Genomic DNA, 81,187 nt, shown 5'->3' with positions numbered 1-81,187 from the left:
TCGTCCCCGTGGCCTGCCCGGAGAACGACACCTCCAGCACCTCGACCGCCCCCGCGGCCGAAACCACCTCCACCGGCGCCGAGTTCGGCTTCACCGTGATCACCGCAACCCCCTTCGAGACCCGGGACCTGGTCGTGAACGACGCCGCGAACGCCGACTGCGTGGCGACCGGACCCTCCTCACCGGCCTCCAGATCCACCGCATCGGTGATGATCCCCGACCCGATCCGCACCGCCAGCCGCGCCGCGACCTCCTTGCCCTCCGCCGACGACGGCACCAGCACCGCCACCGGCGACACCACACCGACAGCAGCCTGCAACGCATCCACCTTCGGCACGACGAGGTAATCCGCGAACTCCGGCGCATCCGCCGTCAGAACCCTCACCGCACCATGCTCCGCCAGCACCGCCGCGGTCGCGGCAGCACCCGCACCCAACGCGACCGCGACCGGCTCACCGATCCGACGCGCCAGCGTCAACAGCTCCAGCGTGGGCTTGCGGACGGCACCATCCACATGATCGACAAAAACGAGAACTTCAGCCATGGGAAACGCTCTCCTGCGAGTAACGAAGAAACAGAGACGAACGACAGGCAACACACCCCACAGAGCAGCACACCGCAAGAAGCGGCACACCACACAAGGCACCTCACCCGAAAAGCAGTACGCCCAACAGACGGCACACCACGAAAAGCAGCACACCGCACAAGGCGAAATGCCCTAAGGGCTGTCCCGTAATCCCTGGTGGATCGGCGTGCGGCGTCGGATGCGGTGCATCGCAAGGCGGAGGGGCGCCCTCATACTGGATGTATTCGGGCGTTCCGACAACGCGGCGAGGTGCCGTAGCTGTCGTCGCACGCCCGCCGGGGATTACGGGACAGCCCTTAGATGAACTTCTGACCCGCAAGGAACTCGGCCAACCGCCTGCCGCCCTCACCCTCGTCCTTGACGATCGTGCCCGCACTACGAGCCGGACGCTGCGCCGCGGAATCGACCACACTCCACGCACCCGCAAGGCCGACCTCGTCCGCCTCGATCTCCAGATCCCCCAGATCCCAGGACACCACCGGCTTCTTCTTCGCCGCCATGATGCCCTTGAACGACGGATAACGCGCCTCACCCGACTGGTCCGTCACCGACACCACCGCCGGCAACGACGCCTCCAACCGCTCCGACGCCGTGTCACCGTCCCGACGCCCCCTCACGACCCCGCCCTCGACAGAGACCTCGGACAGCAGAGTGACCTGCGCAACACCCAGACGCTCGGCCAGCAACGCGGGAACCACACCCATCGTGCCGTCCGTGGACGCCATACCGCAGACCACCAGGTCGTAACCCGCCTTCTCCACAGCCCTCGCCAACACCAGCGACGTCCCCATCACATCCGAACCGTGCAGATCGTCGTCCTCGACATGAACAGCCCTGTCCGCACCCATCGACAACGCCTTGCGCAACGCGTCCTTGGCATCCTCCGGACCCACCGTCAGCACAGTGATCTCCGCGTCATCGGCCCCGTCCGCGATCTGCAGCGCCTGCTCCACCGCGTACTCGTCGAGCTCCGACAGCAAACCGTCGACATCCTCACGGTCCACCGTCAGGTCATCGGCGAAACGCCGGTCACCCGTGGCGTCGGGCACGTACTTCACACAGACAACGATCCTCAAGCTCACGCCGGCTCTCCTACCTGGGTGTGGTTCGTAGGGATGACGATATGGCACTCAGTACCCTCTGTAAAGGAACCTGGTGCCATTCGACGCTCTCCGGTGCTACGTTCCCCGCATGACTGACGCACGCAGACCGGCGAAGAAGGCCCCCATGCGGGAGGTGCTCGCCCAGGCGGCCTTCCAGCTCTTCCTGGAGCGGGGCTTCGAGCAGACCACGGTGGACGACATCGTGGCGCGGGCCGGAGTCGGGCGCCGGTCGTTCTTCCGGTACTTCCCCTCCAAGGAGGACGCGGTCTTCCCGGACCACGAGCGCTGCCTCGCCGACATGACCGCCTTCCTGGCAGCGGTCGGTGACGCGGAGCCGGTCGACGCGGTGTGCGACGCGGCCCGGCTCGTGCTGCGGATGTACTCGGCCAACCCCGAATTCTCCGTCCAGCGCTACCGGCTCACCCGGGAGGTACCCGGGTTGCGCACCTACGAACTGTCCGTCGTGCGCCGGTACGAGCAGACGCTGGCCGGCTATCTCCGCGGCCGGTACGGCGGGTCGGGGGACGGCGCGTTGCGGGCCGAGGTGATCGCCGCGTCCGTGGTGGCCGCGCACAACAACGGGCTGCGGACCTGGCTGCGTTCGGGTGGCGAGGGGGACGCGGAGGCCGCGGTGGACCACGCCCTCGGGCTGGTGCGCCAGACCTGGGGGAGCGCCGCCGCCGGGCGCGCGACCCCGCCCCCGCCCGAGGGCGATGTGGTGGTGATGGTCGCGGCGAAGGGTGCTCCGATGTGGCGCGTCGTGCAGCAGGTCGAGTCGGCCATCGGCCAGGGCTGACCCCCGGCCGGCCTTGATCTGGCACTGAGTGCCTTTACGTTTCAGCACTCAGTGCCCTAGGGTGCGGACGCGCCGACGCGCAGGTGCGGCGCATCCGAGCCGAGCGCAGGGGGTCGAAACATGTCCCAGTCGTCAAGTGGCACCGTGCAGGCGGTGCATGAGGAAGCCGGCCTGTACTACCACCGGTGCCGCTGGTGCGGCACGGCCTCCTTTCGAAGGCTGCTGTGCCCGGTGTGCGCGTCAAGCGATCTGAAGCCCGAACGCAGCGCCGGACTGGGTGTCGTGGTGAGGTCCGGCGTCGTGCACCGCTACACGGAAGCGGCGCGCAACGAGTCCCTCGTCCGGCTCCCCGAGGGCTTCGTGTTCCGCTGCCGCGTCGTCGGCGCCGCGCCGCACCTGGTGGCGGTCGGCGCTCGGGTCCGCCCGGTCGCCGGTGACGATCCGGATGCGGGCGAGGTGGTCTTCGAACTCTGCGACCCGCCCAGGAGCGACGACTGGTACTGAGCCTGCGCGGAGGCCCGGCCCGCGCGTGAGTTGCCCGCGCCGGACGTACCTGTCCGCCGCCTGTCCGGGCGTGGCCGCCCGGCCGAGTCGCACCGGACAAGGCCAGGCCCAAGGAATTGATCCCGCGACCTCATCGCCCAAGACTCAGGGCCTTGAGCTCTACGCCTGGGCCGAGCAGAAGGATCCGAAGGGCGAGCCGAAGAGGAGGCTGCTCCCGGAAACGGTGCCGGAGAATGTGCCGGTGGTGGAACTGACGAAACCGCTCATCGACGCCGGGAAGTGGGGGGAGGGGCACAGGGCGGGCGTCCCGGATCGAGATCGCCGGGATGCCGCCGGCCCGGTGGGGCCCGGTCGCGGTCGAGCACCCGCGCGGCACGGCGCGCCGTCGCTTTCCCCGATTCTCCCCGGGACGCACCGTGAGCGCTCACCGCGAGCACCCAACGCGCGCCCGCAGCAATCAAGTGACAAGGATTCAGGGCATGTTCACCACTCGTCCCACCCTCCAGGGAACCTTCGGCATGGTGTCCTCCACCCACTGGCTCGCCTCGCAGTCCGCGATGGCTGTCCTGGAGGGCGGCGGCAACGCCTACGACGCCGTTGTCGCCGCCGGGTTCGTCCTGCACGTCGTCGAGCCGCACCTCAACGGCCCGGCCGGCGAGGTGCCGATGATCGTGGCGCCGAAGGACGGCGAGGTCCAGGTGCTCTGCGGCCAGGGCCCGGCGCCCGCCGGGGCCACCGTCGCCCACTACCGCTCCCTGGGCCTCGACCTGGTCCCCGGCACCGGACCGCTTGCCGCGGCCGTGCCGGGCGCCTTCGACGCCTGGATGCTGCTGTTGCGCGACCACGGCACCAAGACGGTAGGCGAGGTGCTGCGGTACGCGATCGGGTACGCCGAGGACGGCCACGCGCCCGTCGAGCGGGTCGGCCAGACCGTCGAGACCGTCCGCGAACTCTTCGAGACCGAGTGGCGGTCCTCCGCCGACGTCTACCTGCCCGGTGGCAGGCCTCCGCGGCCGGGCGAGCTGTTCCGCAACCCCGCACTCGCCGCCACCTGGCGCCGGCTGATCGCCGAGGCGGAGGAGACCGGTGGCGAGGACCGCACCGCCCAGATCGACGCCGCACGGAAGATCTGGAGCGAGGGCTTCGTCGCCGAGGCCCTGGTCCGCCAGGCCGCCCGCCCCACCATGGACACCAGCGGCTCCCACCACACCGGCACGCTCACCGCCGCCGACCTGGCCGGCTGGTCCGCGTCCTACGAGGCGCCCGCCACGTACGAATGGAACGGCTGGACGCTCGCCAAGGCGGCCGGCTGGAGCCAGGGCCCCGCCTTCCTCCAGCAGCTCGCCCTGCTCCCCGCCGAGCTGCCGCGGTACGGCTCCGCGGAGTACGTGCACCTGCTCATCGAGGGCTGCAAGCTCGCCATGGCCGACCGAGAGGCCTGGTACGGCGACGCCGCCGACGTCCCCCTCGACACCCTGCTCTCCGAGCCGTACAACGCCGAGCGCCGCGCCCTCATCACCGACAAGGCCTCGCACGAGCTGCGCCCCGGCAGCCCGGACGGCCGCACCCCCGTCCTCAGCGAGCACGCGCACGCCGTCGCCTCCGGCACGGCGGGCTTCGACGCCCTGGGCATCCCGTCGGCGGGCGTCGGCGAGCCGACCGTGGCGAAGAACCGCGCCGATGCCGCCGAGCCGACCGTGGCGAAGGACGGGGCGACCCGCGGCGACACCTGCCACGTCGACGTCGTCGACCGCTGGGGCAACATGGTCTCCGCCACGCCCAGCGGCGGCTGGCTGCAGTCCAACCCGGTCGTGCCCGAGCTCGGCTTCCCGCTCGGTACCCGGCTCCAGATGGCCTGGCTCGACGAGGGCCTGCCGAACTCCCTCACCCCCGGCCGCCGCCCCCGCACCACCCTCACCCCGTCCGTCGCCCTGCGCGACGGGGTCCCGGTCATGGCGTTCGGCACGCCCGGCGGCGACCAGCAGGACCAGTGGCAGGTCCACTTCTTCCTGGCGGTCGCCCTGCGCGCCGAGGTCCGCGGCGGCCTCGACCTCCAGGGCGCCATCGACGCCCCGAACTGGCACAACGACAGCTTTCCCGGCTCCTTCTTCCCGCGCGGTATGCACCCCGGCAGCGTCACCGTCGAGGCGGGCATGGACCCGGAGGTCGTCGAGGAGCTGCGCCGCCGCGGCCACGACGTCACCGTCGGCGACCCGTGGTCCGAGGGCCGGATGTGTGCCGTCGCCCGCGACCCGGAGACCGGGGTGCTCTCCGCGGCCGCGAACCCGCGCGGCATGCAGGGGTACGCCGTCGGACGCTGACCGGCCGCCCGAGGGCTGTCCCGTGGTCCCCGGTGGACCGGCGTGCGGCGTCGGATGCGGTGCGGCGCAAGGCGGAGGGGCGCCCGAATGCTGGATGCACTGGATGTATTCGGGTGCTCCGACAACGCGGCGAGGTGCCGCAGCCGTCGTCGCACGCCCGCCAGGGACCACGGGACAGCCCCTACCCGTCACGACCGGGTCGTCGGGCGCTCGGGCGACCGTGCTTAGCTGGGGGCATGATCGATGACTTCCTCGCCGGGGACCTGACCGAGATCGAGGCGGCGGTCCGCGCAGCGGCCGCCGCCGAGATCACGCCGCGCTACCGGCAGCTCGCCGCGCACGAGATCGTCGAGAAGAACGGCCCGCACGACCTCGTCACCGTCGCCGACCGCCTCGCCGAGGAACACCTCACCGCGTCCCTGACCCGGCTGCTGCCCGGTTCGGTGGTCGTCGGTGAGGAGGCGGTCCACGCCGATCCGAAGGTGTACGACGCCCTGGGCGGCGACGCGCCGGTGTGGATCGTCGACCCGGTCGACGGCACCCGCCAGTTCGTCCGCGGCGAACCGGGCTTCTGCACCCTGGTAGCCCTCGCCCACCGCGGCGAACTCCTCGCCTCGTGGACGTACGCGGCCGCTCTGGACGAGATGGCCGTCGCGGTCCGCGGCCGCGGCGCCACGCTCGACGGCAAGGCGATACGGTCCGGCTCGCCCGCGCCCGGCGCCGTGCTGCGGGTGGCGATGTCGCACCCCGACTACACCACCGACGACCAGAAGCGCGCCCTGATCGGCCTGCGCACCGAAGGCATCGACGCACGGCCCTGCGGTTCGGCGGGCCTCGAATACCTGGCCGTCGCGCGCGGCGACCAGGACGCGGTCGCCTTCAACTGGGAGTACGCCTGGGACCACGCGGCGGGGCTGCTCCTGGTCACCGAGGCGGGCGGCGCGCAGGCCACGCTCTCCGGAGCCCCCTTCCGTATCACCGGCGGCAACGCCCTGCCGTTCACGGCGGCCCGCGACGAGGCGACCGCCGCACGCATCCGTCAGGCGCTGGGCGCCGGGGCCTGAGCGCCCGCGGCCTCGCCGTTGCCGTGCCGGACCAGGCAGAACGGGTGCCCTGCCGGGTCCGCGCAGATCCGCCACGAACGCCCTGTCCCGGCGCCGTCGTCGAGCACCCTCGCGCCCGCGGCGACGGCCCGGGTCTGCGCCGCGTCCAGGTCCGGGACGCCGAGGTCCAGATGGAACTGCTGGGGGCGCGCCGGGTCCGGCCACCGGGGCGGCCGGTGGTCCGCCACCCGCTGGAAGGCGAGGACCGGCCCGCCCGGTGTGTGGAGCGTCGCCCAGCCGTCGCCGAGCGCCCACCGCCCGTCCGGCCGGTTGACCTCGCCGCCGAGCAGACACCGGTAGAACTCCGCGAGGCGTACGGGATCGGAGCAGTCGAGCACCACGCACTGCAGTTCGGCGATCACGGCCGGACCCCGCTCTCCCCGGCGCCCGCTGCGAGCACCGACTGTACGTCCCGCACCAGCTCCGCGGCCCGCTCCACCGCCGCGGCGTCCAGCCCCCGCAGCGCCTCGCCGATCCGTCCGGCGAAGTCCACCGGGGTCTCCGGCAGGGCGGCCGCCGCGGCCGACGCCCCCTTCTCGTTCAGACACCAGGCGCGGTGGTGGGCGTGGAGGGACTGGGTGAGGACGCCGAACGCCCGTGACAGGCACAGGGCTACGTGGAGCGTGTCACCGGTGGGGGCCGACTTGCGGGCGGCATCCACCGAGAAGCCGGCCTCCCACGCGGCGTGGACGAGCGCGGTGCGCAGCGGCTCGGGATAGTTCCGGGTCTCTTGCTGAAGTGCCGTCAATTCGCCCCGGGGATCGGCGAGTACCCGGCCGAGCGCGACCTCTCCGGGATACGCGGGGGACCAGAACCCGAGCGGATGCCCCGGCTGTACGCCCACGTCGAAGCGTCCTTCGCGGCAGTCCGCCCAGACCGCCTCCACCCGGTCCAGATCGCGCAGGATCCAGTCCACCGGGACGCCGTCCACCCGCAGCCAGGCCCCGCCGTTGACCCACGGTCCCCAGCCGCCGGGACCCGCGACCTCGGCCGGGGAGCCCTGCACCTCGGACGCCAGCGCGGTCAGTGCGGCCACATCGGGAGCGCCGCGGTAGTACACGCCCAGATCCCAGTCGGAGTCCGGGCGATGGGTGCCACGGGCCCGGCTGCCGCCCAGGGCGACGGCCCGGATGCCGGGCAGCGCGGTGAGCCGGGAGGCCATGTCGGCGATACGGGCGGGAACGTCGGAGGCGGGGCCCGTCACGGGCGCGGCCGGGGAGTCCGGTGTATTCATCGAGCGGTGACCCTACCCGCGACCGTTCCGCCGGCGCCTCGGAATATCCTGGGTGTCCTGGCCGTCGGCTGACGAAGGAGTCCGAAGGTGCCGTCGATGCTTGATGCTGTCATCGTGGGGTCGGGGCCCAACGGACTGACCGCCGCGGCCGAGCTGGCCCGCCGCGGCTTCGCCGTGGAGGTCTTCGAGGCGGCCGACACCGTCGGAGGCGGTGCCCGTACCGAGGAGCTCACCCTCCCCGGCTTCCGTCACGACCCCTGCTCCGCCGTCCATCCACTGGGCATCGGATCGCCCGCGTTCGCCGGGATGCCGCTCGCCCGGCACGGCCTGGAGTGGCTCCAGCCCGAGCTGGCGCTCGCCCACCCGTTCCCGGACGGGTCGGCCGCCGTGCTCACCGGTTCGGTGGGGGAGAGCGCCATGTCGCTGGGTGCCGCGGACGCGGGGGCGTACCGCAGGCTCGTCGCCCCGTTCCTCGGCCATTGGGACACCCTGGCCGAGGACTTTCTCCGCACCCCGTGGGACGGGCTGCCCCGGGACCCGTACCGCTGGGTGCGTTTCGGTCTCGACGCGCTGCAGCCCGCCACACTGCTTTCCCGGAGGTTCCGCGGCGCGAAGGCACGCGGTCTCATGGCCGGGCTCGGCGCCCATGCCATAGCCCCCGTCAGCGGCGTGGCCACCGGCGGCATCGCCCTGCTCTTCGCCCTCGCCGCGCACGAGAAGGGCTGGCCGGTGCCGCGCGGCGGGTCGCAGGCCATCTCCGACGCCCTCGCCTCGTACACACGCGAACAGGGCGGCACGATCCGTACCGGTACGGAGGTCAAGCGCCTCGACGAGCTCCCGCCCGCCCGCGCCTACGTCTTCGACACCTCGCCCACCGCCCTCGCCCGCATCGCGGGGCTGGGGCACGCGTACCGCGACTACCGGTACGGAGCGTCCTGCTTCAAGATCGACTACGCGCTCTCGGGTCCCGTCCCCTGGACCGCGCAGGAGGCCCGCCGGGCCGGAACGGTCCACATCGGCCCCACGGCCGGCGAGATCGACGCCGCGCTGAGCGCCGCGGTGGCGGGCCGCGACCCGAGCGTGCCGTTCCTGATCACCGCGCAGCCCAGTCTGGTCGATCCGTCCCGCGCGCCCGAGGGCCGGCATGTCTTCTGGGTGTACGGACACGTCCCGGCGGGCTGGGAGGGCGACGCCACCGATGTCATCGAGCGGCAGTTGGAGCGCTTCGCCCCGGGTTTCCGCGACCTGGTGCTCGCCCGCGCGGTCGCCGGGCCGCCCCAACTCGCGGCACGCAACGCCAATTACGTCGGCGGTGACATCGCGTGCGGCGCGTTCTCCGGCCTCCAGACGGTGATCCGGCCCAAGCTCGCACGGGTGCCGTACGCGACGGCCCATCCGGCGGTCTTCCTGTGCTCCTCGGCCACTCCGCCCGGTCCCGGCGTGCACGGCATGTCCGGCCACCACGCGGCGAAGGCGGTCTGGCGGCGGCTGCGGGCGGTCTGAGCGGCACGGCCCCGTCCGTGGTGAGGGGCCGGGCCGCCCGGACTTCCGCGCGGCCGGGGCCGCCCGGACTTCCGCGGCGATTTCCGGGCGCCGTGGAAGCCCGGACGGCGTGTACACGGCATCATGGGCCGCATGCGCACACCTGAGGCCGTGACCGTCACCCTGGTACGCGGCGACATCACCCGGCAGACCGCCGATGTCATCGTCAACGCGGCGAACTCCTCCCTGCTCGGCGGCGGCGGAGTCGACGGAGCGATCCACCGGCGCGGCGGCCCGGAGATCCTCGCCGCCTGCCGGGAGTTGCGCGCGTCGCACTACGGAAAGGGCCTGCGCACGGGCCAGGCCGTCGCCACGACCGCCGGACAGCTCGACGCCCGATGGGTGATCCACACCGTCGGCCCGGTCTACGGGGCTTCCGGCAGTGATCCGTCCCTGCTGGCGTCCTGCTACCGCGAGTCCCTGCGCGTCGCCGACGAGCTCGGTGCGAAGACCGTCGCCTTCCCCGCCATTTCAGCCGGTGCGTACGGTTGGCCGCTGGAGGATGCCGCGCGTATCGCCGTGGAGGCGGTGCGGGCGGCTCGCACAGCTGTCGAGGAAGTCAGGTTCGTCCTCTTCGACGACGAGGCATACGAGGCGTTCGTCGCGCAGGTCGGCTGACGCCTGTGTGCTGCTGAAGCAATTGCTCGGCCTGCCACCCGAGGCAGCCGACCTGCGGGGGCGGGTGGTGTGCGTGAGGTGCGGTGTGGGCGTTACGGGTGACATCTTGACGCGGGGCGTGTGTGTGCAGGTCAGGTCCTTGCGGTCCGGGGCTGTCGGCCCTGCTGGTGACACGCGCGTGATGGCGGTGAGTCACCGGCAGACAGCGATCGACATGCTGGAGATCCTGACCCATCGTCAGAGCGGACCGGAGGACACCCCGCCTGAGCCCGCCGGATCGCCGAGGCGGGTACGGCACGGAAGGGGGCGTCCGCGTTGTCCGACGTCGCTGAAGGTGAGTGGGCCACCCGTTTCAGGTAGGACCTTGCGGAGGGCTGCCGGTCGGCGCTGGGAGTTGAAGGGGAACCGGTCGGAATTCCGGCGCTCGGACAACTGGTTCCGCAGGAGGAGCCAACCGGCGGAAGACGTAATCCCCCAGGAGGAGAAGGTCTCGTTCTCTGCGTCGGCGATCTCCTCCGGGGGCGTCGCTAGCGTCTGGACATGAACAAGTCCCAACGCGGCGCCGTGGCCGTGCTGCTCGCGTTCTCCGTGATGCTTCCGTTCGCGCAGGTCGCCACGCTCGTTTCCTCCGCCCCCGGCCCGGTGGCCGGCACGGAAGCCGCCGAGCACCTGACTCTGCCCCGTCCGACCGGCCCGTATACGGTCGGCCAGTCCGCGCTGCATCTGACCGACACCAGTCGGCCGGACCCCTGGGTGCCCCGGGCCGGAGCACGGCAGATATTGGTGTCCATGCACTACCCCGCCCGCCCGCGTACCGGTACCCGGACGGTTCGGTATATGAGAGAGGACGAGACGCGGGAACTGATGCGGACCGTGTTGTCCGATCTCGTGCCCCCGGGCAGCGAGCGGCTGTTGGCCGCCATGCGCACCTGGTCCCGGCAGGACGCGCGGCCGGTGAAGGGCCGGTTCCCCCTCGTGGTCCTCTCGCCCGGGTTCGGGGCGCCCCGGATGACGTTGACGCTGCTCGCCGAGGACCTCGCCAGTCGTGGCTATGTGGTCGCGTCCCTCGACCATGCCTTCGAGTCCACAGCAACTGCGTTCCCCGGCCGAGGTGTCCTGTCCTGCGTCGCCTGCGACGAGGACGAGAGCAAGGAGGTCTCCGAGGTGGTCGTCGAGGGACGGGCCAAGGACGTGTCGTTCGTCCTGGACCGGCTCACCGGGCCCCGGCCCGCCTGGAACCACGCGGAGATGATCGACTCCCGCAGGATCGGTATGGCCGGGCACTCCATCGGCGGAGCAGCCACAGCACGCACCATGGCCACGGATGCCCGGGTGGACGCGGGCGTCAACATGGACGGCTCCTTCTTCTCACCCATCCCTCAGCGGGGGCTGGGTGGTCGCCCGTTCCTGATGCTGGGTGCCGAGGACGCCGGCCCCGGCAGCGGCGACCGCAGCTGGGACACGGCGTGGAAGCGGTTGGACGGCTGGAAGCGCTGGCTGACCGTGATCGGGAGCGATCACTACACCTTCAGTGACGCCCCCGCACTCCTGGCGCAGATCAACGGGACACCCGACCAGCCGGGTTCCCTCTCCGGGAAGAGGTCGGCCCGGATCACCCGCACGTTCGTCGCCGCGTTCTTCGACCGGCACCTCAAGGCTGCCAACCGGCCCGTGCTGAACGGGCCCACCAGCACCACCCCGGAGGTACTCTTCCGCCGCCCCTAGCGAGGCGGCTGTGACGCATGAACCAGCCACAGATACCGCCCCAGTAGGCCGAGCGGCCGGCTGCCGCGCTCGCGAGCGCTGTCGTGCGCCAGCCGCGGACGGGTCCGCGCGCACCGTGCCCGACGGGCAACGACCCAAGGCGCGGAGCCCCCAAGAACGGTGACCGACCCCACAACTCAAGGCGCCTCTGGACAACATCCCCCGGACAGGCCCCACACGCGCCGCAGCGGAGAAGGCGATGACGCTGTTCACCGCCTGGAAGGCCGTCAGGTACGACGTGCTCGGCTGAACCTGCCGTGCAACAGGATCCTCGGGGGCGCGTCCAGACCTCACGGGGTTACTCGGCCGACTGCGTCCGGCTCCGAAAGTTGCCGGGCCGGGCGCTGGGGGATCCGGCTACCTGCTGCCCGCACGGCTGTCGGCGAGCACCTTCATCTGACACGGCCAGCGCCACAGCCGTTGGCCGATTCCACAAGGCTTCGAAGGAACTTCTGAAATCGCGTCCAACGAAGACGCGTACCCACCGGTCCAGACTTTTCCCGTGGCAGCGACTGCACCCGCCGCGCCCCGCGGCCGGTGCTGCTTTTGGACATCAGTCGCCGCATACACGGCAACACACAGCCGCAAGGCCATCGGTCCCGATCCGTACTCCCTGGACAGGGTGATCTCGCTATGAACTCCATGTCCCATCCACCGGCACCATCGCCCCTCAAGGCCGTCGAGACCGCCGAGCGTGCATTGCGCGAAGCGCCTTTTGCCGCCGGGCTGTCGATGGCCGTGACCGACCGCACCGGCGTCATGTCGTCGAGCGTGCACGGACTCGCCGACGTCGCCGCCGGGCGGCCGGTCACCGCCGACACGCTCTTCGAGATCGGCTCGGTCTCGAAAGGATTCACCTGCGCGCTGCTGCTGCAGGCCCAGGACGCGGGGCTGATCGACCTCGATCAGCCGGTGGCCCGGTACCTGCCGTGGTTCCGGGTGCGCTCGCGCTTCGCCCCCGTCACCGTACGGCACCTGATGACGCACACCGCCGGGATCATCGAGGGCTCGGACTTCTCGGGGGAAGCCGCGTTCGAGGTCTGGTCGCTGCGCGAAACTGAGGCGACGTCTCCACCGGGGACCTGGTTTCACTACTCCAACGTCGGCTACAAGGCGCTGGGGCTTGTCCTGGAAGCCGTCCACGAGCGGCCCTACCACCAGATTCTGCGAGAGCTCCTGCTGGCTCCGCTGGGCATGACGTCCGCGGTACCCGCGATCACCGACGAGGTGCGGCCCCGGCTGGCGGTGGGGTACGAACCGCGCTCCGGCGGCAGTGCCCCGATCGCAACCGAGGGTCTGATACCCGCGACCTGGCTCGAAACCGCCACCGCGGACGGCAGCATCGCCGCCACCGCGCTCGACATGACGGCTTGGCTGAGACTGCTGCTCGGGACGGGTACCGGCCACCTGCTGTCGGACCGCGGCCGAGCGGAGATGTTCCTCCCCGCAATCGCCCTCGACGACGACCACTTCGGCTCCTCCTACGGCCTGGGCATCAGGACGGGCGAGATCGACGGGCGCCATCATGTCTGGCATTCCGGCGGCATGATCGGCTACTACTCGGCAGTTGCCTGCGACCTCGACTCGGGGATCGGAGCCGTCGTCCTTGCCAATGGGCCCGGGCCCTGGGAGGAAGCAGCCCTGCACGCTCTCGCCGCCGTACGCGCCGAAGCCGCGGGAACGCCGGTCCCCGAACTCACCGTTCTGCCGGACGACGAGGAGCCTCCCCGAGCCGACCCCCCGCCTCCGGCGTGGGCGCCGTTCGTCGGCCACTACCGCTGTCACAACCCCTGGTTGCCCGGCCTGCGCGTCATCGCGCGCGACGGCAGGCTGTGGGCCTGGCTGGGCGACGGTGACGGGCAGGTGCTCACCCAACTGCCGGACGGCAGCTTCCGGATCGGCGCGGACGAACGGTCACCAGAGCGTCTGCGGTTCGACACCGTGATCGGCGGCACCGCGACCCGCGCCACACACTCCGGGTGCGCTCTCTACCGGTCGTTCACCCCCTGAGGACGGACCGTACGACCCCTCCGACGCAACGAGCGTCAACGGATCGCCGGGCACCGATCACCACAGCGGTCGCGTTCCCCCTCCCCGCAGGGCCACAGGATCTCCACTCCCACCCGTACCCGAGGTGATGTCCCCATGAGACTCAGACGCACCTTCGCTCCTTGCCCTGCCCGGTCACGTGGACCGAGCCGCTTGCGGCGAAGTGGCGTTGCCGCCGTCGCCGTCGTGGTGGCTCTCTGCTTCAGTGCCGCCTGCGACACTGCCGCCGCCCGGAACGTCTTCCGGCTCGGCGGCACCGAGCCGATCGACTCGATGAACCCGTTCGTGGCCGTGAACTCGTCGTCGTACTCGGTCTTCGAGAACATCTATCCGTCCCTGGTCCAGGTCGACCCCGCGCTGAAGACCGTGCCGGACTTCGCCGCCAACTGGCAGAGGTCGCCGGACGGAAAGACCTGGACGTTCCACACCAAGCCCGGCGCGAAATGGTCCGACGGCGAACCACTGACAGCCGCGGACGCGGCCTGGACCTTCGAAACGGTCATCAAGCACCAGGAAGGGCCCACGGGCAGTCTGGCCGGCTACGTCGCCTATATGGAGAGCGCCACCGCGCCCGATCCCCACACCCTGGTGCTGAAGTACTCCCGGCCGGTCGCCAACGTCCTCGCCCAGATGTCGGGCATACAAATCCTGCCCGAGCACATATGGGCGCGATACGCGGTCGGCAGCGGCAAGGGCCTGCTCACCTTCACCAATCCGGCACCGGTCGTTTCCGGCGGCCCGTTCACCCTGGTCAAGTACGCCCAGGGCCGCATCGCACTGCTGAAGCGCAACCCGCGGTACTACGGCCCCGCGCCGCACATCGACGGACTCGGCCTGCAATTCTTCGACACCGACGACGCGATGATCACCGCACTGAAAAGCGGCCGGCTCGACGGGGTGCAGTCGGTGGCGCCGACTTCGGTGGCCACGCTGAAAGCGGCAGGCCTCATCGTGGCGTCAGCTGCCGGAGCAGCGTTCGACGACCTCATCGTCAACGCGAACCCGAAGCAGGCGGCCGACCATCGTGAGCTGGTCAACCCGCTGGTCAGGGAGGCATTCGACCGAGCGATCGACAGGAACGCGATCGTCAGGACGGCACTGCTCGGCTTCGGCCGGCCCGGGGCGTCGATCATCCCGCCGTCGACCGGGCACTGGAGTGACCCGACGATCAGGCCGACCCCGTACGACCCGGCCGCGGCGAACCGATTCCTGGACGAAGCCGGTTACCGCATGGGGCCCAACAAGATCCGGATCGCGAACGGCCACCCGATGTCGTACACCGTGATCATGCCCGCCAGCATCACCAACGGGTACGGGGCCCGCTCGTTCCAGATCATTCAGGCCGGCTTCAAGAAGATCGGCGTCCAGCTCGTCCCGAAGCACATGGACGTCTCGGCTGCCAACGAGGCTCTCTTCGCCGAGAAGTACCAGAGTTTCGAGGCCGCGATGTGGGGCTTCTCGCTCACGACCGACCCGGACGGGATGCTCTCCTATCTGACCTGCCGGTCCCGGTACAGCCTCAACGACACCGGGTACTGCACCAAGTCCTGGGACGGGCTGTACGCGAAGCAGGCCACGGCGATGAACCCGGCGGTCCGGCAGCGGATCGTCCATCAGATGCAACAGGCCGCCGCCCGGGAGCATGTGTACCTGGTGCTGGACTATCCGGATTCGATCGAGGCGCACTCCCCCTCCTGGACCGGCCTGCCAATGATCGAGGGCGGTTCGTTCTCGGCAACCTCGAAGATCCCGTTCCAGACCGTCCACCGGGTCGGGTGAGCGATGAGCCACGGAATGCGGAGCCGGCCCGCCCACCCCCCGGCTGAAGGGGGAGGCTCGTGAACCGCACGGAACATCTGTTGAAGCGAGCGGCGTTCGCGTTGACCACGATCTTTGTAGCGGTGACGACCAACTTCTTCCTCTTTCGCGTGCTGCCGGGCGACGCGGTGACGAACATGGCCCGGGTGCCGCACGCCAGCCCCCAGCTCAAGCACGCGCTGACCGCGGAGTTCGGGCTGGACAAATCGAAATGGGAGCAGTACCTGATCTATGTGCGCAATCTCTGCCACGGGGACATGGGTATTTCGTTCACCCATCGGCAGCCGGTGCGCGAGTTGCTGATCGCGGACCTGATGAACACGGTGCCGATGGTGCTGGCCGGTACCGTCGCCGCGATCGCCGCGGGCGTCCTCTCGGGAGTCATTTCTGCCTGGCGGCGCGCGTCAGCAGCCGATCACCTGAGCACGAACCTGGCGATCCTCGCGTACGCGCTGCCCAGCCAGTGGCTCGGTCTGGTGCTCCTGATCCTGTTCGCCGGGGTCCTCCCGTCGGGCGGGATGATGAACGAGTTCCTCTTCGAGCCCGCGCCGTTCTGGCAACACCTGGGTGACATCGGTACACACGCGATCCTGCCGGTCGTCACACTGATGCTGACCGCCTACGGCGGCTACACGTTGGTCGTGCGCTCGTCGATGCTGGAGATCCTCGGAGAGGACTACGTCCTGACCGCGCGGGCCAAGGGCCTGCCGGCCCGGCGCATCGTCTGGAGGCACGCGGTGCGCAACGCGATGCTGCCGATGGTCACGCTGATCGCTCTGGACCTCGGATACATAGTCGGCGGCGCCGTGCTGGTCGAGGTGCTCTTCAGCTGGCCCGGTATCGGCCTGGCCATGTACACCGCACTCAGCCAGCGTGACTACCCCATGCTGCAAGGCGGATTCCTGATCCTGACCGTCTCGGTGATCCTGCTGAACTTCCTCGCCGATCTGGTCTACGCCCGACTCGACCCGAGGATCCAGCGATGAGTGTGCAGATCAGCAAAGCGTCACCCGGCGCGGAGGCCGTCGGTCCACACCGGAGCGGTTTCCTTCGCACCGCGTTGCGTGAGCACCAGGCCGCGGTCGCGGGCCTTGCCGTCATCGTGTTCTTCGTCGTTCTGTCCGTGACCGGGCCCTACATATCGCCGTACAGCGCGACAGCACAGACCTGCGCGGTCTACGCCCCGCCGTCGGCGCAGCACTGGCTCGGTTGTGACGACGGCGGCGTCGACATGGTGTCGGAACTCATACAGGGCGGGCGTGTCTCGCTGCTGGTCGGCTTCGCCGCCACCCTGATCTCCATGGTGATCGGTGGCGGATTCGGGATCCTGTCCGGGTACTTCGGCGGCTGGGTCGATACCTCGCTGATGCGGATCACGGACTACCTGCTGGTCATTCCCGACCTGGTGCTCGCCATGGTGATCGCCGAGGTGTGGGGGGCGAGTCTGCTCCACGTGATCATGGTGATCGGCATCCTCGAGTGGACCTCCACGGCCCGGATCATCCGAGCCGAGGTCATGTCGATCCGTGAGCGTGTCTACATCAAACGCACGCGCGGACTGGGCGCCGGCAACGCCCGCCTCATCGGACGGCACATCCTGCCGCAGGTCGGACCGCTCCTGGTCGCCAACACCGTGCTGACCGTGGCCGTGGCGATCTACCTGGAGACAGCACTGGCGTTCCTGGGCCTGGAGGACCCCGGCGTGACGACCTGGGGGACCATCCTGAACAACGCGTTCCAGCGCACCGCGATCAGCTCCGGCGCCTGGTGGGCGATCGTCCCGGACGGATTCGCGATCGCCGCGGTGATCGTCGGCTGCTTCCTGCTCGGCCAGGCCATCGAAGACACCCTCAACCCCCGGTTGAAGGTAGCCCATCTCTCAGTACGCCGCTGGCGGCTGCGCCCGCTGATCGGAAGAGGCGAGGACGCGATATGAGCCTTCTGGAGTGCAAGGATCTGCATGTCTGGTTCGACCGGACGCACGGGGGCCAGGTGCACGCGGTCAACGGGGTGAGCTTCGACCTGGACGCGGGGCAACGGTTCGGCCTCGTGGGTGAGTCGGGGTGCGGCAAGACCACGACGATCCTGGCGCTGATGGGGCTGTTGCCGCCGACCGCCTCGGTGGCGGGCGAGGTCCGCATCAACGGCACCGACATTCTGCGCGGCGGCGAGGAATCGGTCCGCCCGTTCCGCTGGCGGGACATCGCCATGGTGTTCCAGGGCGCGATGAACGCCTTCAACCCGATGAAGACCGTTGCCTGGCAAATCGCCGAACCGATGGTCTACCACGGCGTCGCGGACCGGGCGGAGGCCCGCAGCCGCGCCGGTGAACTCCTGGAGCTGGTCGGAATCCCCGCCGCGGCCGGGAAACGCTATCCGCACGAGTTCTCCGGCGGCATGCGCCAACGTGCGGCGATCGCGATGGCCCTCGCCTGTGAGCCGAAGATCCTGCTCGCCGACGAGCCGACCACGGCGCTGGACGTGATGGTCCAGGCGCAGGTCCTGGAACTGCTGACCCGTCTCTCCGACGAACTGGGCCTCGCGCTGATTCTGGTGACGCACGATCTGCCGGTGGTCGCCCAGACCTGTGAGCGGGCCGCCGTCATGTACGGCGGCGAGATCGTGGAGGACGGGCCGGTCGCCGATCTCTACCATGCCGCCCACCATCCCTACACCCGGCTGCTGTTCGCCGCCACACCCGACCTCTACGGGGAGGAGCGGATCACCACGATCCCCGGGGGGCCACCTCGGCTGGACTCCGTCGTCGCCGGCTGCCCGTTCCGGCCACGGTGCGACGTGCCGGTGGAGCGGTGCGACGGCGAGCACCCAACGCTGAGTATCACCGGCCCGGACCACCGTGCCGCTTGTCACCGCAACGAACTCCAGGGGGCGAAATGAGCCGGCCACACGCGGCGGCACCAGCGGCGGAATCACTGCTGGAAGTGGAGGGACTGGCGGCACGCTACCCGGTGCGTCGCGGACTGAGCCAAGTACTGGCACGCCAAACAAGGCGCTGGGTGCATGCAGTCGACGGAGTCAGCCTCAGCCTGGCCCGCGGCGAGATGGTCGCCCTGGTCGGCGAGTCCGGCTGCGGGAAGACCACGACTGTCCAGACGATCAGCGGCATGGTCACGCCGTCCTCCGGCTCGATCCGGCTGGACGGAGCCGAGGTCGTCGGCCTGTCCGAACGGAGGCTGCGCCCCCTGCGCAGACGGATGCAGATGATCTACCAGGATCCCTACGAATCACTGGATCCTCGGTTCCGGGTCGGTCGGACGCTGGTGGAACCGATGCTCATCCACGGCATCGGCGGTTCGCGGAGCGACCGGGCCGGGCTTGCCGCCGAGGCCCTGGAACGGGCGGGCCTCGCGCCGGCGGGGGCCTTCCTCGACCGCTACCCGCACGAGCTGTCCGGCGGGCAGCGTCAGCGGGTGGCGATCGCCACGGCACTGGTCCTCGGCCCTGATCTGCTGCTCGCCGACGAACCGGTGTCCATGCTCGACGTCTCGGTCCGTGCCGGAGTGCTCTCCCTCCTCGACGCGCTGCGCCGCGACCCCGGGATGGGAATCCTGATGATCACCCACGACCTCTCCACCGCAGCCCACTTCGCGGACCGCATCGCGGTCATGTACCTGGGCCGCATCGTCGAACAGGGGCCGGCGCAGACGGTGGTCCGCACCCCGCGCCACCCCTACACCCGGGCCCTGCTGTCGGTGGTTCCCGACCGGGACCCCCGCAAGGCCGGGACGCCACAGATTCTGACCGGGGAGGCCCCCGACCCGGCCAACGTGCCGTCCGGCTGCCGGTTCCGCACCCGCTGCCCCATCGCCGAAGCGCAGTGCACGACGGCCGATCCACACCTGCGATTCCCGTCGGACGCGACAGACCCGGCCCACGAGGTCGCCTGCCATCTCGCCTGAGGGCTGTCCCGCAATCCCTGGTGGATCGGCGTGCGGCGCCGGATGCGGTGCGTCGTACGGCGGAGGGACGCCCGAACTACTGGATGTATGCGGGCGTTCCGACAACGCGGCGAGGTGCCGTAGCCGTCGTCGCACGCCCGCCAGGGATTACGGGACAGCCCTTGAGCCCTCACGCCGTAGGACACCTGCTGATCCCGAAGATCCCCGGCACACCCTCCGACCGAGAGGAAGCCCATGACACCGACCAAGCCCTCGCGCACGCCACGCCGCCAGCGCATCGACGACCTGACCACGTTCGCCGTTCCGGAGCAGCCGGCACTGTCGCCGGACGGCAACGAGTGCCTCTACGTGCTGCGCACCTGCGACGCGGAAGCCGACCGGAACGTGCGCGCCATCTGGCGCGTCGGCACCCGCACCGGCCGGCCGCGGCAACTGACCCACGGCACGGCCGATACCTCACCCGCGTGGTCACCGGACGGCGGACGCATCGCCTTCCTGCGCACGCGGGACGAGGCACCGCAGATATGGCTGCTCCCCGCCGACGGCGGGGAGGCCGAGCAACTGACCGCACTGCCACTCGGGGCCGGTGCGCCCGTGTGGAGCCCGGACGGCTCGAAGATCGCCTTCGTGGCAGCGGTGGATCCGCTCGCGGCCGACTCGGACGGCATGTCGCCCGCAGCCCGTGCGAGCGCGCCGCTCGTCGCGGACCGGCTCACCTATCAGGAGGACGGCGCGGGTCTGCTGGGCGCCGTACGCCGTCACCTGCACGTCCTCGACCTGGCCACCGGGCGGTGCCGCCAGGTGACCGAGGGGGACTGGCATGCCCACCATCCTGCCTGGTCACCGGAGTCGACACGGCTGGCGTTCGCCGCGGCGATGGCTCCGGACGCGGATCTGCGGGCCCGCATGCCCGTGTACGTCCTCGACGTGACCGACGAGGCGGCGAGGCCGGAGCCGGCCGGGCTGTCCGACGGGTTCGCCGGTCCCGTCCTGTGGACGCCGGACGGTACGGCACTCCTCGTCGTGGGGACGGTCGGCGAACCGGCAGGCCACGCCCGCCTCCTGCGCGTTCCGCTCGACGGCGGCACACCGGTCGAGCCGGCCGCCGCACTGGACCGCAACGTGATGCCGGGTGCCCCGGGCTACGCCGGGGCCCTGCCGCAGTTCGGCGACGGCGGTCGCACGATCCTGTTCTGCGTCCGCGATCGTGGCTGTACCCACCTGTACGCGGTGTCCACCGACGGTGGCACACCCCGCCCACTCGTCGCGGGCACCGGGCGGAACGTCCACGGCCTGTCGGTGGCGGGTGACACGGCCGTCATCGTGCTCGGCACGCCGACCTCGTTCGGCGAGATCGTCGCCGTGGACCTCGCGACCGGCGCGGAAACAGTCCGGACGGAACACGGAGCGGGCCTGGCCGACATCGAACTGTTCCCGCGCGAGGAGAGGGAGTTCACCGTCTCCGACGGCACGGTCGTCCACGGCTGGCTCATCCACGATCCGGCCGCGGGAGGACCACGTCCCCTGCTCCTGGACATCCATGGCGGACCGCACAACGCATGGAACGGTGCCGCCAACGAGGTGGAGCTCTACCACCAGGAACTCGTGGCACGTGGCTGGGCCGTTCTGCTGCTGAACCCGCGGGGCAGCGACGGGTACGGCGAGCAGTACTGGAATGCCGCGCTCGGTGCCTGGGGCGAGGCCGATGCGAAGGACCTCCTGGAACCCCTCGACGATCTCGTGGCGGCGGGGATCGCCGACCCTGCCAGGCTGGCTGTCTGCGGCTACAGCTACGGCGGATATCTGACCTGCTACCTCACCAGCCGGGACGACCGGTTCGCGGCCGCGGTGACGGGCGGAGTGATCAGCGACCTCGTCAGCCTGGCCGGCACCGCCGATGACGCCCACCTGTTCGGCCTGTCCGAACTCGGCGCCCTTCCGTGGACCGCCCCGGACCGCTACGCGGCGATGTCACCGCTGACCCGGGTCGACCAGGTCAGGACGCCGACCCTGATCCTGCACGGCGCGGCAGACCTGGGCTGCCCGGTCGGCCAGGCCCAGCAGTGGCACACGGCGCTGCGGGGGCGCGGCGTACCCACCCGGCTCGTGCTCTACCCGGAGGCATCGCACCTGTTCGTCCTCGACGGGCCGCCGTCGCAGCGGATCGACTTCAACCGTCGCATCGTGGACTGGGTCGAGCAGTACGCCGGCAGTAGCTCCGGACCTGCACGGCCCCGCCTCGACGCCGCGCACTGGCAGCGCCGACTGACCACGCTGGCCGAGCACCACCACGTACCCGGAGCCACGCTCGGCATCCTGCGGACGGGTTCCGGCAGGGGGGACGAGCTCGTCGAAGCCGCGTACGGCGTGCTCAACAAGGACACCGGTGTCGAGACGACGACCGACTCCGTATTCCAGATCGGCTCGATCACCAAGGTCTGGACGGCGACGGTCGTCATGCAGCTCGTCGACGAGGGTCTGCTGCACCTCGACACCCCGATCGCCGAAGTCCTGCCCGAACTGCGGCTTTCCGAGCCGGACGTCGCCAAGCGCGTGACCATGCGGCATCTGCTCACGCACACGAGCGGCATCGATGGCGACGTCTTCACCGACACGGGACGAGGAGACGACTGCCTGGAGAAGTACGCGGCACTGCTGGCCGATGTGGCGCAGAACCATCCCCTGGACGCGACCTGGTCCTACTGCAACGCCGGCTTCTCGCTGGCCGGCCGGGTGATCGAGAAGCTGACCAGCGACACGTGGGACGAGGCCATACGGAAGCGGCTCTTCACCCCGCTGGGTCTTGAGCGCACGGTGACGCTGCCCGAGGAGGCGCTGCTGCACCGCACCGCCGTTGGGCACGTGACCGACGGCGCGACCGAGCCCGTGCGTGCACCGGTGTGGGGACTGCCACGAGCGGTGGCGCCCGCCGGCCTGATCAGCTCGACCGTCGCCGACGTGCTCACGTTCGCGCGAATGCACCTCGACGGCGGGCTGGCGCACGGTGGCACCCGGCTGCTCACCGAGGCGAGCGCCGCGGCCATGGCCGATTCCCAGGTGGAACTGCCGGACCACTTCGACCTCGCCGACTCATGGGGCCTCGGCTGGTCCCGTATCGGCTGGGACGGTCGCCGGCTCCTCGGGCACGACGGCTCGACGATCGGACAGGACGCCTACCTGCGCCTGCTGCCCGACGAGCGTCTCGCAGTCGTTCTGCTCACCAACGGCGGCAACACGACGGGGCTGTACGAGGACCTGTTCGGCGAGATCTTTGCCGAGCTTGCCGACGTCGCGGTGCCACCACCGCTCGGCCCACCGGCCCTTCCCGTGCCGCAGGACGTACGACCCCATCTGGGCACGTACGAGCGGGCGGGCGTCCGGATGGAGGTGCTCGACGGGGACGGCGGTCCGATCCTGCGGACGACGGTCACCGGCCCGCCGGCCGAGCTGATGCCCGGTCCGCAGACCGAGCAGGCGATGGTGTCGGTCAAGGAGAACCTGTTCGTCGTCCACGAGCCCGAGGAGCAGTCCTGGGTTCCGGTGACCTTCTACGCCCTGCCGACCGGCGAGCGGTATCTGCATGTCGCCTCGCGCGCTACACCGAAGACAGGATGACATGGACCTCACAACTCTTGGTGCCGACATGACCGCCGCGCTGCCGGAGATGCTCGCCGACATCGAGGCGCTCGTGACATGCGAGTCGCCGTCCAGCGACCTGGCCGCGCTCGCCAGAAGCGCGGACACGGTGGCACGGATCGGCGCACAGCGGCTCGGAGCGGCCCCGGAACGCATCGTCCTGGACGGGCGCACCCACCTGCGCTGGCGCCTTGGTGACGGGCCGCCCCGCGTGCTACTGCTCGGGCACTACGACACCGTATGGCCGATCGGGACACTGACGACCCATCCGTTCGCGGTCGCCGACGGCGTGCTGCGCGGCCCGGGCTGCTTCGATATGAAGGCAGGTCTGGTGTTGGCGATGCACGCCGCGGCCCGCCTTCCCGATCCCTCGGGCGTCACGATTCTGATCACCGCCGACGAAGAGATCGGCTCGCCCAGCTCGCGGACGCTCATCGAGGCCGAGGCCACCGGCCTGGCCGCGGCTCTGGTGCTTGAAGCGGCAGCCGACGGCGGCGCGCTCAAGACCGAGCGCAAGGGCGTCTCGCAGTACGAGGTGGCCGTCTCGGGCCGGGCCGCCCACGCCGGTCTGGAACCCGAGCGCGCTATCAACGCCACTGTCGAGGCAGCTCACCAGGTGCTGGCAGTGACCGCGCTCGCCGCCCCGGACCGGGGCACGACGGTCACACCGACGCTGATGTCGGCGGGTCTCACATCGAACACCGTGCCGGCCGCGGGGGAGTTCACGGTCGACGTGAGGGTCCGCGACGTCGCCGAGCAGCACCGGATCGACGCCGCGATGCGCGCCCTGCAGCCGACGCTGGACGGTGCGCGCGTGGAGATCACGGGCGGCCCGAACTGTCCGCCGCTGGCCGCGGAGGCGTCAGCAGCCCTGTACGCGCGCGCCGTGGCCGTGGCCGCCGACCTCGGACTGCCGCCACCCACCCGTGCCGCGGTGGGTGGCGGCTCGGACGGCAACTTCACCGCCGGCGTGGGCACACCCACGCTGGACGGGCTCGGCGCGGTGGGCGGCGGCGCCCACGCCGACGACGAGCATGTGCAGGTTGCCGAGCTGCCGGCATGTGCCGCCCTGGTCGCTGCGCTCGTCGCGGGACTGCTCGACGAGGCGTCGGCCGGTCCCTCCCCAACGGGCCGATCACGACGTTCCCGAACGAGGTCACGAGAATGAGAAGGGAGCGGGTGGTGGATTCGTACAGTCTCCGCGCCGGTGCGGATCCGGGTGCTGACGCCGCGGTGAACGCCGCAGACCTGGCCGCGCGCGCAGCGGGCGTTCACGTCCGCGAGGTCGTCGAACTCGGTGAACTCGAAGCGGTGCACAGGCTTTACAACACGATCTGGCGCCCCGACCCGTCGAGCCCGCCGGTGACGGCCGAACTCCTGCGAGCCCTGGCCAAGGCTGGAAACTACGTCACCGGCGCGTTCGATGGCCCCCAGCTGGTGGGCGCGTGTGTCGGCTTCTTCCGCCCACCTGCGGAGGAGGCGATGCACAGCCACATCGCCGGGGTGTCCGCGGCGGCACACGGCCGGAGCGTCGGCTTCGCCCTCAAGCTGCACCAGCGCGCCTGGGCGATGACGCGTGGCGTCTCGGAGATCGCGTGGACCTTCGACCCACTCGTCAGCCGTAACGCGTACTTCAATCTGGCCAAACTCGCCGCCGGGGCCCCGGAGTACCTGACCAACTTCTACGGCGGCGTGCACGACGGCATTAACGGAGACGACGACACCGACCGGCTGTTCGTCCGGTGGTCCGTGCGCGCGCCCGAAGTGGCGGCGGCCTGCGCCGGAACAGTCCGGCCGTGCGACGCGGAGTCCGAGCAGCGACGCGGAGCCGTGGTGGCGCTCGCCTGCTCCGACGACGGGTCGCCGGTGCCCGGCGTGCCGGATGGCGACACGCTGCTGGTGGCCGTGCCGCCGGACATCGCGTCGCTGCGCGCGGCAGAGCCCGAACGCGGCCGGGCGTGGCGCACCGCGGTACGTGAGGTGCTCACGGCAGCGATGGCGGACGGCCTCCACATCGCCGGATTCGACAAATCCGGTTGGTACGTCCTCAAGCGCGACACAACAGAAGGGCAGCACGCATGAAACTGACCGGAGTGGAACTCCGCAGCATCCGCCTGCCGCTCGTGGCACCGTTCCGTACCTCATTCGGCACCGAGACGGAGCGCGAAGCCCTGCTCCTGCGTGTGGTTGCGGACGAGGCGGAGGGCTGGGGAGAATGCGTCGCCACGGTCGATCCGCTGTACTCCTCCGAGTACACCGACGCCGCGGCGGATGTACTGAGCCGTTTCCTCATTCCCGCCCTCGCGGCGCACGACCGGCTGAGCGCCCACGCCGTCGCACCCGCACTGGCCCGGTTTAAGGGACACCGGATGGCCAAGGCGGCGCTCGAGACGGGTGTGCTCGACGCCGAACTGCGGGCCCTGGGCCGGCCGCTGGCGCAGGAGCTCGGCGCCGCACACGACCGTGTCCCCTGCGGGGTCTCGGTCGGCATCATGTCCTCCATCGGCGAGCTCCTCGACGCCGTCGGCGGCTACCTCGATGAGGGATACCTCCGCATCAAGCTGAAGATCGAACCCGGATGGGACATCGAACCGGTACGCGCGGTACGTGAGCGGTTCGGCGACGACGTGCTGCTGCAGGTCGACGCGAACACGGCGTACACACGCGCCGATGCACGCCATCTCGCACGGCTCGACCCCTTCGACCTGCTGCTGATCGAGCAGCCGCTCGACGAAGAGGACATCCTCGGCCACGCCGAGCTGGCCAAAGCTGTCCGCACGCCCATCTGCCTGGACGAGTCCATCACATCGGCCCGCGCAGCTGCTGACGCGATCAGGCTTGGCGCGTGTTCGATCGTCAACGTCAAGCCCGGACGCGTCGGTGGGTACCTTGAGGCTCGCCGCATCCACGACGTCTGCGTCGCCCACGGCGTGCCGGTGTGGTGCGGTGGGATGCTGGAGACCGGTCTGGGCCGGGCGGCGAACATCGCACTGGCAGCACTGCCCGGCTTCACACTGCCCGGCGACACGTCCGCCTCGGACCGCTACTACCGAACGGACATCACTACCCCGTTCGTCCTGAGCGACGGCCACCTTTCGGTGCCGACGGGCCCCGGTATCGGCGTCATGCCCCTCGCCGACGAGCTGAAGGCAGTCACCACCAGTACCCAGTGGCTGCCTCTATAGGCCGCCCGACGCGATCTGGCCGTTCGGCGGGCAGTAGTCGGAGTCGCTGAAGCCCACGGACCGTCCGGGATCCGAACTCTGGACGCAGACCGGCTCAGCGGTTCCAAGATGCCGGGAGGGGCTGGGCGTACTCGTCGTGGGTTCCGGGGCTTGGACCCCTTGAACGCCGGAGCCGGCCGCAGCTCCTCCCGTCGTCGCGGCCACGTTGCCGAGCGTCGACCCCACGTCGGACGGTGCTTCCATCGTGAACTCCTGGTCACAGGTGCGGCTCGACAGCATCATGGTGTGGTGAACCGGTCGCTGATCCGGAGCTGGATCCAGAGCAGGAGGCGCTCATCCCGGTCGGCAAGGCTGAATCGGAAGATTTCCTCGGCGCGCGTGATCCGGTATCGGCATGTGTTCGGATGCACGTTGAGCCGGCGGGAGGCGGCGGCGATGTCGCTGTTGGCGTCCAGGTACGTCAGCAGCGTTCTGGCGTAGGCCGTGGCGTGCTCGCGGTCGTGGACCCGAATGGCAGGTCCCAGCCCTTGCCTCATCCGGGGATTGCCGGCGAGGTCCTCGGTCAGCTCCAGAAGGGTCGCGCTCGCCCGGACCTCGTCGATCGTGGCGACGGAGGGCATGTCAGGCTCGGCCGGACGCTCGGCGAGGACCTTGAGCACCACATCGGCATCCTGGCGTGAGCGGGCCGCCAGGTGCAGCCCGGCGACGTGGGAGCCGAGTGCGGCATGGACGGGAACCCGAAGGGCCGACATCGCCCGCCGGGCGATGGTGGCCACGAAGTCGTGGTGCGACTGCCCGGCAGGCCCCGTCGGCAACAGCGCGTAGACGGTGCCTTCGATCAGCGCGCATCCGTGCCGCCCGGAATGCGCCTCGACGTACACGCTGACGAGGTCCGCCAGCCGCGTGGCCGCCTGCGCGGTGGCGATGCCGTCGCCGTCGCGGGGCACGACGACGAAGGCGGCCACGGCCACGGAGACGTCCGGGTCCAGGCTGAGCTGCGGCGCCACGATGTTGACGGCAGCCGGGTCGGCCAGCAGCCGTCGGAGCACATCGGCGCGCTGGCGGCGGGCGACATCAGCGGCTGTACGCGCCGCCAGCAGGTGCAGCGCGGCGGTCGCCGCGGCCTGCGAGAGGGCTTGCGCGGCATCGTGGTCGAGAGTTCCGGCGTCGACCACCCAGATCGACCCGAGCAGTTCGCTCCCGGCGTGCACACTGACGGCCAGGCGAGGCAGGCCGTCCGGGTCGGTGAACCTCTGAACCGACGTGGTGCCGTGCACCTCGCGGTACAGCGCACCGTTCGCCGGGAGTTCGGGTACCTGTAGGCCGAGAATGCCCTGTCGTCGGTCTTCGTCGATCGGCTGGTCGGGCAGAGTGGAGTACGCCAGGATTCGCTGGCGCGGGTCTTCTATGGTCGTCGCGCCGCCAACCATGGCCGCGATCGCGTTGGCCAGGGCGAACAGGTCCCCGACGGCCGGCGCACCAGCCCCATGGACGGTGCGCCCGGTTTCTGCGAGAACGGAGGAGACCAGGGCATCAAGATGATGCCAGGCCATGTCCTCGTCCGCTGCCAGAAGCGAGATCCCTGTCTCCGACGCGGTGGCCACCAGCTGGCCGGCCGGCTCGCCGTAGCGCTTGATGACCAGGCATGTGTAACCTGCCAGCGCCGCTTGCCCGAGCAACTCGCCGGCCTCGACGCTCGTCGGCCGCACGCCCACGGCGAAGAGCATGGCGTTTCGCATCGGTGGCAGCGGCGCACGCGGTTCGTGGATCAGCGCGCCGGACACCGGTACATCGGCTCCGTCCTGCGCAGTCAGAAGGTGCAGCGGCGCCGGTCCCAGCGCTTCGAGGATTTGCCTGAGCACCGATACCTTCATCCGAAGACGCACCCCCTATGTGGCTTGCTTCCCGATATTTCGTCGCCGGCCGGGGAGCGTCTCGTCGGAGGTGGCGAGGTGCTGCAGTCCGCGGGCTTCCTGCCAGGCGAGGAGTGCGGTGCCGAATCCTTCTCCGCGCCGATCCGGGTGCACGCAGCCGTCGAGCGAGACCCGCACCGGGGTCTCCCGCCCCTCGGCCGGGATCGCGGAACCGTGGGCGATGGCACGACCGGAAGGGGCGAGCCAAGTCGGCTCGGCCCCGGCTGAGTTGAAAGTGCTCTCCGTCACGTAGGAACCTTTCACGAATCGATCGATTGTATGGCGATCGCTACAAGTTCGATAGGAGGAGCGGTCGCGAGTTTGTGCGGCGACCATCGGCAGATGTCGAGCCTCTGTGCGGGGTGGGCGACAGGGTTGGTCGGCTCTGTCGCACCATCGGCGTTCGTCGGTGCATTTCACTTCGGGTGGGGGTGGGGGCCGACGGGTCCGTTGCCGTCGGCGTGCACGCCATGGCGGTTGATCCGCACTGCGCCCGTGTCGATGCTGCGGGCCAGTCGGGCGCCGGCCGGCGGGTCATGGCTCCGGTGCGGGTACGCCAAGCCGGAGGCCCGGCTCGCGAGTGCGTGCTGTGGCGAGGGCCATGGTCTTCCCGGCCGTGTGAAACGGACGCGGCCGCCGGCCGACCGTGGTGAGGGCCGCCCCGGTGAACTCACCTCGGCAGAACGCGACGAGCTCAAGCGACTGCGCAGGCAGAACGCCGAACAGGACAGGACGATCGAGACCCTGCGAAAAGCCGCGGTCTTCTTCGCGAAGGAGAGCGATCGGTGAACGGGACGTACGCGTTCACCGAGGTGGAGAAGACCACCCAAGGTGTCTCTTTCCTGTGCCGTCTGCCGAAGGCGGCCCGTTCCTCCTTCTGCGCATCACGTTTCTGCCCACCGCCGAGGGCTCGCTCCACCTCGCCTGCCGGCGGACACCGGCACCGGTCTGCCGCTCACCGATACGCACTCAAGCGTCGGCGATCTGCCTGACCGTTTCGCCGTAGAGGCGAAAGAGGCGGCCGTGCTGCTCTTCCGCTGCGCCGACCTTTTCGAGCCGGTCCAGGAGCTCCCAGCACTGTGCGACGAGCCGACGTGCCTCGGTCCCCGGCCAGGGCTGGGGGAGCAGTTCCGGCGGCAGAAGAGGGTCGTGCTCCATGGCGCGGGTGAATTCGGCGGCCAGTTCGACCGCGATGGTCAGTTGCTGAGGAGCGGAGAGGCCGGCCGCGTCCTGGAGTCGGCGCAGGCGCGGCTCGGCCACGGAAGCGAGTTGCCGGTAGCGATCGGCGATCTCGTCCTGCGGCCACAGGCTGCGGGCAAGCACAGCCGGATCGCGCACATCGCCCTGGCGCAGGTCGTCGGTGGTCAGGAGGGTGAGGCGGTCGAGGATGCCGAGCCGGAGAGCCTCGTCCTCGACGTAGGGTTCCCATGCGTTGGCGCTGACGTACAGGCCGCCTTGGACGGGGGCGCCGCCGAGCCGGGTGAGTGCGGTGCGCAGTGTGTCGCGCGCCGTGCGAGTGGCTTCGGGTACAGCGAATGCGACCAGGTGCCAGGTTCCGTCCCAGGGGGCGAGGCCCGCATCCTGCTGGAAGGCGTGCGTGACGAACTCGACGTCGGGCCCCAGAGCCTGCTTGGTGGCGCCGGTTGCCCGCAGCAGTGCTTTGCGCCCTCTGCCTTCCTGGATGAAGCGTTCCTCGGCCACCAGCCGCTTGATGCACAGACGCACCTGCTGGTCGGTCATGCCGAGCAGATCGGCGGCGGCGTAGAGCTCGCCGGCGTCGACGGTGTGGTCGGTACGGATCAGTGCCTCGACGAGCATGCGGGTGGGGACCTGGACGGGTGCTGTCGGTGTGTGGAGCGAATCGGTCTCGGTCATGAAGTGGTGGGCCTTTCCGGTACGTCAAGGGGGCGGCGCTTCGTGGTGACCGAGCCGAACCTCAGCAGGTCACGCGACCGAAGGGTGTGCTCGGTACGCGTGAGACGGTAACCGTGCCATTCGTACAGTGTCCCGGCGCGGGGGTTCACGTCGATCACGTCCAGTCCGGTCTCCCGGCAGCAGTGCTCCGCCGCCGGAGCGGCCACCTCCTGCGGGAGGGGCTGCCGGCGTCTTTGCCCCGGCTGTGGGCGGTTGGCGAGGTGAACCCGGTCGGTCTCGCGCCGATGCCGGGACGGAGGATGGGGCGGTACCACCGTGGTGACCGGTGGTACCGCCCCGTGCCGGACCTGCGCGTGGCGCCCGTTGCGTCGCGTCGCGCGGTCCGCTCGCTGATGGCGACGATTTGGCGTGCCTTTCCGCCGTTCGGGCCCTGCTCCATGAGCGGGGAGTGTGCCTCTCGCTCACACGTCGGCCTGGGGCCGTTGAGGCACTGCCCGGGTCTCCTGGGTCTTCAAGTCCGCCGCATCCCCTGAACTGTTGGAACGGATGGTTCCGTGAGGCGGGCCTTTCGTGTGGTGCGGTCAGAACCGGAAGGCCCGCACGACGAAGGTCTGTCCGGCGGCCGACGGCCGGTCCGCCCAGCTCTGGTCGGAGACGGACCCGACGACGGCCGGGTGGTCGTCGGTGTGGGAGGGGGCGCCCACCGGCGCGGTCGCACAGCCGGAACCGGTCCGTGCCGGTCGGTGCCCCAGAGCGTCTCGGAGACGGTGAAACTGCCCGAACCGGTCTCGGCGGCCCTGCGACCTCGGTGACATCGGCGAACTGGTTCGGATCCTATGGGCCGTCCCAGAACGAGCGGAGCAGGACGGCGAGCTCGTCGACGCGCTCGATCTGCGGCATGTGGCCGGTTCGGGAGAACAGGTGGGTGCGTGCCCGGGGAAGAGCGGCAGCGGCGTTGACCAGGTGGGTGGCCGGCAGGATCCTGTCGTGGGTGCCCCAGACGACGAGCGTGGGGATGTCGAGCTCCGAGACCTCGGTGAGCAGTTCCTCGCGCCAGCCGCGGCGTACGCCGCGCCACGAACCGAGGGCATGGGACTGGCGCCGGAACGCTCGTGCCGCCCCTTCGCGGCGGGAGAGCGCGAGTGCCAGGGCGACCCGTTCGGGTGTGGCGAAGGCCGGGTCGTAGAAGATGGAGCGCTCCGACAGCAGCGCGCTGTCCGCATGGGGACGCAGAAGCAGCCGCCAGAGCAGGGGAAGGCCGAGGATGCGCAGGGTCCAGGTGACGTCGCGGCCGAACCCTGCGCTGTTGAGCAGTGCCAATGACGCCACCCGCGCGGGGGCATCGGCGGCGAGCCGCATCGCGACGGCGCCTCCCAGTGAATTGCCCACCACATGGGCGCCCGAGGGAACCCCGAGCACCTCCAGGGCCCCTTCGACGTGCTTGGCCAGTGCTGCGAGGCGGCAGTCCGGCAGGGCCTGCGACTGCCCGAAGCCCGCGAGGTCGACGGCGATCAGCCGGTGGTCGGGCAGAGCGGCCCGCAACGGCTCCCAGTCCTCCAGGCTGCGGCCCAGTCCGTGCAGCAGGATCACGGGTGGACCGGTGCCCGTCGCGGCGTAACGGACGCGATGTTCCCCGACCTCGACGAACTCTGCCGATTGCACGCCGACTTCTGGTTCCAGCGGTTGCACTGGGCAACTCCTCGTTTCAGCGGGTTGGGGTGATGTCGGTGATCACGCCGTCGTGGGACGCGTGGTTGTCGGAGAGGTGGGGCACGTGGCGGGCCAGGTCGAGGAAGAAGCGTTCGGGTTCGATCACGGTCTCGGGTGGATGAACGCCGGGTCGGCCGCCGGTGCCGTCGAGCAGTTGAGCGAGCCCGAGGGCCAGGGGGATGCCGGTCGCTTCCGCCATGTCGTTGATCAGTGCCGACATACCGGATGTCTCGGAGAGCCTGGTCAGGACGGTGACCGGGCGGCCGTTGCTGGTGCCCGTGGCCGCGGCGAAGAACGGCGGTAGTGATTGGGGGCCCTTGAGGCCCATGGCGCCTGCCACGGCCCGCAGGCCGCGCGACAGTGAGGGCTTGGCCAGGTCGGCGGCGGCGGTCTCGTTGGTGAGTTTGCCGGCGTCGATGTCGCGGCGCAGGACGTCCAGGTAGGCGAGTGTGCCTGGGGTGATGACCATGAGGTTGGCGGCTTCGCCGGTCGGGCGGTAGCTGCGGTGGAGGGTGACCGGCTCGGGGTGTCCGACGGTGTAGGCCGTTCCGGAATGTTGGGCGGAGAGGGTCAGCGCGACCGGACGGAGCGGTCGTCGGTGGACGAGTTGTCCGTTGCTGACGACGGCTACTTTTCCGCTGATCTGCTCCATCCAGTGCACGGCGGCGGCGCTGGGGCGTCCGTCGGGGTCGAGCAGTTGCTCGTCGTCCTGCTCGCCGCCGGAGACGTCGACGGGCCATGCGGTGTAGAGGTCCTGGACGTGGTCCAGCTGCTGGACGGCGCGTGCGGCCAGCAGGTTGCTGACTCCGGGGCTGGCACCCATGCCCACCACCGCGCAGACTCCGGCGGCCCGTGCTTCCTCGTCGAGGTCGAGCATCCGCAGGGTCGGTTCCCAGTCGTCGCAGATGTCCAGGTAGTGGGTACCGGTCGCGATCGCGGCACGCAGCACGGTCAGGCCGAAGCGGTAGTACGGGCCGACGGTGTTGAGCACGACATCCGCGTCAGCCAGCGCGGCCCGCAGGGCGGTGTCGTCGGTCACGTCCACCTGCAGGGCCCGCAGGGGCGCGCCACCGGCACCGGCGAGGCTGTCTACCAGCCTCTGGGCCGCTTCGAGGCGTTTGTCGGCCACCACGATCTCGGTCACCTCGGGCAGCCCGGCCGCCACCCGCACCGCCACAGCCCCCATCGCGCCCGGTCCGCCGAGTGCCAGGATCCTCATCAGCTCACCTCTCTCTAGTTCGATACGATCGAATATTATACGATCGGTTCAAGTTCGAGCAATTATTGACGGAGGAGGATCATGGCCGACCCACAGTCCGCGGACTCGGCTCGGCGCGGGCCGGAGATCGACGACTGCCCGCCGGTGGATGCCTGCGCCCGTGTGCTGGCCGACGCCTTTGTCCGCGAGCCGGCGGTCTCCTGGATTTGCGGCAATTCAGCCGACGCGAGGAGGAACTGGTTCGACGCCACCCTGCGCGCCGATGCCACCCTTCCCGGATCGCGCCGCTACACCCTGACCGGGGACGGCGGCCGCCCCCTCGCGGCCGCCGTCCTCACTCCGCCCGGGGCGGCACTTTCACTGGCTGCGCAGGCGCAGTGGGGGGCCCGTACGCTCGCGCGTTGTGGGTCCCGGGCCGTGCAACGGACCCTGCGCTATCTGCAGATCACCGAAGCCGGTGCGCCCGAGGGGGCCTGGACGCTGGAGTTCATCGGGGTCGATCCCGGCGCGGCGGGCCGCGGTGCGGGACGGCGGCTCCTCGACCGCCTGTTCGCCGACACGCCGGCCACGGCCGGGGTCTTCCTCGCCACCGCGGACCCCGGCAATGTGGCGCTCTGTCAGCACTTCGGGTTCGTCACCCTGAGGCGCCTGTCCGTCGGACCACTGAATGTCGCGACCATGTTGAGAAGGCGTACAAGCAGCCCGTAGCCGTGCACAGTTCACAGGGCTCTCGATGTTCAATGGCCGGAGCCGCGCAAAAGCACCGCCCCGGACGACCCGGCTGGATCCTCGCGAGCGGATCACCGGCGGCTTCCTTCAGGCGGACGTGAACGCACCACCCGAGCAGAAGCACATCGCGAAACGGATCTCCGCCGTCTTGTCGAAGAACACGGCACCTACGAGCTCTCGTATCAGATGGTCCGCTCCTGCGCCGGTTCCGGTTCCTCGCCGCGGTGGACGTCGAATGGGGCCGTGGGAAGCGCGCGGACGTACGCGAATTCGTCCTCTGGCTCCGTACGTGCCACAACCCGGCGCGGGACAGGCGTCCCCTGGACGCACCCGTACCGTGGTCGCTGAACGCGCGCATTGCAAGCGGTACTTGAAGTCCGGCTGTGCCCCGGCGGCCATCAATCACGCGGGGTCGGTGCCGGCGGCGTTGTCATCCGTACAGCCGCCGGGGCGCAGCAGGCCCCGCTCGTCGGACTTGGCCGGCCGCTGCGGTACGAGATGGGTGGCGCCGCCGACGGTGATCGGCACCGGCCGCGGGGTGGCGGCCTTCCACGGGGCGCGGCGGTGGCGGATGTTGCTGCGGGACATCTTCCGCTTGGGAACGGCCATGCCGGTTCCTGGTTCGAGGATGGGCTCGACACATGGAGTCCATTGCCACATGTGTGTCGATCGGGACCGTGTCGAGTGGCCGGCAGCGCGAGGCCGATGTCGGATTCTCGCCAGCGCCGGGGTGTCCGGTGCCCGATGCTTGAACCATGCACACCGACACCGAGCGCTGCGTGCGGGCCGTCCAGTCCAAGGACGCCCGCTTCGACGGCTGGTTCTTCACGGCGGTCCTGACCACCCGGATCTACTGCCGCCCCAGCTGCCCCGTCGTGCCGCCCAAGGTCGAGAACATGACCTTCTACCCCAGCGCCGCCGCCTGCCAGCAGGCCGGATTCCGGGCCTGCAAGCGGTGCCGGCCCGACACCAGCCCCGGCTCCCCGGCATGGAACGCCCGCGCGGACTCCGTCGCCCGTGCGATGCGACTCATCCGGGACGGCGTCGTCGACCGTGAGGGCGTCCCCGGTCTCGCGGCCCGTCTCGGCTACTCCGCCCGGCAGATCGAGCGCCAGCTTCTCGCCGAGCTGGGCGCCGGTCCGCTCGCCCTGGCCCGCGCGCAGCGCGCCCAGACCGCGCGGCTGCTCATCGAGACGACCGGGATGCCCATGGCCGAGGTCGCGTTCGCCGCCGGATTCTCCTCGATCCGTTCCTTCAACGACACCGTCCGCGAGGTCTTCGCGCTCGCCCCGGGCGAGCTGCGCAGCCGCGCCGCCCGGTCCGCGACACCGTCGCCGGCTCCGGGCGTGATAGCGCTGCGGCTGCCGTACCGGGCCCCGCTCAACCCGACCAACCTCTTCGGTCACCTCGCCGCGACCGCCGTCCCCGGCGTCGAGGAGTGGCGCGACGGCGCCTACCGTCGCACGCTCACGCTCCGGTACGGGCACGGGATCGTCGCCCTCGCCCCGCACCCCGACCACATCGCCTGCCGGCTCTTCCTCACCGATCCGCGCGATCTCACCCTCGCGATCAGCCGCTGCCGCTGGCTGCTCGACCTGGACGCCGACCCGGTGGCCGTCGACGACCAGCTGCGCGCCGACCCGCTGCTCGCCCCCCTCGTCGACAAGGCGCCGGGCCGACGGGTGCCGCGCACCGTCGACGGCGCCGAATTCGCCGTACGGGCCGTGCTCGGCCAGCAGGTCTCGACCGCGGCCGCCCGCACCCACGCGGCCCGGCTGGTCACCGCGCACGGCGTCCCCGTCGACGATCCGGAGGGCGACCTCACCCATCTCTTCCCGACCCCCGAGGCCCTCGCCGGGCTCGACCCCGATCGACTCGCCCTGCCGCGCAGCCGCCGCACCACCCTCACCACCCTCGTCGGCGCACTGGCCGACGGCACGCTGAGGCTCGGCACCGACACCGACTGGGAGAAGGCGCGGTCCGAACTGGCCGCTCTCCCCGGCTTCGGCCCCTGGACCGTGGAGGTGATCGCGATGCGGGCGCTCGGCGACCCGGACGCGTTCCTCCCCACCGATCTCGGCATCCGGCGCGCGGCCGGGGAGCTCGGCCTCCCGTCGACGCCCGCGGCTCTCACCGCCCGCGCCGCGGCCTGGCGGCCGTGGCGGGCCTATGCGGTCCAGTATCTTTGGACCGTGGACGATCACCCCATCAACCACCTCCCCGCATAAGCAAGTTGGGAATTCAACCCATGACCGCCACGTACACATCCGCGGCGACCCGGCAGCACACGGTCGTCGACAGCCCGTACGGTCCGCTCACCCTCGTCGCCACCGACGGAGTCCTCGCGGGCCTCTACATGACCGATCAGCGACACCGCCCGCCCGAGGAGACCTTCGGCGAGCCCGACCCGCGCCCCTTCGCGGAGACGATCCGTCAACTCGATGCCTACTACGCCGGTGAACTGCGTGAGTTCGACCTGCCGCTGCATCTGGACGGCACCCCGTTCCAGCGCAGCGTCTGGGAGCAGCTCCAGTTGATCCCGTACGGCGAGACCCGCTCGTACGGCGAACTGGCCGAGTTCCTCGGCAAACCGGGCGCCTCGCGCGCGGTGGGCCTCGCCAACGGCAAGAACCCGGTGAGCATCATCGTGCCGTGCCACCGCGTCATCGGTGCGTCGGGCCGCCTCACCGGTTACGGCGGCGGGCTCGACCGCAAGCAGCGGCTGCTGGCCTTCGAGAACGGTACGCAGGACGACACCCCGGCGCTCTTCTGACGCGGCTCGTGCGAAGAAACGCGAAGAAACACGAAAATCGCGAAGAACCGCGAAGAAACACGAAGGCGGGCCCGGGAGATCCGGGCCCGCCTTCGAGGTCGTGCACAGCAGTGGGCGCTGCCGTGCACAGCGGCACGTGCAGCTGTGCACGGCAGCAGGCGCAGCCGTGCAGGACAACAGGTGCACCAGGGCAACGGCGCCGTACGAAGTGGCGGAGACGTCAGCCGGTGAAGATCTCCACAACCGTCCAGATCGCCAGCCCCAGCATGCAGAACCCGCCGATCCGCTGGACCGTCTTGAGCGGAACCCGCTTCGCGATGAACTGCCCCGCCAGCAGGGCCAGAGCCGAGACGGACATCAGGGCGGCCGCGGACCCGATCGCGGTGGACCAGGTGCCGTTGCTCGCGGCCAGGTTGGCCGTCGTGATCTGGGTGAGGTCGCCCCACTCGCTGATGAAGACCGCCATGAACGCGGTCGAGTAGACCGGCCAGAAGCCGGTCACCGTCTTGGTGCCGCCCTCCTCCTCGTCATCGCCGCCGCCGTTGCGCAGCAGCATGAACGCCCCGAACGCGAAGAGGGAGGCCGAGACGAGCTTGACGCTCCAGTCGGGCAGCAGGCTGATCAGGCTGCCCGCGCCGACGGCGATGGCGACGTGCACGATGAAGGCGGACGACGTGCCGAACCAGACATACAGCGGTCGCATGCGGGTGCCCATGGCAAGCGACGCGAACATCGTCTTGTCCGGGAGCTCCGCGAGGAAGATCAGCCCGAAGGCGGTGACGATCGCCAGGGGGTCGAGGTGCATTCCGGGTGGCTTTCTGTGAGAGCCGGGCCCCGGGCCTTCGCGAAGCACCACTCGGGCTTTCGGAGGACCACTCGGCCCGGCATGACGTCAGCGCCCACGGGGCGCGGGCGTGTCATACCTGACCGAAGGTCTCGCCCGCCCGTAAAGATCCACGGGCCCGGCCACCGGGAACCCGGAGGCTCCAGCGTGTCGACGACCGGTTTGCGGGGCTACTCCCCTTCGCAGCCACCGACTCTACCCCACAGGGCGACGGGGGAGTGCAGGTGTTCGAACCGGTGGCGGGTATCGGTACAGTCCCACGGTGATCATTCGCGTCAGCACCGGAGGGCGCTCCGCATGAGCCGCCGCCCCCGCAAGGCCGCCCCGGCCCCGGGCACGCCCCGGCCCACCGTCAGCGTCTGCCGCGGCTGCTGCTGCGGGACACCGAAGATCCCGGACGTCGACCACGCCGGGCAGCTCGCCGAACTGCGCCGCTCGCTCGGCGAGGCCGCCACGGTCCGCGCCGTGGAGTGCCTGGACGCCTGTGAGCAGGCCAACGTCATCGTCGTACAGCCCTCCGCCGAGGGGCGCAGGGCCGGCGGCCGCCCGGTCTGGCTCGGACTGGTCAACGACCAGGACGCCGTGAAGGACATCAACGCCTGGGTCGAGGCGGGCGGCCCGGGGCTGGTGGACCCGCCCGAGATCCTCGACCTCTACACGTTCCGCCCCTCGCGCCGCGTACAGCGGGAACTGGACCACTGAGGGCTGTCGAAGAGCCGGGCCGGGCTCGCTGTGCCGCCACGGGTTTGACCGTCGGGAGGAAGGCCCGCGGGGCGACCTCCCCGGAGGTCCGCCCCACGGGTCAGCCGGGCCCCTTCGCGGAGCCCGGCCTCCCGAGGGGCCGGACACGTCGTCGGGCGGGAACCGGCAGACGTCGGACGCCACCGCGCGGCCGTACGCCTGCTCCAGCGCGCGTAAGCGTCACCAAAGGCCCGACCCGGGACGGGGACGGCGGCCCGAGCCCCTACCCGTGCGACGTGTCCGGGGCCTCGGCCAGCCGCTTCAGCAGTGCGGGAAGCGCCGTGCCGATGGGCTCGCGGATGGTCTCCTCGGCGAGTTCGTCGTACGGCGTGGGCTCCGCGTTCACCACGATCAGCCGGGCCCCGTTGTCCACCGCGATCCCGGCCAGCGACGCGGCGGGCTGCACCTGGAGCGTGGTACCGACCGCGATGAACACCTGGCAGGCCTTGGCGATCGACATCGCCTCGCCCAGCACCACCGGATCGAGCCGCTCACCGAACATGACCGTCGCCGACTTCAGGATTCCGCCGCAGACCCTGCACGGCGGGTCGGCCTCGCCCGCTTCGACCCGCGCCAGCGCCTCGGTCATCGGGGAGCGGGCGTGGCAGCGGGTGCAGACCGTCTCGCGTGCGGTCCCGTGCAGTTCGAGAACCTTGCGGGCGGGGAGCCCCGCGAGCTGGTGCAGACCGTCGACGTTCTGCGTGATCACCCGCACCGGGGCGCCGGACCGCTCCAGCTCCGCCACCGCGCGGTGGGCCGCGTTCGGCTGCGCGCCCCAGGTCGCGCTCGTGCGGCGCATCTGCCAGGAGCGGCGGCGGATGTCCGGGTCGGCCATGTAGAAGTCGTACGTGACGAGCTTCTCCGCCTCCGGATCCTTGCGCCAAAGCCCGTTGGGTCCGCGGTAGTCGGGGATGCCGGAGTCCGTGGAGATGCCGGCGCCGCTGAGGATCGCGACGAGAGTCATGGCACGAGCGTACGCAGCACCGGCCGATGCCCGCGAGGCCATTTCACCGGGTGCCGGGGTCCGGACGCGGGGCCGGGACCACCACGGGTCCCGGCGCGGAACCCGGGCCGGAAACGAGGGTGCTCGCGGGCGAGGGCAGCCCGCGGGACACCGTCGGAGTCGCCGTGTGCGACCGCGTCGCGGGCGGCACCCCACCGAAGCGCGGGCCGCCGCGCGCGAGGAGCCGCCGCGCGAGGCGGACGTCAGGCCGCGGGACCGACCGGGCTGAACGGTGACGGGGTCCGGCCCGTCCAGGTGTTCAGCACGGCGCGGGCGGTCTGCTTCGTGACACCGCCGTCCTGGACCGTGCCGCTCCGCGCGACATAGAACCGGCCGTCGTCGAGCGAGATCAGCCCGAACTGGCCGTACTGCCCCGGAGCCGGCCACCCGTACGTATCCGTCGCCGTGTCGTGCGCGCCCTGGCGCAGCAGGGGGAGCAGCAGACCGCGCTCCGGCTTCTGCTGCCCTCGGACGGGGCCGCGTACCGGCTTCCTCGCACCGTCCAGCGCGAAGACCGAGTAGTTGGGGAAGCCCGGCTTGGTGCCCTTGTAGACGGCCATCAGCCAGTTGCCGCTGTACCCGTCGTACTCCAGATTCTGCACGCCGTACGTGGTGTTCCCGGTGTACGCGAAGAACTTGCCGTCGACATGGGCGGGGCCGCTGGTGTGCGGGGCCGATTCGGTCAGCGGGCGCTCGTACTTCTTCCACCGCGCGACGTCGTACTGGAGCAGCACCTGGTGGTCGTTGTCCGTGCGGCCCGGGTTGGCGTACACGCCGTACACGACCGTCAGCTCCCGCTTGCCGCGCCGGTCGCCGAACACCGGACCGAACGCGACGCCGTCGATGCCGCTGCAGCCGTACCGGTGGTCGGGCGTATCGGCCGTGTCGCCGTCGAAGACGCCGTCGCCGTTCATGTCGGCGGTGAAGTCCTTCACGACCTCCTTGAGATAGACGGTCGAGACGACACCCGTGGACTGGGCGTCCATGTCCATCCGGGTGATGCGGTCGACGTCGAGGATCGCGATGTAGAAGGACTTCGCCTCCTTGTACTCGAGCGAGCCGTAGACCCTGCCGTCCTTCTCGTTGAAGTCCAGATCACCGAGGTGGCCGGTGAACCCGGTGACCGAGCCGACCGGATTGCCCTTGAGGTCGGTCTTGACCAGCAGGTTGGTCATCGAGAAGTACATGAAGCCCTTACGGCGGTCGATGGCCGTGCCCTGGACATGCCCCGACTGCCAGGCGCCGCCGTCGACCGACAGCGGCATCCTGCGCTGTGCGGCCGGGACCGGGTCCGACGCCGGCTCCGCGGCCGCGGTCGACGTCGTGGCGACGACCGCCGTACAGGCGAACGACGCGACGACGGTGGCCAGCAGTCCGCCGAGGCGGTTGGTGTGCGTACGCATGATCCCTCCGCTGTCGTGGAGTCCGGATGATGCCGGTCGAGCGTGCACTGCGGACCAATGGCACATGAACTCGGATGTCCGGCAGCCGCCACCGGATTATCAGCTGACGTTCCGTCATGACAACAGGGCGCAAGGGGACGCAAGGGGATGCAGGGGGGATACGGTTCATACGCGGCGCGTGATGGGCGTGCGACGCGATCGGTCCGTGGGTCAGCCGTTCGCCGGGTGGCCGTCCTCCAGTTCCACCGCGCCGTCGGCGGTGTCGAGCACCTCCAGCGCCGCCCTCACGCGCAGCGCGAGAGCGCCGCGCAGATAGCGGTCGAGGTCGTCGCGCTCGACCAGTTCCCAGGACAGGAGTTCCTCCTCCTGCAGCCGGATCGCCTTCAGCTCCGCCTCGTCCAGCACTCCGCCGTCGTACAGGTAGGCGGCGATCGGTGGACGCATCGGGCCGCGCGCCCAGTCGATCGCGAGCAGCCGTCCCGGCTCCCGGTCGAGACCGATCTCCTCGGCCGTCTCCCGCCGCGCGGCCTGACGCGGGCTCTCGCCCTCGTCGGACTCGACGGTTCCGCCGGGCAGTGCCCAGCCCTCCCGGTAGTTCGGCTCGACGAGGAGTACCCGCCCCCGGTCGTCCCGGAACACGGTGGCCGCGGCGGCCAGCACCCGGGGGAGGCCCGCGATGTAGGTGGCGTAATCAGTGGTGGTCACGCGGGCAGCGTAGTGGGGGCGCAGCCGGAGCGACGACGGCTCTGGGCAGCGGGTATCCGCTGCGGATAAGGTCGGGGGCGGCGCGACTGCCTGTTCGAAAGCAAGGGATGCAAGGTGGCGGACGGAGCAGTGATGGAGACCGCACGCGTGCTCGTCGCGGCGGACAAGTTCAAGGGCTCGCTCACGGCCGTACAGGTCGCGGAGCGGGTGACGGCCGGGCTGCGGCGCGTCGTGCCCGGGGTAAAGGTCGAGGCCCTGCCCGTGGCCGACGGCGGCGACGGCACGGTGGCGGCCGCGGTGGCCGCCGGGTTCGAGCGCCACGAGGCGCGGGTGACCGGGCCCCTCGGGGATCCGGTGACCGCGGCGTACGCGCTGCGCGACACGACCGCGGTGGTGGAGATGGCCGAGGCATCGGGCCTCCAGCACCTCCCCGCAGGGGTGTTCGCCCCGCTCACGGCCACGACGTACGGCTCCGGCGAACTGCTGGCCGCGGCGCTCGACGCGGGCGCGCGGACGATCGTGTTCGGCGTCGGCGGCAGTGCGACCACGGACGGCGGTGCGGGCATGCTGGCCGCGCTGGGTGCCCGTTTCCTGGACGCGGACGGCAAGCCGGTGGGCCCGGGGGGCGGCGGCCTCGCCGACCTGGCGGAGGCGGACCTGTCCGGCCTCGACCCGCGCCTGGCCGACGTCGACCTGATCCTCGCGAGCGACGTGGACAACCCGCTGACGGGCCCCACGGGCGCCCCCGAGGTCTACGGTCGGCAGAAGGGCGCGACCGAGGAGGACATCGCGACGCTCGACGCCGCGCTCGCCCACTACGCCTCCGTCCTGGGCCCGGACCGGGCCCGGCTGCCCGGAGCGGGCGCGGCGGGAGGCATCGGCTACGGGGCGCTGGTCGCCCTCGACGCCCGGTTCCGCCCCGGCATCGAGGTCATGCTCGACGTCCTCGGCTTTGCTCCCGCGCTGGCACGCGCCACGCTGGTGATCACCGGAGAGGGGTCGCTCGACGAGCAGACCCTCCACGGCAAGGCCCCGGCAGGTGTGGCCGCGGCCGCCCGCGCCGCAGGCATCGAGGTCGTGGCGGTCTGCGGCCGCCTCGCCCTGCCGCCGGAGGCCCTGACCGGCGCGGGCATCAGCCGCGCGTACGCCCTCACGGACCTGGAACCGGATCCCGCGGTCTCCATGGCCCAGGCGGGCCCACTGCTGGAACGGGCATCCGAGGCGATCGCCCGCGACTTCCTGCTGTAATCCGCCCCGGTGGCGACCCGGATCGCCGGACGGGAAGAAGGACCTTTCCTGTCCGGCGACCGGGGGCCGGAGGCCCGATTTCTGTCGGACGGAGCCGAAATGCGAGCCCGCCCGATCCGGTGAATTTGAATTCCAGCCGGGACGGCCCTTGATAGCGGGCCCGGACGGTGCTTGAAAGCAGGTCCGCGCGGTGCGCGAGAATCGGCTCGGACGGTGCTCGAAAGCCGGCTCGCGCGGTGGGTGAAAATCGGCTCGGACAGTGCTCGAAAGCCCGGCCCGCGCGGTGCGTGAGAACGGGCTCGGACGGTGCTCGAAAGCCGGCCCGTGCGGTATGTGAGAGCGAGCCCGGACTGCGCTGGAGAACCAGCCCGGACGGGTTGGGGAAACGAGCCCGTCCGGCGGATGCGAGTACCGGGCCCCCGGGCTCTGCATACCGAGCTCGCCCGCGTTTCGAATATCGAGCCCGCCCGGCATTTCGAATATCGAGCCCGTCCGGCGTTTGAGGACAAAAGCGGGGGTCCGGGGGCTTGCCCCCGTTCCGCGAAAGGGCCGGCAGGGGGAAACCCCGCGCAGCGGAACCCACCACGCCCTCACCACCATGCCCCCGCACCACCCCCGCCCCCCTCCGCGTCACCCCACCGACGGCGCGGCCCCCTGATCACCGCTCGTATCCGCGTCAGGACGATCCCCGTCGGCGAGCAGCTCCGCCAGGCACCGCAGCTCCGACGGCAGGTCGCGACGCCACGCCATCGTCACGAACGGGGCGAGGATGATCATGCCGCCGTCCAGGTGGGGCTTGACCGATACGTTGACCATCGTCCCCCGTCGGCTGGGACTCAGCCGGAATTCGAGTTCCGGCGAGTGGCGGCCCAACGGGGTCCACATGCATCCGCCGCGGAACGCCAGGTACTCCACCGGTGTGCTCGCGGTGCACGTGAGGCGGTGTGCCCGCCGTCTGCCCGGGAACTTGCAGGTGTATTCGGCGCCGAGTTCCGCGGTGATCGGGCCTTCGATCACATGATCGATGCTCGATGACCACATGGCCAGGTTCCGCGGATCCCGTAGGAACGAGAATATCTCGTCGGCGGGGCGAGACACATGGACATTCGCTGACACATGGGGCATGGCTCCACCTCTTACGGCGCCCGGTCGCCCGATTTCTCGACGTCCGGTAGCCCTCGTCGCGGTGCCGTCGCCCCTCAGCCTGCTGCGAATCGCGGGTTGGCGCGCGCCTCGCACGGCCGATGGAGTGAATCAGGTGTCCTGGCGTGCCACCTTCTCGGAGAGTTGCGTACACAACCGCTTGATCTCCTGATAAGTGCGCTCCCGTTCGGTGACGACCGCCGCGAGGACCAGAGCGGTGAGCGAGACCGCTCCGTTGAACGCCTGGAGCGTGATCATGTTGGTGAGGAGACCGTGGTGGGCGAAGGGGCCGGTCATCCGACCGGCGGCGAGGATCGCGAACACGGACACGCCCAGCGCGCAGCACGCGGCACCGGCCCGCTCGAAACGGAAGGCGGCCCAGATCAGGAAGGGGAACACGAGGAAGAGGAACGAGGCGTGGGAGGTATCGGTCGCCAGGAGGGTGACGGCCACGGTGCACACCACCAGCACGGCCGCCTCGACCCATCTGGACAGGCCGACGCCGTGCGGCCGCCGGGCCCGCCGGAGGGCGAGCAGGAACGGCGTGACGACCATGACGCCCATGGCGTCGCCCGTCCACCAGACCGACCAGGTCGGCCAGAAGCCCCCGGGCGGAAGCGCTCCCGACAGGGCCAGGGCGCCGCTGCCCACGGTCGCGCTGATCAGCATGCCGCCCAGCGCACCGAGGAAGACCAAGGCCAGCGCATCCCGTAGGAGGCCGAGGTCGTCGCGGAAGCCGGCCCGGCGGAGCATCAGGCAGGAGCAGACCGGGGCCAGGGTGTTTCCCACCGCGATGATCAGTACGGGCAGGGCGGAGGGCCCGATGAACACGTTGGCGGCGAGGGCGCCGAGTGCGATCCCGGGCCAGATGCGCAGACCGAACACGAGAAGCGCGGCGACCGCGATCCCGGTCGGCGGCCACAGCGGCGTGACCTGGCCGCGTACCAGCTGCTGGAGCAGCCCCAGGCGGGCCGTCGCGTAGTAGCAGACGGCCACCGCCAGGAGCGTGAGGGCCGTGGCCGTGTGCCGCCTGAGCTGTGCGCTGTCCACCACAGCAGCATCAGACACCACCCGCACGTACCCCGGCCGCTCTGGCACGCCGAAGCCACGCCGACACCATGACCGGAAGACCGGAAGACCGGAAGACCAGCAGACCAGGAGACGGACGAACGGCCGATGCAACGCCCGGAGACCGGAAGGCGGACGAGCGAGCGAACGACGGAGCGAGGCGCGTCCCGCTAGCCGGCACCCGGTGCACCGTCGTAGCGGACGACGAGGACAGCGGCGTCGTCCTTGTGACCGGTCAGGTCCGCGACCTCGATCACCCGTGCGGCCAGCTCGCCGGGGTCTGCCGCGTCCGCCGCTCCGACCAGCGCGGACACCGCGGCCAGTCCCTCGTCCATGGGGTAGGCCGGCCCTTCCACGACCCCGTCGGTCACCAGGACCAGATATCCGGGTCGAGCCAGTCGCCGACGGGTCACGGGGTACCGCTGGCTGGGCAGTATCCCCAGGGGCACCCCACCGGCGTCGAGGGAGATGCCCGAGTCGCCGCCGTCGGTGCCCCAGACGATCGGGACGTGTCCGGCCCGGGCGACGGAGATCTCGCCGCTCTCCGGGACGACACTCAGCAGGGAGCAGGTCGTGAACAGGTCGCAGCCCAGCGAGATCAGCAGATCGTTGACGCAGGCCAGTACCTCTCCGGGGTCGACCGTGACGCTGGCGAGGGCCCGGAGACTGGCACGGGCCTCACCCATGAAGGCGGTGGCCTCCACCCCGTGCCCCTGCACGTCGCCGATGGCGATACCGGCGATCCCGTCCCGCATCGGGAACGCGTCGTAGAAGTCGCCGCCGACGGCCAGGCCGTCCTGCGAGGGGGAGTACCGGCCCGCGATCCGGATCCCCGGGAAATCGGGCAGTTCGGCCGGGAGCATGTGGCGCTGCAGCGCCACGCCCAGCTCCGCCGGGGCCTGCTGGAGCCTGATGTTCTCCAACGCCTGATCGATCAGATGCCCGAGGGTGACCAAGAGCTCCTGGGTGTTCTCCGGTGCGCTGTGGTGTCGGTGCATGACGCCCCCACGCCTACGGGTGCGGCCCCGTCGAAATACGGGTGCGTCCCTGTTGAAACCTTAGCCCTCCTGCCGAAGGGCGCAGGACGGCCCGGGTGCGCACGGCCGACGCAGGTTGCCTGTCCGCCCCCGCCGTCGCAGGCTGGAGAGGTGGCTGTCCCCGCTCCCGGCCCGGCCGAGCAGACCGTCTGGGCCGTCCGGACACCCGGTCCGATCGGGACCGGGCCTCTGGCACGGGTGGGGCGCGCCGTGCCCGCACCCGGCCCCGGGGAGCTGCTGCTGAACGTGGAAGCGTGCGGCGTCTGCCGCACGGACCTCCATCTCACTGAGGGCGACCTTCCTCCGCACCGCCCATCCACGGTCCCCGGCCATGAGATCGTCGGCCGGGTGGCGGCTCTCGGCGACGGGGCCGGCCTCTTCCGTATCGGCGACCGGGTGGGTGGAGCCTGGCTGCGCGGTACGTGCGGGAGCTGCCGTTACTGCCGGGACGGCCGGGAGAACCTCTGTCCCCGGTCCGTCTACACGGGCTGGGACGCGGACGGCGGCTTCGCCGGCGCGGCACTGGTTCCCGAGGCGTTCGCCTACCGGCTCCCGGACGACCGGGATGCCGCCCGGCTCGCACCTCTCCTCTGCGCGGGGATCATCGGATACCGGTCCCTCAGGCGCAGCGCTCTGCCGGAAGGCGGACGGCTGGGGATCTACGGCTTCGGCGCGTCGGCCCACCTGGCCGCTCAGGTGGCCCTCGCCGAGGGCGCCACCGTTCATGTGCTGACCCGCTCGGCGCAGGCGCGTGCGCTCGCTCTGGAGCTGGGCGCCGCATCGGCCGGCGGCGCCTACGACCGCCCGCCGGAACCCCTGGACTCGGCGATCCTGTTCGCACCCGTCGGTGATCTGGTGCCGGTGGCGCTGGAGGCACTGGACCGTTCCGGCACGCTGGCCGTCGCCGGAATCCATCTCTCCGACATCCCCGTGCTCAACTACCAGCGCCATCTCTTCCAGGAGCGCAATCTGCGCAGCGTCACCTCCAACACCCGGGAGGACGGCCGCGCATTCCTCGCGCTGGCGGAACGCGTGGGCATCCGGGTCACGGTGAGCCCCTACCCGCTGAGCAGGGCCGACCAGGCACTGGCCGATCTGGCGGCGGACCGGGTGAACGGGGCCGCCGTGCTGGTGCCCGGCTGACAGGCGCCGGTCCGGACCGATCGGTTCCGCGCCGACGGCCCTTGCGGATATGCGCGTGCGCGCTGCCGGCCCCTGCGGATACGTGAGAGGGCCCCGGGTGCTGGGGAGCACCCGGGGCCCTCTCACGTATGTTCCTTCGTCGTGGCCCTACGGCAGCTGGGCCGCCCGTGCGTCGCGCCGGTTGCCGCGGAAGGTGTTCACCCGCCGTGCCGTCGCGAAGAGCGGGATGACCGCTCCCAGGACCACCTGCAGCGCACAGCCGGTCTGGAGCAGCAGCTGACCGCCGGGGGCGTCGAACGCCCACGCGGCGAGGAGCCCCATCGCGGCCACGATCCAGCTGAGCATCGCCACCGCGAGGACCCCCCGCGGCTTCGGGTACTCGACCCGGCTGACCATCAGCCACGCCACTCCGACGATGGCGAGCAGCGTCGGAGGGAAGGGCAGCTCCAGGAGCACGATCGAGACGACCGTGAGCGCTCCGAAGGGGCTCGGCATGCCCTGGAACATGCCGTCCTTCATGGTCACGCAGGAGAATCTGGCAAGCCTGAGCACCACCGCCAGCAGCACCACGATCGCCGCCAGCGCCGACACCCGCTGGTGTGCGTCGTCCGCGACCATGCCGTACACGAGGACGAAGTACGCCGGGGCGAGCCCGAAGCTGATCAGGTCCGAGAGGTTGTCCAGCTCGGCACCCATCGGCGAGGAGCGCAGCTTGCGCGCCACCAGCCCGTCGAAGAGGTCGAACACCGCGGCCAGGAGCATGAGGATCACGGCGGTGGCCGCGGAGTGCCGGGCCATGCCGCTCTCGTCGCTGCCCGTGAGGTGCGGGATGAGGATTCCGGTGGTGGTGAAGTACACCGCCATGAATCCGCACGTGGCATTGCCGAGAGTGAGGGTGTCCGCTATCGACAGCCGCAGAGAGAGCGGCATGTCCTCGCCGGCGTCCTCCTCGGACTCCGCCTCCGGTACCCAGCCGGCCTGAGTGTCAGGATCAATCACGGTCAATTCGAGTCACCCCCGCGGTGGTGGCCTGGCCGACCTCGACCGCGACATCGATACCTTCCGGAAGGTAGATGTCGACCCGGGAGCCGAAGCGGATCAGACCGATGCGCTCGCCCTGCTCCACCTTCGCGCCCTGCGGGGTGTACGGGACGATACGACGTGCGACGGCACCCGCGATCTGCACCATCTCGATGTCGCCGAGCTCGGTGTCGAAGTGCCAGACGACGCGCTCGTTGTTCTCGCTCTCCTTGTTGAACGCCGGAACGAACCCACCGGGGATGTGCTCGACCGAGGTCACCGTGCCGGCCAGGGGCGCGCGGTTGACGTGGACATTCAACGGGCTCATGAAGATCGCGACGCGGGTGCGCCCGTCCTTCCACGGCATGATGCTCTGCACCACGCCGTCGGCCGGCGAGATGACCCGGCCCTGGGTGATCTCGCGCTCGGGGTCGCGGAAGAACCACAGCATGCCCGCCGCGAGCGCGGTGGTGGGCACGGCCACCGCCGCCCAGCGTCCGGACTTGCGGGCCCGGGTGAGGCTGAGCGCCGCGGTGGCGACGGTCGGCAGGAGCCACGGCGAAGCTCCGCGCGCAAGGCGGACTCCGCCGCGTGGTGCAGAGGTTTGGCTGTCGGGCATGGATGACCTTCGTAGCGGATGATGCCGCGCTGGCAACGGGGGACGGCGGCTTTTCCGGCGATGTTATCGGTTGCGAGCCGCAACTGGGCAAGCCAGCAGCCGAGTCGGACGGCTTGAAGGCACCGGCAGAGGATGACAGGGTGTGATCTTCTTCGCGGCCAAATCGCCTCGAAAGGGACAATCAACCCTGGAACCGGTACTCCTCGAGGAGTCGGCGCCCAATGATCATTTTCTGGATCTCAGCGGTACCTTCGCCGATCAACAGCATCGGGGCCTCCCGGTAGAGGCGCTCGATCTCGTACTCCTTGGAGAAGCCGTAGCCGCCGTGGATCCGGAAGGCGTCCTCGACGACTTCCTTGCAGTACTCGGAGGCGAGGTACTTCGCCATCCCTGCCTCCAGGTCATTTCGCTCCCCGGAGTCCTTTTTGCGTGCCGCATTTACCATCATCGCATGGGCGGCCTCGACCTTGGTGGCCATTTCGGCCAGCTTGAACTGGATCGCCTGGTGCTGGGCGATCGGCTTTCCGAAGGTGTGGCGCTGCTGGGCGTAGGAAACGCCCAGTTCGAATGCACGCTGAGCGACACCGCAGCCACGCGCGGCTACATTTACGCGGCCGACCTCGACGCCGTCCATCATTTGGTAAAAACCACGGCCGGTGGTGCCGCCCAGTACTCGATTGGCCGGAATGCGCAGTCCGTCCATGATGAGTTCGGTCGTGTCGACACCCTTGTAACCCATTTTGTCGATTTTGCCGGGGATGGTGAGGCCGGGCCGGACCTCGCCGAAACCGGGCTCCTTCTCGACCAGGAACGTCGTCATCGACTTGTGCGGGGCGGTCCCCTCGGGGTGGCCTTCGTCACTCCGGCACAGGACGGCGACGAGTGAGGCCGTACCGCCGTTCGTCAGCCACATCTTCTGGCCGTTCAGGACGTACTCGTCGCCGTCCCTGACGCCCTTGGAGGTGATCGCCGAGACGTCCGAGCCCAGCGCCGGCTCGGACATCGAGAAGGCGCCCCGGACCTCGCCCAGCGCCATCCGCGGCAGGAACGTGTCCTTCTGTTCCTGGGTGCCGTGCTGCTTGAGCATGTACGCCACGATGAAGTGCGTATTGATGATCCCCGACACGCTCATCCAGCCGCGGGCGATTTCCTCCACGCACAGCGCGTAGGTGAGAAGCGACTCGCCCAGGCCCCCGTACTCCTCGGGAATCATCAGCCCGAACAGGCCGAGCTCCTTGAGCCCCTCGACGATCTCGGTCGGGTACTCGTCACGGTGCTCCAGCCGGGTCGCGACCGGAAGGATCTCCTTGTCGACGAAATCCCGGACCGTGGAGAGGATTTCCTGCTGGACGTCATTGAGGCCGGCCGTCTGGGCGAGTCGCGTCATGGCTACTTCTCCACGTTCTTCTGCGAAGGCTGGTTCAGCTCGGGGCGGCCGGGCTGCTCGCCGCCGCGCTCCTTGATGTACGTCTCGGTGGGGACCATCACCTTGCGGCGGAACACGCAGACCAGCGTGCCGTCCTGCTTGTATCCCCTGGTCTCCACATAGACGATTCCGCGGTCGCTCTTGGATTTTGACGGAGTCTTGTCGAGAACCGTCGTCTCGCCGTAGACCGTGTCGCCGTGGAAGGTCGGCGCGACATGCTTCAGCGACTCGACCTCAAGATTGGCGATGGCCTTTCCGGAGACGTCCGGAACCGACATGCCGAGAAGCAGCGAGTAGATGTAGTTGCCGACGACAACGTTCTTCCCGAAGTCGGTCGTCCGCTCCGCGTAGTTGCTGTCCATGTGCAAGGGATGGTGATTCATGGTCAGCAGACAGAAAAGGTGGTCGTCGTATTCCGTGACCGTTTTCCCGGGCCAGTGCTTGTAGATTGCACCGACCTCGAACTCCTCATAGGTGCGTCCGAACTGCATGATCAGGCCTCCGGCGCTTCGAACGCGGACGTGCGCTGCATACCGGCCGCGCGGCCCTTGCCTGCGACGACGAGCGCCATCTTGCGGCTCGCCTCGTCGATCATCTCGTCGCCCAGCATCGCCGAACCCTTCTTGCCGCCCTCCTCGGACGTGCACCACTCGTACGCGTCGAGGATCAGCTCGGCGTGGTCGTAGTCCTCCTGCGAGGGCGAGAACACCTCGTTGGCCGCGTCGACCTGACCGGGGTGCAGCACCCACTTGCCGTCGAAGCCCAGCGCCGCCGCACGGCCCGCGACCTCGCGGTAGGCGTCCACGTCGCGGATCTGCAGGAACGGGCCGTCGATGGCCTGGAGATCGTGCGTACGGGCCGCCATCAGAATGCGCATCAGGATGTAGTGGTACGCGTCCGCGCCGTACCCGGGCGGCTGCTGACCGACGACCAGGGTCTTCATGTTGATCGATGCCATGAAGTCGGCCGGGCCGAAGATCAGGGTCTCCAGGCGGGGCGAGACGGCGGCGATGGCGTCGATGTTCACCAGGCCCTTGGCGTTCTCGATCTGCGCCTCGATGCCGATCCTTCCGACCTCGAAGCCCATCGTCTTCTCGATCTGGGTCAGCAGCAGGTCGAGGGCCACGACCTGCTGGGCGTCCTGGACCTTCGGCAGCATGATGCAGTCGAGGTTCTGGCCGGCGCCCTCGACGACCGTGATGACGTCGCGGTACGTCCAGTGCGTCGTCCAGTCGTTGACCCGCACGACCCGGGTCTTGCCCGTCCAGTCGCCGTTGTTCAGCGCGTCGACGATGGTGTGCCGGGCGCCCTCCTTGGCGAGCGGCGCGCAGGCGTCCTCCAGGTCGAGGAAGACCTGGTCGGCCGGGAGGCCCTGGGCCTTCTCCAGGAACCGCGGATTCGAGCCGGGCACGGCCAGGCAGGAACGGCGCGGACGCAGGCGGTTCGGGGGCTGGGTCATGCGAGGACCTCCTGAGGGTCGAGCTTGTTCGCTTTCCGGATCTCGTCGACGATACGGCCGATGATCTCCGTGATACCGAAATCCTTCGGGGTGAATACGGCGGCGACACCGGCCCCGATCAGGGCCGCGGCATCGGCGGGCGGAATGATCCCGCCAGCGATCACCGGGATGTCGGCGGCGCCCGCCTCGCGCAGCCGGGTGAGTACGTCGGGGACGAGCTCGGCGTGCGAACCGGACAGGATCGACAGACCGACGCAGTGCACGTCCTCGGCGAGGGCGGCTGAGACGATCTGTTCGGGGGTCAGCCTGATCCCCTGGTAGACGACCTCGAAACCGGCGTCACGGGCCCGTACGGCGATCTGCTCGGCACCGTTGGAGTGCCCGTCCAGGCCCGGCTTGCCGACCAGCAGCCGCAGCCGCCCGGCGCCCAGGTCGGCCGCGGTGCGGGCGACCTTCTCGCGGACGAGGGCGAGCGGTGTGCCGGCCTCCGCGGTCACCGCGACCGGGGCGGACGAGACGCCCGTCGGAGCCCGGAACTCGCCGAAGACATCGCGCAGCGCCCAGGACCACTCGCCCGTGGTGACACCCGCGCGGGCGCACTCCACGGTCGCCGCCATCATGTTCCCGGTGCCCGCGGCGGTCTTTTTCAGCGCGGCCAGGGCATCGGTGGCACGGGCCTCGTCGCGGTTGTCCCGCCATGCGTGGAGGGCCGCGACGACCCTGGCCTCGTTTGCGGGGTCGACCGTCATGATCGCTGCGTCGAGGTCTGCGGTGAGCGGGTTCGGTTCCGTCGTCTCGTAGATGTTGACGCCGACGATCTTCTCCTCGCCGCCCTCGATCCGGGCCCGGCGGGCGGCGTGCGAGGAGACCAGCTCGGACTTCAGGTAGCCGGACTCCACGGCCGCCATGGCGCCGCCCATCTCCTGGATCCGGTCGATCTCGGCGAGCGACTCGGTGACCAGCTCGTCCACCTTCGCCTCGACGACGTGCGATCCGGCGAAGATGTCCTCGTACTCCAGCAGGTCGCTCTCGTGCGCGAGCACCTGCTGGATACGGAGCGACCACTGCTGGTCCCACGGCCGGGGGAGCCCCAGCGCCTCGTTCCAGGCGGGCAGCTGGACGGCTCGGGCACGGGCGTCCTTGGACAGGGTGACGGCCAGCATCTCCAGCACGATGCGCTGGACGTTGTTCTCCGGCTGTGCCTCGGTCAGCCCGAGCGAGTTGACCTGGACGCCGTAGCGGAAGCGGCGCTGCTTGGCATCGGTGACGCCGTACCGCTCGCGGGTGACCCGGTCCCAGATGCGGCCGAAGGCGCGCATCTTGCACATCTCCTCGATGAAACGGACGCCCGCGTTCACGAAGAAGGAGATCCGTGCGACCACATCGCCGAACCTCTCCGGGGGCACCTGACCGGAGTCCCGTACGGCGTCCAGGACCGCGACGGCCGTCGACATGGCGTACGCGATCTCCTGGACGGGAGTGGCTCCCGCCTCCTGCAGGTGGTAGCTGCAGATGTTGATCGGGTTCCACTTCGGGATGTGGTTGACCGTGTACGTGATCATGTCGGTGGTCAGCCGCAGCGAGGGGCCCGGCGGGAAGACGTGCGTGCCGCGCGAGAGGTACTCCTTGACGATGTCGTTCTGCGTGGTGCCCTGGAGCTTCGCGGGATCGGCGCCCTGTTCCTCGGCGACCACCTGGTAGAGCGCCAGCAGCCACATCGCGGTGGCGTTGATCGTCATCGAGGTGTTCATCTGCTCCAGGGGGATGTCCTGGAACAGCCGCCGCATGTCACCGAGGTGCGAGACGGGCACGCCGACCCGGCCGACCTCGCCGCGGGCGAGGACGTGGTCGGGGTCGTACCCGGTCTGCGTCGGCAGGTCGAAGGCGACCGACAGGCCCGTCTGGCCCTTGGCGAGGTTGCGCCGGTAGAGCTCGTTGGACGCCTCGGCGGTCGAATGACCCGCGTACGTCCGCATGAGCCACGGGCGGTCCTTCTGACGCCCACTCATGTCAGACGTCCCGGCTGTGCTCGCCGGTCCGCTCCGCCGACGCGTCACGGAACAGGTTGATGGCGTCGACGTGCTTCTCGCGCAGCTCGTGGTCGCGCACGCCCAGGCCCTCGCGGGGGGCGAGCGCCAGCACGCCGACCTTGCCCTGGTGGAGGTTGCGGTGGACGTCGTACGCGGCCTGACCGGTCTCCGCCAGGGAGTAGACCTTCGACAGCGTCGGATGGATCTTTCCCTTGGCGATCAGCCGGTTGGCCTCCCACGCCTCGCGGTAGTTGGCGAAGTGCGAGCCCACGATCCTCTTCAGCGACATCCACAGGTAGCGGTTGTCGTACTCGTGGTTGTAGCCGGACGTCGAGGCGCAGGTGACGATCGTGCCGCCCTTGCGGGTCACGTACACCGAGGCGCCGAAGGTCTCGCGGCCCGGGTGCTCGAAGACGATGTCGACGTCCTCGCCGCCGGTGAGTTCACGGATGCGCTTGCCGAACCGCTTCCACTCGCGCGGGTCCTGGTGGTGCTCGTCCTTCCAGAACGTGTAGCCCTCGGCGGTGCGGTCGATGATCGCCTCGGCGCCCATCCTCCGGCAGATGTCCGCCTTCTGCTCGCTGGAGACGACGCAGATCGGGTTGGCGCCACCCGCCAGGGCGAACTGCGTGGCGTATGAACCGAGTCCTCCGCTGGCGCCCCAGATCAGCACGTTGTCGCCCTGCTTCATGGCGGCGCCGTTGCGCGAGACGAGCTGGCGGTACGCGGTGGAGTTGACCAGGCCCGGGGCGGCGGCCTCCTCCCAGCTGAGGTGCTGCGGCTTCGGCATCAGCTGGTTGGACTTGACGAGCGCGATCTCGGCGAGGCCGCCGAAGTTGGTCTCGAAGCCCCAGATCCGCTGCTCGGGGTCGAGCATCGTGTCGTTGTGGCCGTCCGAGGACTCCAGTTCGACCGAGAGGCAGTGTGCGACGACCTCGTCGCCGGGCTTCCAGGCGTTGACTCCGGGGCCGGTGCGCAGGACGACGCCCGCGAGGTCGGAGCCGATGACGTGGTACGGCAGGTCGTGGCGCCTGGTGAGCTCGCTGAGCCTTCCGTAGCGCTCCAGGAAGCCGAAGGTGGCCATCGGCTCGAAGATCGAGGTCCACACGGAGTTGTAGTTCACCGAGCTCGCCATGACGGCGACCAGCGCTTCGCCGGGCCCGAGCTCGGGGACCGGGACCTCGTCGAGGTGCAGTGACTTGCGGGGGTCCTTGTCGCGGGTGTCGAGCCCCGCGAACATCTCCGTCTCGTCCTTGTGCACGGTCACCGCGCGGTACGACTCGGGGATGGACAGGGCTGCGAAATCCGCGGCCGTACTGTCCTGCGATTGGATCGCGTCCAGGATTTCCTTCACGGTGTGCCTCCGGTGAAGCGGCGTCGAGGGAACGCTTGAGGGTCCCCGTCGATGAGGGGTGCAGTGCGATGTGGAGGTGCTGCCGTCGGTTCGGCTGGTAGGGCTTCGGCTTGCTCTGTGGAGCAGAAGGGTTCGCCTGTGACGCAGGCGTCCGGGCGCGCAGGCAATCGCTTGCGGGGACAGCCGGCGTACGTGAGGTCTCAGCACGCCGGCCGCCCGGACAACTTCAACGTATGGCACTCCGTGACACCTGGCAAGGCACTCCGTGCCAACAATTTCTCTCACTTGTCACCCGATGGGCACGCATGAGCGACGGGAGAGATGTTCTGTCCGGTTGTGTTCCGTCGGGAGCGGTCAGCGCGAGGGCCGGTACACGTACGGCGTCGTGGTGCCCAGGTCGAGGAATCCGAGTCGCCGGAGGATCGGGCGGCTCTGGTCGGAGGCGTCGACCTGAAGGTAGTCGTAGCCGCGCTCCGCCGCGATCCGGGCGCGGAAGGCGACCAGGGCCCGGTAGACGCCCCTCCCGCGCCACGCCTGGACCGTTCCGCCGCCCCAGAGCCCGGCGAAGCCGGTGCCGGGGTACAGCTCCATCCTGGCCGAGCTCACCGGCTCGTCGCCCGCCATGGCGAGGACGCCGACGAAGCCGTCCGGGTCCTCGGCCAGTCTGGCCGCCACCTGATGCCGCAGCCGCGACCAGTCCGACCCGAAGGCCCGCTCGTGGGCGCGGGCCATCAGCTCCACGTCGTCCGCGTCGCTCACGGTGCGCAACCGGATCCCCTCGGGGAGCTCCACCGCCGTCGCGAGGTCCGCCACCGGGGCGACCAGCAGGGTCTCCGGCTCCTCCGCCTCGAAGCCGGCCGCCAGGAGCCGCTCCGCGAGATCGGCCGGCCGGTCGTGGGCGTACAGCTTCCACTCGAACTCGTCGTGCCCGAGGGCCGTGTAGCGCGCGATCTGTGCCGCGATCGCCGCGTCCGCCCTGGCGGGATCCAGGTCCGGGGCCGACCAGACGACGCCGTTCCAGTCGTCGGCCGTGCCGACCTGCCGTACGACGTCGGCGGTGCGCTCGACCCGGACGCCGGGGCCGTCGGGGCGGGCGTGCTCGCGCATGCGGCGGTCGAAAAGGGTCAGAAGTATGGTGCGATCATGATCCATCCGCACACCACAGCACCGGGGCGCGGGCGCGGCAACCAGGATTCGGGGAGGGAGCGGCAACCAGGTTTCCGGCACGGCCGGGGAGCTGTTCCCGTTCCCGCCGCGGTTCAGCGGTCCTTGAGCGCCTGCTGGATCGTGCGCATCACTTCGTCGAGCGGCGCGTCCGTCCGCGCCACCGCGACCAGCACCTCGCCCTGGGACGCCACCGAGGCGGCCGGCTGCTTCGCGGGTTCGGCGCCCGCGATCCGGCCCGCGCCGATACCGGTCCCGAACGTGTCGCGGACGATCGAGAACGCGTGGTCGAGCTGGGCCTCCACATCGCCTTCGCCGCCCGCCCGCAGCCAGCGGCGCAGCACATGGTTGTGCGCGGTGACGACGGCGGACGCCGCGACCTCGGCGAGCAACGGGTCGTCGTTGCCGACATGGTGGTCGCGCTCGTCGAAATGGCCCAGCAGATAGCGCGTGAACAGCCGCTCGTAGCGGGCCACCGAGGCGATCTCGGCCTCGCGCAGCGTGGGGACCTCGCGGGTCAGCTTGTAGCGGGCCACGGAGACCGCGGGCTTGGCCGCGTACATCTTCATGACTTCCTTGATGCCGCGGCAGACGGTGTCGAGCGGGTGCTCGTGCGCGGGGGCCGCGTTGAGGACGGCCTCGGCCCTGACCAGGGTGTCGTCGTGGTCCGGGAAGATCGCCTCTTCCTTGGAGCGGAAGTGCCGGAAGAAGGTCCGCCGGGCGACTCCCGCGGCGCCCGCGATCTCGTCGACCGTTGTCGCCTCGTACCCCTTCGTGGCGAAGAGTTCCATCGCCGCGGCGGCCAGTTCGCGGCGCATTTTGAGCCGTTGGGCGGCGGCGCGGGTGCCTGCGGCACTCTCCTGGGCATCGGGCGCGGTGGAGACACGGGGGGACCTGGCGGGCTGGGACATGGTGTGAACGTACTGCATCGGCGCAGCGGAACGTGCCTGCGGGGGCGGGCCGCCCGACGGATCGAGCAGCCCTCCCCACCCGGCTCCCGGCTCAGCGCCGGGCATGTTCGCGGAAGCCGCGCCCCGTCTTGCGGCCGAGGCAGCCGGCGGCCACCAGGTGCTCCAGCAGCGGCGCCGGGGCCAGGCCCGGGTCCCGGAACTCGCTGTGCAGCACCTTCTCGATGGCGAGCGAGACATCGAGCCCGACGACGTCGAGGAGCTCGAACGGGCCCATCGGGTAGCCGCCGCCCAGCTTCATCGCGGCGTCGATGTCGTCGAGGCTCGCGTAGTGCTCCTCGACCATCTTGATCGCGTTGTTGAGGTACGGGAACAGCAGCGCGTTCACGATGAAGCCGGCCCGGTCCCCGCAGTCCACCGGGTGCTTGCGGACCTTGACGCACACCTCGCGGACGGTGGCGTGGACATCGTCGGCGGTGAGGACCGTACGGACCACCTCGACCAGCTTCATCGCGGGCGCCGGGTTGAAGAAGTGCATCCCGACCACGTCCTGCGGACGCGAGGTGGCCCGCGCGATCGCCACGACCGGCAGCGACGAGGTGGTGGTGGCGAGCACCGCACCCGGCTTGCAGACCTTGTCCAGCGTCCTGAACAGCTGCTGCTTGACCACCAGGTCCTCGGCGACCGCCTCGACCGCGAGATCGACGTCGGCGAAGGCGTCCGGCGAACCGGCCGCGGCGATCCGGGCCAGGGCCTCGTCCCGCGCCCCGGCCGTCAGCCGCCCCTTGGAGACGGAGCGCTCCAGCGACGTGGCGATCCGGCCCTTCGCCGCGTCCGCCTTCTCCTGGCTGCGAGCGACGAGCACCACGTCGTAGCCGGCCTTCGCGAAGACCTCGGCGATGCCCGAGGCCATCGTCCCCGAGCCCGCGACCCCCACCGACCGCACCGTGCGCCCATCGACCGCCGGGGAGCCGCCCCGCGGGGCGAGCGCGTCCGGCACCATGGTCTGGCTGCCGGGCTCCGCGTACGTGTAGAAGCCGCGGCCCGACTTGCGGCCGGTCAGTCCCGCCTCGCTGAGCTGCCTGAGGACGGGGGCCGGGGCGTGCAGCCGGTCGTGCGACGCGCAGTACATCGCCTCCAGGACCGTACGGGCGGTGTCGATCCCGATCAGGTCGAGCAGGGCGAGCGGCCCCATCGGCAGGCCGCAGCCCAGCCTCATCGCCGCGTCGATGTCCTCACGGGAGGCGTAGTTCGCCTCGTACATCGCGGCGGCCTGGTTGAGGTATCCGAACAGCAGCCCGTCGGCCACGAAGCCGGGCCGGTCACCCACCGCGACGGGCTCCTTGCCCAGGCTGCGGGCGAGCTCGGTGACCGCCGCGACGGCCGGCGGCGCGGTCAGCACCGAGGAGACCACCTCGACCAGCTTCATCGCGGGTGCCGGGTTGAAGAAGTGCAGGCCGAGCACGCGCTCGGGGCGCAGCGACTCGGCGGCCAGCCGGGTCACCGACAGGGCGTTGGTGCCGGTCGCCAGGATCGCGGTGGGGGAGACGATCGCGTCGAGATCCCGGAAGACCTGCTGCTTGATCTCGTACGACTCGGGCACGACCTCGATGACGAGCTCCGCCTCGGCGGCGGCCCGGAGGTCGTGGAAGGTGCGGAACCGGGCGAGGGCGTCGTTCCGTTCGCCCTCCGTGATCCGCCCGCGCCGCACGGCGCGGGCGGTCGCGGCCTCCAGGGCGGCGACGGCATGACGGGCGGCCGCGTCGTCGATGTCGATACCGATGACCTCGTGGCCGGCGCGGGCGAGGACCTCGGCGATGCCGGTACCCATGGTGCCGAGACCGACGACGGCGATGGTGCTGAGCGGGGTGTCCATCACGGGACTCCAGAGAATGAGTGACGACTGTGAGGAGGCACGGCGCGCCGAGAGATGAACCGGCGCAGGGCGTGCGGCACTTGCATGTCGTGGGGCTCAGGGCCGAGGCGCGACGAGTGCGCCCGGACCGGGGAGGGGCGACGGACTCTGTCCCGGAGTCACGTCTCGCAAAACTGCCGAACCGACAAGCACTCCGGGCGGCTGCGTCACCAGGCCACCGGAGCAGGCGGGGAGTGTGTCCCGCTCACATGAGCTTAACCGGTGGGTAACGAGCGCGCCAGCCCCGCGTTGCCGTGTGCCATGTCACACCCACCCTGTCTCTCGATACGCAGAGTCCCCGTCGATACGCTGACGGTCATGGACGAGGAGTTCCGGTCACTGGCGGACCGGCTTGCTGACGAGGCGGGGGAGTCGGCGGCGTACCGCAGACTGCTCGCCACCGACGACGACGAGGAACTGGCCCGCGTCCTCGTGGAACGCGAACGCCCGCTCTGGGCAAGGGAGATCGCCGCGTTCCGGCTCGGCTGCGCCGGAGACCGGCGGGCTTTCGAGGCGCTGGTCCTGCTGCTCAACCACCGCGATCCGGAGCGCTGTGTCTCCGCCGCACACGCCCTGGCGCGCCTCGGCGACCCGCGCACCCCCCGGGCAGCCGCCGCCCTGGCGACCAACACCCTGCGCACCGCGTACGCCCTCCATCCGGTCCGGCTCCTCACCGAGCTCCGGGCCCCGGAATCCGTACCGGCGCTGATGACCACCCTGGAACACCTGCTGGCTCCCGGCGATCCGCACTGGAGGGTGGCGCTCGCCTGCGTGGAAGGGCTCGGGCAGCTGGGCGACGAACAGGCCCGCCCGCTCCTGGAGGCGGCTCTGCCCCACCCACGACTGGGCGAAGCGGCGCGGGACGCGCTCGGCCGACTGCGGGGGCGGTGAGGGGGGACGCCCGTGCTCGGGCCGTGCCGGGCCCGGCTGGTCACGGTCCGGGCATGGCCGTCCGTCTGCCAGGGTGGTGCGGGCCGTCCGGGCGCGGGTGCGCGGGACGGCCCGCACGCGACCCCGGGGCGGGGCCGTGGGCGGTTGTCAGCCGCGGAAGCCGAGCAGGCCGTGCAGGATGCCGCCCCTGCCGGCGGAATCCGCTCGCCGAGGCGGGCTCGCGGCGGCCCTGCCGGTCAGCGGCTTCGGGTCGGGGGTCCTGGCGCAGACCGCGTCCGCGTCGCTCCGGCCGGCCCTGCCGCGCGGGACCGTGCCCTTGGCGAGATAGTCGGCCAGGTAGGTGTCCAGGCAGTCGTTGCCGCTCAGGGTGATGCCGTGATTGCCGCCGCCCTGTTCGACCACCAGGCTGGAGCCGCGCAGCTTGCGGTGCAATGTGACACCGCCCTCGTACGGCGTGGCCGCGTCCTCGGTGGCCTGGAAGAGCAGTACCGGCGGCAGGCTGTTGTTCGAGACCCGTACCGGGTTCAGCGGCTCCACCGGCCAGTCGGCGCATGGTGCGTTGTACCAGGTGTTGTTCCAGGTGAAGAAGGGCGCCTTGGCCCGCACGTTCCAGCTGTCGTTGCGCCAGGTGTTCCACTCGCGGGGCCACTGGGCGTCGCGGCACTGAACGGCCGAGTAGACCGAGTACCCGTTGTCGCCCTTCGCGTCTACCGCGCCGAACCTCGTGTACGCCTTCACGAGCGCGTCCTGGTCGTGGTCGTTCGTGTACGCGGCGAACGCCTCGGCCAGGTAGGGCCAGTAGCCGTTGTAGTAGCCGCCCGGCAGGAAGGTGTCCTCCAGCTCGCTCGCCCCGACCTTCCCGCCCGCCGGGTGTGCCTCGACGGCACCACGCATCGCGTACCAGGTGCGCTCGACCGCCGCGGGGTCGCTGCCGAGCCCGTACGTGGTGTCATGCTTCGCCACCCAGGCGGCGAACGCCTTGTGGCGGGCGTCGAAGGCGTAGTTCTGGCCGATGTTGTCGTCGTACCAGATCCCCTCCGGGTCGACGTTGGAATCGAGCACCAGCCGCCGCACCCGGTCCGGGAACAGCTTGGCGTACACCGCGCCGAGGTAGGTCCCGTAGGAGTACCCGAAGTAGTTGAGCTGCCGGGAGCCGGTCGCCCGGCGGATCACGTCGAGGTCCTTGGCGGCGCTGACGGTGTCCATGTGGGGCAGCAGATCCGGGTACTTCTCCCCGCATGCCTTCGCGAACGAGCGGGTCCGGTTCAGATTGGCCTCCTCGATGTCGGCCGAACCCGGCAGTGAATCGGGACGCAGTGGATCGAAGTACTTCGGTACGCAGTCCAGCGCGGGCTTGCTCTTCCCGACGCCCCGCGGGTCGAACCCGATCACGTCGTACTGCGCGGCAACCCGCTTCGGCAGCGAGGACGCGACGAACCCTGCCATCGAGAGGCCGCTGCCGCCGGGGCCGCCCGGGTTGACGAGCAGCGGGCCCTGGAAGGTCTTCGCGGTGTGCGGGACGCGGGACAGGGCGAGGGTGATCCGCCGACCCGACGGATCGTCATGATCGAGCGGCGTGCTGACCGATGAGCACTGCAGCCTCGGGTACGACTTGGTGCCGCAGTCGGTCCATGTGAGCTGGGCCGCGGCGCGCCGTGCGCCGGAGTCGGCGGTCGCTTGGGGCGGTGCGGCGGTCACCAGACCGGCGACCGTCGCACCGACGGCGAACAGAATTCCTGGACGTTTCGTCATATGGCCTCCCGTGGTGGGGGAAACACGGCTGCGCGTGGCGCAGCCCCCGCCGGATGCTCCCCGCATTCGCGTCCGGAAGGACCTGTTCTGATGAGAGTTGACCCGTTTGCCCTCGCCGGGTGTGCGAGGCCCCGCTCCGGACCCTGCGGGTCCGCTCCGGACTCCGGACCAGCCCCGGACACTCCGGGCCCGCCCCGGACACTCCGGGCCCTCGGCTCGGGGCCTGCCGGGTCAGAGCAGGGTCAGCTGGGTCGGCCTGGGGGCGTCGAGCGACGGCGGCCGGTCCCGGCGTACGGGCAGCCGGCGGCCCGAGCCGCGGTGCGAGGGGCCGATGCCGAACTCGGCAGCCAGCTCGTGGACGTGCCGTGTGATGCGCCGCTGGTACCACTTGGGCGCGTAGGCGCCCTCGGTGCACAGCCGCTCGTACCGCCGTACCAGGTGGGGATGGTGCTGCCCGAGCCACTGCATGTACCACTCCCGGGAGCCGGGCCGCAGATGGAGTACGAGCGGTGTCACCGAGGTCGCCCCGGCGGCGGCGATCGCCCGGACCGTGGCGCGCAACTGGTCCGGATGGTCGCCGAGGAACGGGATGACGGGCGCCATCGGCCACGCCGCAGTCGATGTCCTGAGAGCCCCATATCCGCTGCCTGGCTGGTGGCCGAGTATGGGGCTATCGGCGTTTCTAAGGGTTGTCCCGTAAATGATCTCCGAGCTGCCTCGGGTGTGCTTGGCTGTCGTGCGGGCCGCTGGTCTATCCGGCGAGGGCGAGGTTGTGCATCCGGGCAATGCCGAGCATGGCGTGGTGGACTCCGTCGCCTTTGAGGCGGCAGTCGCGGAGAATCTTCCAGGTCTTCATGCGTGCGAAGACGTGCTCGACGCGGGCGTGGACCTGCTTGTGAGACTTGTTGTGGGCCTGCTTCCAGTCGGGCAATTCCTCGCCCTTGCGGCGCCGGTGGGGCATCACGAGCCCGGTCCCCGGATAGCCCCCGTCGGCGATGGTCATGGTCGTGCCGACGGCGGCCTTCGCGCCGGACTCCTCCCATGCCTTGCAGTCGTTGCGGTTGCCGGGCAGGGGTTGGCCGATCACCACGACAAGGCAGGTGTCGGCATCGATGACGACCTGGTGGTTGGTCGAGTATCGGTAATTCTTGGACTGCTCCGCGACCGCGTGGTCCCGGGTCGGGACCAGGGTGCCGTCCACGATGAGCACGGTGTCCTTGGCGAACCGCTTGCGGGGCTGGAGCGCGAGCATCGGCCCGAGGTGGTCGATCACGCGGTCCGCTGCCGACTTGGACACCCCGAAGAGCGGGGCGAGCTGGCGCAGCGTCAAGTTCGTACGCCAGTAAGCCGCGACCAGCAGAGCCCTGTCCTCCAGCGGAAGGCTCCAGGGCCGGCCCCTGCGGACCGCATCCGCACCCTGGTGCCGCAGTACGGTCACCAGCTTGCCGAACAGTCGAGGGCTCAGCCCGGTGAACGGGGCTATCCAGGACGGCTCTGACGCCGTGATCACACCAACCACACCGAGATCATCTCCTGTGGTGGAGTGGCTTCGCGCGATGTCCCGCGGAATCTGGTGGCGCGAGACGGCTCTGGCGCCAAGAATCGCCGGATGCATGAAGTGAAGCTGTCCGACGGGATCATCACTCTCTCCCCCCTGCGCTTGGACGATGCGGAGGCACACCTCGCAGGAGAGGATGAGCTGCTCGTTCGCTATCTCAACGGCGGTCCTGGCACGCGCAAGGGCGTCGAAGCGTACTTCTGGCACTGCCGGGAACAGTGGGACGCTGCCGGGCCGCTCCGCGCGTTCGGCATCCGAGTAGGCGCCGACGAGACGCTCGCGGGGACGATCGACCTGCGGTTCGAGGGAGAGGGTCTGACTCCCGGCCAGGTGAATGTCGCGTACGGCCTCTATCCGTCCTGGAGGGGGCGTGGCCTGGCTACGCGCGCGGTCCTGCTGGTGTCCCAGTACGCGTCGAGTGAGGGCGGGCAGGCGGCGGTGATTCAGGTAGATCCGGAGAATCGCGCATCTGCCGCAGTCGCGCGGCAGGCAGGATTCGCCCTCAGCAAGCAGACGCGAAGCAAGGACGGCACACGACTCGACTGGTACCTACGGGACCTGCGCGTCGATCCTCAGTGACGCCCCTGCTGTCCCCAAGCCAGCACGAGGGCGCCTGGCGACGTGTGAAGCGATTACGGGACAGCCCTTAGGTTACTTGCGACCACTGCTATTCGAAGTCGTCATAGTCCGGGTCGTTGGTCATCGCGAGAACCGCGTTACCGTGACTGATGAGCGAACTGGTTTCCGCAGCGGCGCAGCTTCCGCAGAATTCTCCGTCGCCGTATCGGTCGTCATGGTTGTCCGGGTCTCCGTTGAACTCCCCGTTGTATTCATTTCGTGCGTCTTCGATCTCAAACGTCGTTCCGCACTCGACACATTTCGCCATGCCGGTATGTTAGCCGCTGGCTGGTACTGGGCTTGTCTGTGTTGGCAAACGAAAATTGACCCTAAACACCGGCTCTGGAAAACCAAGCTCTTTGACCTGTATCTTCGGCAAATGGGGCCTTTGCGTCCGTGTGTGCTATAGCGAACTGATGTGCTGCTCGGCTACGCTGCCGGATGCTCAGTGAGTATGGCCGCGACTTCAGGCACGTCCGCGAATTCCTGCAAGCGGCTGAGGATTACCCGGACGCGCTCTGCCACTCTTTCCGGCGGTGTGTCAGGTCCCAGGATGATGACGCGTTCCGCTACGGCAGCCGCCTCTTCCGGCTCATTGGCGTCGGTCAGCGCAACGGCCAACCATGAGAGATAGAGGGCCATTTCCCTGATGTGCGTGGCGTCGTATTCGCTGAGGGCACTTCGCAGCAATGGGGCAGCGCGCAAGGGGCGGTGCAAGTCCGTGTAGACACGCGATTCCATGACCTTGAGTTCGCCAGCGTCGACCCAATAGAGGTAGGCCGGTGACTCAGCGCCTTCGCTGTCGGCGCTGAGAGCTTCCCCGGCTTCCCCCAGGGTCCGCATGGCGGCCTGCCCGTTGGCTACGCCCCCGGCTTTCGTGTGAGCCCATGCCACTCGGTCCAGAGCTTGCCGCCGCCAAGGCGCCGTGCGAAGGTCGAGAGTGTGACGGCGGTGGCCAAGGCGGTGGGAGTTGTACCGGGCGCTTGCCGACACGGAGTGATCCGGACCCGTCCCGAGAGACCGTTCACCGATGGGTGGGCGGTCTCTCTCGTGTCCGGGCGCTGACGTTACGAACGCTTGGGCGCCGCACCGTTCCAGAGTTCCTCGCCATGCTCGCTGAACCGGTCGAACATGCCACCGTCGCCCCGCTTGTGGAGGTGGAGGAGCGGGGAATCGTGGCCGACCAGTCGGGCGAGGTGGGGGGTCACGAGTGCGTCGGCATCGAAGCGGAACACCGACAGACTCACGTGGTTGATCGCATCTTCTGGGGCGCTGAAGCGTGTCTCAAGACCCTTCAGCGGGCCGAGACGGTCAAGGTGCTCCAGAGTGATGCGGATGCGTGTGGAGACAGTCAAGGCTACGTCCTCGATGCTTTCCCGTTGACGGGTCACGTCGCCGTCGGGGTTGCCCAGCAGGAAGCGGACGCGACACCCGGAAGCGACCTTCCGGCGCAGCATGTCAGGGAACGCGGGAACCTGGGTCCACAGGAAGTAGTTGGTGTATCCGGCGAAGAACAGGTCTGTGGTGGCATCGCTGATCAAATCGCTCCACACCGTCGACGGGCACGCGGAACGGTAGGGGTAGCTGTGGACTAGTTCGCGGTCGTGGCCGCTCTTGATGCGGTCCTTGACTACTTGCGGCCAGATCATTTCCTCGTCCACTCCCAACGCCCGAGAGGCGTCATCGCGGTTCCGTGCGTGGGGCGTCAGCTCGGCATCCGCTAGCCATCGCTCGATCGTCTTGCCAGTCACACCAATATGCACGGCAAGCTGACGCGTGCTGACACCGGCATCCGCCATAGCTGATCGTAGGGCAGAGTTCAAGAGGTCCCCCATGGACGTTTGGGCCTTTCTGTGACCGTAGCGAAGAACGGCCCAACTGTCGTTCGTTCGGAGTGGATACGTCCATGAGGGCGCGCCACGATCGCGCAATGAGTGAACCGACGAGATATCAGACGGGCGCGTTGGAACTGCCGTTGCGTATGGAGTTGGAGCCGACCCCGGTGGAGGGGTGTCCGGGCTGCATCGAACTTGCGAACGTGCGGGACCGTGCGCGCACCGGGGGCGACATGACCACCGTGTCCGACTGCAACGTCTACATGCGGCGCCATCCGGAGGGGCACCAGTGAGCACGCGCGCTGTCTATCGGTACGTGCCCCACACGATCCGGCATGTTCCGGAGGGTGGGGTGACGTATGAGGTGTTCTGCGTCGCCGTGGGGTGTGGGGAGGAGTCCGGGCCGCAAGGTGAGCATGAGGTATCGCAGGATTGGGCGCTGCGTCATATGGGGCTCACCGGGCATGACACGTTCCGCCGTGTCTTCACCGATCATGCGCGCGTGACCCGCGCCGAGTAACGCTCGCCTCACGGAGGGAAGTGCCACATTTCCCGGTGGCGCAGGGGCGAAGCGCTTCCGTTGTGAGACCCTGCACTAAGGGCAGGCATGCGTGCAGCCCCGGTACGGGTTGACCGTCCACTCGAACGGCATCCGCGAGGCGCGGGGTACCCGGTTAACGATCGAGCGGGCCCGGATCTCATGGAAGGTGATTCCCCGGAATTCGGGCGTGTCGAAGGTGCGCGTGGTCACCGCGTCGGCGGTGAAGGGCGCGCCGGCCGCGGTGTGGGCGGGAGCGGTGGGGTTGTCGACCGGATTGCCCCGGCGCATGGACACCTCCGCGGTAGCACTGCAGAGACAATGGAACACGTGTCCCCTTGATCGTTTTCTCCCCTTCGTCCCGGCCCGGATTTTGAGCGGCGTCCCGGAGATGGTTGGCTCAGCACACCCCCGAACAACCGAGTGGTGGAGGAACAGCCATGGCGCAGGTCGAGGCCACGACAGAGCGAGTCATCGCGGCGGACGCGGAGACGGTGTTCGACGCGCTGGCCGATTACGCGGAGACCCGGGGCAAGGTGCTGCCCGGACAGTTCAGCGAGTACGAGGTGCGTGAGGGCGGTGACGGCGAGGGAACCCTCGTCCACTGGAAGCTCCAGGCCACCAGCAAGCGCGTGCGCGACTGTCTGCTGGAGGTCACCGAGCCCACCGACGGCCAGCTCGTGGAGAAGGACCGCAACTCCTCGATGGTCACCACCTGGACCGTCACCCCGGCCGGTGAAGGCAGGTCGAAGACGGTCGTTTCGACCGTCTGGAACGGTGCCGGCGGCATCGGCGGATTCTTCGAGAAGACCTTTGCCCCCAAGGGACTTGGCCGGATCTACGACGCACTGCTGCAGAACCTCGCCGCCGAGGTCGAGAAGTAGCTCCGTGCCACCTTGACCGGCCTCACCGGTTCGGGTGGTCTTCTCGGCCCGCCGGGTGTGCGCCGTAGCGGCTCTCACCGGCGGATTAAGCCCCCCGAGTGCGCCGTCAGCGCCCCCCGTCGCGTTTGCCCTTGCTCGTTGCCCGGTGCGAGAAATGGGCGGCGCAGATGCGACGAGGGGAGCGGCACGTGGTGGGTGGGATCACTCTGTTGGAGGACGAGCCGGACGGTACGGGGGCCGCCGAGGCGGCGACCACGCTGCCGATACCGCCGGTCCCCGCCGCGGAGGGACCCGCCTCCGCCCCGTCCCCCGTACCGGAGACCAGCCCCCGCCGCATCCGGCTGGTCTTCCTCGGGCTGATGCTGACGCTGCTGCTCGCGGCCCTCGATCAGATGATCGTCGCCACCGCGCTGCCGAAGATCGTCGGTGAGCTGCACGGCCTGGAGAAAATGTCCTGGGCCGTCACCGCGTACCTCCTCGCCTCCACCATCGGACTGCCGATCTACGGCAAACTCGGCGACCTCTTCGGCCGCAAGGGCGTCTTCCAGTTCGCGATCGTCGTCTTCGTCGTCGGCTCCGCGCTGGCCGGCTGGTCCCGCACCATGGACGAACTGATCGCCTTCCGTGCTGTCCAGGGCATCGGCGGCGGCGGACTCATGATCGGTGTCCAGGCGATCATCGCGGATGTCGTGCCGCCCCGGGAACGCGGCCGGTTCATGGGGCTCATCGGGGCCGCCTTCGGTCTCGCCTCCGTCGCCGGTCCGCTGCTCGGCGGCTTCTTCACCGACCACGCCTCGTGGCGCTGGTGCTTTTACATCAACGTCCCGTTCGGTCTGATCACCCTCGCCGTCATCACCGTCGTCCTGAAGCTTCCCCGGCCCACCGTCCGGCCCCGCCTCGACATCCTCGGCGCGCTGCTGCTCGCGGCCGCCTCCACCTGTCTGGTGCTGCTGACCAGCTGGGGCGGTACGGAGTACGCCTGGGGATCGCGCACCATCCTCGGCCTCGCCGCCGGGGCCGCCGGAACAGCCCTGCTGTTCCTCGTCGTCGAGAACCGGGCAGCCGAACCGATCATCCCGCTGCGGCTGTTCCGTGACTCGATCTTCAACGTCACCGCGCTGGTCGGCGCGGTCGTCGGGGTCGGGCTGTTCGGTGCCGCCAGCTATCTGCCGACCTTCCTGCAGATGGTCGACGGCGCCACGGCGACGGAGTCCGGGCTGCTGATGCTCCCGATGATGGGCGGCATCGTCGTGGCGTCCGTCGTCTCCGGTCAGTTGATCTCCCGCACCGGCCGCTACCGCCTCCACCCGATTCTCGGCGGCGCCTTCTCGGTCGTCGGCATGTGGCTGCTCTCCCGGCTGGGCACCGATACCCCGCGCTTCGAATACAGCATCGCGCAGGCCGTGCTCGGCATCGGGATCGGCCTGGTCATGCCGGTACTGGTGCTCGCCGTGCAGAACTCCGTGCAGCCCGCCGACCTCGGCGCCGCCACCAGTGCCAACAACTACTTCCGGCAGATCGGCGGCAGCGTCGGTGCCGCCGTCTTCGGGACGCTCTTCGCCGGCCGGCTCGCGGACGCGCTCGCCGTCCGCCTGCCGTCCGGCGCCGACCTCCCCGACCCCGAGTCGATCACCCCGCAGCTGGTCCATGCCATGGAGCCCGCGCTGCGCGACAGTTATGTCCAGGCGTACGCCGACGCGATGCCGCGGATCTTCCTCTACCTCGTGCCGGTGCTCGCGCTCGGCCTGTTCTTCGCCTTCTTCCTCAAGGAGAAACCGCTGGTGTCCCACCACAGCCCCGAAACCGCCGCCGAGTCCGCACCGGTCCCCGCCGCCCGCTCCGCCGCTCCGCCGCCGCCCGTGTATCTGTCCGGTGTGCCGGTGTGCGGCAGCGTCCAGCACCCCGACGGCACGAAGGTCCCGCGCGCCGCCCTCACCCTCATCGACGTCCAGGGACAGCAGGTCGGGCGGGGTGCGAGCGGGGACGACGGACGGTACGCGCTGAGCGTGCCCGGCGCCGGCTCGTACGTCCTCATCGCCGCGGCCGGCGGCCACCAGCCGCAGGCCGTCAGCGTCACCGTGGGCGAACGGCCCATCGAGCTCGACGTGGTGCTCGGCGGTGCCGGGCGTCTGGCCGGGACCGTCGTCACCGCCGACGGCATCCCGGTGCGCGATGCCGCCGTCACTCTCACCGATGTGCGCGGCGAAGTCGTCGCGTCCACCCGCAGCGGCCGCGAAGGCGGCTACGTGATCACGGAGTTGGTGGCGGGCGAGTACACCCTCGCCGCCAGCGCCCCCGCCTTCCGGCCGGCCGCGCTGCCGGTGAGCGTGCAGGCCGCCAGGGAGACCCGGCAGGACATCGAGCTCGCCGGCGGTGCGGTGCTGCGCGGTGTGGTGCGGGCGAGCGGTGGCCGGCCCGTCGAGGACGCCCGGGTCACGCTCCTGGACGCGGCGGGCAACGTCGTCGACACGCTGACCACCGGGCCCGACGGCGCGTTCCGGTTCGTGGACCTGTCCACCGGCGAGTACACGGTGATCGCCGCCGGGTATCCGCCGGTGGCCACCGTCCTTCAGGTCGCGGGCGGCGGGCGGACCGAACGCGATCTCCAACTGGGGCACGAGGACTGACCGTTTTCCGCCGGATCGGCGGGCCGGCCGGTGGCTGCACCGGTCGGCCGGGCGCCACGCGGCGCCCGGCCGTGCGCGGCCGGGCGCGCCGGGCGCACCACCCCCTGGAGCGATTCCGCCGATGCCCGGCGAACGCCGGACCCGGGGCCGTACCGTGGAGTCACGTACCGCAGAACGTCGCGGTGGGGAAGGAGCCTTCCACCCATGGATCTCGGTGTGCCGCCGCAGAGGACACCACAGCCGCGCGGAGCCGCTGCGGGCCGCGTGCCGCTGGCCGTGGTGGTGGTCGACGCGGACGGGCTCGTCTCGCACTGGTCGACCGGCGCGAGACGGCTCTTCGGCCTCACCAGACAGCAGGCGGTCGGCTGTCCGGCCGGTGAACTCCTGCCGGTGTCGGGGGCGTTGCGGCAGCCGGGCGGAATCGAGGACGACGGGGACCGCGGTGGGTTCGGCCCCGAGCCCGACGGTTCGCCCAGCGGGACCGTCGCCTACCCGGCGGCGGGCCGGGCCCGGGTCGACGAACCCGGGGGCGGCAGGATCGACGTCCTGTGGTGGGCCTATCCGCTGGCCGGACCGGGGTCCGGGCGGTTGCTCGTGCTCGCCGCGGACGCCGCGCGGGTCCGGGAGGGCGACCGGCGCGAGGGCCCGGACACCGAGACGATCGCCCCCGGCTTCGCGCTGCACACCGACTTCCCCGGCTACCAGGAGCTGGCTGGCCGGCTGCCCGAGATCCTGCCCAGCATGAGCGTCCACGAGGCGACCGGAATCGTCTCCCAGGTGCTCGAACTCGGCTACCCCGTCCTGGAGTTCAGCCACTGCGACCAGATCCCGGTCACCCCCGACTGGGGAGTGCCGCGACATGCCGCCCGCCGCCCGGCCGAGACCTTTCGGAACGACGGCGCAGGCTCGCACACACCTCTCGCCGTCCCCCGCCCCGAGCTCGACCTCGAGTACGCGGCGGTTCGCGAACGGCTGGAATTCCTCAACGAGGTGAGCGGCCGCATCGGCACCTCGCTCGACCTGGAACGCACCATCCGCGAGGTCACCAGCGCCGCCGTACCCCGCTTCACCGACTTCGCCGGTACGCATCTGCGCGCCGCGGTGCTGGCCGGCGAGGGCTTCCCGGACGGGCCGCCCGACGTCACCACCGTCTGGCACCGGGTCTGGGTCGAGCACAACGACGAACCGGGCCGCTGGGACGACACCGTCCCGGTCGGCGAGTCCATCGCCTTCCCCGAGCACACTCCGTTCTTCCAGTGCATGGTCACCGGCGAGCCCGTCCTCATCCCGTACGTCGGCGAAGAGATGAGCAACCGGATCTCGGGCGAGTTCGAGAAACGCGACCTGCGCCCGCTGATCACCCACCGCTCCCTGCTGATCGTGCCGCTCAAGGCGCGGGACGTGGTCCTCGGCTTCATGGTCCTGATGCGCCGCCCCGGCCGTGAGCCCTTCGACGACATGGACCGCACCACCGGCGCCGAACTCGCCGCCCGAGCCGGGCTCGTACTCGACAACGCCCGCATGTACACCTACCAGGAGAACGTGGCGGAGACCCTCCAGGACAGCATGCTGCCCCAGGTCGAACCACGGATGGCCGGCTGCGACATCGCCACCCGGTACCTGCCCGGTGCCCGGCTCGGAAGGATCGGCGGCGACTGGTTCGACTCGGTGAAACTGCCCGGCTCCCGCACCGCGCTCGTCGTCGGTGACGTCATGGGGCACGGCCTCAACTCCGCAGCAATGATGGGGCAGTTGCGAACGGCGGTGCTGACCATGGCCACCATGGAGATGCCGCCCTCCCAACTGCTGCGCAACCTCGACGACCTGGCGCAGCGTCTCGGCGAGCAGTATCTGGCGACCTGCCTCTACGCCGTCTACGACCCGATCCGTTCCGAGGTCCAGATCGCCAACGCCGGGCACATCCCGCCCGTACTGGTCCACGCCGAGGACGGCCGGGCCGACCTCCTGGACCTGCCCACCGGTGCCCCCATCGGCGTCGGCGGCGTCGCCTTCCGGACCGCGACCGTACGGGTGCGGCCCGGCGACCGTCTCGTCCTGTGCACCGACGGTCTCGTCGAGGTCCGCGGCCAGGACATCGGCGCCGGGCTCGCCGCGCTCTGCGCCTCCGCGGCGCACCCCGCCGCCTCGATGGACCACGCCTGCGACACGATCATCCGCGCCCTCAACCCGAGCGGTGGCCGCAAGGACGACGTGGCGCTGCTCATGGCCCGGCTGAACGGCATCCCCGACGACGACGTCGCCGAATGGCAACTGGCCCTGGATCCCAGGGAGGTGGCCCGGTCGAGGCGTCTGGTGCGAGGCAAGCTCCTCGACTGGGACCTGCCCGCCGCGGTGGAGGCCGCCGAGCTGATGGTCAGCGAGCTCGTCACCAACGCCGTGAAGCACGGCCGTACCCGCCACATCGGACTCCGCCTGGTCCGCACCCAAGCCCTGCTCTGCGAGGTCAGCGACGACGAACCCGCCCCGGCCACGCTGCTCGACGCCTCCTCCCACGACGAGTCCGGCCGGGGACTGCTGGTGGTGAGCAGCCTCGCCCGCACCTGGGGCACCAGCACCACGGCACGCGGCAAGACCGTCTGGTTCGAGCAGGCACTCGGCCCTGTCCCGCACCCCCGTCCGCACACCTGGTGAAAGGCGCCGCCGCAGAGGCGGACGCTGTACGCGGTCTTGCCGCGGCCGTCCCGGGACGGTAGTCCGTACCTGAGCAAGTCGCCTCGGGGAAAACGGACTTGGGAGTGATCGTGGGTGTGTCGCAGCGGTACCGATCGGCGTGGGAGGGCTTCTGGTCCGCCACCTCGGACACCCCCGGTGAGGCGATCTGGGACGCCGACCCATCCCTGAGCTCCGTCCCCCACGGTGAGCTGCTCCTGCCGCACGCCGACGCCTCGCTGCCCGTCGCCGACCTCGGCTGCGGGAACGGCACCCAGACCCGCTATCTCGCCACCCGCTTCGTCCAAGGGATCGGGGTGGACCTCTCGCACGCCGCGATCGCGCACGCACGCCGGGCGGATCCCGACGGGGTCGCCGAGTACGCCCAGCTCGACCTGGCCGACCCGGAGGCCGTCGCGGCGCTGCACGAGCGGATCGGCGACACCAACGTGTACATGCGCGCGGTGATCCACCAGAGCGAGGCCGAGGCCAGGCCCGCCGTCGCCGCAGCGGTCGCGACGCTGGTCGGGGAGCGGGGCCGGGCCTTCGTCGCCGAGCTCACCCCGGCTTCCAAGGCGGTGCTCCAGCAGGTGGCGCAGGGCCCGGACGGGCCTCCCGAGAAGCTGCGCCGGGTCCTGGACCACGGACTCAAACCGGCGAGCGCCACGGAGGAGGAGGTGCCCCGGCTGCTGCGGGCGGCCGGTCTGACCACGCTGGCGAGCGGGGAAACCGCCCTGGCCCAGACCGAGCGGCTGCCCGACGGAACGCGTGTCGAGCTGCCCGCCCGCTGGTTCGTCCTGGCCGGCGCACCCGCGGGGGACTGACGGCCAGGGCCCCTCGTGCGGATCGGGCCGCGCTCGCCCTCAGTTCCCGCCGTCATTCCGGAGCAGCGTCATCAGCTCCCGCGCTCCCGGGCTCATGGTCCGGGCCGCCGGGAGCACCACGGCACTCTCGTAGAACGGCTGCCGAGGCCCTTCGAGCTCCACCGCCACCAGCCCGCGGGCCTCGGGTTTGCGCGAGAAGTGGTGTGGTACCAGCGCGATCCCCAGCCCCTCGTGCACCAGCTCCAGCAGGATGTGCACGTCATTCACCTCCAGCCCCACCGTGCGCCGCGCCCGTGCCTCGGCGAACGCCCTGTCCGCCGCCCGGCGCGGACCCCAGTCCGGATGGAAGTCGATGAAGGACTCACCGGGCAGCTCGCCCCACGCCACGCAGTCCGCCGCCGCGAACCGGTGGTCCGGGGCGCAGAGGACGACCATCGGCTCGCGCGCCAACGGGATGAGCTCGCCACGCCACTCGTCGGGACCGACGGTCGCCGCGAAGGCCACGTCGAGCCGCCCGCCGGCCACCCCGTCGACCAGGCTCGTGGTGCCCTCCTGACGGAGCCGGATCTCCATGAGCGGGTGCTTGCGGTGAAAGGCCGCCAGCAGTCGCGGCAGATGCACCCCGGCCACGCACTGTTCGACGCCGACCGACAGCGTGCCGCGCAGCAGCCCCCGTACCGCGTCGACGGCGTCCCGCGCCGCGCGTGCCCCCGCAAGGGTGCGCTCGGCCTCCACCAGCAGGGCGCGGCCCGCCTCGGTCAGCCGCACGCTGCGTGTGGTGCGGCTGAAGAGCGGGGTCCGGAGCTCCTGCTCCAGGGCCCGGACGGAGGCGGACAGACCGGACTGCGACACGGCGAGGCGCTCGGCGGCACGAGTGAAGTGCTGCTCCTCGGCGACGGCGACGAAGTGTTCCAGCTGGCGCAGTTCCATGATTGAGAAAGGTAGTCGCTGAATGCCAGCAGAATCTCCTGTTGGACTGCTGGATCGTTGTGGGCGAACCTGGGACCCCGCGCACCGCCCCACCCTCCCCCTTGTCTTCCCGTGGAGTCCGCATGTACCTCCCCTCCGCCGACCGCTACCACGCCATGCCCTATCGGCGCACCGGCCGCAGCGGCCTGCTGCTGCCCGCGCTCTCCCTCGGCCTGTGGCACAACTTCGGCAGCGACCGCACGCCGGAGACCCAAGGGCAGATCCTGCGCCGGGCCTTCGATCTCGGCATCACCCACTTCGACCTCGCCAACAACTACGGACCGCCGCCCGGCGCCGCCGAGACCACGATGGGGCGCGCGCTGAGGTCGGACTTCGCCCGGCTCCGGGACGAGCTCGTCATCTCGACCAAGGCGGGCTACCTGATGGGGGAGGGTCCCTACGGGGAGTGGGGGTCCAGGAAGAATCTGCTCGCGTCGCTGGACCGGAGCCTCAACAGGCTCGGCCTCGCCTACGTCGACATCTTCTACTCCCACCGCCCCGACCCCGCGACCCCGCTCGAAGAGACGATGGGGGCGCTCGACTCGGCGGTACGGCAGGGCAAGGCGCTCTACGCCGGCATCTCCAACTACTCGCCGGAGCAGACCCGGGAGGCCGCCCGGATCCTCAAGGAGCTGGGCACCCCGCTCCTCATCCACCAGCCGCGCTACTCGATGCTGGACCGGCGGGTCGAGGACGGTCTGCTCACGGCGCTGGACGAGTTGGGCACCGGCTCGATCGCCTACTCGCCGCTGGAGCAGGGCATCCTCTCCGACCGCTATCTGCACGGCATTCCGGCAGGCTCGCGGGCGGCGGGCGACAGCCCCTTCCTGACGCCCGATTCGGTCACTCCGGAGCTGGTGGAGCGGTTGCGGGCGCTCGACGAGGTGGCTTCCGCGCGCGGGCAGTCCCTGGCGCAGATGGCGCTCGCGTGGGTGCTGCGGGGCGGCCGGATCACCTCCGCCGTGGTCGGGGCGAGCAGCGTCGCCCAGCTGGAGAACAGCGTCGAGGCGGTGCGGAATCTGGCGTTCGACGACGAGGAGCTGGCCCGGATCGAGGCGATCCTCCGGGGCCCGGACGCGGGCTGAGCCGTCCGGCTCCTCCTCCTCGGGGCGGCGTCGGGGCGGCGTCGGGTCGGCCGGAATGATCGAGCGCACGGCTGTCGTGGCGGGCATGATGGCCCGATGCAGGACGACACGAGAACGTACCCCTCACAGGTGGGCGACGAACGTACGTCGCTGAGCGGCTTCCTCCAGTTCCAGCGCGAGACGCTGGCCATGAAGTGCGCCGGGCTCACGCCCGAGGAGCTGAAGCGGAGGGCCGTGCCCTCTACGGGCCTGACCCTGCTCGGGCTGGTCCGCCATCTCGCCGAGGTGGAGCGCTCATGGTTCCGCCGCGTGCTGAAGGACGAGGTGGCCCCGCCGCACTGGCCGGGGCCGGGTCCGGGTGAGTTCGCCGAGTTCAAGGTCGAAACCGCCGACCCGGACGAGGCGTTCAGGATCTGGCACGAGGAGTGCGCGCGTTCCCGCGCCGCCGTGGAGGCCGCCGAGTCCCTCGACATCACCGGCGCCTACGGCGACGAGGTGTTCTCGCTGCGTTACATCCTCACCCACATGATCGAGGAGTACGCGCGGCACAACGGCCACGCGGACCTGCTCAGGGAGGGCATCGACGGAGCCACCGGGGAGTGAACACCCGCAGGTTCTCAGATGGTTGAGGCCAGGTCGGCGTAGCGGTGGGCCCAGGGCAGCGCCTCCTCCAGGGCCGCCGACAGACCGAACAGGAGGTCTTCGCGGCCCCATCCGGCCGTGAGTGAGACCCCCAGCGGCAGGCCCTCGGAACTCCACCCCAGCGGAAGGCTGACGACCGGGAATCCGGTGGCGTTCCCGATGACCGTGTTGCCCGTGAAGGCCGTCATCGCGGCCAGCTCCGCCACCGGATCGGCGTCGTCGCGGAGCTGGCCGACGAGGGTCGGCGGGGCCGTCACGGTCGGGGTGACGACGATGTCCGCGTCCGCGTAGTCGAGTGTCCAGGCCCGCGCGCGGGCCTGGACCGCACCGATCGCGGCGGCCAGCTCGCCCGAGGTCAACTGCTGCGACCGGGAGCGGAGATGGCGGACGATCGGGCGCAGGGCCGCCTCGTCGAGCGCCATGGTCCTGGACCCGACCAGCGCGGTGAACATCACCTGGAAGCCGTCGGTGAGCTCGGGGTCCGGCTTCTGGTCCCGGGCGAAGACGGTATGGCCGAGTCCGGCCAGTGTGCGGGCGGTGAGTTCGGCGGCGGCGGCGACCTCGGCGTCCACCGGCGCCCCCGAGACCGAGCCCTGTGCGAGCGCCACCCGCAGCCGCGGGACGGGTGCGTCGCAGGCCAGCTCGTAGCTCTCGGCGCGGCGCGGATGCACGGTGCCGGCTCCGGTACGGGTGGTCAGCGCGTCGAGGAACGCGGCCGTGTCGCGCACGGTACGGGCGAGCGGCCCCTTCACGGAGAGCCCCATCCCGTCGTCGCCGTTCGGGCCCGCCGTGACGAGCCCGCGGCTCGGTTTCAGCCCGACCACACCGCAGGCGCTCGCGGGGGAGCGCACGGAACCGGCGCTGTCGCTGCCCTGGGCGATCGGCACCAGCAGAGCCCCGACCGCGGCCGCCGCGCCGCCACTGCTGCCGGCCGCGCTGCGGGTGACGTCGAACGGGCTGCGCGCGGGGGCGGACACCGCGGGCTCGCTGTAGCAGGCGGCCCCGAACTCGGGGACGGTCGTCTTGCCGAGGCTGATCAGCCCGGCGTCGGCCATGACGTCGACGATCTCGTCGTTGTGTTCGGGGATCCAGTCGCGGAACAGCGCGGAACCCAGTGTGGTGCGCACACCCGCGGTGGCCTCCAGGTCCTTGACTGCGGTCGGCACGCCGAACAGGCGCGGCAGCCCGGTGCGGTCCGACGTACGCAGGGTGTGTCCCGCCGCGGCCGCGGCAGCGCGGGCCCGGTCCGCCGACACGGTGGTGAACGCCCCCACCCGGTCGCCGCTCGCGATCCGGTCCAGCAGATGGTCCACGACTTCGGCGGGGGTCGTGTCACCGCGCTCGTAGGCGGCGGCCAGTTGGAGAGCCGTGAGGTCGTGCAACTGCGCCATGGATGCTCCCATTGATGTTTCGTTACGCGTATCGATATGGTGGCGGCATGGTGGTCGAGAAGGCAAGCACTCGGAAGAACGGCCGTCCCAGGGCGGTGACGCTCGACGCGATCCTGGACGCGGCCACGGAGATCGCCGACGACCGGGGACTCGACGCGGTGACCTTCCGTGTGGTGGCCGACCGGCTGGGGGTGTCACCGATGGCGATCCACCGCACGACGGGCGGCATCGACGCGCTCCAGCACGCGCTGGTGTCCCGGATCGTCGGTGAGGTGACCGGAGCCGTGGACTGGCCGGACGACTGGCGCGGCGTCGTCCGGCTGTTCGCCGAGACGCTCCACGACCTGCTCATGCGGCACCCCGTCGTCCTCGAAGCACATCGCCGTGCCTCCCTCGTCGGCCCCGGCGCGGACGACGTCGCACTGCGGGTCGTCAGGGCGCTGGGGGCCGCGGGGCTCGACGAGGCGTCCGCCGTGTACGCGTACGGCACCCTGCACGACTTCGTCACCGGCCATGTGGCGATCCGCCTCGGCCGCGGCGACCTGGAACTGATGCAGATCCCGCCCGAGCGCCGGGCGGTGTCGGTGTTCGCCGACCACCACGACTACGGCCGCCGGTTCGCCTACGGCCTCGACCTCGTCATCGGCGGGATCGCCGCCGCTGCCACGACCCCCGTACCGTACGAGGAGCAGAGATGACCCCCGCCTTGCAGGACCTGCCCGAGACGGTCCGGCTGACGGCCCCCGGCGGCCGCCGTATCGCGTACTGCTCGTACGGTGACCCCGCCGCCCCGCCCGTGATCGTGCTGCACGGCACCCCGGGCAGCCGCTACGAGGGCGTCGCGCTGCGGCAGACCGCGACGGACGCGGGCATTCGTCTGATCTTCCCGGACCGCCCCGGATACGGCGAGACCGATCCGGTGCCCGGCCGTGGTTTCCACCGCTGGAACGACGACTTCGTGACCCTGCTCGACCACCTCGGCCGGGAACGGGCAACGCTGGTGGCGATCTCCGGCGGCGGCGGATACGCGCTGTCCGCGGCCCAGTCCCACCCCGGCCGGATCACGAAGCTGATCCTGGCCTGCGCGGCCGTTCCCGGAGCGCCCAAGGAGGCGTACGCACGCCGGATCCCGTTGGTGGCGTGGGCGAACCGCATCGTCCGCTGGGCCCCGCCGGTCGGCCGCTCGATGCTCGCGGGAACAGGGATCTTCAAGCAGATGAGGAACCGCGAGCCAAACCTCTCCGGCTGGCCCCGGGCCGACCGGCTGGTCATGAGCACCCCCGAGTTCCGGGCACTGTCCGACCTGGACACGACCGAGGCCCGGCGCCAGGGCATGGACGCGGCCGTGACCGATCTGGCCGGCTACTCCCGCCCGCTGCCCGACCCGCTGAGCACGGTCTCCGTACCGACCGTGTTCCTCCACGGCGACGCGGACGGCAACGTCCCCATCGAGGTGGCGCGTTGGGCACACGCCCAGATCGCCGGCGCCGAACTGCACACCATCCCCGACGGCGGGCACCTCTTCCTCATGGAGGACGCGGAACCGCTGGTCCGGGAACTGACCTGAACGTGGTGTGCGCGGTGTTCGCAGTGTGACGATGGCCGCCATGACATGGACAGCACCCCGCATCGAACGCACGACGGCCGACGGCGACCAGCTGAACGTTCCCAGCACCGCGGACGAGCGCGTGCTGCTGGAGGGCTGGCTCCGATGGCATCGCGAGACGCTGCTCACCAAGTGCGCCGGACTCGGCCCGGCGCAACTGGCCCGCACCGCCGCCGAACCGTCGAACCTCACGCTCCTCGGCCTGGTCCGGCACATGGCGGAGATCGAACGCTGGTGGTTCCGGCGGAGTTTCGCGGGTGAGCCGATCGGTGACCTCTTCACCGGTCCCGACGACGGGGACGAGGGCATCGACGGCGTCGACGCCGCGCACGCGGAACGCGACTACGCCGCGTTCCGTGCCGAGGTCGTGGCGTGCGAGGCCGCCGCGGCCGGGCACGGTCTCGACGAGACCTTCCAGTCGACGACCCGTGGCCGGCCCGTCAGCCTCCGCTGGGTGTACCTGGTGATGATCCAGGAGTACGCCCGCCACAACGGCCACGCCGACCTGCTGCGCGAACGGACCGACGGTGCCACGGGCGACTACCCCGCAGCGGACTGACGGGACTGAGCGGACTGAGCGGGCTGAGCGGACTGACGGGGCTGAGCGGGACCGACGGGGCTGAGCGGGACTGGGCATGGTTCCGTACTCCGTCGACGATCGACGAGGAGTACGGAACCATCCCTCACCCGTCGGTCCCGGGCGGATACACCGCCGCGTACGCCGACCGGAAGAGGGCGGTGACCTCCTGGCCGCTGAGCCCCTGGACCCGGGCCTCGTCCAGCCACGCGGCGAGCGAGGCGCGCAAGGGGGAGTCGGGGTCCTCCTGGGCCGTGGTGAGGGAGCGGGTGATGAAGGTGCCCGCCCCCTGCCGTACCTCGGCGAGACCCGCGCGCTCCAGCTCGCGGTACGCCTTGAGGGTCGTGTTCGGGTTGACCTTGGTCTCCGCCGCGACCTGTGCCGCCGTGGGCAGCCGGTCCCCCTCCTCCAGGGCGCCCATGCGCAGCGCCTGTTCGACCTGCCGCACGATCTGGAGGTACGTTGCCACCCCGCTGCGTCTGTCGATGCGGAACACGACCACCGTCTTCACCTCCCGTTGGACTGCCGAAACGATATGCACCTGCGGTGGCAGGTCCTAGAGGGGGCTCCGGGAGACCCGCCACAGGGCGAACGCGGTGAGTACGGCGGCGGCCGCGAGCAGGATGCCCGCCCCGGTCCACTGCATGGACGGCATCTGGTCGAAACCGAGGTACTCGTAGACGTTGTTGACGATGCCGTGCTCCTTGATGCAGGCGTTCGAGGCAGCCTCGGTGGTCTTGCTGCACAGCCCCCAGCCGTAGAGATGCCCGTCGGCGGAGCCGATCCAGCGGTCCAGCTCGTGCGACTCGTTCAGCTGTGCGGGCATGTCGGCATCGAGCGGGTAGGTGAGCGTGCGCGACGGCGCGAGGTACACGCGCAGTTCGCCCCAGAGGACCTCGACGAATCCGGCGAAGACGAACGTGACCGCCATGGCCACGACGACTCGGCGCAGCAGCATGCCGATGGTGATGCCGGCGGCGGTCAGGAAGAGGCACAGCGCGGGGAGTACCGGACCGGTGTTGTCGAAGATCTGCCCATCCGGCCACAGGCTGGGGAACACCGAACGGTAGGGCTTCCACCACCAGGTGAAGAAGGCCGAGAGCACCGCGCTGGATACGATCACCGCCCCGTAGCACCAGGCGAGCTTCGCCGTCAGCCAGCGGCGGCGGGACACGGACTGGGTGGTGATCAGCTGCGCGGTGCCGTGTTCCTGATCGCCCGCGACCAGCGGGGCGCCGAGGAAGACGGCGAGGATCACGGGCAGCCCGCTCAGGGCGGTGAGGGTGAGGCTGAGCCCTGTCGACGAGTACGTCGGCTGTGCCGGCTGCTTCTCCGGCCAGCCGGCCGCTTCGAGCGCCTGGGTCATCTCTCCGCGCTGGTAGACGAGCCAGATCGAGCCGAGAACCATCACGGCCAGCAGGGAGAGCAGTGCGGCCCGGTGCTGGCGTACGACGAGCCAGTTCAGCCCGCGCAGCAGGCGGGGCCCGGGCGTCCGGCCGGTCCGGGGGGTGTCGGTCAGGGTGGCGCTCATGAGCTGTGGATTCCTTCGGCCTCGATGCGGGCACCGGGTGTGTACAAGGGGGGCACGTCCGGCGAGCGGAGATGTGCCAGGAGGACTTCCTCCAGACTGGGTTCGGCGACGACCCAGTCGGCCCGCAGCGGGCCGTTCGTCCGCACCAGCGCGTGGAACTGCCTTCCCTGGACGCGGATTTCGATCACCGTGTGGGGGGCCAGCAGGTCGGCCGGGTTCCCGTCCGTGACGAGCCCCGTCACCAGCGCGTGCGCCGGGACGAGCGCGTCCGCGTCGCCCGCCATCCGGATCTTGCCATCGGCGAGGACCAGCAGGTAGTCGCACATGTCCTCCAGTTCGGACAGCATGTGCGAGGACATCACCACGGTCGTGCCGCGCTCGACGGCCTCCGACATCAGGAGAGTGCTCATGTCGTGGCGGGCCAGCGGGTCGAGGTCGGACATCGGCTCGTCGAGCAGCAGCAGATCGGGCCGCTTGCCGAAGGCGAGCGCGAACGCGACGCGGGTGCGCTGGCCACCGGAGAGAGTGCCCACACGGGCGTTCATCGGCACCTGGCCCGAC

At 70.3% G+C, this 81,187-nt stretch carries 72 protein-coding genes and 3 pseudogenes (1 of these 75 cut by a window edge); 36 read left to right on the top strand and 39 right to left on the bottom strand.

Annotated features, from left to right (window positions below; all coding sequences use genetic code 11):
* Both ACFVT1_RS23180 and ACFVT1_RS23175 read right to left on the bottom strand, forming a co-directional pair.
* Window positions 1–544 (bottom strand): annotated as a pseudogene (locus tag ACFVT1_RS23180) (electron transfer flavoprotein subunit alpha/FixB family protein); the annotation flags it as partial.
* Window positions 545–882: 338 nt separating this feature from the next.
* Window positions 883–1,668 (bottom strand): electron transfer flavoprotein subunit beta/FixA family protein, encoded by a 786-nt coding sequence (locus tag ACFVT1_RS23175; RefSeq protein ID WP_389798445.1) that lies wholly within the window; start codon window positions 1,666–1,668, stop codon window positions 883–885.
* A 145-nt stretch (window positions 1,669–1,813) separates the two neighbouring features.
* Here ACFVT1_RS23175 and ACFVT1_RS23170 point away from each other — a divergent pair, with 145 nt between their 5' ends.
* The 4 genes from ACFVT1_RS23170 to ACFVT1_RS23155 all read left to right on the top strand — a co-directional run bounded on the left by ACFVT1_RS23170 (window position 1,814) and on the right by ACFVT1_RS23155 (window position 6,374).
* Window positions 1,814–2,485, top strand: a complete 672-nt coding sequence (locus tag ACFVT1_RS23170; protein WP_389798471.1) for a TetR family transcriptional regulator — start codon at window positions 1,814–1,816, stop codon at window positions 2,483–2,485.
* A gap of 120 nt (window positions 2,486–2,605) precedes the next feature.
* Window positions 2,606–2,989, top strand: a complete 384-nt coding sequence (locus tag ACFVT1_RS23165) for a Zn-ribbon domain-containing OB-fold protein (RefSeq protein WP_389798442.1) — start codon at window positions 2,606–2,608, stop codon at window positions 2,987–2,989.
* A 479-nt stretch (window positions 2,990–3,468) separates the two neighbouring features.
* Window positions 3,469–5,310 (top strand): gamma-glutamyltransferase family protein, encoded by a 1,842-nt coding sequence (locus tag ACFVT1_RS23160; protein ID WP_389798439.1) that lies wholly within the window; start codon window positions 3,469–3,471, stop codon window positions 5,308–5,310.
* Between the two features lie 236 nt (window positions 5,311–5,546).
* A complete protein-coding gene (locus tag ACFVT1_RS23155) occupies window positions 5,547–6,374 on the top strand; it encodes an inositol monophosphatase family protein (RefSeq protein WP_389798437.1) in 828 nt (275 codons plus the stop codon).
* Here the strand turns inward: ACFVT1_RS23155 and ACFVT1_RS23150 are convergent.
* A complete protein-coding gene (locus ACFVT1_RS23150; protein WP_389798435.1) occupies window positions 6,350–6,775 on the bottom strand; it encodes a VOC family protein in 426 nt (141 codons plus the stop codon). The genes ACFVT1_RS23155 and ACFVT1_RS23150 overlap by 25 nt on opposite strands.
* The gene (locus tag ACFVT1_RS23145; protein ID WP_389798469.1) at window positions 6,772–7,575 is read right to left on the bottom strand and encodes a nucleotidyltransferase domain-containing protein; all 804 of its coding nucleotides are present in this window, start codon (window positions 7,573–7,575) and stop codon (window positions 6,772–6,774) included. Before ACFVT1_RS23145 ends, ACFVT1_RS23150 begins: the two co-directional genes overlap by 4 nt.
* Before the next feature lie 159 nt (window positions 7,576–7,734).
* Between ACFVT1_RS23145 and ACFVT1_RS23140 the strand changes: the two genes are divergently transcribed.
* The 13 genes from ACFVT1_RS23140 (at window position 7,735) to menC (ending at window position 26,179) form a co-directional block, all read left to right on the top strand.
* Window positions 7,735–9,150, top strand: a complete 1,416-nt coding sequence (locus ACFVT1_RS23140; RefSeq protein WP_389798433.1) for a phytoene desaturase family protein — start codon at window positions 7,735–7,737, stop codon at window positions 9,148–9,150.
* Window positions 9,151–9,282: 132 nt separating this feature from the next.
* Complete coding sequence (locus ACFVT1_RS23135) at window positions 9,283–9,807, top strand: O-acetyl-ADP-ribose deacetylase (RefSeq protein ID WP_389798430.1); 525 nt, start codon at window positions 9,283–9,285, stop codon at window positions 9,805–9,807.
* A gap of 540 nt (window positions 9,808–10,347) precedes the next feature.
* The gene (locus tag ACFVT1_RS23130) at window positions 10,348–11,532 is read left to right on the top strand and encodes an alpha/beta hydrolase family protein (RefSeq protein WP_389798428.1); all 1,185 of its coding nucleotides are present in this window, start codon (window positions 10,348–10,350) and stop codon (window positions 11,530–11,532) included.
* Window positions 11,533–12,204: 672 nt separating this feature from the next.
* The gene (locus tag ACFVT1_RS23125; RefSeq protein ID WP_389798426.1) at window positions 12,205–13,581 is read left to right on the top strand and encodes a serine hydrolase domain-containing protein; all 1,377 of its coding nucleotides are present in this window, start codon (window positions 12,205–12,207) and stop codon (window positions 13,579–13,581) included.
* A gap of 192 nt (window positions 13,582–13,773) precedes the next feature.
* Window positions 13,774–15,399, top strand: coding sequence for an ABC transporter substrate-binding protein (locus tag ACFVT1_RS23120; protein WP_389798424.1), 1,626 nt, complete (start codon window positions 13,774–13,776; stop codon window positions 15,397–15,399).
* Between the two features lie 59 nt (window positions 15,400–15,458).
* Window positions 15,459–16,424, top strand: coding sequence for an ABC transporter permease (locus ACFVT1_RS23115; protein ID WP_389798421.1), 966 nt, complete (start codon window positions 15,459–15,461; stop codon window positions 16,422–16,424).
* Window positions 16,421–17,374, top strand: a complete 954-nt coding sequence (locus ACFVT1_RS23110; RefSeq protein WP_389798419.1) for an ABC transporter permease — start codon at window positions 16,421–16,423, stop codon at window positions 17,372–17,374. The genes ACFVT1_RS23115 and ACFVT1_RS23110 overlap by 4 nt, the downstream gene beginning before the upstream one ends.
* A complete protein-coding gene (locus ACFVT1_RS23105) occupies window positions 17,371–18,336 on the top strand; it encodes an ABC transporter ATP-binding protein (RefSeq protein WP_389798416.1) in 966 nt (321 codons plus the stop codon). The genes ACFVT1_RS23110 and ACFVT1_RS23105 overlap by 4 nt, the downstream gene beginning before the upstream one ends.
* Before the next feature lie 119 nt (window positions 18,337–18,455).
* Complete coding sequence (locus ACFVT1_RS23100) at window positions 18,456–19,358, top strand: ABC transporter ATP-binding protein (RefSeq protein ID WP_389798413.1); 903 nt, start codon at window positions 18,456–18,458, stop codon at window positions 19,356–19,358.
* A 234-nt stretch (window positions 19,359–19,592) separates the two neighbouring features.
* Window positions 19,593–22,973, top strand: coding sequence for a serine hydrolase (locus ACFVT1_RS23095; RefSeq protein WP_389798410.1), 3,381 nt, complete (start codon window positions 19,593–19,595; stop codon window positions 22,971–22,973).
* Window position 22,974: 1 nt separating this feature from the next.
* Window positions 22,975–24,162: a M20/M25/M40 family metallo-hydrolase gene (locus ACFVT1_RS23090; protein WP_389798408.1), complete on the top strand. Its 1,188-nt coding sequence runs from the start codon at window positions 22,975–22,977 to the stop codon at window positions 24,160–24,162.
* Window positions 24,163–24,176: 14 nt separating this feature from the next.
* Complete coding sequence (locus tag ACFVT1_RS23085) at window positions 24,177–25,076, top strand: GNAT family N-acetyltransferase (protein WP_389798405.1); 900 nt, start codon at window positions 24,177–24,179, stop codon at window positions 25,074–25,076.
* Window positions 25,073–26,179, top strand: a complete 1,107-nt coding sequence (menC, locus tag ACFVT1_RS23080) for an o-succinylbenzoate synthase (protein ID WP_389798403.1) — start codon at window positions 25,073–25,075, stop codon at window positions 26,177–26,179. The genes ACFVT1_RS23085 and menC overlap by 4 nt, the downstream gene beginning before the upstream one ends.
* Before the next feature lie 278 nt (window positions 26,180–26,457).
* Here menC and ACFVT1_RS23075 read toward each other — a convergent pair whose 3' ends face one another.
* Window positions 26,458–27,963, bottom strand: a complete 1,506-nt coding sequence (locus ACFVT1_RS23075) for a PucR family transcriptional regulator (protein ID WP_389798402.1) — start codon at window positions 27,961–27,963, stop codon at window positions 26,458–26,460.
* 105 nt (window positions 27,964–28,068) lie between these two features.
* Entirely contained in the window at window positions 28,069–28,341 is a 273-nt protein-coding gene (locus tag ACFVT1_RS23070) for a GNAT family N-acetyltransferase (RefSeq protein ID WP_389798400.1), read from the bottom strand.
* Window positions 28,342–28,710: 369 nt separating this feature from the next.
* On the opposite strand from ACFVT1_RS23070, the gene ACFVT1_RS23065 reads away from it, so the two are divergent.
* Window positions 28,711–28,881: a hypothetical protein gene (locus tag ACFVT1_RS23065; protein ID WP_389798399.1), complete on the top strand. Its 171-nt coding sequence runs from the start codon at window positions 28,711–28,713 to the stop codon at window positions 28,879–28,881.
* 180 nt (window positions 28,882–29,061) lie between these two features.
* On the opposite strand, the gene ACFVT1_RS23060 is transcribed toward ACFVT1_RS23065, so the two are convergent.
* The 4 genes from ACFVT1_RS23060 to ACFVT1_RS23045 all read right to left on the bottom strand — a co-directional run bounded on the left by ACFVT1_RS23060 (window position 29,062) and on the right by ACFVT1_RS23045 (window position 32,896).
* Window positions 29,062–29,967 (bottom strand): PaaX family transcriptional regulator C-terminal domain-containing protein, encoded by a 906-nt coding sequence (locus ACFVT1_RS23060; RefSeq protein ID WP_389798397.1) that lies wholly within the window; start codon window positions 29,965–29,967, stop codon window positions 29,062–29,064.
* 581 nt (window positions 29,968–30,548) lie between these two features.
* Window positions 30,549–30,671 (bottom strand): hypothetical protein, encoded by a 123-nt coding sequence (locus ACFVT1_RS23055; protein ID WP_389798395.1) that lies wholly within the window; start codon window positions 30,669–30,671, stop codon window positions 30,549–30,551.
* 130 nt (window positions 30,672–30,801) lie between these two features.
* On the bottom strand, window positions 30,802–31,629 hold the full coding sequence (locus ACFVT1_RS23050) for an alpha/beta fold hydrolase (protein WP_389798393.1): 828 nt from the start codon (window positions 31,627–31,629) through the stop codon (window positions 30,802–30,804).
* A 43-nt stretch (window positions 31,630–31,672) separates the two neighbouring features.
* Window positions 31,673–32,896 (bottom strand): saccharopine dehydrogenase family protein, encoded by a 1,224-nt coding sequence (locus ACFVT1_RS23045; RefSeq protein ID WP_389798391.1) that lies wholly within the window; start codon window positions 32,894–32,896, stop codon window positions 31,673–31,675.
* Window positions 32,897–32,977: 81 nt separating this feature from the next.
* Here ACFVT1_RS23045 and ACFVT1_RS23040 point away from each other — a divergent pair, with 81 nt between their 5' ends.
* Window positions 32,978–33,604: a GNAT family N-acetyltransferase gene (locus ACFVT1_RS23040; RefSeq protein WP_389798389.1), complete on the top strand. Its 627-nt coding sequence runs from the start codon at window positions 32,978–32,980 to the stop codon at window positions 33,602–33,604.
* A gap of 423 nt (window positions 33,605–34,027) precedes the next feature.
* On the opposite strand, the gene rpmF is transcribed toward ACFVT1_RS23040, so the two are convergent.
* A complete protein-coding gene (rpmF, locus tag ACFVT1_RS23035) occupies window positions 34,028–34,234 on the bottom strand; it encodes a 50S ribosomal protein L32 (protein WP_389798387.1) in 207 nt (68 codons plus the stop codon).
* Between the two features lie 146 nt (window positions 34,235–34,380).
* Between rpmF and ACFVT1_RS23030 the strand changes: the two genes are divergently transcribed.
* The gene (locus ACFVT1_RS23030) at window positions 34,381–35,853 is read left to right on the top strand and encodes an AlkA N-terminal domain-containing protein (RefSeq protein WP_389798385.1); all 1,473 of its coding nucleotides are present in this window, start codon (window positions 34,381–34,383) and stop codon (window positions 35,851–35,853) included.
* 20 nt (window positions 35,854–35,873) lie between these two features.
* Entirely contained in the window at window positions 35,874–36,398 is a 525-nt protein-coding gene (locus ACFVT1_RS23025) for a methylated-DNA--[protein]-cysteine S-methyltransferase (protein ID WP_389798382.1), read from the top strand.
* A gap of 220 nt (window positions 36,399–36,618) precedes the next feature.
* On the opposite strand, the gene ACFVT1_RS23020 is transcribed toward ACFVT1_RS23025, so the two are convergent.
* Window positions 36,619–37,203, bottom strand: a complete 585-nt coding sequence (locus ACFVT1_RS23020; protein WP_389798380.1) for a TMEM165/GDT1 family protein — start codon at window positions 37,201–37,203, stop codon at window positions 36,619–36,621.
* 336 nt (window positions 37,204–37,539) lie between these two features.
* Here ACFVT1_RS23020 and ACFVT1_RS23015 point away from each other — a divergent pair, with 336 nt between their 5' ends.
* The gene (locus ACFVT1_RS23015) at window positions 37,540–37,944 is read left to right on the top strand and encodes a (2Fe-2S) ferredoxin domain-containing protein (RefSeq protein ID WP_389798378.1); all 405 of its coding nucleotides are present in this window, start codon (window positions 37,540–37,542) and stop codon (window positions 37,942–37,944) included.
* A 262-nt stretch (window positions 37,945–38,206) separates the two neighbouring features.
* Here the strand turns inward: ACFVT1_RS23015 and ACFVT1_RS23010 are convergent, their stop codons facing one another.
* The 3 genes from ACFVT1_RS23010 to ACFVT1_RS23000 all read right to left on the bottom strand — a co-directional run bounded on the left by ACFVT1_RS23010 (window position 38,207) and on the right by ACFVT1_RS23000 (window position 41,094).
* Window positions 38,207–38,947, bottom strand: coding sequence for an NAD-dependent deacetylase (locus ACFVT1_RS23010; RefSeq protein WP_389798375.1), 741 nt, complete (start codon window positions 38,945–38,947; stop codon window positions 38,207–38,209).
* Window positions 38,948–39,189: 242 nt separating this feature from the next.
* On the bottom strand, window positions 39,190–40,389 hold the full coding sequence (locus ACFVT1_RS23005; RefSeq protein WP_389798373.1) for a hypothetical protein: 1,200 nt from the start codon (window positions 40,387–40,389) through the stop codon (window positions 39,190–39,192).
* Between the two features lie 210 nt (window positions 40,390–40,599).
* On the bottom strand, window positions 40,600–41,094 hold the full coding sequence (locus ACFVT1_RS23000; RefSeq protein ID WP_389798370.1) for an NUDIX domain-containing protein: 495 nt from the start codon (window positions 41,092–41,094) through the stop codon (window positions 40,600–40,602).
* A gap of 132 nt (window positions 41,095–41,226) precedes the next feature.
* Between ACFVT1_RS23000 and ACFVT1_RS22995 the strand changes: the two genes are divergently transcribed.
* On the top strand, window positions 41,227–42,342 hold the full coding sequence (locus tag ACFVT1_RS22995; protein ID WP_389798368.1) for a glycerate kinase: 1,116 nt from the start codon (window positions 41,227–41,229) through the stop codon (window positions 42,340–42,342).
* Window positions 42,343–42,972: 630 nt separating this feature from the next.
* Here the strand turns inward: ACFVT1_RS22995 and ACFVT1_RS22990 are convergent.
* The 3 genes from ACFVT1_RS22990 to ACFVT1_RS22980 all read right to left on the bottom strand — a co-directional run bounded on the left by ACFVT1_RS22990 (window position 42,973) and on the right by ACFVT1_RS22980 (window position 45,551).
* Window positions 42,973–43,467: an SRPBCC family protein gene (locus tag ACFVT1_RS22990; RefSeq protein ID WP_389798366.1), complete on the bottom strand. Its 495-nt coding sequence runs from the start codon at window positions 43,465–43,467 to the stop codon at window positions 42,973–42,975.
* Window positions 43,468–43,596: 129 nt separating this feature from the next.
* Entirely contained in the window at window positions 43,597–44,553 is a 957-nt protein-coding gene (locus ACFVT1_RS22985; protein WP_389798363.1) for an MASE1 domain-containing protein, read from the bottom strand.
* A 170-nt stretch (window positions 44,554–44,723) separates the two neighbouring features.
* Window positions 44,724–45,551 carry a PP2C family protein-serine/threonine phosphatase gene (locus ACFVT1_RS22980; RefSeq protein WP_389798361.1) on the bottom strand — a complete coding sequence of 276 codons (828 nt, stop codon included), beginning with the start codon at window positions 45,549–45,551 and terminating at the stop codon, window positions 44,724–44,726.
* A gap of 150 nt (window positions 45,552–45,701) precedes the next feature.
* Between ACFVT1_RS22980 and ACFVT1_RS22975 the strand changes: the two genes are divergently transcribed.
* The gene (locus ACFVT1_RS22975) at window positions 45,702–46,733 is read left to right on the top strand and encodes a zinc-binding alcohol dehydrogenase family protein (RefSeq protein WP_389798359.1); all 1,032 of its coding nucleotides are present in this window, start codon (window positions 45,702–45,704) and stop codon (window positions 46,731–46,733) included.
* A gap of 147 nt (window positions 46,734–46,880) precedes the next feature.
* Here the strand turns inward: ACFVT1_RS22975 and pssA are convergent, their stop codons facing one another.
* The 10 genes from pssA to ACFVT1_RS22925 form a co-directional block, all read right to left on the bottom strand.
* Window positions 46,881–47,738 (bottom strand): CDP-diacylglycerol--serine O-phosphatidyltransferase, encoded by an 858-nt coding sequence (pssA, locus tag ACFVT1_RS22970; protein WP_362196925.1) that lies wholly within the window; start codon window positions 47,736–47,738, stop codon window positions 46,881–46,883.
* Window positions 47,725–48,372, bottom strand: coding sequence for a phosphatidylserine decarboxylase (locus tag ACFVT1_RS22965; RefSeq protein ID WP_389798356.1), 648 nt, complete (start codon window positions 48,370–48,372; stop codon window positions 47,725–47,727). The genes pssA and ACFVT1_RS22965 overlap by 14 nt, the downstream gene beginning before the upstream one ends.
* Window positions 48,373–48,553: 181 nt before the next feature.
* Window positions 48,554–49,759 (bottom strand): acyl-CoA dehydrogenase family protein, encoded by a 1,206-nt coding sequence (locus tag ACFVT1_RS22960; protein WP_389798354.1) that lies wholly within the window; start codon window positions 49,757–49,759, stop codon window positions 48,554–48,556.
* A 2-nt stretch (window positions 49,760–49,761) separates the two neighbouring features.
* Window positions 49,762–50,289 carry a MaoC family dehydratase gene (locus ACFVT1_RS22955; RefSeq protein ID WP_389798351.1) on the bottom strand — a complete coding sequence of 176 codons (528 nt, stop codon included), beginning with the start codon at window positions 50,287–50,289 and terminating at the stop codon, window positions 49,762–49,764.
* A 2-nt stretch (window positions 50,290–50,291) separates the two neighbouring features.
* On the bottom strand, window positions 50,292–51,257 hold the full coding sequence (locus ACFVT1_RS22950; RefSeq protein WP_389798348.1) for an HpcH/HpaI aldolase/citrate lyase family protein: 966 nt from the start codon (window positions 51,255–51,257) through the stop codon (window positions 50,292–50,294).
* Window positions 51,254–53,266 carry a protein meaA gene (locus ACFVT1_RS22945; RefSeq protein WP_389798346.1) on the bottom strand — a complete coding sequence of 671 codons (2,013 nt, stop codon included), beginning with the start codon at window positions 53,264–53,266 and terminating at the stop codon, window positions 51,254–51,256. The genes ACFVT1_RS22950 and ACFVT1_RS22945 overlap by 4 nt, the downstream gene beginning before the upstream one ends.
* Window position 53,267: 1 nt before the next feature.
* Window positions 53,268–54,641: a crotonyl-CoA carboxylase/reductase gene (ccrA, locus tag ACFVT1_RS22940; protein WP_389798344.1), complete on the bottom strand. Its 1,374-nt coding sequence runs from the start codon at window positions 54,639–54,641 to the stop codon at window positions 53,268–53,270.
* A gap of 354 nt (window positions 54,642–54,995) precedes the next feature.
* On the bottom strand, window positions 54,996–55,793 hold the full coding sequence (locus ACFVT1_RS22935; RefSeq protein ID WP_389798341.1) for a GNAT family N-acetyltransferase: 798 nt from the start codon (window positions 55,791–55,793) through the stop codon (window positions 54,996–54,998).
* 107 nt (window positions 55,794–55,900) lie between these two features.
* On the bottom strand, window positions 55,901–56,716 hold the full coding sequence (locus tag ACFVT1_RS22930; RefSeq protein WP_389798339.1) for a TetR family transcriptional regulator: 816 nt from the start codon (window positions 56,714–56,716) through the stop codon (window positions 55,901–55,903).
* Between the two features lie 91 nt (window positions 56,717–56,807).
* Entirely contained in the window at window positions 56,808–58,589 is a 1,782-nt protein-coding gene (locus ACFVT1_RS22925; RefSeq protein WP_389798337.1) for a 3-hydroxyacyl-CoA dehydrogenase family protein, read from the bottom strand.
* 357 nt (window positions 58,590–58,946) lie between these two features.
* Here ACFVT1_RS22925 and ACFVT1_RS22920 point away from each other — a divergent pair, with 357 nt between their 5' ends.
* The gene (locus tag ACFVT1_RS22920) at window positions 58,947–59,519 is read left to right on the top strand and encodes an adenylosuccinate lyase (RefSeq protein WP_389798336.1); all 573 of its coding nucleotides are present in this window, start codon (window positions 58,947–58,949) and stop codon (window positions 59,517–59,519) included.
* A gap of 147 nt (window positions 59,520–59,666) precedes the next feature.
* Here ACFVT1_RS22920 and ACFVT1_RS22915 read toward each other — a convergent pair whose 3' ends face one another.
* From ACFVT1_RS22915 to ACFVT1_RS22905, 3 genes and pseudogenes are all read right to left on the bottom strand, one after another.
* Window positions 59,667–61,271 carry an alpha/beta hydrolase gene (locus ACFVT1_RS22915; protein WP_389798334.1) on the bottom strand — a complete coding sequence of 535 codons (1,605 nt, stop codon included), beginning with the start codon at window positions 61,269–61,271 and terminating at the stop codon, window positions 59,667–59,669.
* Between the two features lie 231 nt (window positions 61,272–61,502).
* Window positions 61,503–61,893: pseudogene (locus ACFVT1_RS22910) on the bottom strand (radical SAM protein); the annotation flags it as partial.
* A gap of 129 nt (window positions 61,894–62,022) precedes the next feature.
* A complete protein-coding gene (locus ACFVT1_RS22905) occupies window positions 62,023–62,790 on the bottom strand; it encodes a transposase (protein ID WP_389798332.1) in 768 nt (255 codons plus the stop codon).
* A gap of 90 nt (window positions 62,791–62,880) precedes the next feature.
* Between ACFVT1_RS22905 and ACFVT1_RS22900 the strand changes: the two genes are divergently transcribed.
* Complete coding sequence (locus ACFVT1_RS22900) at window positions 62,881–63,408, top strand: GNAT family N-acetyltransferase (protein WP_389798330.1); 528 nt, start codon at window positions 62,881–62,883, stop codon at window positions 63,406–63,408.
* A gap of 88 nt (window positions 63,409–63,496) precedes the next feature.
* Here ACFVT1_RS22900 and ACFVT1_RS22895 read toward each other — a convergent pair whose 3' ends face one another.
* Together ACFVT1_RS22895 and ACFVT1_RS22890 are read right to left on the bottom strand one after the other, a co-directional pair.
* Window positions 63,497–63,715 carry a hypothetical protein gene (locus ACFVT1_RS22895; protein ID WP_389798327.1) on the bottom strand — a complete coding sequence of 73 codons (219 nt, stop codon included), beginning with the start codon at window positions 63,713–63,715 and terminating at the stop codon, window positions 63,497–63,499.
* 799 nt (window positions 63,716–64,514) lie between these two features.
* The gene (locus ACFVT1_RS22890) at window positions 64,515–65,246 is read right to left on the bottom strand and encodes an XRE family transcriptional regulator (protein WP_389798325.1); all 732 of its coding nucleotides are present in this window, start codon (window positions 65,244–65,246) and stop codon (window positions 64,515–64,517) included.
* A gap of 131 nt (window positions 65,247–65,377) precedes the next feature.
* Between ACFVT1_RS22890 and ACFVT1_RS22885 the strand changes: the two genes are divergently transcribed.
* A complete protein-coding gene (locus ACFVT1_RS22885) occupies window positions 65,378–65,575 on the top strand; it encodes a hypothetical protein (protein ID WP_389798323.1) in 198 nt (65 codons plus the stop codon).
* Window positions 65,576–65,883: 308 nt separating this feature from the next.
* Here ACFVT1_RS22885 and ACFVT1_RS22880 read toward each other — a convergent pair.
* Window positions 65,884–66,111: pseudogene (locus ACFVT1_RS22880) on the bottom strand (radical SAM protein); the annotation flags it as partial.
* 149 nt (window positions 66,112–66,260) lie between these two features.
* On the opposite strand from ACFVT1_RS22880, the gene ACFVT1_RS22875 reads away from it, so the two are divergent.
* From ACFVT1_RS22875 to ACFVT1_RS22860, 4 genes are all read left to right on the top strand, one after another.
* The gene (locus ACFVT1_RS22875) at window positions 66,261–66,704 is read left to right on the top strand and encodes an SRPBCC family protein (protein WP_362196886.1); all 444 of its coding nucleotides are present in this window, start codon (window positions 66,261–66,263) and stop codon (window positions 66,702–66,704) included.
* Window positions 66,705–66,892: 188 nt separating this feature from the next.
* Window positions 66,893–69,331: an MFS transporter gene (locus ACFVT1_RS22870; RefSeq protein ID WP_389798320.1), complete on the top strand. Its 2,439-nt coding sequence runs from the start codon at window positions 66,893–66,895 to the stop codon at window positions 69,329–69,331.
* 204 nt (window positions 69,332–69,535) lie between these two features.
* Window positions 69,536–71,983: a SpoIIE family protein phosphatase gene (locus tag ACFVT1_RS22865; protein WP_389798318.1), complete on the top strand. Its 2,448-nt coding sequence runs from the start codon at window positions 69,536–69,538 to the stop codon at window positions 71,981–71,983.
* Between the two features lie 110 nt (window positions 71,984–72,093).
* On the top strand, window positions 72,094–72,825 hold the full coding sequence (locus ACFVT1_RS22860) for a methyltransferase domain-containing protein (RefSeq protein ID WP_389798467.1): 732 nt from the start codon (window positions 72,094–72,096) through the stop codon (window positions 72,823–72,825).
* 39 nt (window positions 72,826–72,864) lie between these two features.
* On the opposite strand, the gene ACFVT1_RS22855 is transcribed toward ACFVT1_RS22860, so the two are convergent.
* Complete coding sequence (locus ACFVT1_RS22855) at window positions 72,865–73,755, bottom strand: LysR family transcriptional regulator (RefSeq protein ID WP_389798316.1); 891 nt, start codon at window positions 73,753–73,755, stop codon at window positions 72,865–72,867.
* 122 nt (window positions 73,756–73,877) lie between these two features.
* Here ACFVT1_RS22855 and ACFVT1_RS22850 point away from each other — a divergent pair, with 122 nt between their 5' ends.
* Window positions 73,878–74,879 carry an aldo/keto reductase gene (locus ACFVT1_RS22850; RefSeq protein ID WP_389798313.1) on the top strand — a complete coding sequence of 334 codons (1,002 nt, stop codon included), beginning with the start codon at window positions 73,878–73,880 and terminating at the stop codon, window positions 74,877–74,879.
* A gap of 96 nt (window positions 74,880–74,975) precedes the next feature.
* Entirely contained in the window at window positions 74,976–75,482 is a 507-nt protein-coding gene (locus ACFVT1_RS22845) for a DinB family protein (RefSeq protein ID WP_389798311.1), read from the top strand.
* Between the two features lie 14 nt (window positions 75,483–75,496).
* Here the strand turns inward: ACFVT1_RS22845 and ACFVT1_RS22840 are convergent, their stop codons facing one another.
* A complete protein-coding gene (locus ACFVT1_RS22840) occupies window positions 75,497–76,924 on the bottom strand; it encodes an amidase (protein ID WP_389798309.1) in 1,428 nt (475 codons plus the stop codon).
* 35 nt (window positions 76,925–76,959) lie between these two features.
* On the opposite strand from ACFVT1_RS22840, the gene ACFVT1_RS22835 reads away from it, so the two are divergent.
* From ACFVT1_RS22835 to ACFVT1_RS22825, 3 genes are read left to right on the top strand one after another with little or no spacing between them, the layout of a single operon-like run.
* Window positions 76,960–77,610, top strand: coding sequence for a TetR/AcrR family transcriptional regulator (locus ACFVT1_RS22835; protein ID WP_389798308.1), 651 nt, complete (start codon window positions 76,960–76,962; stop codon window positions 77,608–77,610).
* Entirely contained in the window at window positions 77,607–78,479 is an 873-nt protein-coding gene (locus ACFVT1_RS22830) for an alpha/beta fold hydrolase (protein ID WP_389798306.1), read from the top strand. The genes ACFVT1_RS22835 and ACFVT1_RS22830 overlap by 4 nt, the downstream gene beginning before the upstream one ends.
* Window positions 78,480–78,519: 40 nt before the next feature.
* Complete coding sequence (locus tag ACFVT1_RS22825) at window positions 78,520–79,077, top strand: DinB family protein (protein WP_389798304.1); 558 nt, start codon at window positions 78,520–78,522, stop codon at window positions 79,075–79,077.
* A gap of 124 nt (window positions 79,078–79,201) precedes the next feature.
* On the opposite strand, the gene ACFVT1_RS22820 is transcribed toward ACFVT1_RS22825, so the two are convergent.
* The 3 genes in view from ACFVT1_RS22820 to ACFVT1_RS22810 are tightly spaced (at most 45 nt apart) and all read right to left on the bottom strand, a layout consistent with a single transcriptional unit that may run on beyond the window.
* Window positions 79,202–79,606, bottom strand: coding sequence for a GntR family transcriptional regulator (locus ACFVT1_RS22820; protein WP_389798302.1), 405 nt, complete (start codon window positions 79,604–79,606; stop codon window positions 79,202–79,204).
* A gap of 45 nt (window positions 79,607–79,651) precedes the next feature.
* Window positions 79,652–80,626, bottom strand: coding sequence for an ABC transporter permease (locus ACFVT1_RS22815; RefSeq protein WP_389798301.1), 975 nt, complete (start codon window positions 80,624–80,626; stop codon window positions 79,652–79,654).
* Window positions 80,623–81,187: the 3' portion of an ABC transporter ATP-binding protein gene (locus ACFVT1_RS22810; protein ID WP_389798298.1), read on the bottom strand. Its footprint extends 380 nt past the window's final position; only the last 565 of its 945 coding nucleotides appear in the window; its start codon lies beyond the right edge, outside the window; its stop codon occupies window positions 80,623–80,625. Before ACFVT1_RS22810 ends, ACFVT1_RS22815 begins: the two co-directional genes overlap by 4 nt.

Source organism: Streptomyces sp. NPDC057963 (assembly GCF_042887155.1).
In the GTDB taxonomy this organism is placed as follows: domain Bacteria; phylum Actinomycetota; class Actinomycetes; order Streptomycetales; family Streptomycetaceae; genus Streptomyces.
The sequence above is the reverse complement of the archived record's forward strand: the minus strand, read 5'-3'. Positions and strand labels throughout refer to the sequence as shown.

Coding starts and splice junctions, on each gene's coding strand:
- ACFVT1_RS23170 (WP_389798471.1), top strand. CDS start 1,814: ATGCGGGAGGTGCTCGCCCAGGCGGCCTTCCAGCTCTTCCTGGAGCGG.
- ACFVT1_RS23165 (WP_389798442.1), top strand. CDS start 2,606: ATGTCCCAGTCGTCAAGTGGCACCGTGCAGGCGGTGCATGAGGAAGCC.
- ACFVT1_RS23160 (WP_389798439.1), top strand. CDS start 3,469: ATGTTCACCACTCGTCCCACCCTCCAGGGAACCTTCGGCATGGTGTCC.
- ACFVT1_RS23155 (WP_389798437.1), top strand. CDS start 5,547: ATGATCGATGACTTCCTCGCCGGGGACCTGACCGAGATCGAGGCGGCG.
- ACFVT1_RS23145 (WP_389798469.1), bottom strand. CDS start 7,575: ATGGCCTCCCGGCTCACCGCGCTGCCCGGCATCCGGGCCGTCGCCCTG.
- ACFVT1_RS23135 (WP_389798430.1), top strand. CDS start 9,283: ATGCGCACACCTGAGGCCGTGACCGTCACCCTGGTACGCGGCGACATC.
- ACFVT1_RS23130 (WP_389798428.1), top strand. CDS start 10,348: ATGAACAAGTCCCAACGCGGCGCCGTGGCCGTGCTGCTCGCGTTCTCC.
- ACFVT1_RS23125 (WP_389798426.1), top strand. CDS start 12,205: ATGAACTCCATGTCCCATCCACCGGCACCATCGCCCCTCAAGGCCGTC.
- ACFVT1_RS23110 (WP_389798419.1), top strand. CDS start 16,421: ATGAGTGTGCAGATCAGCAAAGCGTCACCCGGCGCGGAGGCCGTCGGT.
- ACFVT1_RS23105 (WP_389798416.1), top strand. CDS start 17,371: ATGAGCCTTCTGGAGTGCAAGGATCTGCATGTCTGGTTCGACCGGACG.
- ACFVT1_RS23095 (WP_389798410.1), top strand. CDS start 19,593: ATGACACCGACCAAGCCCTCGCGCACGCCACGCCGCCAGCGCATCGAC.
- ACFVT1_RS23090 (WP_389798408.1), top strand. CDS start 22,975: ATGGACCTCACAACTCTTGGTGCCGACATGACCGCCGCGCTGCCGGAG.
- menC (WP_389798403.1), top strand. CDS start 25,073: ATGAAACTGACCGGAGTGGAACTCCGCAGCATCCGCCTGCCGCTCGTG.
- ACFVT1_RS23060 (WP_389798397.1), bottom strand. CDS start 29,967: ATGACCGAGACCGATTCGCTCCACACACCGACAGCACCCGTCCAGGTC.
- ACFVT1_RS23045 (WP_389798391.1), bottom strand. CDS start 32,896: ATGAGGATCCTGGCACTCGGCGGACCGGGCGCGATGGGGGCTGTGGCG.
- ACFVT1_RS23040 (WP_389798389.1), top strand. CDS start 32,978: ATGGCCGACCCACAGTCCGCGGACTCGGCTCGGCGCGGGCCGGAGATC.
- rpmF (WP_389798387.1), bottom strand. CDS start 34,234: ATGGCCGTTCCCAAGCGGAAGATGTCCCGCAGCAACATCCGCCACCGC.
- ACFVT1_RS23030 (WP_389798385.1), top strand. CDS start 34,381: ATGCACACCGACACCGAGCGCTGCGTGCGGGCCGTCCAGTCCAAGGAC.
- ACFVT1_RS23025 (WP_389798382.1), top strand. CDS start 35,874: ATGACCGCCACGTACACATCCGCGGCGACCCGGCAGCACACGGTCGTC.
- ACFVT1_RS23020 (WP_389798380.1), bottom strand. CDS start 37,203: ATGCACCTCGACCCCCTGGCGATCGTCACCGCCTTCGGGCTGATCTTC.
- ACFVT1_RS23015 (WP_389798378.1), top strand. CDS start 37,540: ATGAGCCGCCGCCCCCGCAAGGCCGCCCCGGCCCCGGGCACGCCCCGG.
- ACFVT1_RS23010 (WP_389798375.1), bottom strand. CDS start 38,947: ATGACTCTCGTCGCGATCCTCAGCGGCGCCGGCATCTCCACGGACTCC.
- ACFVT1_RS23005 (WP_389798373.1), bottom strand. CDS start 40,389: ATGCGTACGCACACCAACCGCCTCGGCGGACTGCTGGCCACCGTCGTC.
- ACFVT1_RS22995 (WP_389798368.1), top strand. CDS start 41,227: ATGGAGACCGCACGCGTGCTCGTCGCGGCGGACAAGTTCAAGGGCTCG.
- ACFVT1_RS22990 (WP_389798366.1), bottom strand. CDS start 43,467: ATGCCCCATGTGTCAGCGAATGTCCATGTGTCTCGCCCCGCCGACGAG.
- ACFVT1_RS22980 (WP_389798361.1), bottom strand. CDS start 45,551: ATGCACCGACACCACAGCGCACCGGAGAACACCCAGGAGCTCTTGGTC.
- ACFVT1_RS22965 (WP_389798356.1), bottom strand. CDS start 48,372: ATGCCCGACAGCCAAACCTCTGCACCACGCGGCGGAGTCCGCCTTGCG.
- ACFVT1_RS22960 (WP_389798354.1), bottom strand. CDS start 49,759: ATGACGCGACTCGCCCAGACGGCCGGCCTCAATGACGTCCAGCAGGAA.
- ACFVT1_RS22955 (WP_389798351.1), bottom strand. CDS start 50,289: ATGCAGTTCGGACGCACCTATGAGGAGTTCGAGGTCGGTGCAATCTAC.
- ACFVT1_RS22950 (WP_389798348.1), bottom strand. CDS start 51,257: ATGACCCAGCCCCCGAACCGCCTGCGTCCGCGCCGTTCCTGCCTGGCC.
- ACFVT1_RS22945 (WP_389798346.1), bottom strand. CDS start 53,266: ATGAGTGGGCGTCAGAAGGACCGCCCGTGGCTCATGCGGACGTACGCG.
- ACFVT1_RS22935 (WP_389798341.1), bottom strand. CDS start 55,793: ATGGATCATGATCGCACCATACTTCTGACCCTTTTCGACCGCCGCATG.
- ACFVT1_RS22930 (WP_389798339.1), bottom strand. CDS start 56,716: ATGTCCCAGCCCGCCAGGTCCCCCCGTGTCTCCACCGCGCCCGATGCC.
- ACFVT1_RS22925 (WP_389798337.1), bottom strand. CDS start 58,589: ATGGACACCCCGCTCAGCACCATCGCCGTCGTCGGTCTCGGCACCATG.
- ACFVT1_RS22920 (WP_389798336.1), top strand. CDS start 58,947: ATGGACGAGGAGTTCCGGTCACTGGCGGACCGGCTTGCTGACGAGGCG.
- ACFVT1_RS22915 (WP_389798334.1), bottom strand. CDS start 61,271: ATGACGAAACGTCCAGGAATTCTGTTCGCCGTCGGTGCGACGGTCGCC.
- ACFVT1_RS22900 (WP_389798330.1), top strand. CDS start 62,881: ATGCATGAAGTGAAGCTGTCCGACGGGATCATCACTCTCTCCCCCCTG.
- ACFVT1_RS22895 (WP_389798327.1), bottom strand. CDS start 63,715: ATGGCGAAATGTGTCGAGTGCGGAACGACGTTTGAGATCGAAGACGCA.
- ACFVT1_RS22890 (WP_389798325.1), bottom strand. CDS start 65,246: ATGGCGGATGCCGGTGTCAGCACGCGTCAGCTTGCCGTGCATATTGGT.
- ACFVT1_RS22885 (WP_389798323.1), top strand. CDS start 65,378: ATGAGTGAACCGACGAGATATCAGACGGGCGCGTTGGAACTGCCGTTG.
- ACFVT1_RS22875 (WP_362196886.1), top strand. CDS start 66,261: ATGGCGCAGGTCGAGGCCACGACAGAGCGAGTCATCGCGGCGGACGCG.
- ACFVT1_RS22865 (WP_389798318.1), top strand. CDS start 69,536: ATGGATCTCGGTGTGCCGCCGCAGAGGACACCACAGCCGCGCGGAGCC.
- ACFVT1_RS22855 (WP_389798316.1), bottom strand. CDS start 73,755: ATGGAACTGCGCCAGCTGGAACACTTCGTCGCCGTCGCCGAGGAGCAG.
- ACFVT1_RS22850 (WP_389798313.1), top strand. CDS start 73,878: ATGTACCTCCCCTCCGCCGACCGCTACCACGCCATGCCCTATCGGCGC.
- ACFVT1_RS22845 (WP_389798311.1), top strand. CDS start 74,976: ATGCAGGACGACACGAGAACGTACCCCTCACAGGTGGGCGACGAACGT.
- ACFVT1_RS22840 (WP_389798309.1), bottom strand. CDS start 76,924: ATGGGAGCATCCATGGCGCAGTTGCACGACCTCACGGCTCTCCAACTG.
- ACFVT1_RS22835 (WP_389798308.1), top strand. CDS start 76,960: ATGGTGGTCGAGAAGGCAAGCACTCGGAAGAACGGCCGTCCCAGGGCG.
- ACFVT1_RS22830 (WP_389798306.1), top strand. CDS start 77,607: ATGACCCCCGCCTTGCAGGACCTGCCCGAGACGGTCCGGCTGACGGCC.
- ACFVT1_RS22825 (WP_389798304.1), top strand. CDS start 78,520: ATGACATGGACAGCACCCCGCATCGAACGCACGACGGCCGACGGCGAC.
- ACFVT1_RS22815 (WP_389798301.1), bottom strand. CDS start 80,626: ATGAGCGCCACCCTGACCGACACCCCCCGGACCGGCCGGACGCCCGGG.